The sequence below is a fragment of the Chryseosolibacter histidinae genome (assembly GCF_018598225.1).
In the GTDB taxonomy this organism is placed as follows: Bacteria; Bacteroidota; Bacteroidia; order Cytophagales; family Cyclobacteriaceae; genus Chryseosolibacter; species Chryseosolibacter histidini.
Window position 1 is genome coordinate 1 of record NZ_JAHESF010000025.1, and the last position, 98,679, is coordinate 98,679.

A 98,679-nucleotide genomic window follows, 5' to 3' on the forward strand; every position below is an offset into this window, starting at 1 on the left:
GCCTTATATTGTTTCTGTGCGTTAAGCGGTGTGATCCTCACCAGTCCCATGCCGTCATGCTCGCTTTTAAAAGAAGCCACCACGGTATTGTTCTCATCGAGCACCTCCCCTTCAACAGCAATACCTTTGCCCCGTTCATTGAGCGCCTTGAACGCGACGCGGTTTTCCACGCCAGGTAAGAAGTTACCACCCTCCGGAAAGAACTGTAGCGCCACCGATGGAGCAACATCCCGTAAAGGTTCATCAGGCGTGCTTCCATTGAGAATATCGATCTCCTTCACGAAGAAAAAGTCTTCGCCCAGGTTCTTCATGTAATTGGTGTAAGCCCGAACCACATACCTGCCTTCGGAGAGCGAGTCGGGAAGGCTGAAATCGCCGTGCGCCAGTCCACCAGAAACATAAAGGACATCGCGTTGAATGAGCTTGCCCTGTGCATTGAGCAATTCCGCATAGATCACGCGGCTCGCTGAATCAGCCGTGTGAAAAGTAGCGTTCACCAAATACGCCTTGAACCAGAGATCTTCACCCGCAGCATAAAAAGGTTTGTCGAGGTGCAGGTACAATTTCTCCTGTGGCCTGTAATGCACATAGGCGCTCAGCTTGTCAAGGATCTGCTTCAGGCCATCATTGAAAGGAACCGTGCTGAAGGCGAAACAGAGCATCACCGCGGTGAGGAGAGCAGAAGCGTAGTGTGAACGGAACATGAAGGAGTTTTGGAAGTAAGTTAAGAATTTGTTGCCGGTTGCCAGTTGCCTGTTGCCGGTTTAGTGACGTATAGACTATTACATTTGAGTTCCGAATGACAGATCTCATAGCGTTAGCGAAGACCTGTGCAACTGTGCCGCGCAACTGGCCATCCGGCAACCGGTAACTGGCAACCGCTTCGAACGATCCTTCCCCCATCTTTGAATGAATCCTATCCCCCGTTGTACAACGGAAACGCTAGCTTGTATCTGCATTAAACAACAGACCTATGAAAAAAATCAGTGCCGGTGTTGGCGCCGATGTTGGTGTTCCCTGCGCCGATGTTGGTGTTCTTCACCAACATCACCCCTTACATCACCCCGCCAATGTTGGTGTTCTTCACCAACATCAACCCTTACTTCTTATGAAAACAATTCTCACCCTGCTTTTCCTGGCTGCAACATGTATCGTGAACGCGCAGACCGTAGCACCTTTGTGGCAGAATTTTGTGCAGGCAAGGCAATCGGGCGAGACACCCGTACTCCCTGACTTCTCTTATGCCGGATATCACTTCTCCGAACGGTCACTTCCCGATCTGAGCGGAAAAAAGATCTTCAAGGTTACCGACTACGGTGCATTGCCTGATGACGCGCAGTATGACGATCAGGGTATACAGGCAACCATCGCGGCAGCAGAGAAAGAACCCGGCGGCGGTATTGTGTTCTTTCCTCCCGGTAAATTCCTGATCAGCGCCGATGAAGATAAAGGAAAATACATCCGCATCTCGAAAAGCAACATCGTGCTCAAAGGCAGTGGCGCCGGGGCTGGAGGTACAGAGATCTTTCAGGATAAAAAACGCATCGCCACAAGGCAGTTTCAGTTCAGGCCTTCTTCGGAAGCAGGAGCGAAGCTGGCCGCCATTATTAAAGCGGCGCCGCGCGAAAGCTTCTGGGTTGAAGTGGATAAAGCTTCAGCGCTCTCCATCGGCATGAATGTGGTGATCAAGCACAGAAGCGAAACCTTTACCCGTGATTATTTTGCTCCGCTGGGGCTCGATTCAGACTGGACACGGTTGGTGGGACCGGACGGCGGTATGAACATTCACTCTATTCATACAATAGAGAAGATCGAAGGCAATCGCATCCGGTTCAAAAATCCCATTCACTTCGACCTGAAGATCATCGAAGGCAAACCTTTCGTGCTCGAAAACTATGTGAGCCTTTCGGAATGTGGTGTTGAAGACCTGCTCTTCACCAGTAACTGGAAAACGTATCCCGAAGAATTTGTGCACCATAAAGATGGCATCCACGATGGCGGATGGAATGTGCTTGCCATGGAGTATGTGGAGAACAGCTGGGTGCGGAACTGCACGTTCAGGGATATTAATGAGTGCGTCTTTATGCGCGCTGCTTACATGACCACGGTGATCAACTGCACTTTTGAAGGAAAGAAAGGACACTCTTCCGTTCATGCCCGTACGGGTTATGGCGTGCTGGTGAAAAACTGTAAGTTCAACGGAAGTCATCACCATGGTCCGGGCACGGGTTACGCAGCTTCCAATACGGTGATCACACAATGTGAGATGGGCTCCGATCAGAATATCGACAGCCACTCCGGCCAGCCGATCGCGACACTCTTTGATAATGTATTGGGAGGTGTGTTCTCCAACCTCGGCGGCCCGCTTCCCGGGCTTCCGCATCACGGCAGGCACCTGGTGATGTGGAATTTCAGACACCGTTCTGCGCGCGACTATCATTACAATTTCTGGGACCTTGAAAAAAGAAGGAATTTCACCATTGCACATCCTGTTTTTGTGGGCTTCCAGTCAGACACGAAGATCACGTTCCAGAACGAAGGTTATGATCAGCTGCGCGGCGTTACCGTTGAGCCCGTTTCACTTTTTGAAGCCCAGCTGGATCTCCGCTTGAAAGGTAAATAGCTACCAGCTTTTAGTTGCGAGTTTCGAGCTGGGTTCTCTCGCAGCTCAAAGCTCGCGGCTGGCAGCTCAAAAGATGGTGGACAAACTAAAACGTTTGCGGAAAAAACGGCCTTCACGACCCCAAAAACGGCCCTGAACGATTCCAACCACTTAATTGAATTGTTTTTACCCCCTCGAAACACCCGCCGATTGCCACATTTAGGTAAGGATTGCAAACGATTTAGTAGTCTTAAAATGAAAAAATCAGGTAAAACGGGAATTACCCCAAGGTTAAAAGAGGCCATTGTAGTGGCGCTCCTGGTATTGACCCTGATCTTCATTTTATCGTCGATATTTTAAACCCTTAATTGCCTATGAAGGAAGCTTTACTTGGATCTAAAATGATGAAGGCGGCGCTGATGCTGCTCTTCATGTTTGCCGGACCGGTTGCGTGGTCGCAGCAGGTTATCACCGGCAAGGTGTCGGATGACACGGGAGAAGTGATTCCCGGTGTAAACATTATTGTTGAAGGTACGAGCCTTGGAACGGCCACGGATGCGGAAGGAAAGTATTCCATCTCCGTGCCTAATGCCGGGTCTGTGCTGATCTTTTCGTTCATCGGTTTTGATACCAAACGGGAAGAGGTGGGCAACCGCTCTACCATCGATGTGCAGATGAAGCCCGACCTTAAAACACTGGAAGAAGTTGTGGTGGTAGGTTATGGTGTGCAGAAGAAACGCGACGTCAGCGGTGCTATCGGGCACGTGAGCGCCGAAACCATTCAGCAGCGCCAGGCCATCAACGTGATGGACGCTTTGCAGGGTACGGTGGCAGGTCTGCAGATCAGCAGTAACTCCGGCGCACCAGGTTCCAGTAACAGTGTCATGATCCGTGGTGCCTCCACATTTTCCGACAATGCGGTATCGCCGCTCTTTATTGTGGATGGTATGATCGTCAGCAGCATCGATGGCATCAACCCTAACGATATCAAATCCATTGAAGTGTTGAAAGACGGTGCATCCGCAGCGATCTACGGTGCCCGGTCTGCCAATGGTGTGATCATCGTAACAACCAAAACCGGTGAAGAAGGCAAACCAAGGCTGGACGTTCGCTGGCTGCAGAGCTACAGCAACATGGCCAATAAAGTGCCCCAGGTAAATGCGTTCGAACGTGTTTTGAATGAGGCCTCCACCCGCGGACGGATCATCGAAAAATATAATGTTGGTAATGACTCGTTAGGATTGGTGAACAGCACCAGCAACGATTACCAGGATATTCTCACCCAGACTGCCAAACGTTCTGACCTCGGTCTCAGCATCAGCGGTGGCTCCAAGAAGCTCAGCTACTTCACTGGTCTGAACTACATCGATGAACAGGGTATCATCATCACCAGCTACCAGAAAAAAGCAACTCTGCGTACCAACATCGACTATGAAGCTTCTAACAGGCTCAGGTTCGGTTCGCGCCTGAGCTTCGGTTATCGCAAGACCAACAACATCAGCGAAGGCGATGCCCTCGGATGGTCTTTGAAACGTATTACGAACTACATTATCTGGTACCCTGACGGAAGCTTGGCCCCTGTGTACGCCATGGGTGGCCAGCGCAACCCGGTGCAGGAGATCTACGGCAGAAGAAGAGAGACCAATATCTACGATGGGAATATCAGTAACTACCTCGAGCTGAAGATCACGGACTGGCTGCAGGCCAGGGCCAGCGCCACGGCGATCGTCTCCCTCAGGCGTTTCAATGAATTCAAAAGCAAGGAGCTTGACTCCAACGGAAACGAAGATCTGCGGCAAAGCACCGGACAGGACCAGACCGATTGGAAATTGACCACCCTCGCCGATGCTTACCTTACGGCCAACCATACCTTTAGTGGCGACCACAGCGTTACGGGTATGCTCGGTACCAGTATCCAGGCAGATAAAGTGGAATATTTAAGATATGCAGGTATCAACTTCCTGACCGAAAGTGGTCCGAGCACCATGGATCTGCTGTCGATCAACGCAAGCACAGATGATACTTACACAGATGCTGCCCACTGGGGAATGGTGAGTATGTTCGGTCGCGCTACATACTCGTTTAAAGGTAAGTACATCCTGAACGGAATTTACAGGATGGACGCCTCTTCGAAGTTCGGCCCCAATAACAAGTGGGCGAGGTTCCCTTCGGCATCACTGGCGTGGCGTTTCTCGGATGAGAGCTTCATGCAGTGGACCAGCTCGATCCTGAACGACGGTAAATTCAGGGTTGGTTACGGAAGCAATGGAAATGATGGTCCGCTCGGCGCGAATGATTATATGTCTGTATATGAAGCCGGCCACGCATACAACGGTATCGCCGGTGCATCTGCTACTACCAATATCGGGAACCCCAACCTGCGGTGGGAGCAAAGTAAAAGCACCAACTTCGGTTTGGACCTGGAGCTGCTCAGCGGTCGCGTGAATGTTACCGCGGATTATTATATCAAATCCACCAAAGACCTCCTGCAACAGATCAACCTGCCCACCAATACCGGTTATTCTACCATGTGGACCAACTCAGCACACATAGAGAACAAAGGTGTGGAGTTGTATGTGGCTGCTTACCCGATCCCCAAGACAACCAATTTCTCCTGGCAGACCATCTTCAACTTCTTCAAGAACAAGAACAGGATCATTTCCCTCGACAGGCCCGATTACGTTTATAACAGCACATGGCTGGTGGCGTCAGGTCAGCCTGCCGGAAACTTCTATGGATATCAGCAGTTAGGCATTTATCAGTTTGATGCCAGCAATGCTTACACAGATGATCATTCCACACGCTTAACACCCGTGGTATCGCGCGATGGTGACGGAAACGTGATCATCAATGACAACGGCGAGCCTACCGTAGAGTATTACCTGCTTCCCAATGGCGAGCAGTATACAGGCACGGTAACACAGCTCGATGTTAACGGCGCACCTGCCCGCGGTGGTGATGTGATCTGGGCCAACCTGCCGGATGCCAATGGCGTGTACGATAACAAGATCGACGAAGCAGACCGCAAGCTGCTGGGCAACGGACAACCGAAGTGGGATCTTGGCTGGACCAACAACATCACTTATAAGAACTGGATGCTGACCTTCAACTTCTATGCAAGGTGGGGCAACATGATCTACAATAAATTCAAACACGGTTATGCGTCGTGGGGTGGTAACCTGCACAACCAGTACCCTGACTATGTGCGCACCGGATGGAAATGGCCCGGCCAGATCACAGACTGGTACTGGATCAGCAACAACCGTAACTATAACTATCGCGAGCTGAGCAGCTTCTTCCTCGAAGATGGCTCTTTCATCCGCCTGCGCAACGTTCGCGTAAGCTACCAGCTTGACAATGCCCTGGCACAAAAGCTCTACATGAAGAATGTTCAGTTGTATGTGTATGGAACCAACCTGCTCACCTGGACAAACTACACCGGTTATGATCCTGAGATCGGCGGCGGTGTTCTCGGCCCTGGCCGTGATGCGGCTACTTATCCGCGCAAGCGTGAGTTCGGTTTTGGAGTTAATCTTGGTCTTTGATTGAAATGACATTGAATATGAAAAATCATTTAAGATACGGTTATGCATCCCTGCTGGCTGTCATGGTAATAATAGTTTCGGGATGTGAGAATTTTTTGAACAGGGAACCGCTGTCAGACCTGACCACCGGCACCTTCTTCAAAGCGAAGAGTGATATGCGGGTGTGGGTTCACGGTACCTATGATGAGCTTCAGAATGCGCTGATCGGAAACAATGCGGCTGCACTTGAATGGGGTGATCTCCGTTCTGACAATTACGGCAACACAGGTTATGGCGACACCCGCGTGTACATGAATGCCATCGACGCTGCACAAGGCCAGTGGACCTGGGAATATCTCTACCGCGTTATCGATCGCTGCAACGTGGGCATCATGAAGTTCCCCACGATCCCCAGCGTGACGCCCGCTGATTACAATGACTACCTCGGTCAGCTTCATGGACTCCGCGCACTGTGTTACTTCTATGCGTTGCGTGTATGGGGTGCGGTGCCGATGACATTGGAACCCTGGGATGGAGAGACCGCTGAAAAAGCCAACCTGCCCAGAACACCGGAAGCTGAGCTAAAAGCGCAGATCCTGAGCGACATCGATAAATCGATCGAGCTGCTGAACTCAGATGTGAGCCGCAAGTTCTATTTCAATCGCGCGGCAGCGTGGGCGTTGAAAACAGATGTTCACATGTGGTTTAAGGAGTACAATGAGGCGCTTACTGCATCGCAATATTTTATCAACCATGCCAGCATTAAATTCCTGGTGGCAACGGCAACGGCTCCCGGCTACGTGGTATGGAAGAACCAGTTCACCGACCCGGCCAGCAGTTCTGAATCGATCTTCACCATGGCGTGGAACCAGGACCCTACCGGTGCCGATGGTGTTAACCAATGGGCACAACGTGTGGGGGCTTCCAATACAAACAACACCTACCAGGTCTCACGTGTTATTTTTAATGAGTTCATTGCACGCCATCAATCCAAAAAAGGAAGGGATGGTCGTTTCTGGGGCGTGATCGACACCGCCAAGATCGCGTATGCTGCAGGCGCCAGGATCCTGGCAAACCCGCCGGTGTACAGAGTGCTGAGCACAAATGACTATGGCCGCGATGGTACAACCAAGTGTGTCAAGTTCAGCCAGCCTTCAACCGCTCAGCCTGACCGTGAAAAATGGCAGGTATTGTCGACCACTACCTCAACCGTGCAATTGCCCATCTATCGTTTTGCCGATGTGATGCTGCTGAGAGCGGAAGCATTGAACAGAACTGGTAATGCCGATGGTGCGCTCACGATCGTGAACAGCATCAGGAGCCGTGTAGGATATACAGCTGACTCAAAAACCGAAGTTGCCTTAGGCGATGTGGTTGCTGTGGAAGATGCGATCCTGAAAGAGCGCCAGCTCGAGTTCATGTGCGAAGGCAAGCGTTGGTTTGACCTGATGCGTACCGATAACGTCATTCGCGTAATGGACCCTGTGATGCGCCAGCGCCAGATCGACTACAAAGTGGAGGTTACCGGTTTTGGAGACCCAGGTCGTGTCAAATTCCCGATCTACTACAAGGAGTTTGAGTCCAATCCGGCCCTGAGAGGTACACAAAACCCTCCTTATACAGAATAATGTGTGTGTTTAAAATTGCTTAACATGAAAAAGAGAAATATATATACCCTTATTGCCGTGGCCTTTGCAGCGTTCGCGATCACAGGTTGCGAGCTGGCGGGCCTCGACCTGCAGGAAAAATATGACTACGATGACAAGGCGGGACTGATCAGCAATGAGCTTCACAAAAGCGTATGGGAGTTTTTGAATTCCCGTACGGATGCATTCAGCCTGATGCTGGAAGGCATCGACTATGCGGGACTTTCAGGTGAATATGATAAGCCCAACAGCACCTACATGGCCCTCACGGATAACGCCATCCAGATCTACTTTGTTAACCACAGGCTGGTAAATCCCAACTGGGTCAAAGGTGATCCATCCACAGGAGATTCGCTTTTAGCTCCGGCTGTGTCATTGAAACAATATCCCCAGGAACAGGTTCGCGAAATGTTGCTCTACCATATTGTGAAAGGCGCTTATAGCTGGAACAACCTGCCTCCGGTACAAACCTGGTATGACTCGTATGCTTCGGGTGACCTGGCGAAAGTGAATTTATACCTGGGCAAGAACGATCGTTCACCGGCCATTACCTTTAACAACTTTCCTTCGCACTACCTGACCAACCTCAGGGCGCGGAGCTCGAATATGAAGGCGAATAACGGCTCGTATGTGCATGCCCTGGACGCGTATCTTGAATACCCGACCCTGGTTGACCTCAACGACAATTAAAAAAGCATTTTATGAAACTCTGGAAGAAATACATAGCGATAATATGCCTCACGGCCGCGGCAGCGGGATGCGGTGATGAAGATCCGACCGTTGAGATCGATTCAGTAAGCGCCTGGGGTAACGAATTTTACCTGCGTGAAAAAGTAAAAGTGTGGATGGCCGTGAAGACCAATGACCTTCCGGCAGCGCGTTATACCTGGACCTGCCAGGGCGGCGCGTTCACACAGCCGCAATCACTGGACGAAAATACATGGCAGGCTCCCCGGGAACCTGGTGTATATACTGTTACCTGTACCGTTGATGTGGATGGCGTTAAAAAAACAAGATCCCGCCAAATGAATGTGCTCCCGATCTATTATTTCGATCACTTCGAAAAATTGCCGCTTTCTTTTGCAGTAGGTTCTGGTACCAGCACTGTTACCCAGGTAATAGACGCGACCGCGAAGAACGGATACCTTGAAACAAGGCCCAATGGCTCCAGCACTACCAGAGCATGGATCCAACGTGCTTTTGCCGACCAGGAATTGAAAGTGCCCTTCAGCACAAAAGCGACCATTGCCTGGACTTCCAACTTTCCGACAGGTGTGATCAACACCGGCTCCGCGCCGAATGTTGTAACCACACAAAACACCATGTATTATGAATGGGTGCTGGCCCGTGACCCTGACAAGCAAGACAACGAATACGTCGATGCCGTACAGTTCGAATGGTACCCCCGGGGAAGAAGCGGTGGCCTGCCTACAGATACAGGCCTGCCGGGTGGAACCCAGTACAACGGCGTCTTAAGGATCAGGGTAAGGAACATTGCCACCGGCTCGGTTACGTTTGTTAGTACCTACGTCAATAATACCGCCCTGGCTTTCAATCAGAATCAGTTGAAAACGGTAGCGCTGAGCATTGATGCAAGCTACAGGATGTTTGTTCATGTGGCGGGTACCGAGCTGATCAACACAGGCATGCTTCAGACATGGCGCACAGCTTCCAATGGCGGCGCAGGCAGCAAAGATGATATGTATGTGGATACATGGAGGTTTGCATTTGCCAGCAATACCGGCAGCAACGTCTCGGTGCTCAGATATGACGATCCCATTGCCTATCACGATGGAACGGTCCTGAAATAATCAACGATCTGTCTCCTCTCTTCAGAGGCTGCTACAACTGTGGCAGCCTCTGTTATGATTATCCGATAAACTTTTTCGACAAGGCACAAGCCTCTTTTAAAACCACTAATTGATATCACGATGCAGAAGAAATATATAATGTTGGGATGTTGCCTGCTGATCTGCACTTTTTCGGTGGCCCAGACACTGGTAAAGCTGGAGAAGAACAAGCTCGTCTACACCGCCTACGCCAACACGGGTCAGCAGAATGCGGTGAATGTCATTCCTGATTTTTCATCCTGTGGTTATGCCAGGGGAGGAGTGAAGCTTCCCGTGGTAGCAAACGTGATCACCCTGAGTCCCCGCAAAGGCGATTGCCGTGAGATGATCCAGAAAGCCATCGATGAGCTTTCGGCCAAACCACTCGATAAAAAAGGCATCCGGGGTGCCATCCTGCTGAAAAAAGGTGTTTATCCCGTTGACGGACTGCTCACCATCAAAGCTGGTGGTATCGTGCTGCGCGGTGAAGGAGTCGGCCCTGACGGAACCGTGCTGCTCGCGTTGCAAAAAACGAAAAGCGACTTCCTCACCATCGAGGGAGAAGGTAACGGATATGGAAACGCTTCTCCTTCGAAGAAGATCGTTAATTCGTATGTTGCCACGGGCGCAAAAGAGTTCGAGATGGAGCCAGACCACGGCCTCAAAGCAGGCGACGCCATCGTGATCCAGGAGTCGCCAAACGACACGTGGATCAGCGACATCGGCACAGCACAGTATGGCTGGAAAGCTGATGAATATAAAATGTTCTATGAAAGGACCGTCACCGCTGTGAAAGGGAACATCATCACCATCGATATTCCCGTTGTTGACCCCATCGAGCAACGGTATGGCCAGGCCGTTGTATTCAAATCAGATATCAAAGGCAGGATCAAAGAATGTGGCGTGGAGAACCTTCGCATCGAGTCGGTTTTTGAAACCGATGAGGACGAGAACCATGGATGGAATGCCGTGGTGCTGAAACGCGCCGAGAACTGCTGGGTAAAGAACGTCACGGCCAAATACTTCGGATATGCCTGCGTGAGCATTTCGGAGACATCGGCTTTCAATACCGTTGAAGACTGCGCGATGATCGACCCGAAGTCAGTGACAACCGGTGGTCGTAAATATTCCTTCAATATCGAGCACGGAAGCACCGCCAACCTGTTCCAGCGTTGTGTTTCGTGGGGCGGCCGCCATGACTATGTTACCGGGTCGCGTGTTCCGGGGCCAAACGTGTTCCTGGATTGTGTTGCTAAAAATACTTTCGCCGACATCGGGCCGCACCACCGCTGGTCTACAGGTCTTTTGTTCGATAATATCTACGGCGGAGAGATCCGCGTTCAGAACCGCAAGGCCATGGGTTCAGGTCACGGATGGGCGGGTGTACAAACCCTTTTCTGGAATTGTTACTCCGAGACAAAAGAGATCAAGGTAGAAAGCCCCACCGGCACCATGAACTGGGGCATCGGCTGTATCGGCAAAAAGCAGAACGGCGACGGCTACTGGGAAAAATGGGGTGAACACGTGACTCCCCGCAGCCTGTACCTGAAACAACTGGAAGAACGCCTCGGCAAAAAGGCTGTCGATAACGTCATCACTGCCGAACAACGCTCGGGCACCATCTGGGATACCCTGAAGACCCGCGCAGCAGAAGTGGTAGAAGAAAAAAGAGTAGTGGCACCGTGAAACATTATAATCCTGTGAATCTCAAAAATTCTATAATCCTGTTCATCCTGATAATCCAGGTAATCCCGGTCGACGGACAGCCGTTGAAGAACGATCCGGCGCTGGTGTTGTGGTATAACAAACCCGCGTCCGCCTGGGAAGAAGCGCTTCCGCTGGGGAATGGCAAAACAGGAGCGATGGTCTTCGGCGGTGCTGGTAAGGAAAGACTTCAGCTCAACGATAACACACTTTGGTCGGGCTATCCTGATCCGGGCAATAATCCCAACGGCCCCAGGTATCTCCCGCTGGTGAGAAAAGCTGTGAACGACGGTGACTACGCCCTCGCCGCGGTCTACTGGAAAAAAATGCAGGGGCCTTATTCAGCGAGGTACCTTCACATGGCCGATCTTTTTCTCGATTTCGGTTTTGCCGATACCCTGGCTACGAATTATGTACGAAGCCTCGATCTCGCCACGGCCATGGCATCGGTGACCTACACTTATGGCAACACAAAGTATAAACGTGAAATGTTCATCAGCCATCCCGATAAGGTGCTGGTGGTGAAATTATCTGCCGATAAGAAGAAAAAAGTGAGCTTCAAAGCCGCGCTGAAGAGCAAGCTGCGATACAAGACCACCGCAAAGGCAGATGATCACCTCGTGCTGCGTGGCAAAGCGCCGATGCACGTGGCCAACCGCGAGTCAGAACCACTCCAGGTGGTGTATGACGACTGGAAAGGTGAAGGCATGAACTTCGAAGTGCATGTCAGGATCAAAGCAGAAGGTGGCACCGTTACAAAACAGGACACGGTACTGTCAGTTACGGATGCCGATGCGGTAACACTTTACCTGACGGAAGCAACCAGTTTTAACGGTTTCGATAAATCGCCGGGACTCGAAGGCAAAGATCCTTCTGTGGAAGCCATGGCCAATCTCGATGCCGCTGTAAAAAAATCTTTTGAGACATTGGCAGCGGCGCACCGTAACGACTATCAATCACTTTTCAATCGTGTAACGCTTGACCTCGGCGCCGATAAGGATGCCGCCAAGCTGCCTATCGATAAACGTATGCTGCGGCTGAACCAGGGCAAGCCCGATCCACAGCTCCAGGTATTGTATTACCAGTTCGGACGGTACCTGCTCATTGCCAGCTCGCGGCCAGGTTCACTGCCCGCCAACCTCCAGGGTATCTGGAATGATCATGTACAGCCGCCGTGGGGAAGTAACTACACCACTAACATCAATACCGAAATGAACTACTGGCTCGCGGAGAGCACCAATCTTTCCGAGTGCCACGAGCCGCTGTTGAGCTTCATCTCAAGCCTTGCCCGCAACGGAGCACAGACGGCAAAGATCAACTACGGCATCAACGAAGGATGGTGCGCGCATCATAATTCCGATGTGTGGGCCAAGACCTCACCGCCGGGAGGTTACGAGTGGGATCCACGCAGCCAGACGCGCTGGTCTTGCTGGCCCATGAGCGGCGCATGGTTCAGCACACACCTGTGGGAACATTACCTGTTCACAGGCGACGAGAGATTTTTGCGCGAAAAAGCGTGGCCGCTGATGAAAGGTTCAGCACAATTCATGCTGGCATGGCTGGTGGAAGATGCTAACGGATACCTGGTGACCAATCCTTCCACTTCACCCGAAAATACCATGAAGATCGAAGGCAAGGAATTTCAGGTGAGCATGGCCACTACCATGGATATGTCCATCACCAAGGAGCTCTTCACAGCCTGCATTCGCGCAGCCAAGACACTGGGTATTGAAAAGGACTTCCAGGCGAAACTGGAAGCTGCGGAGAAAAAACTTTATCCTTATCACATCGGTCAATACGGACAGCTGCAGGAGTGGTTCAGGGATTGGGATGATCCTAACGACAAGCACCGTCACTTATCTCACCTCTTCGGGCTTCATCCCGGAAGCCAGATCACGCCCGGTACAACGCCCGAGCTGGCGGCCGCGGCAAAACAATCTTTGATCCATCGCGGCGATGTGAGCACCGGGTGGTCCATGGCCTGGAAGATCAACTGGTGGGCCAGGTTGCGCGAGGGCGATCATGCCTACAAGATCCTGAAAGACGGCCTTACTTACATTGATCCCACAAAGAAGAAAGCGGAAATGTCAGGTGGCGGTACTTATCCCAACCTCTTCGATGCACATCCTCCATTCCAGATCGATGGCAACTTCGGCGCTACTGCCGGCATCACAGAAATGTTGCTGCAGAGTCATGCCGGTGAAATTGATGTGCTGCCCGCATTACCCTCCGTATGGCAAAAAGGTACCGTAAAAGGTATCAGAGCACGCGGTGGTTTCGAAGCAGACATCGCATGGGAGAATGGAAAGCTGAAACAGGTAAGCCTGAAGTCTACCCTGGGTGGCAATTGCCGCCTGCGCACCGCCATTCCCGTGAAGGTAGTGGAAGCTTCTTTCAGGAATGCGTCCGGAACCAGCACCAATGCGCTGACACCTGCGCCATTAGTGCCCGTCTATAAAAATAACACGCAGGCGAAGCTGACTGCCATCGAAGCCAATGCAGGATATGTGATCGACTTCGAAACAGAAAAAGGCAAGACCTACACAATCGTTCCCTTAAACCCATAAAACAGTGCACAACAATAACAATTCCATAAACGACAGCACGGCAAAGAATTTGTTAGCGCTAATTTTGCCTACTGCCAATCGCTTACTGCCTACTTTTCTGATCCTTGCCTTAGTTCATTTCAGCCTTACTGCCTCGGCACAAGACGCATGGACCCTTTCTTCTCCTGATAAAAAACTGGAAGTAAAGATCGTTTCACAGGCGGGCAGGCTTACCTATGACGCAACCTATTCCAAAAAAGCAGCCATTGAGTCGTCACCACTGGGCATCGTGCGTGATGACCAGCAATTCAGTGAAAAGCTGAAATTTGTATCGAAGCGCACATCGGTCATCGACGAAAAGTATATGTTGAGTGTAGGCAAGCAGTTGCAGGCCAGGAACAATGCCAACGAGCTCATACTCACTTTTGAAAATGCGAACAAAGACCAGGTGCAGGTGATCTTCAGGGCGTATAACGATGGCATGGCTTATCGTTATCATTTTCCGAAAAAAGACAACAATCCCCATAAGATCATAAAAGAAGAGTCCGGTTTTGCCATCGCGAAAAACGCCAAAGCATGGATCCAGCCTTACGACCTCAACTCGAGGAAGAAGCCCTGCTACGAAGCATTTTACGAGAACGGCATTGCGATTGGTTCACCTTCACCGAATCCTGCAGGCTGGGCTTTCCCTGCGTTGTTCAATACCAACAACCTCTGGGTACTGATCAGCGAAGCAGCGCTGGACGAGACCTATTGTGGAACACACCTTGAAGACAAAGAAGGCAAAGGCGTGTACACCATCCGCTTCGCTGAAAAAGAAGAAGTAACAAGTGACGCAGATCCCGAGCCTGTATCCACATTGCCCTGGACAACACCCTGGCGTGCGGCAGTGATCGGCCCTTCACTGGCCACCATCCAGGCATCGAACCTTATTGCTAATCTCAATCCGCCTTCCGTTATCAACGATGTTTCGTGGATCAAACCCGGCAGGTCGAGCTGGAGCTGGTGGTCGCAGGGTGGCACTACACGCGACTTCGAAGTACAGAAACAATACATCGATTTTACGGCCGACATGAAATGGGAATATGTGCTGATCGATGCAGGCTGGCCGCAGATGAAGAACGGAACCATGGAAGACCTGGTGAAATATGCCGACTCGAAAAACGTAGGCATCGTGCTGTGGTATCACTCCGGCATGGGGCGGGAGAAAGATACCCTGAGCTACGCCAACCTGATGGCCTTTCCGGATTCAAGGAAAAAAGAGTTTGAGAAACTTCACGCCTGGGGTGTGAAAGGTGTGAAGGTCGATTTCTTCGATGGCGACAAGCAGCCCGTGATCAAACGTTATTATGACATTTTGAGAGACGCTACCGCGAACAAGATCATGGTGAATTTCCATGGCTCCACATTACCCCGCGGATGGGAGCGCACTTATCCGAACCTCGTGTCTATGGAATCGGTAAAAGGTGCGGAAGGAGCAGGCCGCCAGGAGTTCTGCGATAAGGCTCCTGTTCACAACACCATTCTTCCTTTCACCAGGAACGTGGTGGGCCCGATGGACTACACTCCCGTGACCTTCACCAACAAACGTGAAGCGATCCGCCAGACAACCTTTGCGCACGAGCTTGCACTCTCCGTAGTGTTTGAATCCGGCGCATTCCATTTTGCTGACAACATGAAGTCATACCAGGCATTGCCCGAGGCACCGAAGAATTTTCTGCGCGAAGTGCCCACAGCATGGGACGAGACCACTTACCTGGCGGGAACACCCGGCGCGTACGTGGTAGTGGCCCGGAGAAAAGGAAACGTGTGGTACGTCGGGGGCATCAACGGACAAAATACCTCCCGCGAGCTTTCATTTGCCCTGCCATTCCTGAAAAAGGACCAGGACATCAGCATTATTACCGATGGTAAAGAGACAGGAACATTCGAAACAAGAACAATAAAAACCGAAGGGAAAAAGATCAACTTAACATTGCCGGCGAAAAGCGGATTTGTTGGCGCAGTCCGTTAAAAAAGATTGGGGTCAAGGGTTACTCAATCTTTTTCGCCTGCGATGATAGTTAATTTCAGATGTACGATTTATAATTTACGATTTAGGAACCGTCTTTCAATCGTAGATCCGATCCCGATAACTATCGGGACGTAAATTTTAAGATATGAACAACGTAAGGACATTTATCACAACAGTATTTTTTTTGATAGCAACCGGCCTCGCCTGTGCGCAGCAATTGACGTGGACGGAAGTGGCGCCGGGAGTCTGGAAGGCAGTGATCGGTAAACCCGAGGCATTCGACCTGTTCAAGGCCGCCGCCGTACAACCCAACATCCAGGCGATCTCTGCCATCACAAAAAGTGACTTCCCGTTTTCAAAAGACCTGGCAGTGGGTACGATCCAGGACAGGCAAACGTACCTGCGTCTTCCGCTGGAGCGCGAAGAGCAGCTCTTCGGATTTGGCTTGAACTTCAAGACCGTACACCAGCGCGGCCGTATCATGCAGCTGCACGTGGACCACTATGGTGGCAAAGACGATGGACGCACACACGCGCCCGTACCGTTTTATGTTTCCAGTCGCGGCTATGGTGTATTCGTCAACTCGGCACGTTACATCAAAGTGTGGGCGGGAAGTGGCGTGAGGAGAGACAGTCCCAATGCCCCGGAGCCACGCGACCGGAATACAGACAAGAGCTGGACAGCAAGACCTTATTCTGATGCCGTTGAGATCCTGGTGCCTGCAGAAGGTGTGGAGGTATTTGTGTTCGCCGGCCCCACAGCGCTCGATGCAGTACGTCGTTACAATTTATACAACGGGGGAGGATGCCTTCCGCCGCGTTGGGGACTCGGTTTCAGCCACCGCGTGCCCAAGATGTTTGATGCAGCGCAGACCCTGACCGAAGCCAAAGAGTTTTCAGCGCACGGCTTTCCGCTGGATGTCATCGGCCTCGAACCAGGATGGCAGAGCAAAAGTTATCCCTGCACCTTTGCCTGGGATAGAACGCGGTTCCCCGATCCGGCAAAATTCGTTCAGCAGCTGAAGGAGATCAACGTACAGGTCAATCTCTGGACCAATCCCTACGTCTCAAAAGAATCGCCCTTATACAAAGAGTTGCTTCCCCTCACGGGCTCGCATACCGTATGGGGTGGCGCCGTTCCCGACATCACCATGCCGCAGACAGTAAAACCGATGGTTGACTTTTTCAAACAGGAGCATGTGAACATCGGTGTGAGTGGTTATAAAGTAGATGAGACCGATGGCTACGATCATTACCTCTGGCCCGATGTGGCTACCTTCCCCTCAGGCCTCAGCGCGGAGCAGGTACGGCAGACTTATGGTATGCTGTGGCAGAAGATCACCACGCAGATCTACAGAGATAACAATGTAAGAACGTACGGTCTCACCCGTGCTTCGAACGGAGGCGCTGCGTCTTTACCTTATGTTATTTACAACGACTATTACAGCCACGAAGATTTTATCACGGCACTTTGCAACAGCGGTTTCACCGGTACGCTCTGGACTCCAGAAGTGAGATCGTCTAAGACCGCCGAAGAGTGGCTGCGTCGCTGGCAGTCAGTTTGTTTCTCACCCATGGCTATGCTCAACGCCTGGGCCAGTGGTACAAAACCCTGGTCATTCCCCGAAGTTGAAAAGCAGGTGAAAGAGATCGCCCTGCTGCGCATGCAATTGCTTCCTTATTTTTATACATCGTTTGCCCGCTATCACTTCGACGGTATTCCGCCGTTCAGGGCCATGAACCTCGAAGAAGGTTTTTCTGCTTCCGCCATCATGGAAATGAAGACCGCGAGCCTCAACGATAACCCTTATGCCGAAGCGGTGCTGAAAGAGATCAAAGACCAGTACATGGCGGGTGATTTTCTGCTGGTGGCGCCGATGTTCACGGGACAAACCTCGCGCACGGTGATCCTGCCCAAAGGAAAATGGTACGACTTCTACACCGGTGAATATGCCGGAGATGGTACTGTGATCACGGTAACTCCCGGTCTCGATAAAATTCCGGTGTATGTGAAAGACGGAGGCATCATTCCCATGGCGGAGCCTGGCCTTCGAGCTCCCGGCAAGAATGAAAAATTCAACCTGGAGATCCGGCACTATGGAGCAAAACCTGCAACGTACAAGCTGTATGATGACGACGGTGTAACGTTCGATTATGAAAAAGGAGCATTCGCCTGGCGCGAGATCAAGGTTGAGCAACAGAAGAATGGCCAGTGGAAGGGAACCCTCTCGAAACCCGAGAAAGGAAAACCTGACAACGTAGGAAAGGTCACCTGGAGATTTATGTCAGCAGCGTCAACTCCTAAATAGATCCAGCATGAGGTTCGCGATCGTACTTTCAATTCTCATCGCCACACAGGCAACCCTGTGCCAGGCGCAGCATGACCTCAGGAAAGAAACCATTGCCGTGCTGAAAGACCAGGTGCTTTCGCAGGCAGCGTGGGCGCTGAAAGAACAACCGGTGACGGTCACTGCTGCGGTGAGTCCCAGGAGCGCGGGAGGCAAACATGACTTCTTTTCGGAAGCCGATTACTGGTGGCCCGATCCGGCGCAACCCGATGGCCCGTATATTCAACGCGATGGGCAGACCAATCCCGATAATTTTGTGGCCCACCGCCATGCCATGATCCGCCTGAGTCGTATTGTAGGCGCGCTCGCTTCTGCATACGTGATCACCGGCGACGACAAATATGTTGCTCACGCACTTAAACACGCTAAGGCCTGGTTTGTAGACACCACAACGCTGATGAACCCATCGCTGCTGTATGCACAGGCCATCAAAGGAAAAGTTACCGGTCGTGGCATCGGCATTATCGATACCATTCACCTGATGGAAGTAGTGCAGGGACTATTGGCGATGGAAAATTCATCTGCAGCTGATAAGGCTTTGTATGTGGCTATCAGGAAATGGTTCGCGGACTACCTCACGTGGCTTACCACGCATCAGTATGGCAAAGATGAGATGAATGCCGAGAACAACCACGGTACGTGCTGGGTGATGCAGGTGGCGTCGTTTGCAAAGTTCACCGGCAACCGCGACCTGATCAACTTCTGCCGTGAGCGGTACAAGACTGTACTGCTGCCCAATCAAATGGCGGAAGACGGAAGTTTTCCCCGCGAGCTGAAGCGGACCAAACCTTATGGCTACTCGCTCTTCAACCTGGACGCCATGACCATGGTATGCCACATTCTTTCTGATGGCAAGGAAGACCTGTGGCGTTACAAGACCCAGGATGGAAGGAGCATCGAAAAAGGTATCAGGTTTCTGTTCCCGTATGTGCAGGACAAGAGCCGCTGGACCTTTGCCAAAGATGTGATGTATTGGGACAACTGGCCTGTGGCGCACCCGTTCCTGCTGTTCGGTGCGCAGGCTTACCACGAGAAGGCCTGGATGGAAACATGGAAAAAACTTGACCACGATCCGAAGGTGGATGAGGTGATCCGAAACCTGCCCATCCGCAACCCGGTGATCTGGTTCAATAAAAAATGATACAATGAAGAACATAAAGTGGACTACCTTCTTAGGACTGATGGCCCTGCCGTTGATCCTCTCCGCCCAATCCGGCGATGAAGCCGAAATGGCCAACAAAGCAAAAGCGCGAGACCAGGCAGCGATCAACGAAGCTGTGAATGGCTGGTGGAAAGAGTCCATGAAGAACCATGAGCAGCGGATCGCCTGGTGGCGCGATGCGAAGTTCGGTATGTTCGTCCACTGGGGCATATACTCCCTGCCGGGCGGTGAATGGAAAGGTAACAAGGTGAGCGGTTATGCCGAGCACCTCATGCGGAAAGAAAAGATCTCGCGTGCCGATTACCTCGCCCTCGCCAGCCAGTTCAATCCTGTTAAGTTCAATGCGGATGAATGGATCCTCGCAGCGAAGAACGCGGGCATGCGGTACTTCATCATCACCTCCAAACATCACGACGGCTTCGCCATGTTCGATTCGAAGGTCTCTGATTTTAATATCATGAGGCAGACACCCTTCGGCCGTGACCCGATGGCCGAGCTGGCCGCAGCCTGCCGCAAGCATGGCGTAAAATTCGGTTTCTATTACTCGCATGCCTTCGATTGGGAACATCCCGATGCACCGGGCAATGACTGGGAATATAACAACCCGGGCGGCGATAAAAATCTTTTCGGTGGTCCCGATGGCGGACGCAACTGGTTCGACTGGCACCCGGAGCTGTTGCCCAAAGCCGTGAAGTACGTAGACGAAAAAGCGATCCCGCAGATCAAAGAGCTCCTGCAGAAATACAAGCCCGATATTCTCTGGTTCGATACACCGTCCAAGCTTCCGCTGTCGGAGAACATCCGCATCCTGAAAGCAATTCGTGAAGTGGATAATAAAGTTGTTGTCAACGGCCGCCTTGCACGCAGCAGCGACATTTCGTTCGGCGACTACAAGAACACCGCCGACCGCCCCGCAGAGTTCTATCCCGTGGAAGGCGATTGGGAAGCGATACCTACCACGAATGAATCGTACGGCTATCACAAATACGATCAGAGTCATAAAACACCGGCTCACTTCATTCAGCTGATGGCCAGCGCTGCCTCCCGTGGTGGCAACCTGCTGATGAACATTGGTCCCATGGGCGACGGACGCATCGACCCGAAAGACCTGGACATCCTGAATGCCATTGGTAAATGGGTGAAGGTAAATGAAGAAAGTATCTATGGCACATCGGTGACTCCATTGCCGCTGCAGAGCTGGGGAGCATCAACACTTGGAAAGAACAAGCTCTACCTGCATGTATATCAATGGCCGGCCAATCAGCAGCTTGTTGTTGGTGGATTGAAAAGCAAGATCAAAAAAGCTTACCTGCTGAGCGACCCCTCGAAGAGAGCGCTGAAGTGGAGTAAGCCGAACACGCTCGACCTGAGCATCACTGTGCCGGAAAAAGCACCTGACGAAGCGAATACGGTAATTGTTCTAGAAACCGATGGAAACGTTGAAACCGATCCCGTAAGGTTACTGACGGGAGGAAAACTTACCCAGCGTCTTTTAGCATTTGACGCTGCTCAACAAGGAAAAGGATTTCGCTATGGCGATGGTAAGGCCGACCGCTACTACGTGGAGGGATGGAACAAAAAAGATCAATCGCTGAGCTGGAAGTTCCGGGTTGAGCAGCCGATGTCTTTTAACGCCGGGTTGAAGTACATCGCGGTAGCAACGGGCGGTGGAAGAGTGCAAGTCAGGCTCAACGGCAAAGTGCTCTTCGATCAGGTGGTCATTGCTGACAAACAAAATGGCCCTGCGTTCAAAGCGCTCGGACCACTGGCACTGCAGCCGGGAACATATACGCTGGAGATCGCGGCAACAGAAATTGAAGGAGAGGAGATCATGAAGCTGCTGGAGATCACGCTCGTTCCGTAAGAACGTTGCAGGACTGAGATCGTTCTGAATATTCATCATAAGACCTAAACCAAAAAAAGATGAAAACGTTTTCCGCACAACTCCTCTTGCTGCTCCTGGTGGTCGGCACCGCCAGCGCGCAGGCCCCGCTTATCTCCCTGCAAAACGGGCGGCTCGTTTACAATTACTATGCTAACCGCGGCCAGCAAAATGCCGTGAACCGCATCCCTGATTTTTCCAACGCAGGTTATAAAGGTGGTGGTGTGCAGTTACCGGTGCTCCCGGTGCAGGAAACCATTCAGCCCGTGCAGGGCGATTGCCGTGCGCACATCCAGGCTGCCATCGACCGTGTTTCAGCACTGCCAGCCGATGCGAATGGCTACCGTGGTGCTGTGGTGCTTCGGGCCGGTATCTATCCCGTTGAAGGCTCGCTGATTATCAGGGCAGGTGGTGTGGTTTTGAGAGGAGAGGGCAATGGCGTTACAGGCACGGTACTCATCGCCACCCAGAAAGTCCAGCACAATTTTATCGTGGTGCAGGGATCTGGCAGCGGCTATGGAGAAGTGAGCGGGAGCCGTGTGAAGATCACAACCCCCTATGTGGCAACAGGAGCAACAACTTTTGACGTTGCTGCCGGCCACACCTTTCAGCCTGGTGACAATGTGGTGATCCAGAAGATGCCCACCGAAGCGTGGATCGATACCCTCGATATGCGGCAGTATGGATGGACCGCGTCCGGTTACCGGAATACGTACGAAAGAAAGATCGTATCCGTATCGGGAAACACTGTTACCATCGATATCCCGGTCGTTGATCCGCTCGAGCAGTTCTATGGCGGAGGCGAGATCCACAAATCCAATATTGTTGGCCGCATCAAAGAGTCAGGTGTGGAGAACATGCGGATCGAGTCTTTTTTTGCGGGCAACGACGATGAAAGCCATGGGTGGAATGCCGTGGTGCTGAATCGTGCTGAGAACTGTTGGGTAAGAGATGTGGTGGCCAAGTATTTCGGATATGCCGCGGTGAGCGTTTCGAATATGTCGCGTTTCATCACGGTTCAGGACTGTGCGATGATCGATCCCAAATCCGTGACCACGGGCGGTCGAAAATATTCTTTCAACATCGAAGGCAACGCTACCAATAACCTCTTTCAGCGCTGCATGACCTGGGGCGGTCGTCATGACTTTGTGAGCGGCTCGCGGGTGCCCGGCCCGAACGTGTTCCTGGATTGTGTAGCCGAGAATACCTTTGCCGACATCGGCCCGCACCACCGCTGGTCTACTGGGCAATTGTTCGACAATATTTACGGCGGACAGATCAGGGTGCAGAACCGTGGCGCCTCGGGCAGTGGGCATGGATGGGCCGGTGCGCAAATATTATTATGGAACTGTTATTCTTTCAAAAGTGATATCGAAGTGGAGAGTCCACCCACCGCACGCAACTGGGGCATCGGTTGCATCGGTGTAAAGCAGACCAACACCGGTTACTGGGAAAGCTGGGGAACACACGTGCTGCCGCGAAGTCTGTATCTTCAGCAACTGGAAGAAAGACTCGGAACACAAGCCGTACAAAATATTGCCACCACAGATCAGCTTCAAAACACACTGCGCCAAAAGTTGCGGACACGCATCAGCCAGATCGCAGCCGAGCCTCAGGTATACAACCCACCCGGCAATGGAAATACTGACGCCTTCGATATCACTGACAACGGCGGCGTGCTCACGTCACAATTCGTGAGCAACAGGCCTGAAGAGAACTTCCCCAACATCATCGATAACAACATCAATACAAAATATTATCAGAATGGCAAGAAGGCGCTCTGGGTACAATACCGCTCTGCCGTTCCCGCCATCGTAACACGGTATACCATCACCTCTGCCAACGATGTGGAGGAACGCGACCCTAAGGACTGGAACCTCGCCGGCTCTAACAACGGTACAACGTGGACGGTGTTAGACACCCGAACAGGAGAAGATTTTCCCACGCGGCGCCTTACCCGTACATTCGAGACCAGCAACACACAGTCATTTATCTTCTATCGCCTGAACATTCTCCAGAATGGCAACAATAACAACACCCAGTTTGCAGAGTGGGAGCTGTTTCAGCGCAAGTATCAGAACATTACTATCAGCGATATTGAAGATAAGACCTATGGCGATGAACCGTTCGAGCTGATCGCCAGCGCCGACTCCGGACTCCCGCTGAACGTCGAGATCGTCTCAGGGCCGGCAACACTTGACTCCACATTTGTAACCATCACAGGTGCCGGTACAGTCACCATTCGTGTCAGTCAGCCAGGTAATGAGAATTATTTTCCCGCGACTGCCGAAAGAACATTTACGGTGAACAAAGCCACACAATCCATCACCTTCGATGCGATAGAAACCAAAACTTATGGTGATGCCCCGTTTGAACTACATGCTGCGGCCGATTCAGGTTTGCCTGCAACCTTCGAAGTGATTTCAGGACCCGCAACCGTCGACACTACTATGTTGATCATTACCGGTGCAGGAACCATCACTGTCAGGGCCACTCAGTCGGGCAATGAGAACTACGAGGCGGTTTCTACAGAACAGACCTTCGTCGTTAACAAAGCTTCGCAGACCATCGACTTTACGCCTCTTATTCCCGCCAATGTGCAGGATGTAGTAACGTTATCAGCAACAGCTTCGTCTGGATTACCTGTGGCCTTCGATATCATCTCAGGACCGGGAGCGCTGGCGGGCAATGCACTTTCTTTCACAGGTGAAGGTGCAGTAGTTGTTGAAGCAAGCCAGCCTGGTGACGCGAACTATCTACCGGCTTCGACTGTGGAGCAGACCATCCTTGCCGATGCGGTAGGCTTCAGGAGAGAGGGTGTGACACTGGTAGTAGCACCGAATCCCACCAGGGGCAAGCTGATCGTGGTGATCCTTGAGCTCAAAAGAGATAAGCAGTATTCGTTCGTTGTTTATAACAGTGCCGGTCGCCCTGTGAACGTGCCGGTGACGGAGAAACATCCGAAGTTATTCGAGATAGATCTCAGTGCTGGTGCCGACGGATTGTACTATCTTTTGACCACCGATGGAACGGCCAGCACCGTGACAAGAATTGTAAAACGTTAATTTAATATTTCAGGAAAACCGAAAAACAGTACCGACCATGAGAATGAAAATTATTGCAGGTGTGATCATCGTGATCTCCTGTTCAGCCATGCTGAAGAAGGACGATGTGGTGAGGCAGGCATTTGATCATGCGGCAAAGCAAACACTGGTGATGTTAAAAGAAGTGGCGATCAAACTTCAGGCCGCCAAAGCGGAGAGCAAAAACCCCATGCCGGTGGCACCGCGCACGCTGAAGGACGGTGACCTCGTGGTGGTGCCTTCACGCGACTGGACCAGCGGGTTTTTCTCTGGCGTACTCTGGTACCTGTACGAATACACCGGGAAAAAAGAGTGGCTTGATGAAGCGAAGAAATTCACTGCAGCCATGGAGCAGGAAAAATGGAATGGTAAAACCCACGACATGGGCTTTAAAATGTATTGCAGCTATGGCAACGGCTACCGCCTTACAAAAGATGCTACGTACAACGACGTCCTGGTGCAGTCCGCTAAAACACTGAGCACAAGGTTCAGGCCGATCACAGGTGTGTTGCGCTCATGGGACCACAGCCGCGACAAGTGGAGCTACCCGGTGATCATCGACAATATGATGAACCTCGAATTGTTGTTCTTCGCCACGAGATCAACAGGCGATTCTTCATTTTATAAGATCGCGGTAAGCCACGCAAAGACCACGATGAAGAATCATTACCGGGCTGATAACAGCTCGTACCATGTGATCGAGTACGACACGCTGACAGGCAAGGTATTGAAGAAGAACACACACCAGGGTTATGCCCATGAGTCGGCGTGGTCGAGAGGACAGGCGTGGGGATTGTATGGCTTCACCATGTGTTATCGCGAGACGAAAGACAAGGCATTTCTGGAACAAGCCGAGAAGATCGCCAAGTACATATTCTCGCATCCGCACATGCCGGCAGACCTGATCCCTTACTGGGATTACGATGCACCCGGAATTCCGAATGAGCCGCGTGACGTGTCGGCAGCAGCCGTGATCGCTTCAGGTTTGTATGAGCTGAGTCTGTACAGCCCCAATGCAAAAGACTATCGCGCCAAAGCCAACACCATCGTGCAGAACCTTTCCAAAAATTATGCTTCACCCGTTGGCGGCAGCAAAGGATTTATCCTGTTGCACAGCACCGGATCCAAACCCGCCAACAGCGAAGTAGATGTGCCCCTTTCTTACGCAGACTATTATTTCCTGGAAGCACTGTTGAGAAAAGATAAATTGGAGAAGACCAGTTACAAGTCCATCCAATAAATAACTGAAGCGAGACTTGATCACATTTATTTGCAGACGTTGTAGTGAATACAGTGTGGTTTTATCGTCTCTGAACATGAGATCCGTCAATGGAATTAAAACCCAGTCCCGCAGTCCCGATAGCTATCGGGATGGCTGATGTACGCAGATAAGATATTTTTTAATCTGCGCCTATCTGCGGAATCCGCGGGAAATGATTTCAACGGAGCTCATCCTATTAAACCGAAAACGTATGAAAAAATATCACCTGTTTTTCCTGCTGATTGTTAGTGCAGGCTTCTGCTTGGGCCAGTCGAAGAAAAATGATGCGGACCTGAAGCAGTGGCCGAAGGGAGCGTCGCCCCTGGAAGTTGGTCAGCGTGTGGCCGCACGTTTTATCGCCACTCCTCATCCGAACTTTGGAAGGCCCACGCCGCCGAAAACCATTACGTATCCCGAAGTTTGTACCTGGTACGGAGCACTCACCTTCGCCAAAGAAAGCAAGGATAAGAAACTTCGCGACCAGCTCGTGCAGCGCTTTGAACCCTTCTGGACCACCGAGGCCAGCATGGTGCCGCTGCCCGATCACGTTGACCACACGGTGTTCGGCTCCATTCCGCTGGAGCTTTACATGCAGACCAAAGAGAAGAAATACCTCGACATGGGTTTGAACTTTGCCGACAAACAATGGGGACCTCCCGAAGGCCCTCGTGTAAAACCTGAGTCGCACGTGTTCCATAACATGGGGCTCACCTGGCAGACACGCCTGTGGATCGACGATATGTTCATGATCACCGCGGTACAGGCACAGGCATACCGTGCTACCGGCGACAAAAAATACATCGAGCGTGCCGCGAAGGAAATGGTGGTGTACCTCGATTCGCTGCAACGTGAGAACGGTCTTTTTTATCATGCACCTGATGTTCCGTTCTTCTGGGGACGTGGCGATGGTTGGATGGCCGTAGGAACAGCAGAGCTGCTTCGCTCTTTGCCCGAGAACAATCCTCACAGGCCACGCATTATGGAAGGTTATAAAAAGATGATGGCGTCGCTGCTGAAGTACCAGGCCGAGAGTGGCATGTGGCGGCAGCTGATCGACGATCCTGAGTCATGGCCTGAAACCTCGTCTACCGGCATGTTCACTTTTGCCATGATCACGGGTGTGAAGAACGGCTGGCTTGAAAAAGAAACGTATGGTCCCGCGGCGCGCAAAGCATGGCTGGCGTTGATCTCTTACCTTGATGAGAATGCAGACATCCGGGAGGTGTGCCAGGGAACCAATAAGAAGAACGACCGTCAGTATTACCTGGACCGTGAGCGGATCAAAGGCGACATGCATGGCCAGGCGCCTGTGCTCTGGTGTGCGACTGCGTTGCTGAGATAACGTGCTGCTGATGAGGAGCAAGACCTGTGGGACCACTAGACATTGATGGATAGGAATTGAATAGATCATAACCTGAAATTTTTCATTTGTAAGCAAAATCTGACTTCCTCCAAAGTATCTGTGATAATAACCTGATGAAGCGCAGCTTTCTTCAGATATTCGCAGGTCATTTTAGTCGATAGTTGCTTTATGAGGGTTGTGACGCTGATCACCAACGCAAACCAGAAAGGTTTTAAGGAATACCTGCAGCCTTCCTGTGCGTATCATGATCTGGACCTGACGGTGTTGAAATATGAAGACCGATATACAACACACAGGATCAAGGATGTTGTTTTGTACCAGTACCTGAAAGACAGGCCGCAAAAGGAGATCGTTCTGTTTACCGATGCCCATGACACCGCTTTTTTATCCGGTGAAAAGGAGATCATGGAAAAATTCAGGAGCTTCGGCACGCCCCTGGTGTTTTCGGCAGAGATCAATTGCTGGCCATTCAGTGATCTCGCAGAAAGGTATCCGGAGCCGGGAAAACACTTCAGGTATCTGAACAGCGGAGCCTTCATTGGTGAAGTTGGCTATCTGGTTGACTTGTACGAAACATATCCAACTTTTTCACCGGCATACGATCCGGTGTATAATTGGAGCAACCAGTATTACTGGCATCATGTTTATCTCGAGAACCAGGACACGATTGCGATAGACCATAATTGTGAAATGTTTTTTAATACATCCATACCGGTTGAACGGATCGATCAGATTGATTTCAGGGTTGGAGATGATCCGAGAATCGCGGCACTGTTTGCAGAAGAGATCGTCAGGCTGAACAACGAGATCGTATTTTCAAATGACCGGATCATGAGCAAGCTTACCAATACCTGGCCATGCCACCTGCATCTTCCGGGTCCTGTGTCAAAGCTGCTGATGAAAGGAGAATATTTCGCATCCATCAAAGCCTGGGAACATTAAAAAAGTTTAATACTGAAAAGATATCTCTATGATCACTACGTTACTGCAATACAGTTTATTGGCGCTTGTCTGCCTCACGTCACCTGCCCCTAAGAAGTATTTTATCAGTTCAGCCAGCGAATTAAAAGCGATCAGGTTGCAGCCTGGCGACACCGTTGTGCTGAAAGCAGGCACATGGACAGACCAGAAGCTTGAGCTCAAAGGCAATGGCACAGAAAAATCACCGATTGTACTGACGGCAGCGGTGGCGGGGCAAGTGAGGCTTACCGGCAGCTCCACGCTTCGCATCGAAGGAAAGTGGCTGGTGGTTGATGGCTTGTATTTTGTGAATGGCGATCCGGGTAAAGAGCCAGTGATCGATTTGCGTGACAGCAGCTCATGGTGCAGAGTTACAAACACAGCAGTGGTGAGCTGTAACCCTGCCGACAAGACATTCACTACTCAGTACATGTCTATGCACGGATCACATCACCGGGTAGACCATTGCTATTTTGAGAACAAGACCAATCACGGCCCTACGCTCGTGGTGTGGCTGAGCGAGAAGCCGAACTATCACCGCATCGATCATAATCACTTTGGTCCCCGTCAGAATTTAGGTGTGAACGGCGGCGAGACCATCCGCATCGGGACGAGCACATGGTCACTTTACGATTCATATACCACCGTTGAGTATAATCTCTTCGAACATTGTGACGGCGAGCTGGAGATCATCTCTAATAAATCATGTCACAATACACTGCGACATAATACCTTCTTCGAAAGCCAGGGCACACTGACCCTGCGGCATGGCAACGACGCCATCGTCTATGGCAATACGTTTATCGGCAACAATGTTAAGAACACAGGCGGTATCCGCATCATCGGTGAACGTCATCGTGTTTACAACAATCGTTTCTATGATCTGAAGGGCACCGGTGTAAGCGCCGCGATCAGCATCATCGATGGTATGCCCAATTCACCCCTCAATGGATATTACCAGGTGAAGCGCGCGCAGGTGTTCGGCAACAGCATCGTGAATTGTGAAGAAGCTTTGGCGCTGGGCATCGGTAAAAGAGAAGACCGTTACCTCGTTCCTCTGGATTGCGAGATCCGTGACAACCATGTGCTGAACGGCAACAAAGTGGTGGTATTGGCCGATACGTTGAAGAACCTGCGCATGGAGCACAATTTTTTGTACCGGCAGTCATCTGCTGAGATACCGGCTGGGTTCAAGATCGTCAATCCGAAATCTTTTCCGGACTCGCTGCAACAATCCTATCAGCGTGCACTGGCAAAACAATTCCTTGAAAAACCAGTAGCCGGAACGATGTGGAAACGCAATTGATCTTCGTTGCGCATACATTGTGGTGACGAACGTCATATGATCACACGCCTGTGCAATTGCACCTTTTCTGCGCAATAGACATGCAACCTGATGTGTTACCAGGTGCAACTGATTTAAAATTTCCTTTCATCACATTTTAACTTTCAAAGCGCTTCATAGGTGTAGGGTAACGTGATTTGTTTCGCGTCAGAAAATTATATATCAAAACCTTAAAACTATGAGACAAGTTCTTCCACTCTTGTTGTGGATAGTGCTGTGCTTTTTTTTGTCACACGCTTATTCACATGAACGATCATCTCCGGTGGAGATACGCGAAGCGAATCGCAACGGTACGGCTGTATTTCAGACCGTGAATGTTGCCGGGAAGGTGAGCGATGAAGCCGGCCTGGGCATGCCCGGCGTGAATGTTATCGTCAAGGGAACTTCTCAGGGAACCACCACGGATGCAGACGGAAACTATGCGCTCAACCTGACGAGTGAGAATGCTTCCGGTACCCTTGTGTTTTCATTTATTGGTTACACAACCCAGGAACAGGCTATCAGCGGCAGAACCCGCATTGATATTACGTTGCAGTCTGATGTTCTTGCGTTGAATGAGGTAGTTGTTGTCGGATATGGAAGCCAGAAGAAATCGGATGTGACGGGCGCCATCGTTTCTGTTAATGAGCAAGCCTTGCGCGATGTTCCGGTAACGAGCCTGGCGCAGGCTCTCCAGGGAAGAGGTGCTGGCATCGATATTCAGAAAGACGGAGGCGACAGCAAGCCGGGCGCGAACCCGGTCATCCGCATTCGCGGCATGAGATCGCTGTCTGCAGGAAACTCTCCCTTGTTCATTGTAGACGGTATTCCTTATAACGGAAACATCAGCGACCTCAACCCTGACGATGTGGTCTCTATGGAAGTTTTGAAAGATGCTTCTTCCACTGCTATCTATGGATCGAGAGGTGCTAACGGCGTTATACTGGTTACCACCAGACGCGGAAAGACAAACTCAGCGCCGGTGATCACCTACAGCGGCTACGTTGGTTATACCAAACCCCTCCGGAAATTTGATGTCATGAATGGTGAGGAGTTTGCCGAGTTCAGGAAGTGGTCGCGTATCAACGGCGAGCCCGGAAAATACACCGGCCTTGATGACCCCGCTTTGCTGAATGCATTTGAATCACAGGAACTTGAATCCATTCAATTGGGACGAAGCACCGACTGGCAGGACCTCATCTACAAAACAGGTGTCCGCACCAATCACCAGGTGGGGATCTCAGGGGGGTCTGAGAAAACGCAGTACGCTGTTTCTGCAGGATACTTTAAGGAAACCGGCATTTATCCCGTTCAGGCATTTCAGCGCACCACGTTGAAACTAAGCGTCGATCAGGTCTTGGGCGATCGTTTCAAGATCGGGATCAGCTCTTTGAATAATTTTTCACTGCGGCAGGGCGAAGGCATGAATCCGATGGGACAGGTGCTGCGTGCCAGCCCTTTGGCAACACCGTATAATCCGCAAGGTGTATTGTGGGGTACAACGGCACAGGAGTTTCTGCCGGGAAGCAATAACCAGGTGTGGAACCCGCTTGCCGATTTTGTGAAAGATGCCGTGGTGGAGAACCGCAGAAGAAACGGAACCTTTACCACTGCCTACCTCGAAGCTAAACTTATCGACGGGCTCAAGTATCGGTTTAACGCCGGTGCTGAGATAAGATCAGATGTCTACGGCAATTTTTACGGAAGGTATACAACGAAAAATTTAGGAAAGCCCAACACAACAAGCAACAGGACGAGCTCGAGCTACAATTATACGTTGGAGAACCTGCTGATCTACGACAAGGTTCTGGCACAGCGGCACAAGATAAATTTTACCGGCCTGTACAGCTTGCAGGAGTCGCTTTCTAATGGCAATGAATTTAATAATACCGGAAACCCGCTTGACTATATGCTGTATTATAATCCGGAGCTTGGTGAGAACTTCAGGGGCGAAGGCAGTTATACGAAGTGGGATATTATTTCGTACATGGGCCGGTTGAACTACGGCTTCAACGACAAGTACCTGCTTACTCTGACCATGCGCTCTGACGGATCTTCGCGGCTGGCGGAAGGAAACAAATACAAGCTTTTCCCTTCTGCTGCGCTTGGGTGGAACGTGATCGAAGAATCCTTTATGGCGAATGCACCAGTGTTTACAAACCTGAAGCTCAGGGCAAGTTATGGCAGGGTAGGAAATACAGCCATTGACCCGTATACGGTACTCGGTGAGCTCTCGCCGCTTCGTTACAACTTCGGTGACCTGATGGTAACAGGTGTTTATCCGACCACGGCACCGAACTACGCGCTGGAATGGGAATATACAACCTCTGCCAATGTTGGCCTGGACTTCGGCATCCTGCAGAACAGGATCACGGGATCTGTGGAAGCCTACAAGCAAATGACCGACAACCTGCTGCTGGACATGACCTTGCCACCAACCTCGGGAATAGAAAAGCCTGTGAAGACCAACGTTGGAAAAACCGAGAACAAAGGCATCGAGCTGCAGCTCAACACGGTAAACTGGCAGGGCGATGGAAGAGACAAGTTCATGTGGACCACCGACATCAATATTTCTTTTAACCGCGGCAAAATTGTAGCCCTGCATACAGGTGACAAGGATGATATTTCAAACAACTGGTTTATCGGGCAGCCTATCGGTACCATCTATGATTATAAGAAAGTGGGCATATGGCAAAACACGCCAGCCGACTCCGCCCTTGCTAAAAGTCTGGGCCTTACGGTGACAGGTAGTACCTCCGTTATTGGAACCATCAAAGTGGCCAATACCTCCGTTGATTACGACGCGGATGGAAACCCGCTGCCCAACCAAAGGATCACACCCGATGACAGGATGATCCTGGGAAGCAGTCAGCCTAAATTCCAGGGCGGCATCACGAACAGGTTTGCCTACAAGGGATTCGATTTTACCGTGGTGGCTGTAGGAAGATATGGTGGCACCATGATCAGCCGGATGCATAACAGTGGATTTGCCAACACTTACCAGGGGAATTATAATAACCTGCGCACACCTTACTGGACTCCCACTAATCACGAGAACCGGTATCCCAAGCCGAGCAACGCATTCACGAATCCGTTGTACAACTCAACCCTGGGTTATTTTGATGGCACTTACCTGAAGATCAGAAGCCTGAGCCTGGGCTATACACTTTCACCATCACTGCTCACAAAAGTGGGCATGAAGTCGCTGCGTGTGTATGGAACCGTGAACGATGCCTTTACACTGTTCTCTCCTTATGTCAATAAATATAATGGCATGGATCCCGATGCCGTGAATGGCGACACCAACAAGCAGCAGGTTGATGTGGATACACCGGCTGTCTACTCCGTTGTTTTCGGACTTAACGCTACATTTTAATCAAAGCAAACATGAAAAAGATATTGATATACCTGTGTGTTGGCCTGGCAGCATCGTTTGCCACAACCGGTTGTGATGATAAGCTGACGGAAGAACCCAAGTCGGTCATTGCCCCGGATTTCTTCAAGACGCGGCAAGGTTTTGAGTTAGGACTGGCCGCCGCCTACGCCGGTAGCCGCAGATTTTGGGGTGACCAGGATTTTTTTCTAAACACAGTTCCAGGTACGGACGAGTTTACCTATGGCAGAGACCTGACGGGTGCCGGTCGCGATATGTCTATTTACGGAAGCTCTTACGCCACCAATGATAGCCGGGTGACAGGTGTTTGGAAGCAAGCTTATATTTTCATCAACACGTGCAATGGCCTGGTGGATAATGCAGCCAACATAACTGACCTCAGCGATGCGCAGAAAACAAGCATGGTGGCAGAGGCGCGGTTTCTCAGGGCTAACTATTACTTCATCCTGGTGCAGCTGTTCGGTGATATCACGCTGAACAGAAATTTCAACCTTGTTCCAACAACCTCGGCTGTTCGAAATTCGGCAGCGGAAGTATATGATTTTATTGTTGAAGACCTGCAGACGGCGATTGCGAACCTTCCGGCCGCGCCGAAAGATGTGCTGCCGGGAAAAGCTTCAGCGGCTGCCGCAAGACATTTGCTGGCCAAGGTATACCTGACACGGGCAGGGTCTAAGGCAGCGCAGGCAGATGATTACAAAAATGCGCATACCCTTGCCGTTGGACTGATCAATGACAGGGCTGCCCTCGGCCTTGGCATGTTACAGGACTACGGCCAGGTACATAAGGAAGGAAATGAGCGGAGCACAGAAGTATTGTGGACCGTTCAGCATACCACCAACCTGGCGTACAATGGCAGTGAGGCGCAGAACAGCAGCGCTCCCGATAATATGTTGAATCACCTTTTTGTGCCCGTGTATCAAAACAGCCCGGGGTTGCAACGCAGCATGGACTATGGTCGTCCATATTGCCGGGTGCGTCCTACACCATGGTTGCTGAACGTTGCTTTTCAGGAACGTGTGAATGATACACGGTACAGCAAGACCTTTCAAACCCTCTGGATCTCCAACCTGGCAAACGACAGCCGTGTTCCAAAATGGACTCAGGCAGAGATCAACAGCGGCTATGCCCCGGCATCGCAGTTGGGCAAAGCGAAGTTTGCCCTCGGCGACACAGCTGTATACATGCCGGGTTATGAGGTGAGCGCAGCCAAGATCGCAGCTACACGGTACAAGCTGGTTCCCCCCAGCAAGTACACGCTGGAGCTGTTTCCTACGGTGGTCAAATATTTCGATACCAAAAGAGTGGACATCAACAACCCGTCTATACGCCCTGTGATTGTGTACCGCCTGGCAGAGACCTACCTGATCGCAGCAGAAGCCTTGTTGATGGACGGAAGAGCTGCAGACGCGGTACAGTACGTGAATGCAGTTCGTGCGCGGGCGGCTTATCCAACGGGCGATCCCCTGAAGATGCAGGTGCAGGCGTCAGACCTCACTGTTGATTTTATACTGGACGAGCGTACCCGTGAATTGTGTGGTGAGAATATGCGGTGGCTGGACCTGGTAAGAACGGGTAAGTTGCTGACCCGTGTGAAAGCCGACAACCCAGACGCAGCGCCGAACATTGTTGCGCCCAAACATCTTCTCCGTCCCATTCCGCAGGCGCAGATCGACGGCGTGATCACCGGTGAGCCTTACCTGCAAAATGACGGCTGGCTTCAGTAAGGGTAGACGTTAAGAATTTTCGTCTTATAGGCAGTATCAGAAAGTTTATGCTTTCTGCTCAGTTTGGGTTATAAAGGCCGGTGGCTCCGGCCTTTTTCGTCGTCCGACCACTGATAAGCGCGCGGCCTGCGGGAAGTGGTCTGACGACTAAACTGTCAGGTTTGCAGAAAGTGGTCTGACGACTAAACCGATCTCACATGCGTCGACTCCCTTATCACCAACCTGCTTTTGATCATACGCCTTTCAGGTTCGAGATTTCCGGTTTCGATCTTGTTTAATAATATTTCGGCCGCGGCAGTACCCATGTCGAACGCAGAGTGGTCGATGCTGCTGAGCGCGGGTTCTACAAAACGACAGATAGCCTCATTGTTGAATCCCAGGATAGCAATATCGTCAGGCACCCTGAGTCCATTCTTTTTGATCACGTGCATCATCTCGATGGCGGCGTAATCGTTGATGGCGAAAATGGCATCGGGCCGTTGTGGAAGGTTGATGAGGTGGCGCGTGTATTCTTCTACGTTGCCACCGCGGAAATAAGAATGAATGATGTAGTTATCTTTTACGGGAAGGTTGTGTTTCTTCAGCGCATCGATATAACCCATGAGGCGGTTACGTGAGTTGTAAAGATTCTGCGGACCTGCTACGATGGCAATACGTTTGCATCCCTGCGAGATGAGGTGTTCCGTGCCTTCGAACGAGATCTCATAGTTGTCGGTGTAGACCTGCGATGCTTTTACATCTTCAAGGATGCGGTCGAAGAAGACAAGCGGTACGTTTTTCTGCAGCAGCATATCGAAGTGATCGGTGCGGTCTGTTTCGCTGGAGACAGAAACAAGGATGCCATCCACGCGACTGGCGAGAAGGCCCTGAAGATTTTTGCGTTCGGCTACATACGACTCATCCGACTGGCAGATCATTACGTGATATCCGGCGAGGTTCGCTATTTTTTGGATCCCGCCGATGGCTTTTGCGAAAAAGCGATTGACTGTTTCAGGGATGATCACGCCCAGGGTATGGGTGCGCTGCTGTTTGAGGTTCAGCGCAAGTACGTTGGGCTGGTAGTTGAGCTTTTGTGCAATTTCCAGTACCCGTCTGCGGGTCTCCTGATTGACATCAGAATGTTCGGAAAGCGCACGGGAAACCGTTGATTTTGAGATCCCCAGAAGCTTTGCGATATCTTTTATGGTGACGGATTCGGTGGCCATTCAAACGATTGATTAAAGATCAAAGATACTTAAAAACCGGGACCGTTCCCGGGAACGTTCCCTTAAAAATTGTTTTCAATAATGCAAGAGACGGTAATGCTTTTTTTAAAAAAAGTTGTAGAATTACTGAACAATCGATTGCGCAAAAATGATACAATCTCTACCCACAATTCTACCGCCGCAAGCTATACAACCGCATCGGATCCTGCAATCCGACAACCTCGATGAGTTGTTCCAGCGGGTCATCAACGACGATTACAGTTCCTTTGAAAAGATATTCAAAAATAATTACAAGTCGCTGTGCACCTACGCCTGTCACGTTGTGAAAAGCCACGAATTAGCGGAAGAAATCGTTGACGATGTGTTTTGCAATCTTTGGAAGAACCGGAAAAAAATTCAGATCACTTCGTCGTTCCGGGCCTATCTGCTCACTTCCATCCGGAATAAATCGCTGGATTGTTTGCGCAAAATGAAACACGAAAAGAATGCAATGCTCGAAAGCGCTGCAACGGTGCCGTGCAAACAATCGATTGCATACGAAACGCTGTTTTATGAAGAATTGAACGGGCGTATAGAGGCCGCCATTCAAGGCCTTCCAAGACAATGCCGCACTATTTTTCTGATGAGTCGCGACCAGGACCTGAAATACAAAGAGATTGCAGAGCTCCTGAATATCAGCATCAAAACCGTCGATACGCAGATGGGAAGAGCCCTGAAATACCTCAGAAAGTCGATTTCGCCGGCTGTTTCATCATAACCCGCGTGGTCAATTATAGTCAAAACTACCATTTCCCGTTCTTTCAGTAGGGGTATTGCTCCCTTTTGCCGTCATTTGTACGTGGCGGTTATAATAAGTTCTACAGCAATCTATTCCCTGATGGCCCGGTGCCTGAAGGGAGAATCCACCCCGGAGGATGATATGATGCTTCAGGATCTGCTCTCGTCAGACCCCGGAATGAAAGAAGAATACGATCTCTTCAGGAGCCTGGTGCAAAATGAATGCAACACGCAGCTGAACGGTGACTCATCCGAAGCGCATCTTCAGAAAAAATTTGATCGCATTACCCGTCGGTTAAAAGAGGAAGGATCGTTATAATCGCACTTCAGTCATCACCGATCAATTCAGATTTTTTATTGTTTGTAAACGAATCATAAGCGCATGGACTTTTTTTCACTTAAAGGCAAGTCTGTTATTATTACCGGAGGTACGGGAGTTCTCGGCACATCCATGACCAAAGGCGTGGCGGAAGCCGGCGCGTCAGTGGCCATCCTGGGAAGAAGAAAAGAAGTAGGAGAGAAGCTCGCAGCCGAGATAAACGCTGCGGGTGGAAAAGCGATCGCCCTCGTAGCCGATGTGCTCAACCGCGAGCAGCTGGTCAGCGCCAGGGACGCGGTTAAAAAAGCATTCGGCAGCATCGATATACTCATTAACGCCGCCGGTGGAAATATGCCCGGAGCAGTCATTCCTCCCGACAAAAACTTTTTCGATCTCAGCATCGACGCATTTCAGCAAGTAATGGATCTCAACCTGCTGGGTACAGTATTGCCCACACAGGTGTTCACGGAAGATATGGCCAAACAGAAAAAAGGTGTGATCATCAACATCGCCTCCATGGCCTCTTACAAACCGCTTACCCGTGTCGTAGGATATTCCGCCGCCAAGGCTGCCGTTGAAAATTTCACGCGATGGCTGGCGGTTGAAATGGCGAAGAAGTTTGGTGAAGGCATCCGTGTCAATGCCATCTCCCCGGGATTCTTCCTCACGGAACAAAACCGTACGCTGCTCACCAATCCCGATGGAACGTTTACCGCCCGGGGCCAGTCGGCCATCAACCAGACTCCCTTCGCAAGATTTGGAAAACCCGAAGAGCTCATCGGTACATTGGTGTGGCTCTGTTCCGATGCATCCGCTTTTGTCACCGGTGTCAACGTTCCCGTCGACGGAGGATTCACGGCTTTCGGAGGCGTATAAGTTTAAAGTTTAAGGTTTAAAGTTTAAAGTTTAGGGAAGGTTTAAAGTTTTTAAGGTATGATAGGAACTGCGAAAGTTTTTCTGGATGACGATTTTCTGCTGAGCAATGATATCGCTGTGCAGCTTTATGAGGAGTATGCGTCTCCCATGCCCATCGTGGATTATCACAATCATCTCTCACCGGAAGACATCGCTTCGAACCGTAAGTTCACCAACATCACGGAAGCGTGGCTGGAGGGTGACCACTACAAATGGCGGGCGATGCGCATCAACGGCGTTCCTGAAAAATACTGCACGGGCCAGGTACCACCGCTCGAGAAATTCCAGGCGTGGGCGAAAACCGTACCCTATACCATGCGCAATCCCCTGTATCACTGGACTCACCTCGAGCTGAAAAATTATTTCGGGGTACGCAAGCTGCTCGATGAAAAAAGTGCCCGGGAGATCTATGACGATTGCTCCGCCATGCTGAACCAGGACGACTTCAGCGTGCACGCCCTGCTGGCCAAAATGAATGTTGAAGTAGTGTGCACCACCGATGACCCCACCGATTCGCTCGAGCATCATCAGCGTTTCGCAGGCTCCGGGTCGGCGCTGAAAATGTTCCCCACCTTCAGGCCAGACAAAGCTTACGCAACGGAAGATGCCGTTGCCTACAACGCTTACCTCGACAAGCTTTCAACAGTTTCTTCGACCGCTATCAAGAATTTTGACGACCTCATCCAGGCGCTGCAAAAAAGGATCGCTTTTTTCGACAGCCTCGGATGCCGCGCGTCTGATCACGGACTTGAATCGCTTTATTTTGATGCGCAATCACTGGCAACAGCCCCTGCCATCTTCAAAAAGATCCGCGCAGGCGAAAACCTCGGCGCCGAAGAAAGATTGCAGCTCAGGTGTGCCGTGCTCATCAACCTCTGCAAGCTTTATCATGAGAAACGGTGGGCACAGCAGTTTCACCTGGGCGCTATGCGCAACAACAACACGCGTATGAAACGTGCGCTGGGTGCTGATACCGGTTTCGACTCGGTAGGAGATTACCCGCAGGCAACACACATGTCGCGGTTCTTCGATCACCTCGACAGCACAGACCAGCTCGCTAAAACGATCATCTATAACCTCAACCCGTCGCAGAATGAAGTGTTTGCCACCATGGTAGGCAACTTCAGCGATGGCTCCGTTCCCGGCAAGATCCAGTTCGGTTCGGGCTGGTGGTTCCTCGATCAGAAAGATGGTATGGAGAAGCAGATGAACACCCTCTCCAACATGGGACTGCTCTCACGCTTCGTAGGCATGGTCACGGATTCCAGGAGCTTCCTGTCATTCCCGCGCCACGAATACTTCAGGCGCATCCTCTGCAACCTGCTGGCAGAAGATATCCGCGCCGGCGAGCTCCCCGACGATCTCCCACGCATAGGGCAGATGGTGAGGGATGTGTGTTACTTTAATGCGAAGGGGTATTTTGGGTTTAAAATTTAAAGTTTAAAATTTAAAGTTTAAAGTTGGAGCTTTCGAATCGGTGCTGAGTTGACAAACACCGAATCTAACTTTAAACCTGAAACCTGAAACTTCTAACTTTAAACTATTTCACAACTTTCACCTCCAACGGCGAGCCGAGTCTCTCTGCAAAACCCTTCAGATACTTATTCCAATCCGTGGCATTGTTGAAACGTCCGGCTTTTTTCCAGCCGAAGCCTGCGTAGTATACCACTTTGTTCTTCGCTGGTTTCAGCATTACGTAAAGCTGGCTCAGGTCTTTTTTGGGCGTGCGATAGTCGAGGTGGGAGATCACGTCTTTGCTCGCCGCAACGATGCCTGTTCCCAGCTCTGAGTCGTCAAGTGGTTCCCAATAGCTGAACCAACCTTCTGAATCATTCCCGCTTGTTACACCTGCTTTATCATGGAGTGTGATGCCGGCGGTGCAGTTCGGTAGCGGAGCGCTGCTTTCAAGTGTAACTTCATATCGCGTAAGCTGGCTTCCTGCATCGAGGGAGATCCTTTTCTTTTCCTTGACTGTTGCACCGTTGGCAGTCCATGGTGCATAGGTGAGCTCGAAAACGGTGCGGATCGGTCCGGTGGCAATGGTTTTGTACGATACAAAATTCTTCGATACGTAGAGTGAGTCTTTCACCCACACGCCGATCCCACCGCATCCTCTGCTGGCGCCAACATGGTAATTGTCGAGGCCTTCGCCATTGTCTTTGTGGTACGAGCCGCCGGTTTCACTTTTTTTGTACCATTTATCGATGATCAGATAATCCACCCGTTTCAGCCAGCAATCCATGCCACTGGAAAGTGTTCCGCCGGGTTTACCTTCGTCAACGATCTGTTGCGCCTTGGGACCGTAGGTGCGGAAGGCCACAAGATCATTCTCCCAGGCATAGTCGTCGATACGTTCGGGAACAAGCCGTGAGAAAGTAGCCGAAACTGGTGGCGGCGCCTGAGCGGTTGTTGTCTCGATGGTCACTGTTTTTTCCTCCTTGCCACGGATGTCAACCTGGAAGAGGAGCTCGTCAGCTTTTCCGTCGTCGTTGTTATCGATCAGCTGTTGCACGAGCACTTTGCCGTTGTCCGTTACCTGAAACGGTTTGCCGGCCAGTGAACGCAACGATGTCAGTGGAATGGTAACACTTTCGGCGCGACGATCGGCAGCCAGTTTGTTGCTGATCTTTACCTGCAGCTTCTGCTGGCCGTAAGACAATGACACACACGAAATGAGGATGCAAAGAAGTGAACAGGATTTGAGCTTCATGAGATTACGATACAATGATCCGTTAATATACAACGACGGATTTTTATAGCCTAACCCTGAAACGGCATCACTTTATTTCAACTAAAGTTTTCCCCATGTCGCAGGTAGTTTGAAAATGGTGTAACTTGCATCCATAGCTTGCAGGAATGAGGAGCGCCACCTCAGTTCTTGAAGGTACGAGGTACATCCCGATTCCCATCGGGATACGAAGTAGGTCCCGATGCCAATCGGGAGGAAGGCTTTACATCGAAGCCAGTTCCTTTACCTGCTGTTGTCTCCTACTGCCTACTTTTCATGCAGGTGTTTGAAACCCCCGAATTCAACACAGACTATGAAAAAGGATCGACCAACCGTACATGATATCGCCCGTGAGCTGAACATAACTGCGTCCACGGTTTCAAGAGCGCTCAACGATCACCCCCGCATCAGTGACAGCACCAAGAAGGCCGTGCTCAACATGGCCAAGAAGCTCAGCTATCAGCCCCACCGCATTGCCGCCGCCCTGAGAAAAGGCCGCAGCCACATCATCGGGGTAATTGTACCGACCGCCGACCGTAATTTTTTCGCCTCTGTGGTGAGAGGTATAGAAGAGATGGCCAACCAGTCTAACTACCAGGTGATGATCTGCCAGACGTACGAAGACCCGCACAAGGAAGCGGCAGCCATCGAGGCCCTGCTCAGCTCGCGGGTGGATGGTATCATTGCTTCGTTGTCGAAACGCACCGAGAACTTCGATCACTTTTTGAAAGTGAAGAACAAAGGTATTCCGCTCATCATGTTCGACCGCTCCAACGATCAGCTCGGCGTGAGCCATGTTGTGATTGACGATTACCTGGCCTCTTATAAAGCCGTGGAGCACCTGATCGAACAGGGATGCCGGCGGATTGCACACTTCACCAATTTTCAGAAGATCAACATCTATAAAGAAAGGTTGAGAGGATACAAGGCTGCGCTGGAAGATCATGGAATCGCCTATGACGAACGTCTTGTCGTTGCCAGCAACCTGCAGCTGCAGGACGGCCGTGAAAGCATGATGAAGTTGCTGGAACTGGCCGAAATACCCGACGCCGTATTTTCTTCCAGCGACCTGGGTGCCATGGGTGCCCTGCAGGTGTTAAAAGAGAAAGACATCGCCGTGCCAGAGCGCATTGCACTGGTGGGCTTCAGCAACGAGCCGTTTACCATGTTCTCCGATCCTCCGCTCACCTCCATCGATCAGCACACCAAACGTATGGGCAACATCGCTTCGGAAATGTTCCTGGAAGAGATCAAGGCATCGCCCATCGAAAAATTCATCCCAAAAAAGATCGTACTGAGCCCGGAGCTGGTAGTGAGAAAATCGTCTCTGAAGATCCGCAGAAGCGCCTGACAGGTCTTTCTCTTCAACGGCGATTTGGTATTTTGCACTCACTATTAAATGAGTTCACGTTTACAAAAACACATCCTGTTAAATTTACAGACAAATAATTATTGATATGCAAAACAAAATATTATGCTGGGCGGTGCTTGCCGTATTTGTGCTGGCCAGCTTCGCACCGGTGAGCGATCCTATTGTTGCGCAGGAGGATGTCTCGCTACAGTTGCCGCAGGGATTTCAGGCCACCACCATCATCCCTGAGCTGGGCCGCAACCGCCACCTCGTGGTTCAGAGCAACGGCGATATCTACGTCAAGCTCGACAAGCTGAAGGATGGCGCCAAAGGTATTGTGATCCTCCGCGATGCGAACAAAGACGGGCAATATGAGATCGCTTCAAGCTTTGGTGATTATGCCGGCACTGGTATCGCCATCAAGAACGGATATTTGTACGCTTCATCCGATGACCAGGTGTTCCGCTATAAGCTCAATAAGAAAGGGGAGGTTGAGAATACGGATAAACCCGAGATCATTGTTACCGGTTTGGTGAAAGGCCGTCAGCACCAGACCAAATCCATCGCGCTTGACAACGCCGGAAATATTTATGTGAACATCGGTGCGCCTTCCAATGCCTGCCAGGAACAGGATCGCAGCAAAGGTTCTCCGGGCCAGGATCCATGCCCCATCCTGGAGACAGCGGGTGGCATCTGGCAGTTCAGGGCAGACAAGCTGAACCAATCTTACGCAGAAGGTACACGCTACGCTACCGGTATCCGCAACGTTGTGGGCCTCGACTGGAATGCGCAGGCCAATGAGCTTTACGCGATGCAGCACGGCCGTGATCAGTTCTTCCAGCTCTATCCTGAAATGTATACGGAGCAACAGAGCGCTGAGCTTCCGGCAGAAGAGCTGTTCATGGTGAAAAAAGGATCGAACTTCGGCTGGCCGTATTGCTATTACGACCAGTATCAGAAAAAGAAGATCCTGGCACCTGAATATGGCGGCGACAGCAAAAAGCAAGGCCGGTGCGAAGGTGTAGACCAGCCAGTGATGGCATTTCCCGGGCACTGGGCACCGAATGGGCTTTTATTCTATACCGGCAAGATGTTTCCTTCCAAATACAAAAATGGCGCGTTCATTGCTTTCCATGGGTCATGGAACAGGGCGCCGCTGGAGCAGCAGGGTTACAAAGTGGTGTTCGTTCCTTTTGGAAAGGATGGAAAACCTTCCGGGGATTATGAGGTGTTTGCCAACGGATTTGCCGGGGCAGGTGTTGTTCAGTCGCCGCGCGATGCCAAATTCAGACCGTGTGGTCTGGCGCAGGGACCTGATGGTGCCTTATACATTTCAGATTCTGTAAAAGGAAGGATCTGGAAGATCGTTTATAAAAAATAAAGTTTAGCAATGAAGAAAATCGTGAGTGTAGTGGCGTTCATCGCTGTGCATGCTGCCGTGCTGGCACAGTCGGCCGACAAAGCATCTATTGAAAGAGGAAAGACCGTGTATGAATCGACCTGTCTGGCCTGCCACCAGGCGGATGGGTCTGGTGTTCCGAACCTGAATCCGCCCCTGATCAAAACTAAATGGACCCTGGGTGATAAAAATCAGCTGATCAACGTTGTGCTGAAAGGCCTGGATGAAGAGATCGAAGTGGATGGCGAGACCTATCACAATGTGATGCCACCCCTGAACTACCTGTCTGACCAGGAGATCGCCGACGTGCTCACATACGTACGCAATAACTTCGGCAACAAGGCAAGCGCTATTAAGGAAGCTGACGTTAAAGCGCTACGCGAAAAATAGTAATCAGGTGATCGGTATTCAGTAATCGGTTTTAGAGCTACCCAGTTACTGACTACCGTTTACCGATCACCTATTACCACTTACTGTCCCGCCAACGGATTGCTCTGGATCTCCACGTCAGGGATCAGGAAATACAACCGGGTAGGATCAGGCTTGCGATTTTTGTTCTTGATCTGTGCCCGCACTTCGGAGATGAGCTGCACCGCCCTGTTGGTGCGCACCATGTCGAACCACCTCTTAGCCTCACCCATAAACTCGTATCCTCTTTCGCGGAACACCAGGTCATCGAACTGTTGCATGGATAATCCTGCGGCAAGATCTGCTGTCACACTGGGTGTATTGATGTCCACACCATAACCACGCCTTCTTACCTTGTTGATGGCATCGTAGGCAGCAGCTGTAGGGATGCCGTTGAGCTTATTATCGGCTTCCGCGAAGATCAGCAGCACGTCGGCATAACGATAGAAATAAAAATCATTTCCATTGCCGGTATCAATGGGGGCTTGCGGATCCTTGTACTTGCCGAAGCGCAGGTCATAGATATCGGTTTCTATTTCGGCTTTTACAACCTGGCCGTTGATCACATAGGAGTCATACAGGTTGAACCGCTTGCGCAGGTCGTTAGCATCCCAGCCGCTGATGAGCGGAGCTTTGGAGATGGCGCCACCGAACTTGTTTCCACTCACTGAAAAACCTGCAGCCTTCGCTCTCGAATCGGCATAATAGGAAGCCAGGAATGCGCCCTGGTCGATGGCCTGTGAGAACTTCAGCGAGAAAACATCTTCGGCGTTTGTGGGCAGCACGGGTGAGTACAGTGTTTCCAGCGACGTGATCAGGTCGTAGCCATACGTTGCCTTTGCATCCATCACTTCTTTCGCTTTGTCGCGTGCTTGCTGGTAATAGGTTGTGCCACCATTCAGCGGAGCACCGGCCATGGTCAGGTACACGTCTGCCAATGCAACCTTGGCAGCTCCTTTTGTGGCGCGTCCGGCCATAGACGAAGGCACCGTGTTAGGCAGTACACCTTCCGCGAAAGAAAGGTCGGCCACGATCTGCGCATAGACGTCGGGTATTTCCGTCAGCGGGATGCTGGTGTTTTCAGTATCCGTGATGGGCGTGAGGCGCAGGGGAACCTTGCCGAAGGTGCGCACAGCGAAGTAATAGCACAGGGCACGTACGAAACGCGCTTCCCCGTAAGCGGCATCTTTTAAGGTGGCACTGAGGTTCTGATCTTTGTCCAGCGCATCGATCAGCACATTGGCGCGCCCTATCGCCTCATACAAGGTGATCCAGGGTTGGTTCATGCTGGTGTTGGTAGTGCTCAGCAGGTTGGCGTAGTTGCTCCACGATACCTGGCTGCCGCCACCGTCTGCATATTCGGCCATGAGCTCGAAGCCCAGGCCAACCGTTGATTCCCACAAACGTCCGCGGCTGCGGGTCATGGGCTCATAAACACCGATGATGGTCTGCTCCAGCAAACCTGGATTGAGGTTCTCGAGGAAATCCTGCTCCAGTGCCTTGGGATCTTCTTCGAGAAGGTCGTCGCAGCCTGTGAAATTGAACGCCACCAGCGTGAGGGCGATCAACATTCCATATATTCTGGTTCGTTTCATATCCTTTTCAGTTTTGGGTTAGAAGGTAACATTGAATCCGAGGGTGTAGGTCTTGGCCGTAGGATAGGCGCCGAGGTCAACACCTTGCCTGCGGTCGTTGCCGCTGAACGAATTCACCTCCGGATCGAAACCCGAATAATTGGTGAAGGTCAGCAGGTTTTGCGCACTGACGTAAACGTTCAGACTTTTTACCGCCTTGGTATTGGCGAGCGCGAAGTTGTAATCAAGCCTGATGTTGCGCAGCCTGAAATAAGATCCGTCTTCCATGAACCGCGACGAGCGGATGTGCCGGTTGGTGGCGCCGCTGGAGATAGCAGCGCTGGGATTGGGATAAAACTCCTGCGCTGCCTTCAGCTTGTTGAACTGGTTGGCCATGGCCGGGTTGGTGAGCTCAAAAAGCGCCACGTTGTTGATGGACGAGCCACTGACGCCCTGCCATACCGTGGTGAACGTTAGCCGCTTGTACTTCAGCGAAGTGTTCACGCCATAGTACAGGTCCGGATAAGGGCTGCCGATGATCTGGTTGTCGAGCGCGTTGAGAATAGGATTGCCGGCATTGTCATAGTTGTCGTCTACATTTTCATGGATGGGCAATCCGTTTTCGTCCACACCGAGAAATTTGATGCCGTAGAAGGCGAACAGCGGATAGCCGGCCCGGATGATGCTGTTAGATCCGGAAGCGTCGTTGCCGCCCGTGCTGGGTACATCCTTGTTGTCTTTTGTTTTGGTGATCTTGTTCTTATTCTGCGAGAGGTTCACATCCAGGGCCAGCACCCAATCGTTGTTGTTGATGATGTTGGTGCCGAGGGTGATCTCCCAACCCTTGTTCTCTACTTCGCCTACATTCTCGAGCACCTGTCCGGCGAGAGTTCCGAGGCCTGCGCTCACACCGGCCGTTGGTGGCAGCTGCCTTACGGCGAGCAGGTCGGAAGTGGTCTTCACGTAGTAATCGAAAGTGATCCGGTATTTTTCGTTCATCACGCCCGCATCGACGCCTATGTTGATCTGTGAGGTGGTCTCCCATTTCAGATTCTTGTTGGCGATGGTAGGTGCCAGTCCCACCACCAGGCCGGTGCCTGCACCTTGACCGGTGTTCACCACGCGGCCCACTTGAAGTGACTGATAAGGTTTGATGGCCGGATTTCCCGTCTGGCCCCAGCTTGCCCTCAGCTTGAGCGTTGACATCCAGTCTGCTTCCTTGAGGAAAGACTCTTCCGAGATACGCCATCCGCCAGAGACGGAGGGAAATACGCCGTACTTGTTGTTGCCGGCAAATACCGAAGCACCGTCTCTTCTGACACTGGCCGCCAGCAGGTATTTCTCCTTGTAGTTGAACCGCGCCCTGGCGAACGATGAGAGGATGGTATTTTCCGAGATATCGCTCACGGGTTTGCTCACGGAGCTCGCGGCGTTGATGTTGGCATTCTTCATATCATCGGTAGCAAAGCCCGAAGCTTTCACCTCCAGTGAATTGAACCGCTCGCGCTGCAGCGAAGCACCGGCGATCACTTCCACATAAGTGCCTTCCGAGATATCGTATTTATATTCGAGGAAATCTTCCATCAGCACAGAGAGCTTATCGTATTGATTCAGCTCTGCCGCCCCGATGTTGTTCCCTAAGCGGGGAAGGATGCGGGGAAAGTAAAGATCCCTGCGGATGTGGTAGAAGTCTCCGCCGATCCGCGCCGTGTTTGAAAGCCCTTTGATGATCTCGGCCTTCACATCGATGCCACCCTGGATACGCGTTGTGGTATTCTGATCCAACACCTCTTTGGCAACAGCCACAGGATTTTCCGCATCAATACCGTTGAAGCTGAAGGGAGTTGTGTCTGTATAAGTGCCGTCAGGATTTTTGACGGGTACCACGGGAAGCGACCTGAGCACAGAGCCCACACCGGATTTGCCAAAGTTACGCGTGTTGTCACCCTGGGCAGGAGAGAAACCGTTTTGCACCGCGCGCGAAGTGATCAGTCGGGACTGTATGCTGAACCGGTCGCTGAGCTTGCTGTCCATGTTCATTCTGACAGAGCCGCGTTTATACCCCGTGTTCATCACGATGCCTTTCTGATCGAGGTAGCCACCGGAAAGAAAGAAACGGCTGCGATCTGTACCACCCGAGATGCTGAGGTTGTTGTTGAACTGGGGAGCGGTCTGGAAAACTTCGTCCTGCCAGTCGGTATCAGCGGTAGGAGTGAAGTTCTCGAGGTCAGCGGGGATGGTCTGGTTGGAGTTCACATAGAAGGCCCGGGCATAGTCGAGAAACTCCTGCGTGTTCATCATCTCCAGTTTTTTGCGTACCTGCTGAAAGCCCAGTGAGCTCTCGAAGGTGAGCTTGGGCTGGCCGGCTTTACCGGAGCGGGTAGTGATGATCACCACGCCATTGGCGGCGCGTGAACCGTAAATGGCAGCGGCAGCAGCGTCTTTCAAAACGTCGATCGATTCGATGTCAGACGGGTTGATGGTAGACAGTCCGTTGGCGCCGCGCACATCGTCATTGAATTGTGGAATTCCGTCAATGACATAGAGGGGCTCATTGCCGCCGGCGAAAGATGATACACCGCGTACGCGGATGCTGATGCCCGCACCGGGTTGCCCGGAGGCCTGTTGCACCTGTACGCCAGCCATACGTCCCTGCAACGCCTGCTCTACTGTGGTGACAGGCATTTCCCGGATCGACTCTCCTCTTACGGAAGTGATGGAGCCGGTCAGGTCAACCTTGCGCTGTGTGCCGTAGCCGACCACCACTACCTCAGACAGGGTTTTTACATCCGGCAGCAGCACCACGTCGATGGCCGTGCGTTCTCCGACCGTTGTTTCAAGAGCCTCATAACCGATAAAGGTGAACACCAGCACGGCGTTCCGGCCGGGCACCGAGAGGCGATAGGCGCCATTGACATCTGTGGCCGTACCGTTCGAGGTGCCTTTCTCGATCACATTCACCCCCGGCAAAAGATTTCCGGCGTCATCTTTCACCGTGCCGGAGACAGCCACCTCCTGCGCAAACGCTGCACGGCTGAGCAGACACATGACGAGGGTACAGACCAGGGCCCATGGCAGACCACGGCCCCGTTTCGTAAACATTACTTTCATGATTGATTGGGTTAGGGTTGAACAATCTTAAGAAACTACTTATTTAAGACGCAGAAATCGATTGAAATGCTTACAACACCTTACGGGATTTTTGTATCGAAAGTGTTAATTATCATGATGTTATCGTTGAGTCCACGGTCGACAGTCCACGGACCCTTTCACACCGGTATTCTGAGCGAAGGGCATGTGTTGGCTTTGCGGGAGCGAAGAATCCCGTGATTACAAAGTGTACGCGAAAAAGGTATGCTCACGAATTAAGTACGCACTAATCGATCTGGGGGATCCTTCGCGCCTGCTTTCTATCAGCGCAAATCACTGCTCAGGATACCGGTTCATTAGGAGAGGACTTTGCCTATTGCATTTGCTTACTGCCTACTTTTCTTCACCAGCACGTCGCAGAAGAAATGGTTGGCATCGAAGAACAGGTCTACGATCTCCAGACCGGCCTCAGACAGGGTCTTTTCTATCATGAGCAGGTCGTATTTCTGCGAGATCTCGGTATTGATCGTTTCCCAATGTGCAAAATGGTAGGTCTTTTTAAGCGCCGCGATAGGTACATCCTGGTCCTTCAGGCTGACCAGGAAGCTGCGAGCCGCACCGGTCTCAGGATCATAGGATGCATAGTGGTCGAATTGTGTGAGGGAGAACTGTGCGCCCAGCTCGCGGTTCAGTCGTCTCAGCAGGTTGATGTTGAAAGCTTTTGTTATGCCACCTTCATCATCGTAGGCGCGGGCGATGATGCGTGGATCTTTTTTGAGGTCGAAGCCGATCAGCGCCAGCCCCTGGCCCTCCAGGTGAACGGAGATATTTTTGAGGAATGCGAGCGCTTCCTGGGGAGTGAAGTTGCCGATGTTGGCGCCCAGGAAGAAGATCACTTTTTTTTCGTCTCCATGGAGCTCGCCTACCGCCTCGTAATAACTTTTGTTGACGGGCTGTATCTCCAGCTCAGGTAGATTTTTTTTCAATCTTCGGGAGAGCTGCTCCAGCACCGATGCAGAAATATCCACAGGCCGGTACGTGAACCTGACGTGGCGTGAACAAAGGTATCTTAACAGGATCTCGGTTTTCAGTCCATCGCCCGCGCCCAGCTCGATGAGTTGAAAAGGACTTTGCTGCGACTCGAAATAACGCAGCAGGTCTTCCTTGTGGTGATCCAGGATCTCGTATTCACAACGGGTTGGGTAATACTCAGACATGTGCATGATCTGCTGAAAGATCCTGTCTCCTTTTTCGTCGTAGAAAAGCCAGCTGGGGAGCGATTTATGTTTCGCTCCCAGGCCCTCCTCTACGGCCTTCCTGAGTTCACGGTTCACTATGGTGGAAGTATGCATCACCTGTTATTTCTTACATAACCTGATCCCGTTGAACTGCCACCGGAGGTGAGGATAAAAGAAGTTTCTGTAGGTCTTTCGCGAATGATTTTCAGGTGTTACGGCAGAAGCGCCGCGAAGTACCATGGTATTGATCATGAACTTCTCGTTGTATTCGCCCAGCGCGCCGTCCGGTTTTTCATATCCGGGATAGGGGAGGTAAGCGCTGTTGGTATGTTCCCAGCGCAGCCCCCACGGTAACTGGGGGGCGGCAGCTTCCCATTCTTCTTCAGTAGGAAGCCGCATGCCCTTCCATGTGGCGAAAGCGGCGGCTTCGTAAAAGCTCACGTGGGTTACCGGCTCCTCGGGGTTGACCCGTTCAAGTCCTGAAAGCGCATAACGGCACCAGGTCCCATCCGTAAAGTGCCAATACATCGGACTAGTGATGTGCTCTTCCTTCACCCAGGCCCATCCATCGCTCAGCCAGTACTCCGGGCGTTGGTATCCACCCGCTTGCATGAACTGCATGTATTCGCCGTTGGTAACAAGGCTTTTGCGGATGGAGAACGCTTTCAACAGAACGGTGTGCGCTGCCCTTTCATTATCGTAGCTGAAACCCGAGCCGCGGTGGCCGATGGTGTACCGGCCGTCAGAGATAGAAATAAAATCGTGGTCGGTCTCATTGTGCGGCGTTTCTTTGATCTCCTTGCGGTAGGCCGGAAACAGCGGATTGTGACCGAGAATAAATTTGATATCGGTATACAGCAGCTCCTGGTGCTGTTGCTCATGATTAAAACCTATTTCGAGGATGGGAAGCGCTTCTGCCGGAAAATCCCTCAGCAACCAATGCATGTGCTCATCCACATAGCCGCGGTATTGAAAGATCTCTTCCACCGTAGGCCTTGAAAGGTTGCCGCGATCCGCACGAAGCACATGGGTGCCCACGCTTTCATAGTAGCTGTTGAACAAGAACGAATACTGCGGGTGAAAGCGCGTGTAATTTTTGTAATAACGCGCGAGTATGAACTCTTCAAAGAACCATGTGGTATGCGCCAGGTGCCATTTGGGTGGGCTTACATCTGCCGACGGCTGTACAACATAGTCTTCTGTAGCCAACGGCTCACAAACATACTCACTGTATCTTCTGATGGTTGAATACCGCTCGGTGAGCGTTGCCTTGCTTGGTGCTTTCCGGGTTGCTTTTCTGGTAAACCGTTGCAAATCCGCTGTTAATCCCCTCATAACTCTTTCGCTGATCATCGGTTTTTTTAGATTCTAAAAATATACCAGATCGCGGTGAGGACGTCCTTCCCCAGCGAAAACCAGTCGGCCATTCATGAAATATCGCCCCTTCGTTTTGCAGCCGGTCTGATGAACATATGGCTCGCCTAATTTTTCTATCTGCTATGCGATTGACTATCGCGTTGCGGCAATACCGTTAATTAAGGAACCGACTAAAAATATTCAGCCATCTTAAATGTAGGTTTAGCTCTGAAAGGGCGTAATGTCAATAGCCATGGGTGCAGCCATGGCTATTGTGCATTTTGCATTTTTACGTGTCATAGGTAATCTGGATCAGTGTCTTGTCTCTGGCACGTCACGCATGCGCCAGATCAGGGGTGCTGTCGACCATGAATAAAACAACGCTCGATCAAATGTCAGCTTTTTTGAGCTTGAGGTAACTGAAGTAGTTGAAGAGCACGGTCCAGGCAACCACGATCAGCGCTGAGCCAATGTCAATGTAATCTTTGATCTCCTGGAAGGCGTAGCGCGGATACGGGATCGCAATCAGGTTCCAGATGGATCTCATCGGGAAGAAAGGGATCAGCCACGGAAGCTCATCATCGATATTGGCCGTGATGATGAGCTCGATCATCTGCGAAAGCAGCAGCAAGATGATGGTAAGGCCCGACCGTTGAATGAGGATGCTGATCAGCAGCGCATACGATAAAAAGAAAAAGATCTCCAGAAAATACGCAGGGAAGAACTCGAGGTCCGTGAGGATGTTGCTGTAAGCGGCCGATGGACTGTAAATAAGTCCGGTGATGAGTCCGATCACAAAGATCATGGCCACGCTCATGAGGCTGAGCAGCACATTGGTCGATATTTTGGAATACAGAAATTGAGAGCGGCTGAGACCGTCGATGATGTTCTGGCGCAGCGTGCGGTAGGCGAACTCGTTGGTCACGGAGATCACCACCATAATGGCCAGCACTACCTTGAACAGACCACTGAACCAGATGAGGTTGTGCCACACATCCGGGAAGTGGTACAGGGGAATACGGTTGATGTTGATCTTCTGGCCAAAATCTGCGAAGGTCCTTGCCAGCAATTTCAGGAACTCCATTCCGCTGGCGGTGGCAAAAGCAAGTGTTATAAAATACAGACCGCATACAACCCAGAAGGTTCTGTAGCTGGTCAGTTTTTTCAGGTCTATTTTAAGCAGTTGAAGCATGGTCTTGTAAGTACGAGGTTAGAGGTACGAATGTGAAGGTACGAGGTACGAAATACGAGGTACGAGCCCACGTACTTCGTACCTCGTACCTCGTACTTTTTTACGATTCTGCCAGTATTTCGAGAAATTGCTTTTCAAGGCTTTTCTTTTTGGTAACGAGGTGTGAAGCAACAATACCTTTTTCAAAAAGGAACTGGTTCAGGTCTTTACTTTTGAAGCCATCGCGCAGGGATACCTGGAAGCTTCCGTTCTCGCGGTTGATAGAAGAAGTGCCGGCGAACGAAAGCAGGATCTCGTTGAGGTTGCTCACGTCTGCATTCACCTCCACGGTATCGGTGCCTTTGCCAACCTCGTCCACGGGACCCGTATGGATCAACGAACCTTTCTTCAGTACTGCGAAATGAGTACAAACCTTTTGCACTTCATCCAGCAGGTGGCTGGCCAGAATAATGGTTTTTCCCTGGACGGCGATCTTGCGGATCAGCTCACGGATCTCCGCGATGCCCATGGGGTCGAGCCCGTTGGTGGGTTCATCCAGGATCAGCACGGTGGGGTCGTTGAGCAGCGCGGAGGCAATAGCCAGGCGTTGCTTCATACCCAGAGAGTAGGTTCTGTATTTGTCGTTCCTGCGTTCAGTCAGCTCCACCAGCTCGAGTACCCGCGGGATGCTGGCGGGATCGCATTGTTTGATCATACAATTGAGCTCGAGGTTCTTCTGGCCATTCAGGTACGGATAGAATATCGGGTGTTCCAGCACGGCGCCGATCTTTTTCCTGACGTGGTGGCTGGGCGTTTCGCCAAACCAGCTGTACGTTCCGGAAGTAGGATTCACCACGCTCATGAGCATGCCTAGCGTGGTGGTCTTTCCGCTTCCGTTCGGCCCCAGCATGCCAAATACCTGGCCTGCCTTGACTTCGAGGTTGAGATTGTTAACAGCCTTTATGCGGCCGAAATGTTTGGTGAGATTTGAGATCGAGAGAACCGTTTCCACAGCAATATGAGTTTGAACGATGATCTTAAAAAAAGAAAGTTAGCAAAAAATTGGTCGCTTGAAGTGTGTCAGAATTACACTCAGTGTTTTTTGCCGGGATTTTCTTTCCGGTCGTCATTATCATCATCGTCATCATCTTCACCACCATTGGCGAAGGCCTTGATCTTTTTACCGATATCGGAGCTGCTGTCAATGGTTTTGTAAAGCTCGGTGACCTTGTTCAGGGCGATGCTGCCCACGATATCGAGCACATAAAGATTCTTATCGTCGTTAACAAGCACCAGCATAGCTTTGGTCTTGTTGTCTTTTTCCCGGATGAAGATATCGAAGTTCTTTCCGTCCATGCGGCTGGTCATGATCTCTTCGAAGGCTTCTGACTTGTAATCGCTTTTCACCTTCTTGTATCCGGTGGCACTGAGGGCTTCACCGGTTTTTTTGATCATCAGGAATTTCATTTTTTCGATGTCTTTGATCAGCTCATCGAAGGCCTTGTCTTCCTGCTGATTGAGCATGCGAAGGGTATTGTTGTAAAAGAAGAAAGCCATGGCGTCGTACTTTTTCTCCAGGGCCTCAGTGGTTTTGCTTTGCGCGCCGGCCAGTACAGCACACGACATCAAGAGGGTTATGATCAATGATCGATTGGGTTTCATAAACATGTGATGGATTTAACTATTAACACGTTAAAACAGAAAAAGCGTTGCCTGGTGAGCAACGCTTTTTGTTAAAATCTTTTCTGTTAATGATGGCTGGTTTTATTCTCGTCTTTCTTTTCGCCTTTCTTGTCTTCACCGATGCGATGCAGGTTCTCGAGACCTTTTACGTCCATACGTTTGCCGATGCGTGATACCTGCTTCAGGTCAATTTCACCGAAGAGACTCATCACCATGAACTCTTCATTTCCACCCATCACCATCAGCAGCTCGGAGATCTTGCCACCGCTTTCCTTGATCATGAATTTCATGTCTTTGTCTTTATCGCGCACGGTCATCAGCTCTTCGTAATCTTTGGGGATCAGCGAAAAGGCTTCCTTGTAGAGCTCGCGTGCATTGCGGGCGTCTTCCTTTGCCAGGATCTTGAGGCCCTTCAGCTTGCTGATGGCTTCGACGATGTCTTTATCTTCGGGTGTTTCTATTTCCATGTTCGTGATGAGGCCGAACATCTTGCTGGAAATATTCACCTGGTTGAATGATTCGTCATTCTGGTACTTGTTGAAGAATTTTGAGATGGCATCCTGGGCAAAAGCTCCACTTACCATCATCATCATCACAACTGCTGCAACTATCTTTTTCATATTCTTTGATGTTTTAAATTCTTATTTATTTCTAGTGGGTTGGTACGATCGGTTTATAACGCCCTTTTCTCTTCATTTTTCTGGATCTGCTGCTGGGCCTCGTTGAACATGTTTATCTTCTTGGCCTTTTCTTCAGCAGTGCCGAAGCTTTTGGAGATCATCATCAGCGCTTTTTTGGTTTCTTCCAGCGCCAGCTTCGGGTCGTCGTAGGTATCTACCATTTCCTGCGGTGTTGATTCCCTGATCTCGTTCCGCACCAGGAATGTGGCTACTACCAGCACACTGACACCGGCGGCGATGCGCAATGTGTTATAGAAGATCCTTACCACTTTTCCCTTGCTCGGTGGCGGGGTGTTTATTTTTTTCATCAACGCGGTGTCAAAAGCACCGTCGTTCAATGTCTTTTTTTTGTGCGTGTCGAAATACCGGAACAAAGTGGCGGTCTCTTTCCACTGCTCGGGGATCTGCTCACCCCGGAAGTACTCACGCAGCTGCTGCTCTTCTTCGAGAGAAGTCTCGCAGTTCCAGTACTTGTTCAGCAGTTCGTCAATTTTATTAGAGTCCATAAGCATTGATCTTCGTTAGTTTTTCGCGCACTGCATTTCGTGCCCTGAACAGGTTTACCTTCACCTGGTTCATGTCCAGCTCGAGAATGTCGCAGATCTCGTTGTAGCTGTACCCTTCCACATCCCGGAGGTGTATGATCTGCCGTTGCTTTTCGGGCAAGGCGGCGATGAACTGAGTTATTTTTTGCATACTCTCATGGGCTTCTGTTGATTCATGAGGCGTTAACGCTTCGTGTTGAACATTAAAGCTCTCTTCGATCGGCTGTGTTTGCTTGCGCGTGAGGGAACGGATGCGGTCGAGCGACAGGTTCCTGGTGATGCGCATACACCAGGCTTCCCAGTTTTGTACGTCCGCCATCTGCTCCCGGCCGTTCCAGACCCTGATAAATACCTCCTGAACAATGTCCTTGGCCTCCTCCTCATTGCCTAAAAACCTCAGTGCAAAGCGAAAAAGCTTGTTTTTTGCAGGTAAAACCCGGTTTTGGAAAGCTTCTAGGTTCATCCGATTAAATTCAATATCAAGACGGCAGGTGTAAGCCGATGTTACAGCTAAAAATAAAATATTTCGTTCAGTTTTTGACGTCGGTTTTTAAGCGGGTGGGTTTTATTCCCCCTACTTTCGCCTGGCTTTGGCTTCGCGGATCAACTTCAACCGGATGTTTTCCGCGGAAACGGGCTCGTAATTTCCTTTTCCGAGAGTGGCGATGGCTTCGAGGGTTTTGGAGGTGCCGGCCCCTTTGCCGAAGTTGAAGACGGAGAGGAAGATGTCTTGTTTTGTAAAGTTGCCGATCAGCTGACGTATTTCATCGCCGATCTCAAACTCGCCGTCGGTGGCGAGAATGATGCGGTTGTTGCCGCCACGGATATAATTTTCGTCCGCCACTTTATAGGCAAGCTTCAGTGCAGCATTGCCATCGGTCTTGCCGGAAGAGGAGAGGTCGTTCACTGCCTTCCTGATCTTGTCTTCTTCTTTAAAGGAAGTCGATTTGAGCAGGATCCGGGGTTTGCCTGAAAACGCGATGATAGAGATATGGTCTTCCTGCCGCATCATGGAAAGCATATCGAGCATCGATTGTTTCAGCAACGGAAGTTTGCCGGGTTGGTTCATGGACCCGGAGACATCGAGCAGCAGGATCATGTTGTTGGTGGCATAACCCTCCATCGATCGCAAGTCATCTGTCGATCCTGTGAGGTATACCGTATCGCGTTTTTCGATATAGACCGTGTCATGTACAACCGTCGTTTTTGCACCAGGTACCGCTGTTGGTTTGTCTTTCGCTGTGGCATTGTTCTGAACATTTCCGCTGCCTGGTCTCACAGGCTCGTTTGTCTTATTCTGTGTTGCCTTTGCTTTTGACGAAGCCTGGTGCAGTGCGAACAGCTCAGGCTGCTTGATGGTTTTAAGATGATACACCGAAGTTGACAGCTCACAGAATTTGTTGTAATCATCTACGATCTCATTGTAGAGATAAACCATGGAGTGATACGGATGACTATAGCCCGATGAGGTACCAGCAGGTTTCAATTTCTTAAAATCTTCGCTCAACCTCCTTGCTGTCTCCGGCAGATCTTCATAAGGTGTATAAGGACAAAGCCCATTGTTGCGACCGATCTTCTGAATACCTTTCATGTTCTCGTATTCGTTGGCAATAACCTCACGAACGGTCTTGTCAATTTCTTCGGTAGGCACTGTTACGGTAGAATCTCCGTTGTAATACGCCTTTGCCTTGAACAGCGCCTCGCGGTTGAGGTCAGTGAGTGTGCGAAGCGCTTTGCCGGAGATCTGCCACGCACTTGCTGTGTTGGTCACGGGATAACTATCGTACACGGCACGAAGGTCATTATAGAGAAGCTCTTTTTTCTCATCCCAGATCCTGAACAATTCAGCCTGTCGTTCCAGGATGGTGTATACCCGCGCAAGCCTGTCTTGTTCGTACTTTCTTTCCTTTACTTCCGTTTCAAGCACGGCGCAGAGGTCGTCCATTTCTTTCAGCACATTGAGCAACACTTCGGCCTGATCGTTCAGTGCTTTACCATAGGGAGCAGGAACCACATTGCCGCCGCTCACTGCTTTCTGGTAGTAGGACAAGGGCACTTTGTAATCTCCATAATCGAAATGCATGGGCGCTCGGCGCCCGTAGCTCTCCAGGTTTTTGAACGAGGCTGCCGTCGAGCTGAAGTTGCCGATCACTGACTGGAGGTAGCCGGTTTCACGCCAGCATTCGTTGATAAACTCGACATAGGCGAGGAGTGATTCAAAAACCGGCTTACCGATAGCCGTCTTCTGGACTGCTACCTTCAACGGCGTGTAGGGTCTATCCTTGAAAGGTTTTACGTCAACACTGACTGCTTTTGACTGTGAGCGGATCTCGAAAAGGGGAACGTATTTGATGGTCTTCAATCCACGATAATTGTCACGCTCCGAGAATTGAATGAATGTGTTATAGTCCGATACCAGCGTGCCGTTGAAATAGTTGATCAGTTCCAGGTACACATCGTTGCTATGCTTGTCCGATTTTTTTGCCTCATAGTTATATCCATCGAGCGCATTTCTTTTTATCTCCAGAATAGAAGACAGTGCCTCCTGGAAAGCAGACCACATGCTGGAAGCAGGATATTTCAGGGTTGTGTTGAGACCCTTTAAAGCGCTGAGCTGGCGATCGGTTTCTGGAATGCTTTCGGTCAGCTTGTCCACCGGCCAGCCTGTGTGCACCTTTTCTTCCAGGTTGAAGCTCCAGGTGTCAATTAATTGCCTTTCCATTCCGATCACGGCCAGCATTCGCGCATCGGATTGCTGGTAATTTTTGTCGGCCGTGCCACCGCCTAGTTTTTTATAAGATGTCTCCAGCACAAGCTGAAAAGCACGAAGCTTTTTTTGATAATCTGCTGTGAGTGTCTGCAGTTCTGCGATGAGCGATCTGGCCCTGGCAAAATTATCCTGCTTGTAATCTTCAAGCTTGTGATAGGTGTCGAGTGCCTTGCATTGCTGATCGATCTTTTGTTCGGCACCGCGGAGGTTTTCAAGGGCACTGCTCAACGATGCAGCTACGTTGCCAAGGGTCTTGCATTGGCTGACGGCATTGTTGTAATAATAGACATCGGCAGGAGAAGGACAGACATACCGCGGTGCGCCGAAGTTTTTCCGCTCAAGCGAAGGATAATAATCAATGATACTCCTGATCACAGCAGTAACGCCATCGGCCGTCTGGTTGGCGTAATCCACGCAGGCGTTCAGGCTTTTTTGCTGCGCCGGGGTGATCTGGGCAAGTACCGGAATGGACCAAAAACAGAGTAAAACGCTGATCGGGGTTCGCATGGTCAATCTTACTGGAAATAAATGGTCTTTAAAAATGCCTTAAGAAAGCCTCAAACGAGCCTGATTTCCCGGTTTTATATCCCCTTCCAATATTTTTTTAAGAAAAGTTAAACGGCAGGGAAACTATCCATGGATCAAATTGTTGTATATACAACTATCATTACAACAATATAACCAATAAGATTATGACAACCTGGAAAATCGATCCTACCCACTCAGAAGTGAAGTTTAAAGTGAAACACCTCGTGGTTTCTACTGTAACAGGTCATTTCAATAAATTCGACGCTACTGCACAAACTGCTACCGGCGATTTCTCAGATGCCAAGCTCACCTTTGAAGCAGACATCAACAGCATCGATACCAAAAACGAGCAGCGCGACGGTCACCTTAAGTCACCCGATTTCTTTGATGCGGCCAACCATCCGAAGCTGACCTTTGTTTCGAAGTCGGTGAAAAGGAAATCAGGTAACGAGTACGAAGTAACAGGCGATCTCGCCATCCGCGGCACCAAGAAAGAAGTGAAGTTCGACGCCATCTACAATGGTACAGTGAAGGGTTTTGGTGGTACTGATGTGGCAGGATTTGAGATCACTGGCAAGATCAACCGTCAGGAGTACGGACTGGCCTGGAGCGCTTTGACAGAAGCCGGTGGTGTGGTAGTGGGCGATGATGTGAAGTTTGAGATCAACGCCGAGTTCAACAGAGCTTAAATCACTGGCTGATTCCCGGCGATCTTTAGTGAAGACGATTTTTAGTGAAGCAGAAAGATCGTCCGGGAATATTACCTTGCAGCTCCTGAGCCTATGACACGCGCAGAATTTTTATCACACACTGTTGGAGGAATGTTTGCCATGAACTCATTGAAGGATCTTAAAAAATTCACGGATACCCTGAACCCGCAAGACCGCACCATGCCGGCGCTGTTTGTGGGCCACGGTTCGCCCATGAATGGCATTGAAGACAATGTGTTCAGCGAAAGCTGGCAGGCCCTGGGCAAGGAGATCCCCACACCAACGGCAGTGCTGTGCGTATCGGCGCACTGGCTCACGCGGGGTACGCAGATCACAGCCATGGATCATCCGCAAACCATTCACGACTTCGGTGGTTTCCCGAAAGCGTTATTCGATGTTCAGTATCCGGCTCCTGGAAGTCCGGCGCTGGCCGCAGAGACGGCATCGCTTGTGAAGAAAACGAACGTGGGACTGGATCACGAATGGGGCCTCGACCATGGAAGCTGGACCGTGATCAGGCGGATGTATCCTGATGCCAATATTCCCGTACTTCAACTCAGCATCGATTACACCAAAGATGCGCAATATCATTACGAGCTTGCCAAAGAGCTGGCGGCCCTTCGAAAAAAAGGTGTGTTGATCATGGGCAGCGGAAACATGGTCCACAATCTTCGCATCATGAACTGGCAGACGCCGGATACCGGTTACGACTGGGCCGTTGAGATAAATGAAAAATTCAAACACCTGATCCGTGAAAACGATCACCACGCGCTGATCCGGTACGAGGATCTCGGACAAGCTGCGAAGCTTTCCATTCCCACACCGGAGCACTACCTGCCGATGCTGTACACGCTGGGATTGAAAGGTGCGAATGAACAGTTGAGCTTCTTCAACGACAAAACCATGATGGGCTCCATCTCGATGACGTCCTTTAAAATCGGAGCATAGAACTTACGTTAGCAAGTGACTTGGCCTGTGTTATCGTGAAGTGTGTGGTTAGTCCACAGTCGACGGTCCACAGACGTACAGCATTGATTCAAGAGTTTATTGGAACAATAGAGACGTGAATAGTGCTCGATCCAGTTGACGTTGCACCACCCGGCCGTGGTCTGTCGACTGTGGACCGTGGACTTTCCTTCATGATTTCATAACAACCTTTCTCCAACCTCTCTCCAATTATTCAATCTACCGAACCGATTGACGTGCATGTTGTGCGGCGCGGTGAAAAGGAATTTTTCTCCGTTGAACTTTTCGAGGTTGTGCGGAAGGTCATCGATCATGTAATCGCCATATACCACGGCCTTGCTACCGCAGAACACAAATTGTTTCCAGGTGAGGAAAGGAAAATGTTCGTTGAGCCACTCCAGCTTTTCGGGCAACGATTGCGGGAACTCCATGGCCGCTGAAACAATGAACAGCTCGTATTTCCGATTGAGCTTCTCCATCACCTCCTGGCTGTTCTCGTTCACTTTCATAGTGCGGAAAAAATTGATGCGATAAGGAAATTCTCTAAGCACATGATGGTTCTCGGGAAAACCTTCGCCTTCATCCTTGCCATTGAGTACAGAGCGTTCGATCCGGATGCCAAACTCCTTTTCATAATAGTGGATGAACTGTCCCGTAGCATCGGCCATGACGTCATCCATGTCAACAATCAGTCTCTTCATCTTTGCGCTTCCTAAGCTGTTTTTCTTTATCTTTCTTTGGGGGCTAAATTAACCAGGATTAATCAGGATTAATAGATTTTCAGGATTAACAGGATTGTGACCAGGATTATTAGGATTTGTAGGATTAACAGGATTGAAATACAGTTTTACCTACTGGCTTGCAGACGCTTCCCTATGGACGCGATCAGGAAAGAACAGTGAAGGATAGGCAGTTAAAAACTGATCAGGAATTTTATGACGCACGACCAGGAGGAGATCATTGTATTCAGGCAATTTGAAAATGCCATCGACGCCAGCATTGCCAAGTCAAAGCTGGACGCTTATGGTGTGCCTTGTTTTCTGACGGAAGAAAATATAACGAATCTTTATCCCGGCCAGCATTACCTTCCTTTCAGGGTGCGGTTGCATGTGTTCAAGAGAGATGTTGCACAGGCTGAGGACTTGTTGCACGAAAGCCTTCTTCAGGTTGATCACGCAGAGCTGGAATGCCCTAACTGCCGTTCGCGCAACGTGCAACGCGATTTCCCCAAACGATTTAGTATGAAACCTTTGCCCGCCTTAAGTCTTGTACTTTTTGGTGTATTGTTTCCACATAAAAAAGTTAATCATTGTCTTGATTGTGATAATGAATTCTGATGTTGTTAAATTAGCGACCTCAAAACCTTCTTATGGCGAGAAAAACAATTGTTGGCATTATGGGCCCCGGAGAAAATGCAACTCCGGAAGACAATGAAATTGCATTTGAATTGGGCAAAGCAGTTGCGGAGCATGGCTGGGTTATTCTAACCGGCGGCCGCAGCTTCGGCGTAATGGATGCGGCCATGAAAGGCGCGCATGAAGGCAATGGCCTCACCATCGGCGTATTGCCCAACGACAATTCCGTCAATTCGTCTGATAATGCAGACATCAAGATACTGACCGGTATGGGCAGCGCCCGCAACATGATCAACGTATTGTCAAGCCACGTGATCGTTGTCATCGGTATGGCCGCCGGCACCGCCTCCGAAGTAGCCCTCGCCCTGAAGAGCAACAAAAAAGTTATATTATTAAACCAGGATGAGATCACCATCCGGTTTTTCAAAAATATCGGAACCTATAAAGTGATGGTGTCAAGCTCCGTATCGGAAACGATCGCGATGATCAAGGATTATCTCTCCGTATATCACGTGTATTGAAAATAGTCCATGGTCCATGGTCGATAGTCCATGGACGGTGGTGTAAATTCAACACTTTCTCCTCTTTTGAAGATTAGTCGTCAGTCCACTGCGCACAGGGCTTAGCGCCCGGCAGTGGTCCGACGACTGCTGTGTCCTGCTATGGACTATGGACCATCGACTATCGACTGTTTTACTTCTTCAGCACCGTAAACTCTACGCGCCTGTTATTGGCCTGTCCATCAGGTGTATCATTGGTATCGATGGGTTTCGCTTCTCCGTAACCGTGTGCGGTGAGGCGATGGCTTTCGATTCCCTGGCTGGCGATGTAGTCCACCACCGCTTGTGAACGGCCCTGTGACAAATTCAGGTTGTAGTCGTCAGAGCCTTTGCTATCGGTATGGCCTGATATTTCAACCTCTACGGTATTGTTCTGCTTCAGGAAGTCCACCACCTTGTTGAGCTCGGTGAATGACTCTTTCTTCAATGTAGTTTTATCAAAATCGAAATAGATATTCTTCAGCCTCACCGTTACACCTACTTCGATCGGCTCGAGGTAAACGTCTTTGGTCACCGGCGTGAGCTCTTCATTGTCGATGGAAACACTATCAGTAGTGTTCATATATCCTTCCGCAGAGGCGGCGATCAGGTACGTGCCCAGCTTCGGCACAGGCTGCTCATATTTCCCGTCAACGGCCTGCAAAGATGACGTTGTTTTTCTGTCGCTCCTGAGTGATACATTCAGTTTTGCATTAATGGTCTTTTCGGTTTTCTTGTCGTACACATTGCCCGTCAGCATGAGCTTTTTAGCTACTGGTGTCAGGAGGATCTCAACGTTGAGGGTAGTGTCGTTATACAGGGCAGGTACCTTGAAAGACTGCTCTTTGGGAAGGAAGCCCTGGGCACTGGCGCTCACTACGTATTCAGTTACCTCGGGCATTTTTGTTTCGAACTTGCCGGTGGTGTTTGACTTCAGCTTCAGCGGGTCCTTTTCTTTTAACCTCACTTCAACATCGGCCTGCAGGGGTGTGTTTGTCTTCTGGTTGTAGACCATGCCCACGAGGTTGATCTTGATGGTTTTGGGCACCAGCATGTAGAGGTCCAGTTGGGCACCTTCCAGCGCTTTGTTGGCGCGGCTGGTAAACACGTTGCCGGCCTCATCCATGGTGAAATAAAAATCGAGGGCGCTGGTGTTGATCGGTTTGCCCATGTTCACAGGCTCTGACCAGTTGTTCCAGGTGTCGTCAAGACGGGTACATTTATAGATATCCACGCCGCCTTGTCTTCCGGGTGCCTGGCGTGCGCTGCCGAAGAAAAGTGTCTTTTGATCCGGACCAATGAAAGGCCCCACCTCGTCAAGGTTGGTGCTGAGCTTTAACTTCTCGGGCCTGGAATAGCTTCCATTCCCCTGCAGGTGACTGGCATAGAGGTCGCTGACGGCGCTGCCATCCTTTTCGCTGAAATAAAGGATAATATGTTTTCGGTCTGCAGAGATGCTGGCGCCATAGAAACGGCCCTGGTTCATCTTTTTGAAGTCAACCACTTCGAGCTCGGTGAGTCCGCCGCCCTTGCTGGCGATGGAGAACCCTTTTTCACCTTTACTTCTGCCGCCCCTGATGAAGAGGCCGCCGTCGGGCAATACGGTGAATACCTGGTTGGAAGGATGGATATTAAAAGGTGAGCGAAGGTGCTGCGCAGGTCCCCAGACTCCATTGGCATCTTTTTCTGACATCCAGATGTCCTGTGTATCGTCTTTGCCAAGGGTGTTCTCCGGATGGTCCTGAACGAAGAAGTATAATGTTTTGCCGTCTGGTGATACAACCGGGGCGGCTTCGTGATGGAATGTGTTGACCGTTTTATCCATCTTCACCAGCTCGTAACGTGGTGAGACCTGCTGGCACAGCGCGGACACACTGAGTGTAACAAGGAGAAGCGGTAAACATTTCTTCATGGTATAAGGGGTTAGAAACAGTAAAGTTAAAACATAAACGGCTACGAAATAAGCAGAAAAACCGCGCTAGCGCGGCTTTTAAAGAGCAAAATGACCGTTTTACTTACACAATGCCTCTGCCGCTGAGCCAGATGGTGACCAAAATGATGGCCAGGGCGATGGTATTGAAAATGAACATGCGCTTGTGTTTGGCCTGGTCAACCGCCATCTTTTTCGAGGTGGTCCTGGCCAGCGTAATGAGTACAATGGCGATCAGCATAGCCGTATTATGCTCCACCAGCCAGTAGCGGGTTGAAGGTTCTTTCATGGCTGCGCCGGAGAACTGCACGAACGGGCTTACAAAATACAATACAAGTCCCAGCAGAAGTTGCGTATGTGTGCAGATGAACAGAAACAACCCCACACGGTTATCCATCCTGGTGTAAGGCTTCTTGTTCACCAGGCCCAGCAGTGACTGGATGATGACCACCACCAGCAGGATCAGGATGAAATAACGAAGCACAGAATGGGAGTGAAGAAGGCCGGTGTACATAAAATTGAATTTGGCGGCAAAATAGTACAGCTTTGGCTAAGATTAAAGAAACGTTCATATTTTTGGGCCGCTATCTCTTTCTATGAGACACCTGCTTATTATTGCGTTCCTCGTTTCGTTTTTAACCGCTTCTGCGCAAGCTCCCGATACCACAGTTGTCAACAACCCTGATACAGTGAAAGTTGGCGCCTACGTCATCAGCGTGCACGACATCAATTTCCACGAGAAGGAATATACCGTGAGGTTCTGGCTGTGGTTTTTGCACGGCAACAGCGATTTCGATTTTTCGAAACAGCTTGATATCCCCAACGCCAAGTCCATAGAATTCGAAGAGCCGATCACCGATTCGCTGGAAGGCAAGGCATGGGTGATCATGAAGATGAAGTGTGTGATGAAGCAGAACTGGAACGTTGCGGATTTTCCGTTCGACCGCCAGAGCCTGAAAGTGCAGATCGAGAATACGCTGTTCGACAATAAGAACCTGGTGTTTGTTCCGGACACGGTTGGAAGCCGTTTCGACGATGAAGAAGCCATCGATGGGTGGCTGATCTCCGACTTCAGGGTTGTGGAGACCCGGAACGATTATCATACCGGTTTTGGCGACCCTCGTCCCGGGCGTGCGTTTTCCGAGTTCTCACAGTTTGTGATTGAAATGGACCTCGAACGGGATGCCTGGGGGCTGTTTATGAAGATCTGCATTGGCATGTACATCGCCTTCCTGATCTCCATCATCAGCTTCACGCCGCATCCTTCCGAGCTGGAGCCACGATTCGGGTTGCCGGTCGGTGGGTTGTTTGCGGCAGTGGGTAATAAATACATCATTGACTCGCTGCTGCCAGAATCGTCGTCTTTCACCTTAGTGGATACACTGCACACGGTAACGTTTCTCGGCATCTTTGCCACGCTGGTAACCTCGGCTGTGGCGCTACACTTGCACGACAACCAGAAGACCGCGCTGGCGCTCAGGATCAACAGAACCTGTTCCATTGCGGTGGTGAGCCTTTATATTGTACTGAACATCTTCTTCATTACGGTTGCGTTATTTTAGCGCTAGGCCCGGTTTTTATTGCACTCATCACAAACTCCTCGCTTTTTTGACGGTGCGGTCGCTATCTTCGGCGACAACCTAAACAAAAGTGTATGAGAAGACTACTAACCCATCTGATCTTGATATTGGCAGCAGCCCCTGGCTTTGCGCAGGATAACATCACGTACCAGCGCCCTCCCGACGATATTGCAAAACTTGTGGAAGCACCGTTGACGCCAGCCATCAGCATATCGCATGACAATGCATGGATGCTGTTGCTGGAGCGTTCCGATTATCCCACCATCGAGGAGCTGTCAAGGCCCGAGCTGCGCATCGCCGGGTTGCGCATCAATCCCGATAACTTCGGTCCCAGCCGTGCCATTTACTCCATCGGTTTAAAGGCCAAGAAACTTGCGGAGAATAAAGACTACGAGATCAAAAACCTGCCGTCGCCATTGCTGATGAGCAACGTCAGCTTCTCGCCCGACAGCAAGAAGATCGCCTTCCTGCAGAACGGTGCCGACAAGACAGAGCTCTGGGTGGTTGACCTCGCCACGTTAACAGCATCGAAGCTCACCGAAAGAAAGATCAACAACATTTTTGGCGGAGGATTCACGGGCTCGGCTTTCAGCTGGCTGTCGGACTCGCAGCATATAGTTTTTACCGCTGTTCCTGAAAAACAACCCGTGCTGCCCGAGAAGCCGAGAACGCCTGTGGGACCCGTTGTGGAGGAGAACCTCGGTAAAAAAGCGCCGAACCGCACCTACCAGGACCTGCTCAAGAATCCGTATGACGAGAAGTTGTTCGATTATTATGCAACGTCCGAGCTGGTGCTTAAAAATATCAACGGTTCAGAAAAGGTGCTGAAGCCTGCTGCGATCTATAGCTCGTTCAGTCCATCACCCGATGGCAAGCTTGTGCTGGTGCGTGAAGTGCATCGCCCTTATTCTTACATCGTTCCCTACAACCGCTTCCCTCAGCGCATCCAGGTGATAGACCTGAATGGAGCGCTTGTTAAAGAATTGATCGACATTCCGCTGATCGACAATATTCCCAATGGATTCAACGCGGTGCAGACTGGTCCACGGAACCATGCATGGCGCGCAGACCAGCCCGCTACTTTATACTGGGCCGAAGCACAGGATGGCGGCGACCCGAAAGCAAAAGCAGACATCCGCGACAAAGTATCTGAGCTGGCAGCACCGTTCACAGGTACCGCTACAGAGCTCATCAGCCTGCCGCTCCGTTATTCAGGCATCACCTGGGGCAACAACAACATCGCCTGGGTGAACGAGTTTTGGTGGACAGACCGCAAAGAACGTGTTTACCAGCTCGACCCCGTAACAAAAACGAAGAAGGTGATCATCGACCGGTCTACGGAAGATGCGTATAACGACCCCGGTAACGTAGTAACAGCGCCCAACCAGTTTGGCCGTTATGTAATGCTCATCACCAAAGACAACCAGGTGTTCTTCACCGGCGATGGCGCTTCACCCGAAGGCGACCTGCCGTTCCTTGACAGGATGGATCTGAAAACAGGAAAGAAAACGAGACTGTGGCGCTGTGAGGCACCGTATTATGAGCACGTGATAGACCTGCTCGATGCCAAGAAAGCTACTTTCATCACATCGCGTGAGTCACAAACCGAAAACCCCAACTATTACCTGCGCACGGCGGGCAACGCCAAAACCACACAGCTGACAAGCTTCCCGCATCCTTATCCGCAGCTGAAAGATGTGAAGAAACAAGTGCTGAAATATAAACGTGAAGACGGTGTTGACCTGACCGCTGACCTTTACCTGCCTCCGGGTTATAAGAAAGAGGACGGTCCGCTGCCAACGTTCCTGTGGGCTTATCCGGAAGAGTTCAAGTCGAAATCGAACGCGGGCCAGGTGAAAGGTTCACAATACACGTTTACCCGCATCGGGTCGGGCAGCGCCATCTTTTGGGTTACCCGTGGTTACGCCATTCTCGACAATGCTTCCATTCCTATTGTAGGTGAAGGCAATTCAGAGCCTAATGACACGTATGTTCAGCAGCTGGTGGCAAGCGCGAAGGCGGCCATCGATCACGCAGCGTCTATGGGCGTTACCGATCCTAACCGTGTGGCAGCCGGTGGCCACTCGTATGGCGCCTTTATGACAGCGAACCTGCTGGCACACTGCGATCTGTTCAAGGCGGGCATCGCGCGCAGTGGTGCTTACAACCGCACGCTGACTCCCTTCGGCTTCCAGTCTGAAGAAAGAACTTACTGGGAAGCGCCGAAAGTTTACTTCGATATGTCGCCTTTCTCTTTTGCGGATAAGATCAAAGAACCTTTGCTGATGATCCATGGAGAAGCCGATAACAATTCAGGTACTTTCCCGATTCAGACCGAGCGTTTCTACAACGCCATCAAGGGACACGGCGGCACAGCTCGTTTTGTGTTGCTGCCGTATGAGAGTCACGGATATCGCGCCAAGGAATCGATCCTGCACATGCTGTGGGAAATGGATCGCTGGCTTGAGAAATATGTGAAGCAGTCGCCGGAAGCGAAAGCAACAGGAAGTAGGTAGTGCAGCAAATCCTACTGTTCGTCATTGTGCCCCGGCTTTTGGTCGGGGCTTCTGTTTTTATAAGGGTGGATTGATTAATTTTAAAATCACGCTTAAAACTTCTCATCATGAAAAAGATCATTGTTTCAGTAATGTTTTTCGCTGCACTCGCAGTCACAACCTTTGGTCAGAGCCTTCAGCTGAAATGGAGCTCAGACACCGTGTTACGCATTCCGGAATCTGTTCTGTTCGATAGCAAGGCCAATGTGCTTTATGTTTCAAACATCGATGGCAAGTCGGGCGAGAAAGACGGAAAGGGATTCATTTCGAAGATGTCGCCCGATGGCAAGATCATTGCGCTGGAGTGGGCAACGGGTCTGAATGCACCCAAAGGCATGGGCCTGAATAAAGGCAGCCTCTACGTTGCAGACCTTACGGGCGTAGCTGTTTTTGATGTGGCTACCGGCAAACAAACCAACAGGGTTGAAATAGAAGGTGCAAAGTTCCTCAACGACATCACGATCGATTCGAAGGGTAACGTGTATATCTCCGATTCAGAAACCCGTAAGATCCACAAGCTCAGCGGGAATAAGGCGGAGCTTTATTTCGAGAGCCCGGAGTTTAAACGCATCAACGGGCTGCTGGCATTGAAGGATGAGTTGTATGTGGCTGATGCCGGAAATGGAAAGAATTACAAGCTGAGCGCCGATAAAAAGCTCACTCCTTATGCCGAGACGGCGCCGGGTGCCGATGGCATTGTGCTGGTGGGTAAAGACGAGTACATTGTTTCGAGCTGGAGCGGAGAGGTTTACTTCGTTGACGCCAATAGGAAATCACAGAAGCTCCTCGACACCAAAGAACAGAAGCTGAACAGCGCCGACATTGACTACGACAGTAAGACCAAAACAGTATTCGTCCCCACGTTCAACGGCAATAAAGTAATGGCCTACGAGTTCAAGAAGTAGCGTGCCATCAAATACAGTTCCCGCAGATTTCGCAGATTTTCGCAGATTCTACATAAAGAATGTTCTGCGTGAATCTGCGTGATCTGCGGGAAACCTGCCATTCGATTCGGAGGCTAATCTACAAGCTTAAGTCCATCCACAGCCTCGTTGATCTTTTTTGTTTCCTCGGCTGTGAGCTTGAAGTCAAGTGCTTTCGCATTGTCTTTCACCTGCTTTTCGTCGCGCGCGCCTACCAGCACACAGGCCATGGCGGGGCGGTGAACCGTCCAGTTGATGACCAGCTGCGAGAGTGATGCGTTATATCCGTCGGCGATGGGTTTGATCTTCTCCAGCATGGCGTTGATCCTGCTGAGGTTTTCGGGCTTGTAATATCTTGTTGATGGCCGCGAGTCTCCGTCGTTGAATTTGTAACCGGGTTTGATCTTGCCGGTGAGCAGGCCTCTTTGCAACGGACTGTAAGGAAGGATGCCCAGGTTGCGTTTCAGGGCCTGTGGTATTTCGTCTTTTTCGATCTTGCGGTTCACCATGCTGAAGGGCACCTGGTTCGAGACAATGTTCAGCGTCTTCAGCGCTTCTTCTGCCTGTTGTGCAGAATAGTTGCAGACGCCGGCGGCCCTTACTTTTCCTTCCTTGATCAGATCTGCAACTGCCTCCATGGTCTCTGCGATGGGCGTTGTTACGTCGGGCCAGTGGATCTGGTAGAGATCGATATGATCTGTTTTCAGGCGGCGAAGGCTGTCTTCACATTCCTGCTTCACTTTCTGCTTGCCTGCGTACTTGTATATTTTTAACGGCTTGCCATGGTTATCGAATGTGTCCATAGCAAAATCGCCTTGCTGGGTCTGCCAGTTCATGCCATACTTGGTGAGGATCTGGTAGCGGTCTCGCGGAACACCGGCCATGGCCTGGCCTACGAGCTCTTCGCTCTTTCCGAATCCATAAACGGGTGCCGTGTCAATGCTGGTGATGCCCATGTCATAGGACGCCCTGATGGCACGAAGCGCGTCCTTTTCTTCCGCGCCACCCCAGAGCCATCCGCCAATAGCCCATGCGCCGAAGGCCAGCGGTGTAACGTTAACGGAGGAGTTTCCTAATTTTCTTAATTCCATCTATAAAAATACGAAGTACGAGATACGAAGTACGAAATGGGAAAGTCTAATTAAAAAATTAGGTCTTTTGTCTATTGCCTTCTTAATTCCTGCTTCATCAACTCTTGACTCTAACACCGCCTTGTTTTCATAGGGCCTAGCTTCTCCTGGCTCCTTACTCCTGGCTTCTGACTTCTTTTTTACTGTCCGAGCATGACAAACGCTCCCCAGTAGTACGGTTCCTTGTATTTCGCCATGAGCTGGAGCTGGGCTTGTTTGAAAGCTTTCTGCTTGTTGCCGAGCTTGATCCAGTTGGTGTAGAAGCTGGTCATGAGCTGTTGGGTGGCAGCATCGTCTACTTTCCAGAGGCTCATGATCAGGGCATCGGCGCCGGCAACCTGGAACGCGCGTTGCAGGCCGTAAACACCTTCGCCGGCTTTTACATCACCGAGACCGGTCTCGCAGGCGCTGAGCACGATCAGGTTGGTGCCTTCAAGGTTGAGGTTCATGGCCTCATACGCCGTGAGAATGCCGTTGTCGTTGCTCTGAAGGTTAGGCATGGCATTGCCGTTCACTGTGTTGGCGGCGCCGGCAAGCATCAGCCCTGAACGGAGCAGGGGATTGTCGTTGGCGTTCTCGAGCTGAACACCAAAAGCGGAGCCTTGCTGGTCAACATCTTTCAGGAAGTAGCCATGCGTGGCGATGTGCAGCACCATGGGCGCTTTTACGGCTTTCAGGTTTGCCTCCGTGGCAGTTTTTTGGGTGAGCTGGTTCACCTGGTAAGCCGATGCTTTCAGCACTTTTGCTACACCATCGATCTCTACCTTGGTGCCGGGAAGCGCGGCAATGCCTGTTCCGCCATAATCGGGGAAACCCAGCAGCGTAGCGTTTTTCTTCGGTGCCGTTGCCTTTTTTGCTTTCAGGGCGATCAGGTCTTTGGAGTTACCGAGAATGGTAAGGTCGTAACGGTTGATCACATAATCGGCGCCCGGTTTTTTGAGTGTGTTCAGGTTGAGCTGGTTGTAAACACCGTCAGGCGAAACGTAGATGATCTTTTTGCCCTGCAGCGCGGGTTCGATGCGCGCCCAGTACTGATCGTATGAATACTCGTCGGCAATTTTCTGCTGCACGGCATTGCGGTAGAATTTTGAGTACCGTGTGTCGAGCTGCTGGCCATTGTCGAGCACGATCATGTTGGGCACGTCGCTGGCTTTGGTCAGCACCAATGCAATGTACTTTGAATCGTTCGTGAACTTCTGATCGAAAGACTGCAGGCGGATGATCTCCACCACGGCTTCAGTTTCTGTGAGCAGGTTTTTGATTTGCGATGAGCTGATCTTCGCCGCAGCATAACCTTGTGAGAAATCCTTCGAACGTTCAGAAAGTTTTTTCTCCATAGCGTTGGCAGCCTGCTCGATGGAGTCGAGGTTGATCTTCTGCTCTTTCAGCTCGGCCTTGGAGTAGGCATACAACCTGGCCAGGCGTTCTTTCTGGTCTACCCATGAAACGTAGTCCTTGATGAGCTGTGCGTCCTTGCTTGCCAGGATGCTCTGCTTCACCTTGTTGGTTGAATTCAGCAGCAACGCTTTGGTGGCGATCTGGTAATTATAAAGATCCTGAAGAATGTTTTTGTTGCCGGCGCTGGCTTCCACGGCAAAATTGTAGAACCGCTGGAAACGTGGCGAGAGCACATCCCAGTATTTCGTTTTCTCCGCTTCGCTCATGGGCGGGAAATACTGGTTGATGAAGGTGAGCGATTTGTCCATCACCTCGCGGTAGGTGTTGTAAGCCTTATCAGGAACATTTTTCTTCCAGTAGAGAATGGCCAGGTCTTCCTGCGACTGCACATACAACGGATGGTTCTTTCCGAATGCCTGCTCCCGGATGGCTAACGTTTTGTCCAGCAGAGGTTCTGCATCGGCATACCGTGTTTTGTAGCGGTAGAAATTTCCCAGGTCACTGATGGATTTGGCGTAGGCGGGGTTGTCTTCGCCGAAGTTGGATTTGTAAATGGCGGCTGACCGCTTGAGCAGGTCTTCCACTTTGTCTTCCTTGTTCATCATCAGGTAAAGCGCGGCCTGGTTGTTCAGCATGCTGGCGTAAGCGGGATTATTCTTGCCAAGTCGTTTTTCCATGCTCAGGTAAATGGCTTCCGCTTCGGGGTACTTGCCCATCTGCTGATAGAGCAGCGCCAGGTTGGAAAGGAATTTCAGGTGGTTGGGCGATTTGCTGCTCTGCAGTTTTTCGGCAACCGCGATGGCCTCCTGTAATATTTTTTCAGCTTCGTTATACCGGCCAATAGCCTGGAACAGCATCGACTGGTTGTTGAGCGTAATGGCATAAGGCATGGCTGATTGCAATCCATTTTTTTTCAGGATCTCCAGCGCTGCCGCGATGTCTTTTTCAGATTCATTGTATCGCCCCAGGTTGTAGTGCAGCACGCCATAGTTGTTCAGCGATGCAGCCACACCGGGATTGTTGTCACCGAATTTGGTTTTGCGCAGCTCGAGCGCCTCAGCCGTATATCCTTCTGCCTGTGTAAAGCGCCCCATGGTTCCGTAGAGGAGGCCCTGGTTGGCAATGGTCTTCAGGTATCCGAGGTCTTCTGTAAGACCTCCCTGCTCATAGGCGGCCTTCGCAGCCTCGAATTTTTTTTCGGCGAGACCGAACTTCCGCATCCCATAGGCCAGCTCACCCGACTCACGGTTCCACCGCGCACGCTCTTCATCCGTAAGCTCGGTGTTTTTATAGTACGATGAGCCCAGGCTTAGCATGGAGGTAGCTTTCGCCATACCTTCACCTTTTTCTTTTACATCGAAGAGCCCTGCATTGTCACTGAGTAAGATCGCGTAGTCAAAGTCGGCAGAATCGAATTCAGCGCGCGCCTTCTCCAGGTCTTTCATGATCGCCGAGCCCGCCTTGTCAAGATTTTCTTTCGTGGCCAGGCTTTTCGCCTGATCCGAAGCCGCCTTTTTCAGATTTTGTAACAGCCCTTGTCCGTGAAGTTGTACCGAAAGCACAAAAAATAACATCCCCCAGATTACTTTCATGGTTAGTGGTTTTAGCATCCCAAAGTTAACGAACTAACCCTTTAAGGGTTTTAAACCCTCAAAGGGTTGAAAGAAAAAATGAAGTTTTTTTAAAAATTGTCCACTTCACGGTAAGCTTTGATCAGCGCCAGCTCGCCTTCCTTGCCAGGCTGGGCATTGCCGTGCTCCATGCCCCACACGCCCTTGAAACCTTTGTTATGAACAAATTTGAAGATGTTCTTGTAATTGATCTCCCCGGTGGTGGGCTCTTTTCTTCCCGGGTTATCGCCGATCTGGAAATAAGCGATCTCTTCCCAGCACCGTTCGATGTTGTTGATGAGGTTGCCTTCGTTTCGCTGCATGTGGTAGATGTCGTAAAGGATCTTGCACGAGGGGCTGTTCACGGCCTTGCACAGCTCGTAGGTCTGGTCTGAAAAACGCATGAACAGGTCGGGAGTATCGCTGAGCGGCTCCAGCACCATGATGAGTCCATGAGGCTCAAATATTTCCGCTCCCCTGCGCAGGGCATCCACCACGTTAGAGGTCTGGATCCCCATGGGCAGGCTTCTGTCGAAGAAGCCCGGTACCACCGTCATCCACTTGGCATTCACCCGTTTGGCGGTGTCAACGCAGGCCTTACAGGTTTTGATGAAGTTGTCTTTGAACTCCTGCTTGCCCGTGGTGAGCGATGTTTTCCAGTTCTCGCCCCCATCCACCACAAACACACCCATGGTCATGCCGAGGCGGGAGAGCTCCTTGCCGATCTTCTCCTGCTCTTCTACACTGCGTTTCAACATGCCGTTGTCTTCAATGGCCCTGAAACCCTGGTCGTACATGAACTTGATCTGGTCTATAAAATTTTCGCCCGCGTGATTTTTGAACATGCCCTGGTGCGGCGCAAAGTTCAGCTTGAAGGTTTTTTCTGCGGGAGCGGATCTCTCCTTGGTTCGCGCAGCCATTGCCTCACCTACTGCCAGCGCCGAAGCCGTGAGGGCCACGCCATTGCGAAGGAAATTTCTTCTTTTCATAGTAACGGTTATGTGGTTAGTTGATTGGTTCTGTTTTGGGGACATGGCTGGGATCCGTTTCCCTGACGATCCGGCCATACGCTTTTTGTTGTCGGTCAATTTAAAAAGAATCCCTGAAATATGCTTTCCAGGCCATGCCGGTCACCGATTCCCTCAAAGAGTTGCACTAAAATTTTGCACCTTTGCGGTTGAAATGGTCCACAGTCGACGGTCCACAGTCCACAGCAGGGCAGTGGATGTTACTGATCGTACTTCGTATCCCGATTGTTCTGCCGTGGACTGTCGACCGTGGACCGTGGACTCACATCAACGCATTAACGATTTAATAAAATCTCGGGTAAATGAGACTTCATCGCAGCACTTCAGAAGCAGTGATCCAGGCATTGGATGCAATTTTCGGCGGTAAACGTTATGCCGATAAGGTAATTGAAAAAGTGCTGAAGCAAAATCCGAAGTGGGGTGCGCGCGACAGGAGGTTCATCGCCGAAACAACGTACGACATTGTTCGCTGGTACCTGCTGCTGAAGCGGATCACGGAAGCGAAAGGAGATGACTACTGGAAACTTTTAGCGGCATGGTGTGCCCTTCACGGGGTCGATCTTCCTGCATGGGATGAGTTCAAGGGAGTATCGGTCAGCAAGGTGAAGTCAGAAGAGATGAAAGCCCGGAGCATCCGCAAGGTGAGGGAGTCCATTCCCGACTGGCTTGACGAGCTCGGCGAGCAGGAGCTTGGAAAGTTATGGGAAAAAGAGCTTCAGAGCCTGAACGAGGAGGCAGACGTGGTGCTACGGGTGAACACGCTGAAGATCTCAAAACGTGATCTGCAGGAGCGCCTCGATGAAGAAGGCGTTGCCACCTATGACCTCAAAGAATATCCGGATGCACTGGTTCTCGAAGAGCGCCAGAATGTTTTTGGAAAACCTTCGTTCAAGGATGGCTTGTTCGAAGTGCAGGACGCAGCCTCGCAGCTCATCGCCCCTTTTATGAAGATCGAGCCCGGCATGAGGGTGATCGATGCCTGCGCAGGGGCGGGAGGCAAAACGCTTCACCTGGCGGCGCTGATGAAGAACAAGGGGCGCATTGTAGCCATGGACGTGGAGCAATGGAAACTGGACGAGCTTCAGAAGCGTGCGCGGCGGGCGGGCGTGAGCAATATGGAAACCCGGTTTATCGAGTCTTCCAAAACCATCAAACGCCTCCAAAATTCGGCCGACCGTCTGCTGCTCGACGTGCCCTGCTCAGGATTGGGTGTGCTGAAACGAAACCCGGATGCCAAGTGGAAGCTTTCACCTGATTTCATTGAAAAAGTAAGAACATTGCAGCAGCACATTCTGAATGACTATTGTGAGATGCTCAAACCCGGCGGACTGATGGTGTACTCCACGTGCAGCATCCTGGCATCGGAAAACGAAAAGCAGGTGCAGCAGTTCCTGAAACAGCAAGAAGGAAAATTTGAGCTGCAGGCAGAAAAACGCTCCTGGCCGTCGGAAGGATTTGATGGGTTCTATATGGCGTTGATAAAGAGGACCTGACCTCACCCCGGCGCTCTCCTGGGGAGGAGAGGGCAGGGTGAGGTTTCCAACTTTTTCAAAGAACCGGTGTCTAATTAGGTACAACAGATAACTACCTGAATCATGAAGAAGACCTTAGTAGCCCTTATTTTAGCGATCGTGGCATTTTCATGCGATGATGACAATGGTACCACGCCTGACGATTTTATGTTTGCCGAAAAGAACAGTGTTGCCTGGGAAGGACGCACGGAGATGGTTTTTGACCAGAATAACAACGGTGACACATTGTATATTTTTGGGATCGGAACGGAAGAGACACTCGTTATGCGGATCAAGCTTGAAGGAATCGGGAACTACGCGTTGGAGAAATCGCAGGGAACATACTACACCACGCTGGGAGGCGATGTGCTCACCAGCGAGTATCAAACCGAAGGCGGAAATTACATCGGTGGTGTGAAGATCACCCGCTACGATAAAGATGAAAGAATAGTGGAAGGAAATTTCGGGGTGGTCTTAAAGCAAAAAAGAAGTAATCCGGAGAACGGTATCCCCTCCGTGGTTTTCACCAGGGGGAGGTTCAAGGGAAAAATAAAGAATTAAATGATCAAGGATGACATCCTTTTGAAGGATGTCATCCTTGATTCAATCACACATCGATCGAATCGTATACCACCACCTTCTCCCAAAGGTGTGAGCACTCTTCTACAAACTTTTTGTGAATGGGATGTACCTGGTAAACATCCTGTCCGGCCACATCGTCGAAGAACATCAGCTCTGAAACGCTGTAGCTCGAATCCACCACCGGGCGCTGTTCCGTGCTGGCGGGCACGCCGATATGCATTTTTTTGATGGTCTCGATCTTCTCGAGCTTTTTCAAACCTTCGATGAGCTTGTTGAGGTCTTCTTTCGAATCGCGGTTCTTCAACCAGAAGAACACGTGGTGTACAACCTGTTTTTTATTTTTTTCTGTCATAGTCGGCATCGCTGAAGCTGCTGCGCTGGTGCCTAGTGCAACGGCACTGGCTACGAAAGTTCTCCTGTTCTGTTTTTCCATAACGTTGGGTAATAAACGGCCAGAAGTTAGAATCTTTCTCACGCAAATAAAAATTCCGGGTCACGAATGCGGTGCTTGAGGCCTGCTCATTATTCAGTGATCTCGATCCGGTTGCCTTCCGGGTCCAATACCACACTTTCGTAGTAGCCGTCGCCCGTGGTCCGGGGCTCTCCAACAATGCGGTGGCCGTCTTTCCGGAGCTGTTCTGTCAGCGCATCTACTCCCTGCCGGCTGCCCACGCTGATGGCAAAGTGGATCAGCCCTGAGAATTGCGCGTGCACATCGTTCAGGGAGGGCGGTATGCCAGGCATCTGCATCAGCTCCAGGCGGCATCCCCCATTGAAGCTGAGAAAATACGATTCGAATTTTTTGATGGGATTGATGTACTTCTCGCCGGCTGTGGCCCCGAAATATTTCAGGTAAAAATCCTTCAGCGTCTCCAGGTCTTTTGTCCAGATGGCGATGTGCTCGATTTTCATACCTCGATGCGGTTATCCGTTCACGCCTTGAGATAGGATGGCAACGGAACATCTTTTTTTCGCAGCTCGTCGGCAACGGGGCTTTGCTTTTCAATGCGCAGCGGCACCACGCCAGCCCACACAGGCAACGCATAATCTTCATCGTCGTCTTTTGGGCCACCGGTGCGCACTTTGGCCGACGCTTCTTCAATCCTGAACGAGAGTACCATCGTTGCTTTCCACTCGCCCGCGCCTGGCTTCCTTACATCGTCCCATCTTCCGGGTTGCATCTTGTTGGTGAAGACCTCGAAGGCCGTGTAAAGCTCAGCTTCGTCCGTAACTTTTTCAGGCTTAGCAAACATCACTACGGACCGGTAATTCACCGAGTGATGGAAGGCCGACCTTGCCAGCACCAGTCCATCGATCAGGGTAGCACTGATGCAGACCGGTAAATTTTTTTCGGCAAGCTCGCGCATGTAGAAGCTACCCACCGATCCGTGAATATAAAGTTTGTCACCCATCCTGCAGAAACCCGTGGGGATCTGAAAAGGCTCGCCTTCCCTGACGTAGGCCACGGTGCAGAAGAGCGCCTCGTCGAGGATGGCGTACACCGTTTCCTGGTCGTAAACACCACGTTTCGGCAGACGTGTGATGGTTGTTTTATCGGTTTTAGAGAAGTCGGCCATAACAAAGAAGTTTAATGTTTCAGGAGGCGAATTGTTTGTATATGTCCGGGCGCGCGATCTCCATAAATCGCTCCGGACTTTTCAGTGGGTTGAATCCGTACTTCGCGTACAGGCTGTGGGCGTCTTTGGTGGCAAGAATGAACCTTCTCAGGAACTTCAGCTCTTCAAAGGAAAAGATGAATGCCACCAATGCTTTGGATAATCCTTTTCCACGATAAGCTTCATCGATAAAAACGTCGGCCAGGTATCCGAAGGTTGCCAGGTCAGTGACCACCCTCGCAAAGCCTACCTGTTTTTTGTTCTCATAAATGCCAATGCTGATCGAATTTTCCACCGAGCGCTTTACGATCTCCAGCGGCACACCAATGGCCCAATAAGAACGTTCGCTCAGGAAGGCATGGATATAAGGCAGGTCCAGCAGCGCCTTATCGGTGCTGAAATGAAACCCTTTGTGAAACTGTTCATGCGATACGTTCATAACAGCATCATTTGCCAATGTCCAGTACAATTTTTCCGAAGTGTTCTCCCTGTTCCATCCTTTGGAACGCTTGTGTAATATCTTTCAGCGCATAGGTCTTGTCCATCACCGGTTTCAGCTTGCGACTTTCCAGGAAGTCGATCATAGAGAGGAACTCATCGCGTGTGCCCATAGTTGAACCGTGGATGGAGAGCTGTTTCCAGTATAGCAGTCTTGTCGAAATGTCGGTGATGTTGCCGGCGGTGCGTCCGAAGTTCACGATACGGCCTCCGGGAAGGGCGAGCTCGATGAGCTTCGAGAACTGGTCGCCCCCGGCACTATCGATAATGATGTCGAAACCACCCGTCTCCTTTTGTGCCTTGGCTGCCCATTCAGGGTCTTTGTAGTTGAAGCCGCCGATCGCGCCAAGCTCCTTCGCCTTTTTCAGTTTTTCGTCCGATCCCGAGGTTACAAATACCCGGGCCTGGTAGGCAACGGCAAACTGCAGTACCCACAATGCTGCGCCGCCGCCGATGCCGGTGATCAGCACTTTTTCTTTGGCGCGCAACCTCGCTTTTGAAAAGAGCGCACGGTATGCCGTGAGCGCCGAGAGGGGCACCGCCGCAGACTCCTCGAATGAAAGGTGCTCGGGTTTTTCAAAGATGTATTTTTTTGAGATCACCATGTACTCGGCGAAAGTACCGTTATCCGGAAAACCGAGGATCCTGAAAGCATCGCCCTGAACGATGGGATTGTTTCCCCAATCGAGGCTGGGATTGATCACCACTTCGGCACCTACCAGCAGCGGATCGGCATCTTCTCCCACATCGTCAACCACACCCGATCCGTCAGAACCAAGAATGATACCGTTGGGAAGATGCTGAGCCTGCTCCTGCATCACCCACAGGTCGCGATGGTTGAGCGCGGCGTACTTCATTTTGATCAGCACCTGATCCTTAATGGGCTTCGGTTTTTTTACCTCTTCTATTGTCAGCGGATGATCTTTGCCTTTGAATAAAGCAGCTTTCATTGTTCGGGTTTTAGTTCGTTCTTTTTAAGTAGAAGCAATGTTCGAATCGCTCCATACCGATCTTCGGATAATATGTTGTGGCAGCAGGCGCGGCCAGCAGCATGAGCATGGTATTCGGGCCTGAAACTTCGTGGGTAAGGTACACAAGTTTTTTGCCGATGCCCTGGTGCTGGTAGACTTCATCCACAGCAAGATCAGACAGGTAGCAACAAAACGAAAAGTCGGTCAATGCGCGCGATACGCCTACCAGCTTATCATCGATCCAGGCTGTAACCAGTACGTTGCCATGGTCCAGCATCTTCTGAATACGCTCCGGATCGCTTACGGGCCGGCGCTGACCGAGGGTGCTTCGGTTGAGCAGGTCAATATACTGCCCCGCTGTAATTTTTACATTACTGCTGTAAATAACTTCTGCCATAAAATTTAAAAAATGTGAGGCTTAGATGCAGCCTAGCCTTTTACGATAAAGTTCCATCTGTACTGGTCCGGCTCCAGGCCCATGCGCAGGTTGTGAAGTTTTTTCTTCACCTGCTGCTGAAAGCTGGTAGGCCCCGCCACGGGGATCTGGTAATCTTTTCCGCGGATATTGATCACGGCAATGGGTGCTACAACGGCGGCGGTACCGGCTCCGAAAGCTTCGGTCAGCGTGCCTTTGATGAAGCCCTGCTCGATCTCGTCGAGGGCGATTCTGCGCTCTTCTACTTTGAAGGTCGGGATCTCTTTTGCCAGTGTTAAGATCGAATCGCGGGTAACGCCATCGAGGATCGCCGTTGAAAGCTGCGGTGTTACCAGGTTGCCGTTCAGCACAAACATCACGTTCATCATGCCCACTTCGTCGATGTAGCGGTGCTCCTTGTGGTCTGTCCACAGGATCTGGTCAAAGCCTTCCTGGCGTGCGATCTGCGTAGGATAAAAAGCACCTCCGTAGTTGCCGGCGCACTTGGCAAAACCAGTACCTCCTTCGGCCGTGCGAACGTAGTGGTCTTCCACCTTCAGGCGATAAGGTTTTGCCTGGTAAGGCCCTACGGGACAGGTGAGGATCACAAACTTATATTGGTCGGATACTTTTACACCGAGTCTTGATTCAGTGGCAAACATCAGCGGGCGGATATACAACGACGAGCCTTCGCCATCGGGGATCCACTGCTGATCTGTTTCGATGAGTGCCTGCAGGCTTGACAACCACATTTCTTCGGAGATGGTAGGCATGCACATCCTGTCGAGCGATTTGTTGAAACGGCTCAGGTGTTTGTGCGGACGAAAAATGTTGATGTCGCCATTTTTCATCTTGAATGCTTTCATACCTTCAAAAACGGCCTGTCCATAGTGAAGAGAAAGTATGGCCGGTGTCATACGCATTTCGCCGAAAGGCACAATAGAAGGGTTGCCCCATTGTCCGTTGTCATAATCGACCACCAGCATGTGGTCGGAAATGTATTTCCCAAACTCGAGGTTGTTGAAATCAACCTCGTCAATTCTTGATTTTTTAATGCGCTCAACAGCGATGGTAGACGTCAGCGTAGCCATAGTAGTAATAGGTGTTAACGGGTGAATTTCAGCATTATCCTTGAATATTTGTTCATGATCCGGCAACTTTTAATTTGTCCGTTACCGAACTGCATGCTCCGGTTTCAGTTTCTTCCAAACTTCTGTTAGTACGGTAAACGCGGTATCCATGTGTTCGGTTCTGGTCTGCCAGTTCGAGATCGCCGCCCTGATGGCCGGAATTCCTTTGTACAAGGTTGGGGTGAAAAATACCCTGCCATCATCCCGGATCGCCGCGAGATACTCCCGTATGGTCTCGAACGTGAACGCTTCTTTCAAGGTGAAACACACCACATTCATTCTCACGGGCGCAAGCAGTTTGAAATCTCCTGACCGTTTGATGGCCTCGCCGAGGTACTGCGCACAGTGACAATTGCGCTCCACGATCTCTGCATGTCCTTCCCTGCCATAGGCCACCAGCGAAAACCAGGAGGGAAGTGCCCTGAACCGCCGCGAGTTCTCCGGTGTATAGTGGAAAAAGTCCGGGCTCTTCTCAGGATCGCCCAGGTAGGCCGCGCTGTTCTGGAATACCTTGAGCTGAAGCGACTTGTGCCGGGTAAACTGCATGGCGGCATCATACGGCACATTGAGCCATTTGTGTGCATCGATCGTAATGCTGTCTGCGTGCTGCACACCCTTCATAAGGTGGGCGAATTTTTCACAACACGCGGCAAAACCTCCGAACGCTGCGTCCACATGCATCCAGAAATTGTATTTCTTTTTCAGTTGCCCGATGGCTTCGAGATCGTCGAAATCGACGGTGTTCACCGTGCCGGCGTTGGCTACCACAATAACAGGTTCGCCGTGCTGTTTCAGGTAATTCTCCAGCAGCTGCAGGTCAATGGCTTCGCGGTCGGGCAAAGTATCTATCCTTACCAGCGCCTTGCGGCCGATGCCGAGCATGGAAAGTGACTTGAGGATGCTCGAATGTGGCGTAGCACTGACTACTTTCAGAGACACTGCGCCCAGGCCATCATTACTGAAATCGATTGCGTGTTGTTCGCCCACCCACTGGCGCGCAATGGCCAGGCTTACAAAATTGGAGATGGTGGCACCTGTGACGAAAGAACCGAAGTAGTCTGCACCAAGGCCAAACAGTTGTCTGAAGTAGTGAATGGTTTGCCGTTCGATCTGGGGCGCAATGGAGTCGTTGCTGCCACAGGCGTTCTGATCATACGTGCTCACCAGCCAGTCGCCGGCAACGGAGGCCGGTGTAGAGCCGCCCGTTACAAAACCAAAATATGAAGGCCCTGCGGAGTTGGCGAGCTTGTCAGCAAAATGTTTTTCAAAATGCTGCAGCGTTGCCATGGCACCGATCCCTTTTTCAGGAAGATCGTTCAGGTTGATGTCAGGGATGAGTCTTCCCGGCGCGATCTTGTGCTGATGATTGAAATGGCGCTCTGCCACGGCCAGTGTTTCTTGCAGGATGGCCGAAATGTTCTTATCGTCGGTAGCTAATAACGGGTTCATGGATTCTGTTCTGTTCGAGGATGTTTCCCGCGGATTGCGCAGATTTTCGCTGATGGGTGATCATGATAATTCTGCGTTGATCAGCGTAATCTGCGGGAAAGGCTGTTAATATATACACTCAAGTCCTTTGCCTACGGGCATCACTGATGCGATGACATCGTCTTTGATCTCTGTGCCGAGTAATTTTTCGATCACAAAACCAACGAGGTCGATGGCGGCGAGGCAGCCCGCGGCGGTAGCAATGTTGCCATGCACTACAAGGTCTTTATTCTCTACTTCCACGCCATAGGACTTCAGCTCTTCGATGGCCGTAGGGTAAGTGGTGGCAGTGAGTCCGTCCAGTACGCCAAGCGCAGCCAGGATCAGCGAGCCGGAGCACATAGAGCAGATGATCTGCCGCTGCGGATCGAGCTTGAGTCTCTTCAGGTATGCAGGGTCCTTGATCAGCGCCCTGGTTCCGGGACCGCTGGCGAAGAATACAACATCGGCATCGTTGCAGGCTTCGATCTGCGCGTGCATGTCGAGCTTAATGCCGCAAACCGAAGTATGCTGGTCTTGTGTGCCCACGATCTTTACCTGCCACTCCTTGTTCCGGAGCTTCACACGATTAAAAAGATCCCAGGGCAAAAAAACATCTATGTCTGTGAATTTGTCGAAAGCAACGATGGCAACTGTTTTCATGATTTTATGGGCTAAGGATGAATGTTTCAATTTCTTTTTTTATGATAACGCGTGCAGGATCTCGCTTACCCTTACCAGGTGATGGTCGTCATGCTCGGCATCGAACCAGGCGAGGTCAACGGGAGTCATCTGCACTTTGAGGCGTGGGTGCAGCGACTGCCTGCCGAGATCGCTGTCGGTAAGGCTTTTGTATTTATCGAGATTCCGCTGACGGCTGGACCTGAAAAATTTGATGACGTCGCCTATAGGCATCGCGTTATAATCTTTGCCGGGCTGAATGACCGCCGGAGACATGGGAGTGACCCCGTTTCGCATTTCATCGATACGCTTCAGGGCGATCTCATCCACTTCGGCCAGGTGTGCGATATTTTCCTTGATAGACCATTTTCCGCCCAGCTTGTTGGAAAGAACCTGGTCAGGGATGCCGGCCACTTTTTTTTCGATGCGTGCCGCAGTACCTTCCAGTCTTTCGATGTAGAAGGGCAGCATGCCGGCGGGTAGCCCGAAAGTGAACTGGCGCTCAAACCACTCGATCTTTTTCATGTTTCTTATTGTGTTATCCGTTTTCCTACAATGACCAGGCTGCGCTCAACACCATCGAGCACTGCAATGTTCGGGAGCAGTGCCCAATCCTGGAAGCCGAAGCTCCGGAACAACCGCAGGCTTGGCTCGTTGTGCGCGAAGATGTATCCGAGCAATGTTTTAATACCCAAAGACCTGCTCTGCAGAATGCTGTGCTCCAGCACCTTCTTTCCCAAACCCTTCCCCCTGGCAACAGCATGCAGGTAGATGCTGATCTCGGCAGTGGCTGCATACGCCGGCCTTCCGTAAAACGACTGGAAGCTTACCCAGCCAATGGTCCGCGCTTCTTCCTCAACCACCCACAATGGCCTGCTTCCGGCGTCATGTTCCTTAAACCAATTCACCCTGCTCTCAACTGAAACCGGTGTTGTGTCTGCGGTAACCATACGCGAGGATATGGTAGAGTTATAGATCTCAACGATATCTTTCAGGTCGTCCGGTGAAGCATTGCGGAATCTCATCTCACGAAGCCGCTATGGTTACAGGTTTGTGATGCACCGGGAATTTCACCGACCGTGCGATGAAGCACATCTGGTTGGCCTCGTGATGCAACGCATTGGCCTTTTCGATCATACTTTTATCGCTGACAGTAACCCTGGGGTTGAGCGTTACTTCCGTAAACTGTCCGCTGCCATCTTTGTTCTCTTCCATGTTGCCATGCGCTTCATCTTCGTATGCTGTGATCACCACACCGTTCACGGCCGACAAATGCAGGTACCAGAGCATGTGGCAGCTGGATAGTGAAGCTACCAGGAGCTCTTCAGGGTTCTGCCGTGTTTTATCACCGCGAAAGCTTGGGTCGGAAGAACATTTCAATGTTTCTTTTCCGTCGATGGCAATGTTGTGATTGCGGTCATAGGCCTTGTAATCGCTGGTGCCCGTGCCGCGGTTGCCGATCCAGGTAGTGGTAGCTTTGTAATGATGAAGATGTGCCATTCGTTCTTGACTATTTCAGGTGTTTTTTCATGAGCAGGTCGGTCTGCGCATCGTTGCCCAGCATAAACGTGTGTTGCCCAAACCGTTCGAAGCCCCATTTCTTGTAAAAGGAAATAGCGCGCTCGTTGTGCTCCCACACGCCCAGCCATACCAGGTCATGGCCATGGTCTCTCGCGTAATGCAGGCAGGTATTCATCAGGTTGTAACCGATCCTTTTCCCCAGGAATTTTTTATCGGCATACAATCGTTCTATTTCTATTGGCGAATAGCCCTGAAGCTCTTCGGGCTTTTCGGATGTTCTGAGCCGGGCATATCCCACGGCATCGTCGTCTTTTTCGGCAATGAAGAATACGGACCCGGGTTCCTGGATCTCATCCCTGATCCGCTTCAGCGTAAAGGTCTTGTTGAGATACAGCATCATATTCTCCGGCGTGTTCATCTCGTCGAACGTATCGCGGAAAGTGCGGATCCCCAGACTCATGATCGCCTCAGCGTCATGCAAAGAGCAGCTTCTGATGGTTACCGATTCGTCCATAGTCAGGTATTAGGCATTAGGCATTTGTCAATTGTTTTATGGTCTCCCGATAGCTATCGGGATGTCAACTGATCACCACAGGTTTAATTCCATCTTGATATCACTACGTTTATACGGTCCATCCACCGGCACTTCTACGAAGCCGAGCTTCCGGTAGAGGGTTATCGCTGTCTCCAGCCGCGTGTTGGAGTAAAGGATGATCTTGTCGGCACCCAGGGCTTTTGCTTGCGCGATGGCGACCTCAGCCAGTGCTTTGCCGATCTTCTTTCCCTGGAATTTGTCGTCAACCGCCATTTTGGTGAACTCGTATATTCCAGGCGACACGAATTTGAGCGCTACCGTGCCTGCTATTTCATTTCCGTACGATGCCATAAAAATGAAACCACCCTTTTTGATGATGTGCTCGTCGGGATGCTGAAGCACCTGGAAGTCTACGGGCTCCATCCAGAAATATTTTTCGATCCAGGCACGGTTCAGCTTCTCGAACCACGGCTGATGCTGCGTTTCGTAAAGAAAGATCGCTATTCCGTGCTGGGGTTCAATCTCTTTTTTCAAAAAAAGTGTGTCCTGTGCCATGGGTGGAAATGTTTGGTGTAAGGATCGCATTCAGTACTATCTCAGATCTTCCAGGGGTTGAGCACAGCTTCCCTGCTGTTTTTCAGAAAACCGCCGTCGATGATCAGCAAGGTGGCTCCGTTTGCCGATGAGGAGCGATGCTCGCTGGCGCCGTCGGATACCTGGTAGCTCATGCCGGCCTTTAATGTAAAGGTGCGCCCGTCAGAAAGCTCCGATGTCAACTCTCCATCGAGGCAATAAAGAATATGTCCGAGCTTGCACCAGTGATCGGCCTTGTAGTTGCTGGAGTATTCAACCCTCCTGATGCGCAGGTCGTCGTACTGCAAGGTCTTCCAATAGGCCGTTCCCGTCTCGCCTTTATGAGCAGTGGCCGGAGCGTTGTTCCAGTCTGTGGTCTGAAAAGGTATCGTAGTCATATCATTTGGTGAATTGGGCCTTCCATTCGTTGCGCAGCTGGTATCCGCGGTTCACAATGTAGATGCCTGCCACCGTGAGCAGGAAAGCTACAATGATCTTCAGGTTGAGCATCTCGTCCAGCACAAGCCATCCGAGCAATACAGCCACCAGCGGATTCACATAAGCATACAATGAGACAATGGTCATGGGCAGCTTGCGCAGCGCATATGAGTACGACGCGTAGGCCACAATGGATCCGAAGATGATGAGGTACGCCATGGACCAGGCAACTTCGGCAGACCATGTTACCGTGCTGAGGTCGTCAAACAGCAGGCTGAGTGGAAAGCACCAGAAGCCGCCGAAGAACATCTGAAGTCCTGCGTTCACAAATGGGTTGCTGTCGGTATTTTTCTTTTTGATCCAGATGCTGCCACCGGCCCAGCTGATCACTGCGGCGAATGTGAGCACGATGCCGATCAGGTATTCGGTCTTTGAAAATTCTGCGATATGTTCGCCAAAGATCATGATGATACCGATGAGGCCGAGCGCAACGCCTGCGATGATGGGCATGGTAGGTCTTTCATCGGCGCTGATGAACAGGTTGATGATGATCACCATCACGGGCATGAGGGAGCAGATGATGGCTGCCACGCCGCTGGGGATGTGCATCTCTGCCCAGGCCACCAGCCCGTTGCCCAGCGAAAGCATGAAGAATCCGCCGATGGCCTGCCTGAAGATGTGCTCCTTCGTAGGCCATGCCGCTTTGCCGAGTGTGAACATCACCGAAAGCAGGATAATACCCGCGGTGGTCTGGCGTAAAGCCGTGAACAGGAATGGCGGAAAACCCACCACGGCGATCCGGAGCGCCAGGTAAGTGGTTCCCCAGATCAGGCAGACCGCTGCCAGGGCGAAGTATGCGATGTAGTTGCTGCGTGTATTCATTTTCAGGTAACAAATCTTCCCGTAAATACGGATAAAAAACAGTTTCAGTTTTAGGTATTTTGACCAGATCAGTTTTCATTTCTTCTCCTGATGTTAGGGTATTTTTCTTTTCGTTTCAGTTTTCTTCGCCGCACGTTCATGCCATTGGCTGCGACGACCATGCCGGCGTTATGTTTCCCGGGCAGCCGGTATATGCCGGCGGATCTATCGAAGATCACTGACAGTTTTCGGAGCGGGGCAATGGATTTAAAACGAATGCAGGTGAAGATCACCTGTCGTAATCTTTCAAAATGTGGAAGGAAAAGAAGGGTGATGCTTCTCCCGCGCCTTAGGGTATTTTTCCTTTCATTTCATTTTTTTTCGTCACACGCTTCCAGTGCGCGGATCAAACCCTGAAACCAAATTCATTAATCTATGACGAAGATTCTACACTATGTGTTTCTCGCAGCCTGTGTGGCTGTAGGAAGTGCCACGTACGCGCAGGAGCGAACGGTCTCGGGCCGGGTCACTGCTGCTGATGAAGGCTCGGCGATCCCGGGCGTCAATGTTGTTCTCAAGGGAACTTCAAACGGAACGGTGACCGACGCGCAGGGCCGTTATTCACTGGTCGCCTCTGAAGGTACACTGGTTTTTTCATTTATCGGTCTGAAAAGCACCGAGGTTGAGATCGGCGGAAGATCCATCATCGATGTGCAGATGGAGTCAGACGCCACCCAGCTCTCTGAAGTAGTAGTCACTGCGTTGGGTATCCAGCGTAACAAGAACGAGCTGCCCTATGCGGCCCAGCAGGTGACCAGCGACCAGATCGTTCAGACCAGGGGTGCCAACTTTGTCACTTCGCTTTCAGGCAGGGTTGCCGGTCTCGACATCAAGACCAACAACACCATGGGCGGTTCTACCAACGTGGTGATCAGGGGTTACAAGTCTATCATGGGTAACAACCAGGCGTTGTTCGTGGTGGATGGTATACCGGTGGTGAACAATTCTACCAATACCGCATCCCAGAACGCGGGCAGGGGAGGCCCTGATTATGGTAACGCTGCGGCGGATATAAATCCGGACAATATCGCTTCGGTAAACGTGCTCAAGGGCGCTGCAGCCACGGCGTTGTACGGATCACGCGCTGCGAATGGCGTGATCATGATCACGACAAAGAAGGGCGCCAAAAAGAGCTTTGATATAACCATCAACAGCGGCATTACCTTCGGCACCATCAACAAAGACACTTACGCACGTTATCAGAAGGAATATGGCGGAGGAGCCGACCAGGTATTTGCTACGGGTACATTCGATGATGGCACCTTACCTGCGGTTAATTTCAGGGCCGATGCTTCCTACGGCCCCAGGTTCGATGGATCGATGGTCTATCACTGGGATGCGCTCGATCCTTTTTCACCCAACTATCGCAAGGCAAGGCCCTGGGTAGCGGCGAAGAACGACCCCACTGCATTTTTTGAAACATCCGTATCGTCTAACCAAAGCATTTCCGTGAGTGGTGGCACCGACAGGAATACGTTCCAGTTTGCCTATACCCGCAGCGATGAAAAAGGAATTCTGCCTAACAGCGAGCTCGATAAGAACCTGTTCAATTTCACGTCTACATTTTCGCTCACCGAAAAGCTGAGTGTGACGGCATCGGCCAACTTCTCCAACATCGAGGGGCTTGGACGGTACGGCACCGGTTACAACTCGCGAAACCCGAATGAAGCCTTCCGCCAATGGTGGCAAATGAATGTTGACCTCAAGGAGATGAAGGCAGCCTACTTCCGGAACAGGAAAAATGTTACCTGGAACTGGTCAGGCGTGAACGATGCATCGCCACTTTACTCCGATAACCCCTATTGGATCCGTTATGAGAACTACGCCAATGATACCCGCAACCACCTGTTCGGCTATGCTTCGGCTAATTACAAGGTGACGGACTGGATGGATATAACCGGAAGGGTGGCGTACGATGGTACTACAGATTTTCAGGAAGAACGTTATGCTGTTGGCAGCGCAGGTTCAAACTCGGGAGGGTCATATACAAGGTTTAACCGCGACTTCAACGAAACCAATTTTGACCTGCTGTTGAACTTTAACAAAAAGATCTCTGACCAGGTAAGTTTCCGTGGTTTGCTGGGCAGCAATATGCGCAGGAGCATTCTTACCTCTATCAGGGCTACCACCAGCAACGGCCTTGTTGTGCCCAAGCTGTATAACCTGGCGAACTCGGCCGGCACGTTACCTGCACCGACCGAGGAATATACGCGGATCGGCGTAGACGGAGTGTTTGCCAACGCTACCTTTGGCTATAAGGATATCGCATTCCTCGAGCTGGCCGGGCGCAGGGAGAAGTCTACAACGCTTCCCCTGGATAACAACACATTCTATTATCCTTCAGTGGGTGGAACTTTTGCCTACGCTACCGTGCTGAAGCAGCCCTGGCTGTCGGCCGGAAAAGTAAGGGTCAATTACGCCGAGGTCGGCAACGATGCGCCCGCGTTGAGCCTCTATGACGTGTACGACAAGCCCACTGCATTTGGATCGACGACATTCTTCACACTTCCCAACACCAAGAACAATGCAAATCTAAAACCTGAAAGGACCAGAAGTTACGAGGCAGGTATTGAGGCGGACTTTTTCGATGGCAGGGTAGGGTTTGACTTCACGGCTTACCAGACCAATACGTATGATCAGATCATCCCGGTGAGCATAACCACTGCTTCCGGTTTCAATTCAGCATGGGTGAACTCTGGTGAAATGCGCAATAAAGGCATCGAAGTGTCTGCGTTTGTTACGCCGGTTGAGACCAACGATTTTTCGTGGACCATGCGGGTGAACTTTACACGTAACCGCAATAAAGTGATCGACCTGTACGGTGAAGGAGCGAATGCGGTTCCCAATGTTCAGCTGAACACACTGAGCTTACAGGGAAGCGTCACACTGAATGCCGCCAAAGGCTACCCTTATGGTGTGATCCGCGGCACAAATTTCCTTTACACCAATGGACAAAGAACCGTGGACAATAAAGGAAATTATATGAAAGCGACCAACTCGGCCGAGATCATTGGTAATCCGAACCCCGACTGGCTCGGCGGTATTCATAACACGCTGAGTTATAAAGGCGTTTCAATGAATTTCCTGATCGATATCAGGCACGGCGGCGATATCTTCTCGCTTGACCAATGGTATGGAGAAGGGAGCGGCATGTATGCCAATACCGCTGGGTTGAATGCCAGGGGTGTTCAATCAAGACTCCCGGTTGCTGAAGGCGGTGGTGTACTGCTGCAAGGTGTGAAAGCCGATGGTTCACCCAACGATATCTATGCGGAGAACCAGAATACCAATTCCCTAACCCCTTTCGGATATTCCGCCAATGGTGGTGCAGCCGCGCCGCATGCATGGTATGTATATGACGGAAGCTACATCAAGCTGAGGGAAGTAGCACTTTCTTATTCAGTTCCTCAAACCATCATGGACAGGCTCAGACCGCTCAAGAGCATCAACCTTTCTGTGTTTGGCAGAAACCTGTGGATGAAGAAGAATATGGCGTATTCTGATCCTGAAGAAGCCCTGAGTTCAGGTAATCTCAATGGCGGGTACCAGAGTGGCGCGTATCCTTCTGTAAAAACCTATGGCTTCAACGTCAAATTCAGTTTCTAACACTGTGTCATTTTAAAAAATTAATGCAATGAAACGTATCATATTATTTCTGCTGCCGGTGGTATTGGTTACCGCCTGCGTAGACAGTCTCGATGATTACAATATAGATCAGAAAAGAGCTGCGGCCGTTCCGGCGACAACACTGTTCAGCAACGCCGTTAAAAACCTGTCTGACGTCATCACGACACCCAACGTGAACACCAATAATTTTCGTTTATACGTGCAGCAATGGTCAGTGGTTGAATATATCACTGAAGCCAGGTACAGCATGACCGCCCGCAACATACCTGAGAACTTCTGGGGAGGACTTTACAGAGATGTGCTGGCAGACCTGAAAGAATCGAAACGTATTGTGAATGCCGATGCATTACTGTTGCCCGAGGTAAAATCGAATCAGCTGGCCCAGATCGAAGTGATGGAAGTATACACATGGTCTGTGCTGGTAAATACCTTCGGTAACGTTCCTTATAAACAAGCGCTGGATCCGAAAATTCCACTGCCGGCCTATGATGATGCTTCCGAGATCTACAGTGATCTGCTGACCCGGCTCGATGCCGCCATCGCTGGCTTCAGTACCACTGCTACAGGTATTACCGGTTCTGCCGATATCCTGTATGCCGGAAACATCGAAAAGTGGAAGAAGTTCAGCAATTCGCTGAAGCTGAAACTTGCTATGGTGCTGGCGGATAAGGATCCAGGGAAGGCTAAAACACTTGTTCAGCAAGCCGCACCAAACGTCATCACATCCAACGCAGAAAATGCGCGGCATACCTATCTGACTTCCTCGCCGAACAACAATCCACTTTCCAATAACCTGGTGACACCTTTCACCACGCGTAAGGATTTTGTTGCCGGCAAAACCATCATTGATGTGATGAACACGCTCAACGATCCCAGAAGGCCTTTCTTTTTCACAACCGTGGGAGGAGCCTATGTTGGCGGCCGGATCGGATTCACCAATGATTATGCGCTAACATCGCATATCAGCGACAAAATATCCGCGCCTACGTTCGAAGCATTGCTGCTTGACTATTCGGAAGTTCAGTTCCTGTTGGCCGAGGCGGTTGAAAGAGGATTTATCACCGGAAATGCCGAGACCTATTACAATGAAGCGATCACAGCTTCGATCCTGTACTGGGGCGGAACAGCTGCAGAGGCTACTACCTACCTGGCGCAATCAGCGGTTGCTTATACTACCGCGGCAGGCGATTACAAGCAGAAGATCGGCACACAGAAATGGCTTGCGCTGAATAACAGGGGTTACGACAGCTGGTTGGAGTGGAGAAGACTTGACTATCCGGTGTTGCTGCCACCCAGCGGTCCGGATGTTCCGGATAACCTTAAAGTTCCGGTGCGCATGATCTATCCCATTGTAGAGCAAAATGTCAATGGCGCGCAACGCGAGCTTGCGGCAGCTGCCATTGGCGGTGATGCGTCAACCACAAAATTATTTTGGGATGTGAACTAATGATTTAAAAATCTATATAAGGAGGTGCCCTCGTGCCCTCCTTATATAATAACCCTAAATTTTTTTTGCATGGTCGAAGGATCAGCAGAATCCGGAGGGAGATCCAATATCGAAGAACAAGAATTAACACCCGATAAAATGAAACGATTTATTGAAACCTGGAAAGTGAACAATTTTATCAACCTGGCACTGCTGGAGTGCATTGAGGAGGATCATTTCAACGACCAGTCGCTGCAGAAGAACGAACGACTGATCGAGCAATTCATGCATATGCACCAGGTCCGGATGCTGTGGCTGGGACAAAACAACCCGGAGCTTGTTGTGGAGCTGGCCGGCGCTTTCCCGCAGCGTTTTCACAAACAAAGCCTGCTCGATGCCCTCAGCAAAAGTGGTGAAGCCATGACAAAAATGATCGAGAACAAATTCAGGGAAGGAAAGATCAACGGATTTAAAACCCCCATCGAGTTTCTGAACTACATCGTTTCATACGAATCGCAAAGCCGCAACCGGATCGTGCTGATGATCGGGTTTGCGAATTGAGGGAGCCGGTCCACTGACCGCGGTCCACGGCAGCCTCAACCCTTCGAGGGTTATGCAGGTGGCACCAAGCTTGAAAAAGCACTACCCTTGAAAAGCCCTCAACGGGTTTTGCCGTGACCCTGATCGTACTTCGTACTTTCCTAAAAAAGGATTTAACCTGTTTCAACACTGAAACGTCCGTGGACTGTCGACCGTCGACTGTGGACTTTTAGACTCCATTTCAGCATCCAAGAACGCTGTTTCAGTACCGAATACCTGCATCCGGAGGCCGCGCGTGCGCTCAATCTTCTTCCTGTTGAAGATTTTTGAGTGTGAAGAATAACAAAACCTCCATGAAGAATTCTGTGCAGATCACTGTTTTCAGGGAAGCAGAAGGCACGCCGTCTGTTCGCTTTGAAACGATAGGAGAGGAGCGATATGCGCTCGTTTTTTACGGTCGCAGCAACGTGACCTTGTACGTTCCCGATGCGCCTCAGGGCAAGCTGAAATATTTGGGGCAGGCCCTGATCGTTTCCAGGCACCTCTGCATCGACTTCAGGTATGTGAGCGTTCAGACCGTTCCACATGCAAGCATTATAGCTGATGACACAGCTTCCCTGTCAATGGTCAAAGCGCTGAAACACCTGTGCAACGCCCTCAATACCTATTTTACAGAACGTGCGGCCTTCTATTGGGATATCTCGCCGGCGGACTGCCACATCAAAGATGCCTACATCAGCACGGCGCACCATAAGATCGCCTATTATCAGCTTCTCGAGATTGACGCTGCCATCTGTGGTGAGACGCGTAAAGTTGCATGATCATGATCAAAGCGCTGAAGAACTATCCTGATATTGAGCTGGTGACGATGGCCCAGGGTGGCAATGAACAGGCCATCGATGCGCTGGTATGCCGGTACAGGCCTTTTGTTTTGCGGCTGGCGAAACGTACACTCGTCTCGGATGCGGAAGATATCACACACGATGTTTTTGTCAAGGTACTGCTGCACCTCGACCGGTTTGAGCAACGCAGCTCCTTCACCACGTGGTTGTATCGCATTACCATGAACCAGATCCTGAAGGCCAAGCAAAACGAAAAATTGCAGCATTCGCTGGAGATCGCCAGCGAGGTAGAAGATGGCGCTGTGGATCAGGAGCTGGTGAGGGGTGAGTCGATGCTGCGGCATTATCTTGCGGGTATGCTGTTGTGCCTCGATGAGGAGCAGCGTATGGTGATCATTCTGTCTGACCTTTTTAAAATGGATCACAACGCGGCGGCTGAAGCGCTGGACATCTCACCCGACAATTTCCGGAAGCGCTTGTCACGCGCGCGGAAAGACCTCAGAAGCTGGACCGAGAATAAATGCAGCCTTGTTATCCGTGGCAATCAGTGTCAATGCAACAGAAAAGCCCAGTACTTCCTGAAACAGGGATGGGTGGATGCCGCGACCGGGAAATTTACCAGGGAGCGGATTGCCGAAGTGAGTGATTACATTCAAAGACTGTTGGGATAGTCCACAGTCGACAGCGGTGAAGTATTCCGAGGGAGTTCGAGGTACTATTTACGATGTACGATAGTTCTGCTCTGCTGCACGTCCGTGGTCTGTGGACCGTTGACCGTGGACTCCTTGCTCCTTAATTCTTACTCCTTACTTCTCAGTTCCTTCAATCACCTGAAACGTTTCCTTCATCTCCCTGAGCCGGTTCCTGGAAATGACGAACTCCGATTTTTTGGTGTCCTTCATGCGGATGATGTACTTGTGGTTTTCCCAGAAGGAATAGTTGCTCATCTGTTCGGTGTTGATGATCACGGCGCGGTTGATCCTGAAAAACCTGCTCCTGGGCAACGCCTGTTCGAGCTCTGTGATGTTCTGCCGTACGCGGTAGTTTCCCGTTTCAGTGAATGCGTGGTAGTTCTTTCCTTCCTTCTGGAACCACCAGATGTTGTTGAGCGCCAAAAGTTTGATGCCCTCTCCGTTGATCACTTCCAGGTGCTGGAGGGTGGTTTCGGAAGTTTCAGGGTGACCTTCTTTTTGATCTGCTTCGTTATTGTGCGTTGCTTCGGGTTCTTCATCGGTTGAACGCTGTTCCGGCTGCGGAAACACATCGGCCGAAACACCTGCATCAGACCAACTTTCTTTTTCCTTTCGTTTCTTGTAAAAGATGAAGAACATACCTGGCACCAGAATGATCATGCTGAGGGCGATCATCCACCCGCCCCTGAAGTCAGACGTGTCATTGTTCTGAGCCGGAGGCGTGGTATTTTTTTCATCGATCTTCAGGTTGGCAAGGGCAAGTTTTTCCTGATGGGCGAGCGAATCCTGAAACTGTGAATACTTTTGCTCGTACTCCAGCGCCAGCACGGGTTTGTTTGCTTTTTTATAGATGCAGCTGAGCTGTTTGTAGATCGATCCTTTGATGAAGTGAAGGTGCTTTTGTTCAACGATCTTTTTGGCCCGTAGCGAATACGTAACGGCCTGGTCCATTTTTCCAAGGTGTTCCGATTCCATACCCAGTCCCTGAAGGGCGTATACCTGTTTGTCGAACAGCGAATGTTTTTCCGAAAGCGCAAGCGACTCATCAAGGGCCTGTTTTGCTTTTTGATGGTCCTTCAGCTCACAGAAGATCGGTCCCAGGCCCAGCAGGATATGCGCAGTGTTGCCATCGTCACCGATCGCCCGGCTGATCTCCATTGCTTTTTCGTAATAGGCTATGCTGGTTTTGTAGTCTTTCTTGTGATCGTAGGCGGTGGCGATGTTGTTCAGGGAGATGCACATGCCCTTAAGGTTATTGCGTTTTCGCTGCCCGTCAAGGTCCTTCTTGTAGAGTTCTAGCGCATCATCGAATTTTCCGGTGCGCAGGTGTAGCGATGCCAGGGTACCCAGCGCGTTGGCCAGATAGACACTATCGTTCTGTAATAATTCGATGGCCTTGTTGCAATACTGGTAGGCCTTGGTGTAGTTCAGGAACTTAAAGTTGTAGATACCGGCAACACCCGTGTAGGCCCTGCCGGCACGGGTAGAGTCTTTGAGTGTCTCGAACAGGCGGGCGGCCTTTAAAAAAGTATCGATGGCTTCCTGATTCTTATTGTCCCCACCCAGCAGCCGGGCCTCCAGGAACAGTACTTTGCCTTCGCCTGCCCTGTATCTTGCTTTAACGGAATGCACATACGCACGCCGGAGCAGCGCTGTAGCCAGCTGCGGATCTCCGTTTATTTTTTCGGTGGCGAGCGTTACCAGATAATCTGCAGAATCCTTTTGCGATAGCGGAGTGATCTCCTGCGCGGAGGCCAAAGAAATTACCCCAAAATACGTGAGGAGTAAAAGAAGCTTCAGTTTCACCATTTTCTGTTAAGACAAGATTCAAAAATACACCAATTCAACACGATATCTCAGTGCCCGGTAGCTCTATTTCAATACCCAATCGCTACATCCCGGGCCTGTCTATACGTTTCGTGACATTCTGGAAACCGAATTTTACGTGCAAGAAGCGATAAATGTTTGTTGAAAATCAATTTAAGATCATGATGGAAAATTTTACACAGTGGTATCGGGAGTGCGGGGTCTGCAGCCAGGGAAAAAGTTACATTACCAGGCTGGTTGTAGCAACGATGCTCCTGGTTTTTATGGGCATATCTTACAACACATATGCTCAAATGCAGCTTGGCATTCCCACACATGCTGGCAGCCTGAGACATCGCGCTGCCGGGCCTCTCCTGGATGAGCCCATGTCTGTTCACGTTTCAGGTAACTACGCTTATGTTGTGAGTGTGGTCGATAATGCGCTTGAAATTATTGACATTTCCAACCCTGCCGCTCCGGTTCATAAAGGTAATATAGCACATGGCACAGGCGGTGCGCTGATGTATGCACCGCAGTCTGTTTACGTTTCAGGTAATTTCGCTTACGTTGTGAGCCTCTACAGCCATTCACTTGAGATCATCGATATTTCCAATCCCGCTGCTCCTGTTCATAAAGGAAGCTTGACACATGGTACTGGTGGCGCGCTGATGGAAGCGCCCAGCGATGTTTTTGTTTTGGGTAACTATGCCTATGTAGTAAGCGGTAACAGCAATGCACTCGAGATAGTGGACATCTCCAATCCTGCCTCACCGGTACACGCGGGCAGTCTGAGACGTGGTACCGGCGGAGCCTTGTTATATTGGGCCCGTTCAGTTTACGTTTCGGGCAACTACGCTTACGTGGTGAGCAACAATAGTGATTCCTTTGAGATAATAGATGTTTCCAATCCCACTGCGCCTGTTCTCAAAGGCTCTTTAGTGCATGGTACAGGTGGTGCGCTGCTGGATGGACCTCAGTCTGTTTTTGTTTCCGGCAATTATGCTTACGTGGCGAGTGATTATAGTGACGCGCTTGAGGTGATAAACATTTCAAATCCGGCTGCACCCACTCATGCCGGCAGCCTGGCCCACGGTACGGGCGCCGCCCAGCTGGATGCTCCCCAATCCGTTTATGTTTCCGGCAACCTTGCTTATGTAGCCAGTAAAAATAGCAGCGCGCTTGAAATTGTTGATATTACCAATCCAACAGCACCCGCTCATAAGGGCGTCCTGGTAACTACCAATACAGCAAAGCTGTTCAGCGCACAATCGGTGTTTGTTTCCGGAAACCACGCGTATGTGACGAGCTATACCGCCGATGCGCTTGAAATAGTAAACGTAGCTGACCCTGCTGCACCGGTGCATGCCGGGGTCCTGATCGATGGTGACGGGGGAGCGCAATTGTATACGCCGAAATCTGTTTTTGTTTCTGGAAACTATGCTTACGTTACGAGTCTTGGCAGTCAGGCGCTTGAAATTGCAGACATTTCCAATCCCGCTTCACCTGTTCATATGGGCAGTCTGAAGAATAACGTTGGTGGTGCCGCACTGAGTGATCCCTATTCGGTTTTTGTTTCAGGAAACTATGCCTATGTGGCAAGCAGGTCGAGCAATGCACTTCAAATTATAAACGTGTCAAATCCATCTGCCCCTGTGGTTGCAGGAGTGTTGTCCAATGGTACTGGCGGAGCGAAGCTGGCAGGCGCACAATCCGTTTACGTTTCAGGTAACTATGCTTATGTGGCGAGCAGCAACGCGCTTGAGATAGTAGATATTTCCAATCCTGCTGCACCTTTTCATAAGGGCAGTTTGACGAATGGTACCGGGGGAGCCATACTATATGATGCAACTGCCATCCACGTTTTGGGCAATTACGCTTATGTGGTGTGTGGCGCTGGCGACGCGCTGGAGATCGTAAACATATCCAATCCATCTGCCCCAGTGCATACTGGCAGTCTTACCAATGGTGTGGGCGGCGCCTGGCTGGATGATCCCTGGGCAATTTTTGTTTCCGGTAATTACGCATATGTAGCGAGTTCTGGTGCCGACGCCCTTGAAATTATAGATATTTCCAATCCGTCGGCACCGATTCATGCCGGCAGCCTTACCAATGGTACGGGTGGTGCCTTGTTGGATGCTCCGAGGGGTATCTATGTTTCCGGTAACTACGCTTTTGTGGCAAGTGCTGCCAGTGATGCGCTGGAGATCGTAGATGTTTCTAATCCATCCGCGCCGGTTCATTTCCGCAGCCTGAAACATTCCGATGCTCCGGATGGCGCTTTGCTGCGTAACCCGCTGTCTGTTTTTGTCTCCGGCGACTATGCTTACGTAGCAAGCTATGGGAGTCTCGCTTTGGAAGTTATCCGCATAGCCAAGCAAGACCAGGCCATAGATTTTGATGCCATGGCCTCAAAAACGTATGGGGCAGCTTCCTTTACGCTGGGCGCAACTGCTTCCTCCGGACTGTCTGTAGCATACGAAAGTTCGAATGAGTCTGTTGCAACTATTTCCGGCAATACCCTTACCGTTGTGGGCGCCGGTACAACAACCATTACAGCATCTCAGTCAGGTAACGAGCAATATTATGCAGCAACCAGCGTGGGCCACACACTTACCGTAAACAAGGCAGGCCTCACCGCCAAACCACGTGACAAGACCAGGGTATATGGAACGGAGAATCCTGAATTCACCATATCCTATTCCGGATTTGTAAATGGCGACGATGCCGATGACATTACCGCGCCCGTTGCATCTACAACAGCAACCTCGTCAAGCAATGCCGGAGCGTATGCCATTGTGCCTGCCGGCGGAAGCGCAGCTAACTATGTATTCACGTATGAGAACGGAACGTTAACGATCACAAAAGCAGATCAGCAAATCACCTTCGATGCGCTGGCTTCAAAAACCCTGGGTGATCCCGATTTCACTTTAACGGCCACAAGCTCATCGGGGCTTGATGTTATCTATAGCAGCAGCGATCCCTCGGTAGCTCAGGTGAACGGAAATACAGTCACCATTGTGGGCGACGGTACAACAGAGATCACGGCAACACAACCCGG

The 98,679-nt window shown here is 50.8% G+C and carries 77 protein-coding genes; 40 read left to right on the forward strand and 37 right to left on the reverse strand.

Annotated elements, in window-relative coordinates:
* Positions 1-704: MG2 domain-containing protein (locus KK083_RS21010; RefSeq protein WP_369074974.1), on the reverse strand; the 704-nt coding region annotated here is incomplete at its 3' end.
* A 269-nt stretch (positions 705-973) separates the two neighbouring features.
* Between KK083_RS21010 and KK083_RS21015 the strand changes: the two genes are divergently transcribed.
* From KK083_RS21015 to KK083_RS21100, 18 genes are all read left to right on the forward strand, one after another.
* Positions 974-2,623 carry a DUF4955 domain-containing protein gene (locus tag KK083_RS21015; protein ID WP_254167299.1) on the forward strand — a complete coding sequence of 550 codons (1,650 nt, stop codon included), beginning with the start codon at positions 974-976 and terminating at the stop codon, positions 2,621-2,623.
* Positions 2,624-2,976: 353 nt separating this feature from the next.
* On the forward strand, positions 2,977-6,147 hold the full coding sequence (locus KK083_RS21020; protein ID WP_254167301.1) for a SusC/RagA family TonB-linked outer membrane protein: 3,171 nt from the start codon (positions 2,977-2,979) through the stop codon (positions 6,145-6,147).
* A 17-nt stretch (positions 6,148-6,164) separates the two neighbouring features.
* Entirely contained in the window at positions 6,165-7,754 is a 1,590-nt protein-coding gene (locus KK083_RS21025; RefSeq protein WP_254167303.1) for a RagB/SusD family nutrient uptake outer membrane protein, read from the forward strand.
* Between the two features lie 24 nt (positions 7,755-7,778).
* On the forward strand, positions 7,779-8,462 hold the full coding sequence (locus KK083_RS21030) for a fasciclin domain-containing protein (RefSeq protein ID WP_254167305.1): 684 nt from the start codon (positions 7,779-7,781) through the stop codon (positions 8,460-8,462).
* A gap of 11 nt (positions 8,463-8,473) precedes the next feature.
* A complete protein-coding gene (locus tag KK083_RS21035; RefSeq protein ID WP_254167307.1) occupies positions 8,474-9,583 on the forward strand; it encodes a hypothetical protein in 1,110 nt (369 codons plus the stop codon).
* 120 nt (positions 9,584-9,703) lie between these two features.
* Positions 9,704-11,287, forward strand: coding sequence for a hypothetical protein (locus tag KK083_RS21040; RefSeq protein ID WP_254167309.1), 1,584 nt, complete (start codon positions 9,704-9,706; stop codon positions 11,285-11,287).
* 14 nt (positions 11,288-11,301) lie between these two features.
* Positions 11,302-13,872 (forward strand): glycoside hydrolase family 95 protein, encoded by a 2,571-nt coding sequence (locus KK083_RS21045; RefSeq protein ID WP_254167311.1) that lies wholly within the window; start codon positions 11,302-11,304, stop codon positions 13,870-13,872.
* A gap of 4 nt (positions 13,873-13,876) precedes the next feature.
* A complete protein-coding gene (locus tag KK083_RS21050) occupies positions 13,877-15,865 on the forward strand; it encodes a glycoside hydrolase family 97 protein (RefSeq protein WP_254167313.1) in 1,989 nt (662 codons plus the stop codon).
* A gap of 145 nt (positions 15,866-16,010) precedes the next feature.
* Positions 16,011-18,173, forward strand: coding sequence for a glycoside hydrolase family 31 protein (locus KK083_RS21055; protein WP_254167315.1), 2,163 nt, complete (start codon positions 16,011-16,013; stop codon positions 18,171-18,173).
* 7 nt (positions 18,174-18,180) lie between these two features.
* Positions 18,181-19,353, forward strand: coding sequence for an alginate lyase family protein (locus tag KK083_RS21060; RefSeq protein ID WP_254167318.1), 1,173 nt, complete (start codon positions 18,181-18,183; stop codon positions 19,351-19,353).
* A gap of 4 nt (positions 19,354-19,357) precedes the next feature.
* Positions 19,358-21,238: an alpha-L-fucosidase gene (locus KK083_RS21065; RefSeq protein ID WP_254167320.1), complete on the forward strand. Its 1,881-nt coding sequence runs from the start codon at positions 19,358-19,360 to the stop codon at positions 21,236-21,238.
* 59 nt (positions 21,239-21,297) lie between these two features.
* Complete coding sequence (locus KK083_RS21070) at positions 21,298-24,321, forward strand: T9SS type A sorting domain-containing protein (RefSeq protein ID WP_254167322.1); 3,024 nt, start codon at positions 21,298-21,300, stop codon at positions 24,319-24,321.
* Between the two features lie 37 nt (positions 24,322-24,358).
* Positions 24,359-25,579 (forward strand): glycoside hydrolase family 88 protein, encoded by a 1,221-nt coding sequence (locus KK083_RS21075; protein WP_317195239.1) that lies wholly within the window; start codon positions 24,359-24,361, stop codon positions 25,577-25,579.
* A 232-nt stretch (positions 25,580-25,811) separates the two neighbouring features.
* Positions 25,812-26,942 (forward strand): glycoside hydrolase family 88/105 protein, encoded by a 1,131-nt coding sequence (locus tag KK083_RS21080; RefSeq protein WP_254167325.1) that lies wholly within the window; start codon positions 25,812-25,814, stop codon positions 26,940-26,942.
* Between the two features lie 189 nt (positions 26,943-27,131).
* Positions 27,132-27,905, forward strand: a complete 774-nt coding sequence (locus KK083_RS21085) for a glycosyltransferase domain-containing protein (protein WP_254167327.1) — start codon at positions 27,132-27,134, stop codon at positions 27,903-27,905.
* 28 nt (positions 27,906-27,933) lie between these two features.
* Positions 27,934-29,229, forward strand: a complete 1,296-nt coding sequence (locus tag KK083_RS21090) for a polysaccharide lyase 6 family protein (RefSeq protein WP_254167328.1) — start codon at positions 27,934-27,936, stop codon at positions 29,227-29,229.
* 217 nt (positions 29,230-29,446) lie between these two features.
* Entirely contained in the window at positions 29,447-32,623 is a 3,177-nt protein-coding gene (locus KK083_RS21095) for a SusC/RagA family TonB-linked outer membrane protein (protein WP_254167329.1), read from the forward strand.
* Positions 32,624-32,634: 11 nt separating this feature from the next.
* On the forward strand, positions 32,635-34,368 hold the full coding sequence (locus tag KK083_RS21100) for a RagB/SusD family nutrient uptake outer membrane protein (RefSeq protein ID WP_254167330.1): 1,734 nt from the start codon (positions 32,635-32,637) through the stop codon (positions 34,366-34,368).
* A 182-nt stretch (positions 34,369-34,550) separates the two neighbouring features.
* Here the strand turns inward: KK083_RS21100 and KK083_RS21105 are convergent, their stop codons facing one another.
* Positions 34,551-35,573 (reverse strand): LacI family DNA-binding transcriptional regulator, encoded by a 1,023-nt coding sequence (locus tag KK083_RS21105; RefSeq protein WP_254167331.1) that lies wholly within the window; start codon positions 35,571-35,573, stop codon positions 34,551-34,553.
* Positions 35,574-35,721: 148 nt separating this feature from the next.
* Between KK083_RS21105 and KK083_RS21110 the strand changes: the two genes are divergently transcribed.
* The 4 genes from KK083_RS21110 (at position 35,722) to uxaC (ending at position 39,021) form a co-directional block, all read left to right on the forward strand.
* On the forward strand, positions 35,722-36,330 hold the full coding sequence (locus KK083_RS21110) for an RNA polymerase sigma-70 factor (RefSeq protein WP_254167332.1): 609 nt from the start codon (positions 35,722-35,724) through the stop codon (positions 36,328-36,330).
* A 120-nt stretch (positions 36,331-36,450) separates the two neighbouring features.
* Complete coding sequence (locus KK083_RS21115; protein WP_254167333.1) at positions 36,451-36,669, forward strand: hypothetical protein; 219 nt, start codon at positions 36,451-36,453, stop codon at positions 36,667-36,669.
* A gap of 63 nt (positions 36,670-36,732) precedes the next feature.
* Positions 36,733-37,545, forward strand: a complete 813-nt coding sequence (locus tag KK083_RS21120; RefSeq protein WP_254167335.1) for an SDR family oxidoreductase — start codon at positions 36,733-36,735, stop codon at positions 37,543-37,545.
* Positions 37,546-37,602: 57 nt separating this feature from the next.
* Entirely contained in the window at positions 37,603-39,021 is a 1,419-nt protein-coding gene (gene uxaC, locus KK083_RS21125; protein ID WP_254167337.1) for a glucuronate isomerase, read from the forward strand.
* Positions 39,022-39,124: 103 nt separating this feature from the next.
* Here uxaC and KK083_RS21130 read toward each other — a convergent pair whose 3' ends face one another.
* Positions 39,125-40,294 (reverse strand): BT3233 family polysaccharide utilization protein, encoded by a 1,170-nt coding sequence (locus KK083_RS21130; RefSeq protein ID WP_254167338.1) that lies wholly within the window; start codon positions 40,292-40,294, stop codon positions 39,125-39,127.
* A gap of 331 nt (positions 40,295-40,625) precedes the next feature.
* Here KK083_RS21130 and KK083_RS21135 point away from each other — a divergent pair, with 331 nt between their 5' ends.
* The 3 genes from KK083_RS21135 to KK083_RS21145 all read left to right on the forward strand — a co-directional run bounded on the left by KK083_RS21135 (position 40,626) and on the right by KK083_RS21145 (position 43,452).
* A complete protein-coding gene (locus tag KK083_RS21135) occupies positions 40,626-41,663 on the forward strand; it encodes a LacI family DNA-binding transcriptional regulator (protein WP_254167339.1) in 1,038 nt (345 codons plus the stop codon).
* Positions 41,664-41,769: 106 nt separating this feature from the next.
* The gene (locus KK083_RS21140; RefSeq protein WP_254167340.1) at positions 41,770-43,044 is read left to right on the forward strand and encodes a PQQ-dependent sugar dehydrogenase; all 1,275 of its coding nucleotides are present in this window, start codon (positions 41,770-41,772) and stop codon (positions 43,042-43,044) included.
* A gap of 9 nt (positions 43,045-43,053) precedes the next feature.
* Positions 43,054-43,452 carry a c-type cytochrome gene (locus KK083_RS21145; protein WP_254167341.1) on the forward strand — a complete coding sequence of 133 codons (399 nt, stop codon included), beginning with the start codon at positions 43,054-43,056 and terminating at the stop codon, positions 43,450-43,452.
* 80 nt (positions 43,453-43,532) lie between these two features.
* Here the strand turns inward: KK083_RS21145 and KK083_RS21150 are convergent, their stop codons facing one another.
* From KK083_RS21150 to KK083_RS21200, 11 genes are all read right to left on the reverse strand, one after another.
* Entirely contained in the window at positions 43,533-45,065 is a 1,533-nt protein-coding gene (locus tag KK083_RS21150; RefSeq protein WP_254167342.1) for a RagB/SusD family nutrient uptake outer membrane protein, read from the reverse strand.
* Between the two features lie 18 nt (positions 45,066-45,083).
* On the reverse strand, positions 45,084-48,155 hold the full coding sequence (locus tag KK083_RS21155) for a SusC/RagA family TonB-linked outer membrane protein (protein ID WP_254167343.1): 3,072 nt from the start codon (positions 48,153-48,155) through the stop codon (positions 45,084-45,086).
* A 365-nt stretch (positions 48,156-48,520) separates the two neighbouring features.
* The gene (locus tag KK083_RS21160; RefSeq protein ID WP_254167345.1) at positions 48,521-49,468 is read right to left on the reverse strand and encodes an L-histidine N(alpha)-methyltransferase; all 948 of its coding nucleotides are present in this window, start codon (positions 49,466-49,468) and stop codon (positions 48,521-48,523) included.
* Between the two features lie 24 nt (positions 49,469-49,492).
* Positions 49,493-50,725 carry an ergothioneine biosynthesis protein EgtB gene (gene egtB, locus KK083_RS21165; protein ID WP_254167347.1) on the reverse strand — a complete coding sequence of 411 codons (1,233 nt, stop codon included), beginning with the start codon at positions 50,723-50,725 and terminating at the stop codon, positions 49,493-49,495.
* Between the two features lie 391 nt (positions 50,726-51,116).
* The gene (locus KK083_RS21170) at positions 51,117-51,920 is read right to left on the reverse strand and encodes a DUF2705 family protein (RefSeq protein WP_254167353.1); all 804 of its coding nucleotides are present in this window, start codon (positions 51,918-51,920) and stop codon (positions 51,117-51,119) included.
* 100 nt (positions 51,921-52,020) lie between these two features.
* On the reverse strand, positions 52,021-52,911 hold the full coding sequence (locus tag KK083_RS21175; protein WP_254167355.1) for an ABC transporter ATP-binding protein: 891 nt from the start codon (positions 52,909-52,911) through the stop codon (positions 52,021-52,023).
* A gap of 80 nt (positions 52,912-52,991) precedes the next feature.
* On the reverse strand, positions 52,992-53,561 hold the full coding sequence (locus KK083_RS21180) for a DUF4252 domain-containing protein (RefSeq protein ID WP_254167357.1): 570 nt from the start codon (positions 53,559-53,561) through the stop codon (positions 52,992-52,994).
* An 86-nt stretch (positions 53,562-53,647) separates the two neighbouring features.
* Complete coding sequence (locus KK083_RS21185; RefSeq protein ID WP_254167359.1) at positions 53,648-54,202, reverse strand: DUF4252 domain-containing protein; 555 nt, start codon at positions 54,200-54,202, stop codon at positions 53,648-53,650.
* Positions 54,203-54,255: 53 nt separating this feature from the next.
* Entirely contained in the window at positions 54,256-54,768 is a 513-nt protein-coding gene (locus KK083_RS21190; protein ID WP_254167362.1) for a PG0215 family putative anti-sigma factor, read from the reverse strand.
* Positions 54,758-55,270, reverse strand: coding sequence for a GFO_1088 family ECF-type sigma factor (locus KK083_RS21195; protein WP_254167364.1), 513 nt, complete (start codon positions 55,268-55,270; stop codon positions 54,758-54,760). Before KK083_RS21195 ends, KK083_RS21190 begins: the two co-directional genes overlap by 11 nt.
* Positions 55,271-55,381: 111 nt before the next feature.
* Positions 55,382-58,084, reverse strand: coding sequence for a vWA domain-containing protein (locus KK083_RS21200; RefSeq protein ID WP_254167366.1), 2,703 nt, complete (start codon positions 58,082-58,084; stop codon positions 55,382-55,384).
* A gap of 185 nt (positions 58,085-58,269) precedes the next feature.
* On the opposite strand from KK083_RS21200, the gene KK083_RS21205 reads away from it, so the two are divergent.
* Entirely contained in the window at positions 58,270-58,794 is a 525-nt protein-coding gene (locus KK083_RS21205) for a YceI family protein (RefSeq protein WP_254167368.1), read from the forward strand.
* A gap of 141 nt (positions 58,795-58,935) precedes the next feature.
* Complete coding sequence (gene ygiD, locus KK083_RS21210; RefSeq protein ID WP_254167370.1) at positions 58,936-59,763, forward strand: 4,5-DOPA-extradiol-dioxygenase; 828 nt, start codon at positions 58,936-58,938, stop codon at positions 59,761-59,763.
* 197 nt (positions 59,764-59,960) lie between these two features.
* On the opposite strand, the gene KK083_RS21215 is transcribed toward ygiD, so the two are convergent.
* Entirely contained in the window at positions 59,961-60,482 is a 522-nt protein-coding gene (locus KK083_RS21215; protein WP_254167373.1) for a 5' nucleotidase, NT5C type, read from the reverse strand.
* Between the two features lie 234 nt (positions 60,483-60,716).
* On the opposite strand from KK083_RS21215, the gene KK083_RS21220 reads away from it, so the two are divergent.
* Together KK083_RS21220 and KK083_RS21225 are read left to right on the forward strand one after the other, a co-directional pair.
* Positions 60,717-61,118 carry a putative signal transducing protein gene (locus KK083_RS21220; RefSeq protein ID WP_254167375.1) on the forward strand — a complete coding sequence of 134 codons (402 nt, stop codon included), beginning with the start codon at positions 60,717-60,719 and terminating at the stop codon, positions 61,116-61,118.
* A 32-nt stretch (positions 61,119-61,150) separates the two neighbouring features.
* Complete coding sequence (locus KK083_RS21225) at positions 61,151-61,657, forward strand: TIGR00725 family protein (protein ID WP_254167377.1); 507 nt, start codon at positions 61,151-61,153, stop codon at positions 61,655-61,657.
* A 172-nt stretch (positions 61,658-61,829) separates the two neighbouring features.
* On the opposite strand, the gene KK083_RS21230 is transcribed toward KK083_RS21225, so the two are convergent.
* Positions 61,830-63,587, reverse strand: coding sequence for an OmpA family protein (locus tag KK083_RS21230; protein ID WP_254167379.1), 1,758 nt, complete (start codon positions 63,585-63,587; stop codon positions 61,830-61,832).
* 103 nt (positions 63,588-63,690) lie between these two features.
* Positions 63,691-64,119 carry a cytochrome B gene (locus KK083_RS21235; RefSeq protein WP_254167380.1) on the reverse strand — a complete coding sequence of 143 codons (429 nt, stop codon included), beginning with the start codon at positions 64,117-64,119 and terminating at the stop codon, positions 63,691-63,693.
* Between the two features lie 82 nt (positions 64,120-64,201).
* Here KK083_RS21235 and KK083_RS21240 point away from each other — a divergent pair, with 82 nt between their 5' ends.
* The 3 genes from KK083_RS21240 (at position 64,202) to KK083_RS21250 (ending at position 68,645) form a co-directional block, all read left to right on the forward strand.
* On the forward strand, positions 64,202-65,167 hold the full coding sequence (locus KK083_RS21240) for a ligand-gated ion channel (protein ID WP_254167381.1): 966 nt from the start codon (positions 64,202-64,204) through the stop codon (positions 65,165-65,167).
* 92 nt (positions 65,168-65,259) lie between these two features.
* Positions 65,260-67,701 (forward strand): S9 family peptidase, encoded by a 2,442-nt coding sequence (locus KK083_RS21245; protein ID WP_254167382.1) that lies wholly within the window; start codon positions 65,260-65,262, stop codon positions 67,699-67,701.
* A gap of 107 nt (positions 67,702-67,808) precedes the next feature.
* A complete protein-coding gene (locus tag KK083_RS21250) occupies positions 67,809-68,645 on the forward strand; it encodes an SMP-30/gluconolactonase/LRE family protein (protein ID WP_254167383.1) in 837 nt (278 codons plus the stop codon).
* 113 nt (positions 68,646-68,758) lie between these two features.
* Here the strand turns inward: KK083_RS21250 and KK083_RS21255 are convergent, their stop codons facing one another.
* The 3 genes from KK083_RS21255 to KK083_RS21265 form a co-directional block, all read right to left on the reverse strand.
* A complete protein-coding gene (locus tag KK083_RS21255; protein ID WP_254167384.1) occupies positions 68,759-69,754 on the reverse strand; it encodes an aldo/keto reductase in 996 nt (331 codons plus the stop codon).
* A gap of 179 nt (positions 69,755-69,933) precedes the next feature.
* Positions 69,934-72,783: a CHAT domain-containing protein gene (locus KK083_RS21260; protein ID WP_254167386.1), complete on the reverse strand. Its 2,850-nt coding sequence runs from the start codon at positions 72,781-72,783 to the stop codon at positions 69,934-69,936.
* A gap of 89 nt (positions 72,784-72,872) precedes the next feature.
* A complete protein-coding gene (locus KK083_RS21265) occupies positions 72,873-73,790 on the reverse strand; it encodes a hydroxypyruvate isomerase family protein (RefSeq protein ID WP_254167388.1) in 918 nt (305 codons plus the stop codon).
* 341 nt (positions 73,791-74,131) lie between these two features.
* Here KK083_RS21265 and KK083_RS21270 point away from each other — a divergent pair, with 341 nt between their 5' ends.
* Positions 74,132-75,322 carry an RsmB/NOP family class I SAM-dependent RNA methyltransferase gene (locus KK083_RS21270; protein WP_254167391.1) on the forward strand — a complete coding sequence of 397 codons (1,191 nt, stop codon included), beginning with the start codon at positions 74,132-74,134 and terminating at the stop codon, positions 75,320-75,322.
* Between the two features lie 102 nt (positions 75,323-75,424).
* Positions 75,425-75,901: a DUF6252 domain-containing protein gene (locus tag KK083_RS21275; RefSeq protein ID WP_254167393.1), complete on the forward strand. Its 477-nt coding sequence runs from the start codon at positions 75,425-75,427 to the stop codon at positions 75,899-75,901.
* A 46-nt stretch (positions 75,902-75,947) separates the two neighbouring features.
* On the opposite strand, the gene KK083_RS21280 is transcribed toward KK083_RS21275, so the two are convergent.
* The 16 genes from KK083_RS21280 to KK083_RS21355 all read right to left on the reverse strand — a co-directional run bounded on the left by KK083_RS21280 (position 75,948) and on the right by KK083_RS21355 (position 86,649).
* Entirely contained in the window at positions 75,948-76,355 is a 408-nt protein-coding gene (locus KK083_RS21280; RefSeq protein ID WP_254167396.1) for a Dabb family protein, read from the reverse strand.
* An 89-nt stretch (positions 76,356-76,444) separates the two neighbouring features.
* The gene (locus tag KK083_RS21285) at positions 76,445-76,834 is read right to left on the reverse strand and encodes a VOC family protein (RefSeq protein ID WP_254167398.1); all 390 of its coding nucleotides are present in this window, start codon (positions 76,832-76,834) and stop codon (positions 76,445-76,447) included.
* Between the two features lie 20 nt (positions 76,835-76,854).
* Positions 76,855-77,499, reverse strand: coding sequence for a pyridoxamine 5'-phosphate oxidase family protein (locus KK083_RS21290; protein WP_254167400.1), 645 nt, complete (start codon positions 77,497-77,499; stop codon positions 76,855-76,857).
* A 19-nt stretch (positions 77,500-77,518) separates the two neighbouring features.
* A complete protein-coding gene (locus KK083_RS21295; protein WP_254167402.1) occupies positions 77,519-77,977 on the reverse strand; it encodes a GNAT family N-acetyltransferase in 459 nt (152 codons plus the stop codon).
* A 7-nt stretch (positions 77,978-77,984) separates the two neighbouring features.
* The gene (locus KK083_RS21300; protein WP_254167404.1) at positions 77,985-78,986 is read right to left on the reverse strand and encodes a zinc-binding dehydrogenase; all 1,002 of its coding nucleotides are present in this window, start codon (positions 78,984-78,986) and stop codon (positions 77,985-77,987) included.
* A gap of 10 nt (positions 78,987-78,996) precedes the next feature.
* Positions 78,997-79,404 (reverse strand): GNAT family N-acetyltransferase, encoded by a 408-nt coding sequence (locus KK083_RS21305; protein ID WP_254167406.1) that lies wholly within the window; start codon positions 79,402-79,404, stop codon positions 78,997-78,999.
* Positions 79,405-79,436: 32 nt separating this feature from the next.
* Positions 79,437-80,513: a branched-chain amino acid aminotransferase gene (locus KK083_RS21310; RefSeq protein ID WP_254167408.1), complete on the reverse strand. Its 1,077-nt coding sequence runs from the start codon at positions 80,511-80,513 to the stop codon at positions 79,437-79,439.
* 81 nt (positions 80,514-80,594) lie between these two features.
* Entirely contained in the window at positions 80,595-82,001 is a 1,407-nt protein-coding gene (locus KK083_RS21315) for a pyridoxal phosphate-dependent decarboxylase family protein (RefSeq protein WP_254167410.1), read from the reverse strand.
* 105 nt (positions 82,002-82,106) lie between these two features.
* Positions 82,107-82,682 carry a DJ-1/PfpI family protein gene (locus KK083_RS21320; RefSeq protein WP_254167413.1) on the reverse strand — a complete coding sequence of 192 codons (576 nt, stop codon included), beginning with the start codon at positions 82,680-82,682 and terminating at the stop codon, positions 82,107-82,109.
* Between the two features lie 39 nt (positions 82,683-82,721).
* On the reverse strand, positions 82,722-83,225 hold the full coding sequence (locus KK083_RS21325; protein WP_254167414.1) for a DinB family protein: 504 nt from the start codon (positions 83,223-83,225) through the stop codon (positions 82,722-82,724).
* A gap of 5 nt (positions 83,226-83,230) precedes the next feature.
* On the reverse strand, positions 83,231-83,725 hold the full coding sequence (locus KK083_RS21330) for a GNAT family N-acetyltransferase (RefSeq protein WP_254167416.1): 495 nt from the start codon (positions 83,723-83,725) through the stop codon (positions 83,231-83,233).
* Between the two features lies 1 nt (position 83,726).
* Entirely contained in the window at positions 83,727-84,200 is a 474-nt protein-coding gene (locus KK083_RS21335; protein WP_254167418.1) for an OsmC family protein, read from the reverse strand.
* Between the two features lie 10 nt (positions 84,201-84,210).
* On the reverse strand, positions 84,211-84,735 hold the full coding sequence (locus KK083_RS21340; RefSeq protein ID WP_254167420.1) for a GNAT family N-acetyltransferase: 525 nt from the start codon (positions 84,733-84,735) through the stop codon (positions 84,211-84,213).
* Positions 84,736-84,807: 72 nt separating this feature from the next.
* Positions 84,808-85,311 carry a GNAT family N-acetyltransferase gene (locus KK083_RS21345; RefSeq protein WP_254167422.1) on the reverse strand — a complete coding sequence of 168 codons (504 nt, stop codon included), beginning with the start codon at positions 85,309-85,311 and terminating at the stop codon, positions 84,808-84,810.
* A gap of 41 nt (positions 85,312-85,352) precedes the next feature.
* Complete coding sequence (locus tag KK083_RS21350) at positions 85,353-85,727, reverse strand: DHCW motif cupin fold protein (RefSeq protein WP_254167424.1); 375 nt, start codon at positions 85,725-85,727, stop codon at positions 85,353-85,355.
* Position 85,728: 1 nt separating this feature from the next.
* Positions 85,729-86,649, reverse strand: a complete 921-nt coding sequence (locus KK083_RS21355) for a DMT family transporter (RefSeq protein ID WP_254167426.1) — start codon at positions 86,647-86,649, stop codon at positions 85,729-85,731.
* Between the two features lie 414 nt (positions 86,650-87,063).
* Here KK083_RS21355 and KK083_RS21360 point away from each other — a divergent pair, with 414 nt between their 5' ends.
* The 5 genes from KK083_RS21360 (at position 87,064) to KK083_RS21380 (ending at position 93,794) form a co-directional block, all read left to right on the forward strand.
* Positions 87,064-90,294 (forward strand): SusC/RagA family TonB-linked outer membrane protein, encoded by a 3,231-nt coding sequence (locus KK083_RS21360; protein WP_254167428.1) that lies wholly within the window; start codon positions 87,064-87,066, stop codon positions 90,292-90,294.
* 28 nt (positions 90,295-90,322) lie between these two features.
* Complete coding sequence (locus KK083_RS21365; protein ID WP_254167431.1) at positions 90,323-91,762, forward strand: SusD/RagB family nutrient-binding outer membrane lipoprotein; 1,440 nt, start codon at positions 90,323-90,325, stop codon at positions 91,760-91,762.
* Between the two features lie 138 nt (positions 91,763-91,900).
* Positions 91,901-92,302 (forward strand): hypothetical protein, encoded by a 402-nt coding sequence (locus tag KK083_RS21370; protein ID WP_254167433.1) that lies wholly within the window; start codon positions 91,901-91,903, stop codon positions 92,300-92,302.
* Positions 92,303-92,634: 332 nt separating this feature from the next.
* A complete protein-coding gene (locus KK083_RS21375) occupies positions 92,635-93,102 on the forward strand; it encodes a hypothetical protein (RefSeq protein ID WP_254167435.1) in 468 nt (155 codons plus the stop codon).
* The gene (locus KK083_RS21380) at positions 93,099-93,794 is read left to right on the forward strand and encodes an RNA polymerase sigma factor (protein WP_254167437.1); all 696 of its coding nucleotides are present in this window, start codon (positions 93,099-93,101) and stop codon (positions 93,792-93,794) included. The genes KK083_RS21375 and KK083_RS21380 overlap by 4 nt, the downstream gene beginning before the upstream one ends.
* Positions 93,795-93,929: 135 nt before the next feature.
* Here the strand turns inward: KK083_RS21380 and KK083_RS21385 are convergent, their stop codons facing one another.
* Entirely contained in the window at positions 93,930-95,624 is a 1,695-nt protein-coding gene (locus KK083_RS21385) for a tetratricopeptide repeat protein (RefSeq protein ID WP_254167439.1), read from the reverse strand.
* A 179-nt stretch (positions 95,625-95,803) separates the two neighbouring features.
* Between KK083_RS21385 and KK083_RS21390 the strand changes: the two genes are divergently transcribed.
* Positions 95,804-98,679: MBG domain-containing protein (locus KK083_RS21390; protein WP_317195240.1), on the forward strand; the 2,876-nt coding region annotated here is incomplete at its 3' end.

What these genes read in the sequence shown, in the direction of transcription:
- KK083_RS21270 (WP_254167391.1), top strand. Translation starts at nt 74,132, where the DNA reads ATGAGACTTCATCGCAGCACTTCAGAAGCAGTGATCCAGGCATTGGAT.
- KK083_RS21360 (WP_254167428.1), top strand. Translation starts at nt 87,064, where the DNA reads ATGACGAAGATTCTACACTATGTGTTTCTCGCAGCCTGTGTGGCTGTA.
- KK083_RS21095 (WP_254167329.1), top strand. Translation starts at nt 29,447, where the DNA reads ATGAGACAAGTTCTTCCACTCTTGTTGTGGATAGTGCTGTGCTTTTTT.
- KK083_RS21220 (WP_254167375.1), top strand. Translation starts at nt 60,717, where the DNA reads ATGACGCACGACCAGGAGGAGATCATTGTATTCAGGCAATTTGAAAAT.
- KK083_RS21185 (WP_254167359.1), bottom strand. Translation starts at nt 54,202, where the DNA reads ATGAAAAAGATAGTTGCAGCAGTTGTGATGATGATGATGGTAAGTGGA.
- KK083_RS21105 (WP_254167331.1), bottom strand. Translation starts at nt 35,573, where the DNA reads ATGGCCACCGAATCCGTCACCATAAAAGATATCGCAAAGCTTCTGGGG.
- KK083_RS21060 (WP_254167318.1), top strand. Translation starts at nt 18,181, where the DNA reads ATGAGGTTCGCGATCGTACTTTCAATTCTCATCGCCACACAGGCAACC.
- KK083_RS21300 (WP_254167404.1), bottom strand. Translation starts at nt 78,986, where the DNA reads ATGAAAGCTGCTTTATTCAAAGGCAAAGATCATCCGCTGACAATAGAA.
- KK083_RS21135 (WP_254167339.1), top strand. Translation starts at nt 40,626, where the DNA reads ATGAAAAAGGATCGACCAACCGTACATGATATCGCCCGTGAGCTGAAC.
- KK083_RS21315 (WP_254167410.1), bottom strand. Translation starts at nt 82,001, where the DNA reads ATGAACCCGTTATTAGCTACCGACGATAAGAACATTTCGGCCATCCTG.
- KK083_RS21265 (WP_254167388.1), bottom strand. Translation starts at nt 73,790, where the DNA reads ATGAAAAGAAGAAATTTCCTTCGCAATGGCGTGGCCCTCACGGCTTCG.
- KK083_RS21240 (WP_254167381.1), top strand. Translation starts at nt 64,202, where the DNA reads ATGAGACACCTGCTTATTATTGCGTTCCTCGTTTCGTTTTTAACCGCT.
- KK083_RS21230 (WP_254167379.1), bottom strand. Translation starts at nt 63,587, where the DNA reads ATGAAGAAATGTTTACCGCTTCTCCTTGTTACACTCAGTGTGTCCGCG.
- KK083_RS21285 (WP_254167398.1), bottom strand. Translation starts at nt 76,834, where the DNA reads ATGAAAATCGAGCACATCGCCATCTGGACAAAAGACCTGGAGACGCTG.
- KK083_RS21345 (WP_254167422.1), bottom strand. Translation starts at nt 85,311, where the DNA reads ATGGCACAGGACACACTTTTTTTGAAAAAAGAGATTGAACCCCAGCAC.
- KK083_RS21055 (WP_254167315.1), top strand. Translation starts at nt 16,011, where the DNA reads ATGAACAACGTAAGGACATTTATCACAACAGTATTTTTTTTGATAGCA.
- KK083_RS21145 (WP_254167341.1), top strand. Translation starts at nt 43,054, where the DNA reads ATGAAGAAAATCGTGAGTGTAGTGGCGTTCATCGCTGTGCATGCTGCC.
- KK083_RS21280 (WP_254167396.1), bottom strand. Translation starts at nt 76,355, where the DNA reads ATGGAAAAACAGAACAGGAGAACTTTCGTAGCCAGTGCCGTTGCACTA.
- KK083_RS21075 (WP_317195239.1), top strand. Translation starts at nt 24,359, where the DNA reads ATGAGAATGAAAATTATTGCAGGTGTGATCATCGTGATCTCCTGTTCA.
- KK083_RS21365 (WP_254167431.1), top strand. Translation starts at nt 90,323, where the DNA reads ATGAAACGTATCATATTATTTCTGCTGCCGGTGGTATTGGTTACCGCC.
- KK083_RS21085 (WP_254167327.1), top strand. Translation starts at nt 27,132, where the DNA reads ATGAGGGTTGTGACGCTGATCACCAACGCAAACCAGAAAGGTTTTAAG.
- KK083_RS21110 (WP_254167332.1), top strand. Translation starts at nt 35,722, where the DNA reads ATGATACAATCTCTACCCACAATTCTACCGCCGCAAGCTATACAACCG.
- KK083_RS21195 (WP_254167364.1), bottom strand. Translation starts at nt 55,270, where the DNA reads ATGAACCTAGAAGCTTTCCAAAACCGGGTTTTACCTGCAAAAAACAAG.
- ygiD (WP_254167370.1), top strand. Translation starts at nt 58,936, where the DNA reads ATGAACTCATTGAAGGATCTTAAAAAATTCACGGATACCCTGAACCCG.
- KK083_RS21275 (WP_254167393.1), top strand. Translation starts at nt 75,425, where the DNA reads ATGAAGAAGACCTTAGTAGCCCTTATTTTAGCGATCGTGGCATTTTCA.
- egtB (WP_254167347.1), bottom strand. Translation starts at nt 50,725, where the DNA reads ATGATCAGCGAAAGAGTTATGAGGGGATTAACAGCGGATTTGCAACGG.
- KK083_RS21350 (WP_254167424.1), bottom strand. Translation starts at nt 85,727, where the DNA reads ATGACTACGATACCTTTTCAGACCACAGACTGGAACAACGCTCCGGCC.
- KK083_RS21250 (WP_254167383.1), top strand. Translation starts at nt 67,809, where the DNA reads ATGAAAAAGATCATTGTTTCAGTAATGTTTTTCGCTGCACTCGCAGTC.
- KK083_RS21290 (WP_254167400.1), bottom strand. Translation starts at nt 77,499, where the DNA reads ATGGCCGACTTCTCTAAAACCGATAAAACAACCATCACACGTCTGCCG.
- KK083_RS21205 (WP_254167368.1), top strand. Translation starts at nt 58,270, where the DNA reads ATGACAACCTGGAAAATCGATCCTACCCACTCAGAAGTGAAGTTTAAA.
- KK083_RS21130 (WP_254167338.1), bottom strand. Translation starts at nt 40,294, where the DNA reads ATGAAGCTCAAATCCTGTTCACTTCTTTGCATCCTCATTTCGTGTGTG.
- KK083_RS21235 (WP_254167380.1), bottom strand. Translation starts at nt 64,119, where the DNA reads ATGTACACCGGCCTTCTTCACTCCCATTCTGTGCTTCGTTATTTCATC.
- KK083_RS21040 (WP_254167309.1), top strand. Translation starts at nt 9,704, where the DNA reads ATGCAGAAGAAATATATAATGTTGGGATGTTGCCTGCTGATCTGCACT.
- KK083_RS21015 (WP_254167299.1), top strand. Translation starts at nt 974, where the DNA reads ATGAAAAAAATCAGTGCCGGTGTTGGCGCCGATGTTGGTGTTCCCTGC.
- KK083_RS21100 (WP_254167330.1), top strand. Translation starts at nt 32,635, where the DNA reads ATGAAAAAGATATTGATATACCTGTGTGTTGGCCTGGCAGCATCGTTT.
- KK083_RS21120 (WP_254167335.1), top strand. Translation starts at nt 36,733, where the DNA reads ATGGACTTTTTTTCACTTAAAGGCAAGTCTGTTATTATTACCGGAGGT.
- KK083_RS21080 (WP_254167325.1), top strand. Translation starts at nt 25,812, where the DNA reads ATGAAAAAATATCACCTGTTTTTCCTGCTGATTGTTAGTGCAGGCTTC.
- KK083_RS21070 (WP_254167322.1), top strand. Translation starts at nt 21,298, where the DNA reads ATGAAAACGTTTTCCGCACAACTCCTCTTGCTGCTCCTGGTGGTCGGC.
- uxaC (WP_254167337.1), top strand. Translation starts at nt 37,603, where the DNA reads ATGATAGGAACTGCGAAAGTTTTTCTGGATGACGATTTTCTGCTGAGC.
- KK083_RS21215 (WP_254167373.1), bottom strand. Translation starts at nt 60,482, where the DNA reads ATGAAGAGACTGATTGTTGACATGGATGACGTCATGGCCGATGCTACG.
- KK083_RS21225 (WP_254167377.1), top strand. Translation starts at nt 61,151, where the DNA reads ATGGCGAGAAAAACAATTGTTGGCATTATGGGCCCCGGAGAAAATGCA.
- KK083_RS21065 (WP_254167320.1), top strand. Translation starts at nt 19,358, where the DNA reads ATGAAGAACATAAAGTGGACTACCTTCTTAGGACTGATGGCCCTGCCG.
- KK083_RS21155 (WP_254167343.1), bottom strand. Translation starts at nt 48,155, where the DNA reads ATGAAAGTAATGTTTACGAAACGGGGCCGTGGTCTGCCATGGGCCCTG.
- KK083_RS21370 (WP_254167433.1), top strand. Translation starts at nt 91,901, where the DNA reads ATGAAACGATTTATTGAAACCTGGAAAGTGAACAATTTTATCAACCTG.
- KK083_RS21385 (WP_254167439.1), bottom strand. Translation starts at nt 95,624, where the DNA reads ATGGTGAAACTGAAGCTTCTTTTACTCCTCACGTATTTTGGGGTAATT.
- KK083_RS21295 (WP_254167402.1), bottom strand. Translation starts at nt 77,977, where the DNA reads ATGAACGTATCGCATGAACAGTTTCACAAAGGGTTTCATTTCAGCACC.
- KK083_RS21115 (WP_254167333.1), top strand. Translation starts at nt 36,451, where the DNA reads ATGGCCCGGTGCCTGAAGGGAGAATCCACCCCGGAGGATGATATGATG.
- KK083_RS21305 (WP_254167406.1), bottom strand. Translation starts at nt 79,404, where the DNA reads ATGGCAGAAGTTATTTACAGCAGTAATGTAAAAATTACAGCGGGGCAG.
- KK083_RS21180 (WP_254167357.1), bottom strand. Translation starts at nt 53,561, where the DNA reads ATGAAACCCAATCGATCATTGATCATAACCCTCTTGATGTCGTGTGCT.
- KK083_RS21150 (WP_254167342.1), bottom strand. Translation starts at nt 45,065, where the DNA reads ATGAAACGAACCAGAATATATGGAATGTTGATCGCCCTCACGCTGGTG.
- KK083_RS21035 (WP_254167307.1), top strand. Translation starts at nt 8,474, where the DNA reads ATGAAACTCTGGAAGAAATACATAGCGATAATATGCCTCACGGCCGCG.
- KK083_RS21310 (WP_254167408.1), bottom strand. Translation starts at nt 80,513, where the DNA reads ATGGCTACGCTGACGTCTACCATCGCTGTTGAGCGCATTAAAAAATCA.
- KK083_RS21340 (WP_254167420.1), bottom strand. Translation starts at nt 84,735, where the DNA reads ATGGACGAATCGGTAACCATCAGAAGCTGCTCTTTGCATGACGCTGAG.
- KK083_RS21375 (WP_254167435.1), top strand. Translation starts at nt 92,635, where the DNA reads ATGAAGAATTCTGTGCAGATCACTGTTTTCAGGGAAGCAGAAGGCACG.
- KK083_RS21245 (WP_254167382.1), top strand. Translation starts at nt 65,260, where the DNA reads ATGAGAAGACTACTAACCCATCTGATCTTGATATTGGCAGCAGCCCCT.
- KK083_RS21380 (WP_254167437.1), top strand. Translation starts at nt 93,099, where the DNA reads ATGATCATGATCAAAGCGCTGAAGAACTATCCTGATATTGAGCTGGTG.
- KK083_RS21330 (WP_254167416.1), bottom strand. Translation starts at nt 83,725, where the DNA reads ATGAGATTCCGCAATGCTTCACCGGACGACCTGAAAGATATCGTTGAG.
- KK083_RS21140 (WP_254167340.1), top strand. Translation starts at nt 41,770, where the DNA reads ATGCAAAACAAAATATTATGCTGGGCGGTGCTTGCCGTATTTGTGCTG.
- KK083_RS21025 (WP_254167303.1), top strand. Translation starts at nt 6,165, where the DNA reads ATGAAAAATCATTTAAGATACGGTTATGCATCCCTGCTGGCTGTCATG.
- KK083_RS21170 (WP_254167353.1), bottom strand. Translation starts at nt 51,920, where the DNA reads ATGCTTCAACTGCTTAAAATAGACCTGAAAAAACTGACCAGCTACAGA.
- KK083_RS21090 (WP_254167328.1), top strand. Translation starts at nt 27,934, where the DNA reads ATGATCACTACGTTACTGCAATACAGTTTATTGGCGCTTGTCTGCCTC.
- KK083_RS21200 (WP_254167366.1), bottom strand. Translation starts at nt 58,084, where the DNA reads ATGCGAACCCCGATCAGCGTTTTACTCTGTTTTTGGTCCATTCCGGTA.
- KK083_RS21030 (WP_254167305.1), top strand. Translation starts at nt 7,779, where the DNA reads ATGAAAAAGAGAAATATATATACCCTTATTGCCGTGGCCTTTGCAGCG.
- KK083_RS21255 (WP_254167384.1), bottom strand. Translation starts at nt 69,754, where the DNA reads ATGGAATTAAGAAAATTAGGAAACTCCTCCGTTAACGTTACACCGCTG.
- KK083_RS21335 (WP_254167418.1), bottom strand. Translation starts at nt 84,200, where the DNA reads ATGGCACATCTTCATCATTACAAAGCTACCACTACCTGGATCGGCAAC.
- KK083_RS21320 (WP_254167413.1), bottom strand. Translation starts at nt 82,682, where the DNA reads ATGAAAACAGTTGCCATCGTTGCTTTCGACAAATTCACAGACATAGAT.
- KK083_RS21190 (WP_254167362.1), bottom strand. Translation starts at nt 54,768, where the DNA reads ATGGACTCTAATAAAATTGACGAACTGCTGAACAAGTACTGGAACTGC.
- KK083_RS21020 (WP_254167301.1), top strand. Translation starts at nt 2,977, where the DNA reads ATGAAGGAAGCTTTACTTGGATCTAAAATGATGAAGGCGGCGCTGATG.
- KK083_RS21355 (WP_254167426.1), bottom strand. Translation starts at nt 86,649, where the DNA reads ATGAATACACGCAGCAACTACATCGCATACTTCGCCCTGGCAGCGGTC.
- KK083_RS21325 (WP_254167414.1), bottom strand. Translation starts at nt 83,225, where the DNA reads ATGAAAAAGATCGAGTGGTTTGAGCGCCAGTTCACTTTCGGGCTACCC.
- KK083_RS21260 (WP_254167386.1), bottom strand. Translation starts at nt 72,783, where the DNA reads ATGAAAGTAATCTGGGGGATGTTATTTTTTGTGCTTTCGGTACAACTT.